Origin of the sequence: Porphyromonas sp. COT-290 OH3588 (assembly GCF_000769075.1) — a bacterium.
In the GTDB taxonomy this organism is placed as follows: Bacteria; Bacteroidota; Bacteroidia; order Bacteroidales; family Porphyromonadaceae; genus Porphyromonas.
Genome location: NZ_JRFC01000033.1, coordinates 1 through 104505, shown reverse-complemented (window position 1 = coordinate 104505; position 104505 = coordinate 1). Strand labels below are relative to the sequence as shown.

Annotated in this window: 78 protein-coding genes, 8 tRNA genes, 1 rRNA gene and 1 other RNA gene; 48 read left to right on the top strand and 40 right to left on the bottom strand. The window is 50.1% G+C overall.

Annotated features, from left to right (window positions below):
- Window positions 1–158: 158 nt before the first annotated feature.
- From HQ48_RS07465 to metK, 11 genes are all read left to right on the top strand, one after another.
- Window positions 159–1649, top strand: a complete 1491-nt coding sequence (locus tag HQ48_RS07465; protein ID WP_044232871.1) for a transglycosylase domain-containing protein — start codon at window positions 159–161, stop codon at window positions 1647–1649.
- Complete coding sequence (locus HQ48_RS07460; RefSeq protein WP_152568347.1) at window positions 1640–2194, top strand: hypothetical protein; 555 nt, start codon at window positions 1640–1642, stop codon at window positions 2192–2194. The genes HQ48_RS07465 and HQ48_RS07460 overlap by 10 nt, the downstream gene beginning before the upstream one ends.
- Before the next feature lie 1067 nt (window positions 2195–3261).
- On the top strand, window positions 3262–3681 hold the full coding sequence (locus HQ48_RS07455; RefSeq protein ID WP_044188919.1) for a VOC family protein: 420 nt from the start codon (window positions 3262–3264) through the stop codon (window positions 3679–3681).
- A 62-nt stretch (window positions 3682–3743) separates the two neighbouring features.
- Window positions 3744–4088 carry a DUF4180 domain-containing protein gene (locus tag HQ48_RS07450; RefSeq protein WP_044232868.1) on the top strand — a complete coding sequence of 115 codons (345 nt, stop codon included), beginning with the start codon at window positions 3744–3746 and terminating at the stop codon, window positions 4086–4088.
- 300 nt (window positions 4089–4388) lie between these two features.
- A complete protein-coding gene (locus tag HQ48_RS07445; RefSeq protein ID WP_369794305.1) occupies window positions 4389–6230 on the top strand; it encodes a long-chain fatty acid--CoA ligase in 1842 nt (613 codons plus the stop codon).
- 5 nt (window positions 6231–6235) lie between these two features.
- Window positions 6236–7352, top strand: a protein-coding gene (gene prfB / locus HQ48_RS07440) for a peptide chain release factor 2 (protein WP_152568346.1) whose coding sequence is annotated in 2 segments (ribosomal slippage) — window positions 6236–6298 and window positions 6300–7352 — 1116 coding nt in all. Because the reading frame shifts where the segments join, the coding sequence is not laid out codon by codon here.
- A gap of 239 nt (window positions 7353–7591) precedes the next feature.
- Window positions 7592–9037 carry a Fe-S cluster assembly protein SufB gene (sufB, locus tag HQ48_RS07435; RefSeq protein ID WP_044232864.1) on the top strand — a complete coding sequence of 482 codons (1446 nt, stop codon included), beginning with the start codon at window positions 7592–7594 and terminating at the stop codon, window positions 9035–9037.
- Between the two features lie 29 nt (window positions 9038–9066).
- Window positions 9067–9852, top strand: coding sequence for an autotransporter outer membrane beta-barrel domain-containing protein (locus HQ48_RS07430; RefSeq protein ID WP_044232863.1), 786 nt, complete (start codon window positions 9067–9069; stop codon window positions 9850–9852).
- A gap of 19 nt (window positions 9853–9871) precedes the next feature.
- Window positions 9872–10624 (top strand): Fe-S cluster assembly ATPase SufC, encoded by a 753-nt coding sequence (gene sufC, locus HQ48_RS07425; RefSeq protein ID WP_044188899.1) that lies wholly within the window; start codon window positions 9872–9874, stop codon window positions 10622–10624.
- A 4-nt stretch (window positions 10625–10628) separates the two neighbouring features.
- On the top strand, window positions 10629–11798 hold the full coding sequence (gene sufD, locus HQ48_RS07420) for a Fe-S cluster assembly protein SufD (RefSeq protein ID WP_044232862.1): 1170 nt from the start codon (window positions 10629–10631) through the stop codon (window positions 11796–11798).
- Window positions 11799–12124: 326 nt separating this feature from the next.
- Entirely contained in the window at window positions 12125–13417 is a 1293-nt protein-coding gene (gene metK, locus HQ48_RS07415; RefSeq protein WP_044232861.1) for a methionine adenosyltransferase, read from the top strand.
- Window positions 13418–13508: 91 nt separating this feature from the next.
- On the opposite strand, the gene HQ48_RS07410 is transcribed toward metK, so the two are convergent.
- The 3 genes from HQ48_RS07410 to HQ48_RS07400 form a co-directional block, all read right to left on the bottom strand.
- Window positions 13509–13862 carry a MarR family winged helix-turn-helix transcriptional regulator gene (locus tag HQ48_RS07410; protein ID WP_081964766.1) on the bottom strand — a complete coding sequence of 118 codons (354 nt, stop codon included), beginning with the start codon at window positions 13860–13862 and terminating at the stop codon, window positions 13509–13511.
- An 18-nt stretch (window positions 13863–13880) separates the two neighbouring features.
- Complete coding sequence (locus HQ48_RS07405) at window positions 13881–16340, bottom strand: FAD-dependent oxidoreductase (RefSeq protein ID WP_044232859.1); 2460 nt, start codon at window positions 16338–16340, stop codon at window positions 13881–13883.
- A 318-nt stretch (window positions 16341–16658) separates the two neighbouring features.
- Window positions 16659–16732, bottom strand: a tRNA-Ala gene (locus HQ48_RS07400).
- Window positions 16733–16856: 124 nt separating this feature from the next.
- Here HQ48_RS07400 and HQ48_RS07395 point away from each other — a divergent pair.
- The 4 genes from HQ48_RS07395 to HQ48_RS07380 all read left to right on the top strand — a co-directional run bounded on the left by HQ48_RS07395 (window position 16857) and on the right by HQ48_RS07380 (window position 21129).
- Window positions 16857–17174 (top strand): DUF4286 family protein, encoded by a 318-nt coding sequence (locus HQ48_RS07395; protein ID WP_044188886.1) that lies wholly within the window; start codon window positions 16857–16859, stop codon window positions 17172–17174.
- Window positions 17175–17180: 6 nt separating this feature from the next.
- Window positions 17181–17765 (top strand): crossover junction endodeoxyribonuclease RuvC, encoded by a 585-nt coding sequence (ruvC, locus tag HQ48_RS07390; RefSeq protein WP_044232858.1) that lies wholly within the window; start codon window positions 17181–17183, stop codon window positions 17763–17765.
- A gap of 771 nt (window positions 17766–18536) precedes the next feature.
- Complete coding sequence (locus HQ48_RS07385; RefSeq protein WP_044232857.1) at window positions 18537–19850, top strand: DEAD/DEAH box helicase; 1314 nt, start codon at window positions 18537–18539, stop codon at window positions 19848–19850.
- 67 nt (window positions 19851–19917) lie between these two features.
- Window positions 19918–21129: an ROK family transcriptional regulator gene (locus HQ48_RS07380; RefSeq protein WP_044189279.1), complete on the top strand. Its 1212-nt coding sequence runs from the start codon at window positions 19918–19920 to the stop codon at window positions 21127–21129.
- A 208-nt stretch (window positions 21130–21337) separates the two neighbouring features.
- On the opposite strand, the gene HQ48_RS07375 is transcribed toward HQ48_RS07380, so the two are convergent.
- Window positions 21338–21907, bottom strand: a complete 570-nt coding sequence (locus HQ48_RS07375) for a hypothetical protein (protein WP_052409020.1) — start codon at window positions 21905–21907, stop codon at window positions 21338–21340.
- Window positions 21908–22121: 214 nt separating this feature from the next.
- On the opposite strand from HQ48_RS07375, the gene HQ48_RS07370 reads away from it, so the two are divergent.
- A complete protein-coding gene (locus HQ48_RS07370) occupies window positions 22122–25034 on the top strand; it encodes a hypothetical protein (RefSeq protein ID WP_044232856.1) in 2913 nt (970 codons plus the stop codon).
- A 391-nt stretch (window positions 25035–25425) separates the two neighbouring features.
- Here the strand turns inward: HQ48_RS07370 and HQ48_RS07365 are convergent.
- From HQ48_RS07365 to ssrA, 3 genes are all read right to left on the bottom strand, one after another.
- Window positions 25426–25498: transfer RNA gene (locus tag HQ48_RS07365), tRNA-Phe, on the bottom strand.
- A 15-nt stretch (window positions 25499–25513) separates the two neighbouring features.
- Window positions 25514–25600, bottom strand: a tRNA-Ser gene (locus HQ48_RS07360).
- Window positions 25601–25946: 346 nt separating this feature from the next.
- Window positions 25947–26352: a transfer-messenger RNA gene (gene ssrA / locus HQ48_RS09230) on the bottom strand.
- Between the two features lie 840 nt (window positions 26353–27192).
- On the opposite strand from ssrA, the gene HQ48_RS07355 reads away from it, so the two are divergent.
- The 11 genes from HQ48_RS07355 to HQ48_RS07310 all read left to right on the top strand — a co-directional run bounded on the left by HQ48_RS07355 (window position 27193) and on the right by HQ48_RS07310 (window position 42423).
- Window positions 27193–30366: a SusC/RagA family TonB-linked outer membrane protein gene (locus tag HQ48_RS07355; protein WP_081969760.1), complete on the top strand. Its 3174-nt coding sequence runs from the start codon at window positions 27193–27195 to the stop codon at window positions 30364–30366.
- Between the two features lie 26 nt (window positions 30367–30392).
- A complete protein-coding gene (locus HQ48_RS07350) occupies window positions 30393–32327 on the top strand; it encodes a SusD/RagB family nutrient-binding outer membrane lipoprotein (protein WP_044232854.1) in 1935 nt (644 codons plus the stop codon).
- Window positions 32328–32649: 322 nt separating this feature from the next.
- On the top strand, window positions 32650–33060 hold the full coding sequence (gene mce, locus HQ48_RS07345) for a methylmalonyl-CoA epimerase (RefSeq protein WP_044189288.1): 411 nt from the start codon (window positions 32650–32652) through the stop codon (window positions 33058–33060).
- Window positions 33061–33164: 104 nt separating this feature from the next.
- Window positions 33165–34718 carry an acyl-CoA carboxylase subunit beta gene (locus HQ48_RS07340; RefSeq protein WP_044232852.1) on the top strand — a complete coding sequence of 518 codons (1554 nt, stop codon included), beginning with the start codon at window positions 33165–33167 and terminating at the stop codon, window positions 34716–34718.
- Window positions 34719–34741: 23 nt separating this feature from the next.
- Entirely contained in the window at window positions 34742–35236 is a 495-nt protein-coding gene (locus HQ48_RS07335) for an OadG family protein (protein WP_044232850.1), read from the top strand.
- A gap of 16 nt (window positions 35237–35252) precedes the next feature.
- Window positions 35253–35429, top strand: coding sequence for a hypothetical protein (locus HQ48_RS09405; protein WP_160225950.1), 177 nt, complete (start codon window positions 35253–35255; stop codon window positions 35427–35429).
- Between the two features lie 36 nt (window positions 35430–35465).
- The gene (locus HQ48_RS07330) at window positions 35466–35933 is read left to right on the top strand and encodes a biotin/lipoyl-containing protein (RefSeq protein ID WP_044232849.1); all 468 of its coding nucleotides are present in this window, start codon (window positions 35466–35468) and stop codon (window positions 35931–35933) included.
- 4 nt (window positions 35934–35937) lie between these two features.
- The gene (locus tag HQ48_RS07325) at window positions 35938–37092 is read left to right on the top strand and encodes a sodium ion-translocating decarboxylase subunit beta (RefSeq protein ID WP_044232846.1); all 1155 of its coding nucleotides are present in this window, start codon (window positions 35938–35940) and stop codon (window positions 37090–37092) included.
- A gap of 164 nt (window positions 37093–37256) precedes the next feature.
- Window positions 37257–37856: a Holliday junction branch migration protein RuvA gene (ruvA, locus tag HQ48_RS07320; RefSeq protein ID WP_044232844.1), complete on the top strand. Its 600-nt coding sequence runs from the start codon at window positions 37257–37259 to the stop codon at window positions 37854–37856.
- Between the two features lie 186 nt (window positions 37857–38042).
- Window positions 38043–39254, top strand: a complete 1212-nt coding sequence (locus tag HQ48_RS07315; protein ID WP_044232841.1) for an aminopeptidase C — start codon at window positions 38043–38045, stop codon at window positions 39252–39254.
- Window positions 39255–39402: 148 nt separating this feature from the next.
- Window positions 39403–42423, top strand: a complete 3021-nt coding sequence (locus HQ48_RS07310) for a glycoside hydrolase family 3 N-terminal domain-containing protein (RefSeq protein WP_052409019.1) — start codon at window positions 39403–39405, stop codon at window positions 42421–42423.
- Between the two features lie 151 nt (window positions 42424–42574).
- On the opposite strand, the gene secG is transcribed toward HQ48_RS07310, so the two are convergent.
- The 4 genes from secG to HQ48_RS07290 are packed head-to-tail and all read right to left on the bottom strand — an operon-like array spanning window position 42575 to window position 45511.
- Window positions 42575–42970: a preprotein translocase subunit SecG gene (gene secG / locus HQ48_RS07305; protein ID WP_044232838.1), complete on the bottom strand. Its 396-nt coding sequence runs from the start codon at window positions 42968–42970 to the stop codon at window positions 42575–42577.
- A 14-nt stretch (window positions 42971–42984) separates the two neighbouring features.
- Window positions 42985–43680: a hypothetical protein gene (locus tag HQ48_RS07300; RefSeq protein WP_044232836.1), complete on the bottom strand. Its 696-nt coding sequence runs from the start codon at window positions 43678–43680 to the stop codon at window positions 42985–42987.
- Window positions 43681–43689: 9 nt separating this feature from the next.
- Window positions 43690–44223, bottom strand: a complete 534-nt coding sequence (gene lptE / locus HQ48_RS07295) for an LPS assembly lipoprotein LptE (protein WP_081969758.1) — start codon at window positions 44221–44223, stop codon at window positions 43690–43692.
- On the bottom strand, window positions 44207–45511 hold the full coding sequence (locus HQ48_RS07290) for a sigma-54-dependent Fis family transcriptional regulator (protein WP_044189314.1): 1305 nt from the start codon (window positions 45509–45511) through the stop codon (window positions 44207–44209). Before HQ48_RS07290 ends, lptE begins: the two co-directional genes overlap by 17 nt.
- Window positions 45512–46505: 994 nt before the next feature.
- On the opposite strand from HQ48_RS07290, the gene dnaA reads away from it, so the two are divergent.
- The 5 genes from dnaA to HQ48_RS07265 all read left to right on the top strand — a co-directional run bounded on the left by dnaA (window position 46506) and on the right by HQ48_RS07265 (window position 52567).
- The gene (gene dnaA, locus HQ48_RS07285) at window positions 46506–47888 is read left to right on the top strand and encodes a chromosomal replication initiator protein DnaA (protein WP_044232830.1); all 1383 of its coding nucleotides are present in this window, start codon (window positions 46506–46508) and stop codon (window positions 47886–47888) included.
- 252 nt (window positions 47889–48140) lie between these two features.
- Window positions 48141–49682 (top strand): GH3 auxin-responsive promoter family protein, encoded by a 1542-nt coding sequence (locus HQ48_RS07280; RefSeq protein ID WP_044232829.1) that lies wholly within the window; start codon window positions 48141–48143, stop codon window positions 49680–49682.
- A gap of 15 nt (window positions 49683–49697) precedes the next feature.
- Window positions 49698–51233, top strand: a complete 1536-nt coding sequence (locus tag HQ48_RS07275; RefSeq protein WP_052409018.1) for an arylsulfatase — start codon at window positions 49698–49700, stop codon at window positions 51231–51233.
- An 18-nt stretch (window positions 51234–51251) separates the two neighbouring features.
- Window positions 51252–52238: a type I phosphomannose isomerase catalytic subunit gene (locus tag HQ48_RS07270; protein WP_044232827.1), complete on the top strand. Its 987-nt coding sequence runs from the start codon at window positions 51252–51254 to the stop codon at window positions 52236–52238.
- A gap of 8 nt (window positions 52239–52246) precedes the next feature.
- Complete coding sequence (locus HQ48_RS07265; RefSeq protein ID WP_044232825.1) at window positions 52247–52567, top strand: MerR family transcriptional regulator; 321 nt, start codon at window positions 52247–52249, stop codon at window positions 52565–52567.
- A 121-nt stretch (window positions 52568–52688) separates the two neighbouring features.
- On the opposite strand, the gene HQ48_RS07260 is transcribed toward HQ48_RS07265, so the two are convergent.
- From HQ48_RS07260 to HQ48_RS07250, 3 genes are all read right to left on the bottom strand, one after another.
- Window positions 52689–54245, bottom strand: coding sequence for an L-lactate permease (locus HQ48_RS07260; protein ID WP_044232822.1), 1557 nt, complete (start codon window positions 54243–54245; stop codon window positions 52689–52691).
- Window positions 54246–54519: 274 nt separating this feature from the next.
- Window positions 54520–55857 (bottom strand): NADP-specific glutamate dehydrogenase, encoded by a 1338-nt coding sequence (gene gdhA / locus HQ48_RS07255; protein ID WP_044232819.1) that lies wholly within the window; start codon window positions 55855–55857, stop codon window positions 54520–54522.
- 124 nt (window positions 55858–55981) lie between these two features.
- The gene (locus HQ48_RS07250) at window positions 55982–57184 is read right to left on the bottom strand and encodes an FtsX-like permease family protein (RefSeq protein ID WP_044232877.1); all 1203 of its coding nucleotides are present in this window, start codon (window positions 57182–57184) and stop codon (window positions 55982–55984) included.
- 1100 nt (window positions 57185–58284) lie between these two features.
- Between HQ48_RS07250 and HQ48_RS07245 the strand changes: the two genes are divergently transcribed.
- From HQ48_RS07245 to der, 6 genes are all read left to right on the top strand, one after another.
- The gene (locus HQ48_RS07245; RefSeq protein ID WP_044232816.1) at window positions 58285–59268 is read left to right on the top strand and encodes a dihydroorotate dehydrogenase-like protein; all 984 of its coding nucleotides are present in this window, start codon (window positions 58285–58287) and stop codon (window positions 59266–59268) included.
- 44 nt (window positions 59269–59312) lie between these two features.
- Window positions 59313–59984, top strand: coding sequence for an OmpA family protein (locus tag HQ48_RS07240; RefSeq protein ID WP_044232813.1), 672 nt, complete (start codon window positions 59313–59315; stop codon window positions 59982–59984).
- A gap of 118 nt (window positions 59985–60102) precedes the next feature.
- Entirely contained in the window at window positions 60103–61065 is a 963-nt protein-coding gene (locus tag HQ48_RS07235) for a DUF5106 domain-containing protein (RefSeq protein ID WP_160225948.1), read from the top strand.
- A 14-nt stretch (window positions 61066–61079) separates the two neighbouring features.
- Complete coding sequence (gene nagA / locus HQ48_RS07230; protein ID WP_052409016.1) at window positions 61080–62213, top strand: N-acetylglucosamine-6-phosphate deacetylase; 1134 nt, start codon at window positions 61080–61082, stop codon at window positions 62211–62213.
- 149 nt (window positions 62214–62362) lie between these two features.
- Window positions 62363–63262, top strand: coding sequence for a GTPase Era (gene era, locus HQ48_RS07225; protein ID WP_044232807.1), 900 nt, complete (start codon window positions 62363–62365; stop codon window positions 63260–63262).
- A 35-nt stretch (window positions 63263–63297) separates the two neighbouring features.
- Entirely contained in the window at window positions 63298–64608 is a 1311-nt protein-coding gene (gene der, locus HQ48_RS07220) for a ribosome biogenesis GTPase Der (RefSeq protein ID WP_044232806.1), read from the top strand.
- 203 nt (window positions 64609–64811) lie between these two features.
- Here the strand turns inward: der and HQ48_RS07215 are convergent, their stop codons facing one another.
- The gene (locus HQ48_RS07215) at window positions 64812–67349 is read right to left on the bottom strand and encodes a hypothetical protein (protein ID WP_044232804.1); all 2538 of its coding nucleotides are present in this window, start codon (window positions 67347–67349) and stop codon (window positions 64812–64814) included.
- Between the two features lie 828 nt (window positions 67350–68177).
- Between HQ48_RS07215 and pdxH the strand changes: the two genes are divergently transcribed.
- From pdxH to HQ48_RS07200, 3 genes are read left to right on the top strand one after another with little or no spacing between them, the layout of a single operon-like run.
- The gene (gene pdxH, locus HQ48_RS07210) at window positions 68178–68825 is read left to right on the top strand and encodes a pyridoxamine 5'-phosphate oxidase (protein WP_044232800.1); all 648 of its coding nucleotides are present in this window, start codon (window positions 68178–68180) and stop codon (window positions 68823–68825) included.
- Between the two features lie 39 nt (window positions 68826–68864).
- Entirely contained in the window at window positions 68865–69305 is a 441-nt protein-coding gene (locus HQ48_RS07205) for a DUF695 domain-containing protein (protein WP_044189808.1), read from the top strand.
- Between the two features lie 24 nt (window positions 69306–69329).
- Window positions 69330–70979, top strand: a complete 1650-nt coding sequence (locus HQ48_RS07200) for a beta-N-acetylhexosaminidase (protein ID WP_052409015.1) — start codon at window positions 69330–69332, stop codon at window positions 70977–70979.
- Between the two features lie 6 nt (window positions 70980–70985).
- Here the strand turns inward: HQ48_RS07200 and HQ48_RS07195 are convergent, their stop codons facing one another.
- The 5 genes from HQ48_RS07195 to HQ48_RS07175 form a co-directional block, all read right to left on the bottom strand.
- Window positions 70986–71276 carry a DciA family protein gene (locus HQ48_RS07195; protein ID WP_044189811.1) on the bottom strand — a complete coding sequence of 97 codons (291 nt, stop codon included), beginning with the start codon at window positions 71274–71276 and terminating at the stop codon, window positions 70986–70988.
- Window positions 71273–72400, bottom strand: coding sequence for a DNA replication/repair protein RecF (locus HQ48_RS07190; RefSeq protein ID WP_044232798.1), 1128 nt, complete (start codon window positions 72398–72400; stop codon window positions 71273–71275). The genes HQ48_RS07195 and HQ48_RS07190 overlap by 4 nt, the downstream gene beginning before the upstream one ends.
- A 201-nt stretch (window positions 72401–72601) precedes the next feature.
- Window positions 72602–72674, bottom strand: a tRNA-Thr gene (locus HQ48_RS07185).
- Between the two features lie 51 nt (window positions 72675–72725).
- Window positions 72726–73178 carry a hypothetical protein gene (locus HQ48_RS07180; protein WP_044189817.1) on the bottom strand — a complete coding sequence of 151 codons (453 nt, stop codon included), beginning with the start codon at window positions 73176–73178 and terminating at the stop codon, window positions 72726–72728.
- Window positions 73179–73216: 38 nt separating this feature from the next.
- Window positions 73217–75838 (bottom strand): valine--tRNA ligase, encoded by a 2622-nt coding sequence (locus HQ48_RS07175; protein ID WP_044232796.1) that lies wholly within the window; start codon window positions 75836–75838, stop codon window positions 73217–73219.
- A gap of 533 nt (window positions 75839–76371) precedes the next feature.
- Here HQ48_RS07175 and HQ48_RS09400 point away from each other — a divergent pair.
- From HQ48_RS09400 to HQ48_RS07165, 3 genes are all read left to right on the top strand, one after another.
- Window positions 76372–76512, top strand: a complete 141-nt coding sequence (locus HQ48_RS09400) for a hypothetical protein (RefSeq protein WP_160225946.1) — start codon at window positions 76372–76374, stop codon at window positions 76510–76512.
- A gap of 206 nt (window positions 76513–76718) precedes the next feature.
- A complete protein-coding gene (gene leuS, locus HQ48_RS07170) occupies window positions 76719–79499 on the top strand; it encodes a leucine--tRNA ligase (protein WP_044232794.1) in 2781 nt (926 codons plus the stop codon).
- 79 nt (window positions 79500–79578) lie between these two features.
- Complete coding sequence (locus HQ48_RS07165) at window positions 79579–80574, top strand: YitT family protein (RefSeq protein WP_052409014.1); 996 nt, start codon at window positions 79579–79581, stop codon at window positions 80572–80574.
- Window positions 80575–80650: 76 nt separating this feature from the next.
- Here HQ48_RS07165 and HQ48_RS07160 read toward each other — a convergent pair whose 3' ends face one another.
- The 5 genes from HQ48_RS07160 to rpmB form a co-directional block, all read right to left on the bottom strand.
- Window positions 80651–81901 carry a peptidase U32 family protein gene (locus HQ48_RS07160; protein ID WP_044232792.1) on the bottom strand — a complete coding sequence of 417 codons (1251 nt, stop codon included), beginning with the start codon at window positions 81899–81901 and terminating at the stop codon, window positions 80651–80653.
- Between the two features lie 162 nt (window positions 81902–82063).
- Window positions 82064–83431, bottom strand: a complete 1368-nt coding sequence (locus HQ48_RS07155) for an MATE family efflux transporter (RefSeq protein WP_044232789.1) — start codon at window positions 83429–83431, stop codon at window positions 82064–82066.
- Between the two features lie 225 nt (window positions 83432–83656).
- Entirely contained in the window at window positions 83657–83806 is a 150-nt protein-coding gene (locus HQ48_RS09225; RefSeq protein WP_081748368.1) for a DUF4295 domain-containing protein, read from the bottom strand.
- A 15-nt stretch (window positions 83807–83821) separates the two neighbouring features.
- A complete protein-coding gene (rpmG, locus tag HQ48_RS07150) occupies window positions 83822–84010 on the bottom strand; it encodes a 50S ribosomal protein L33 (protein ID WP_044189828.1) in 189 nt (62 codons plus the stop codon).
- A 16-nt stretch (window positions 84011–84026) separates the two neighbouring features.
- Window positions 84027–84266, bottom strand: a complete 240-nt coding sequence (rpmB, locus tag HQ48_RS07145; protein ID WP_044189830.1) for a 50S ribosomal protein L28 — start codon at window positions 84264–84266, stop codon at window positions 84027–84029.
- A gap of 1091 nt (window positions 84267–85357) precedes the next feature.
- On the opposite strand from rpmB, the gene HQ48_RS07140 reads away from it, so the two are divergent.
- On the top strand, window positions 85358–85831 hold the full coding sequence (locus HQ48_RS07140; RefSeq protein WP_044232786.1) for a phosphohydrolase: 474 nt from the start codon (window positions 85358–85360) through the stop codon (window positions 85829–85831).
- A 39-nt stretch (window positions 85832–85870) separates the two neighbouring features.
- Window positions 85871–86410, top strand: a complete 540-nt coding sequence (locus HQ48_RS07135) for an HXXEE domain-containing protein (protein ID WP_044232785.1) — start codon at window positions 85871–85873, stop codon at window positions 86408–86410.
- 84 nt (window positions 86411–86494) lie between these two features.
- On the opposite strand, the gene rpoC is transcribed toward HQ48_RS07135, so the two are convergent.
- The 11 genes from rpoC to HQ48_RS07080 form a co-directional block, all read right to left on the bottom strand.
- The gene (gene rpoC, locus HQ48_RS07130; RefSeq protein WP_044232782.1) at window positions 86495–90790 is read right to left on the bottom strand and encodes a DNA-directed RNA polymerase subunit beta'; all 4296 of its coding nucleotides are present in this window, start codon (window positions 90788–90790) and stop codon (window positions 86495–86497) included.
- Window positions 90791–90875: 85 nt separating this feature from the next.
- The gene (gene rpoB / locus HQ48_RS07125) at window positions 90876–94685 is read right to left on the bottom strand and encodes a DNA-directed RNA polymerase subunit beta (protein ID WP_044189841.1); all 3810 of its coding nucleotides are present in this window, start codon (window positions 94683–94685) and stop codon (window positions 90876–90878) included.
- A gap of 110 nt (window positions 94686–94795) precedes the next feature.
- Window positions 94796–95167: a 50S ribosomal protein L7/L12 gene (gene rplL, locus HQ48_RS07120; RefSeq protein ID WP_044189844.1), complete on the bottom strand. Its 372-nt coding sequence runs from the start codon at window positions 95165–95167 to the stop codon at window positions 94796–94798.
- Between the two features lie 54 nt (window positions 95168–95221).
- The gene (gene rplJ / locus HQ48_RS07115; RefSeq protein WP_044189847.1) at window positions 95222–95731 is read right to left on the bottom strand and encodes a 50S ribosomal protein L10; all 510 of its coding nucleotides are present in this window, start codon (window positions 95729–95731) and stop codon (window positions 95222–95224) included.
- 15 nt (window positions 95732–95746) lie between these two features.
- Window positions 95747–96442 carry a 50S ribosomal protein L1 gene (gene rplA, locus HQ48_RS07110; RefSeq protein WP_044189849.1) on the bottom strand — a complete coding sequence of 232 codons (696 nt, stop codon included), beginning with the start codon at window positions 96440–96442 and terminating at the stop codon, window positions 95747–95749.
- Between the two features lie 19 nt (window positions 96443–96461).
- A complete protein-coding gene (gene rplK / locus HQ48_RS07105; RefSeq protein ID WP_044189852.1) occupies window positions 96462–96899 on the bottom strand; it encodes a 50S ribosomal protein L11 in 438 nt (145 codons plus the stop codon).
- 58 nt (window positions 96900–96957) lie between these two features.
- Window positions 96958–97509 (bottom strand): transcription termination/antitermination protein NusG, encoded by a 552-nt coding sequence (nusG, locus tag HQ48_RS07100; RefSeq protein ID WP_044189854.1) that lies wholly within the window; start codon window positions 97507–97509, stop codon window positions 96958–96960.
- A complete protein-coding gene (gene secE / locus HQ48_RS07095) occupies window positions 97509–97712 on the bottom strand; it encodes a preprotein translocase subunit SecE (protein WP_044189880.1) in 204 nt (67 codons plus the stop codon). Before secE ends, nusG begins: the two co-directional genes overlap by 1 nt.
- A gap of 18 nt (window positions 97713–97730) precedes the next feature.
- Window positions 97731–97803: transfer RNA gene (locus tag HQ48_RS07090), tRNA-Trp, on the bottom strand.
- A 72-nt stretch (window positions 97804–97875) separates the two neighbouring features.
- Window positions 97876–99063: an elongation factor Tu gene (gene tuf, locus HQ48_RS07085; RefSeq protein WP_044189856.1), complete on the bottom strand. Its 1188-nt coding sequence runs from the start codon at window positions 99061–99063 to the stop codon at window positions 97876–97878.
- A 51-nt stretch (window positions 99064–99114) separates the two neighbouring features.
- A tRNA-Thr gene (locus HQ48_RS07080) sits at window positions 99115–99186 on the bottom strand.
- Between the two features lie 920 nt (window positions 99187–100106).
- Between HQ48_RS07080 and tyrS the strand changes: the two genes are divergently transcribed.
- Together tyrS and HQ48_RS07070 are read left to right on the top strand one after the other, a co-directional pair.
- Window positions 100107–101402: a tyrosine--tRNA ligase gene (gene tyrS, locus HQ48_RS07075; RefSeq protein ID WP_044232780.1), complete on the top strand. Its 1296-nt coding sequence runs from the start codon at window positions 100107–100109 to the stop codon at window positions 101400–101402.
- 64 nt (window positions 101403–101466) lie between these two features.
- Entirely contained in the window at window positions 101467–102525 is a 1059-nt protein-coding gene (locus tag HQ48_RS07070) for a glycosyltransferase family 2 protein (protein ID WP_044189861.1), read from the top strand.
- Window positions 102526–102614: 89 nt separating this feature from the next.
- Here HQ48_RS07070 and lpdA read toward each other — a convergent pair whose 3' ends face one another.
- The 4 genes from lpdA to HQ48_RS07050 all read right to left on the bottom strand — a co-directional run.
- Window positions 102615–103961, bottom strand: a complete 1347-nt coding sequence (lpdA, locus tag HQ48_RS07065) for a dihydrolipoyl dehydrogenase (protein WP_044232777.1) — start codon at window positions 103959–103961, stop codon at window positions 102615–102617.
- A 242-nt stretch (window positions 103962–104203) separates the two neighbouring features.
- Window positions 104204–104277, bottom strand: a tRNA-Ala gene (locus HQ48_RS07060).
- Window positions 104278–104289: 12 nt separating this feature from the next.
- Window positions 104290–104363: transfer RNA gene (locus HQ48_RS07055), tRNA-Ile, on the bottom strand.
- A 91-nt stretch (window positions 104364–104454) separates the two neighbouring features.
- A 16S ribosomal RNA gene (locus HQ48_RS07050) occupies window positions 104455–104505 on the bottom strand; the annotation flags it as partial.

Below are 104505 nucleotides of genomic sequence, written 5' to 3'. Positions count from 1 at the left end.
TGTAATTACTTTTTTTCTTTCACCGACAAGAAGAAAAACAAGAAAAGACGCTCACTTTCCCTCGCAAATCTGTACCTTTGCAAGTGATAATAGTGAGCTTGTCTTTAATAATAGACAAGTTTAAGTATCAAGCTTTTAGGATTATTTATAATTAGAAGATGGATGATTTTGATGGTTTTGTGATTTACTCAAAAAAAGATGAGAGCTTCGTTCCTTATGGAGTTACTTCTAGCAATAGTGAATGCCATGCTATATCAAATTATATTCCATCCTCAGTAAAAGAAGTTCTTGTAGAGATTGAAGATATTCGCTTTTTTAAACATAAGGGTATTGATATCAAAGCTATTTTAAGAGCTTTAATTGTCAATATAATTGTTGGACGTATTGTTCAAGGGGGTAGTACTATTACACAACAGCTTGCGAGAAATTTACTTAAAGATAACAGTAAAACCATCGTCAGAAAACTCAAAGAGTCTACTTTAGCTCTCAAATTAGAAAGAAAGTATTCGAAAGAAGAGATTTTAAATCTGTATTTTAATAATATTTACTTTGGAAAAAATCTTCGTGGTATAAGAACTGCTGGGCTTTATTACTTTCAAAAGGAAGTCAATCAACTATCACACGCTCAGCTTCTTTTCTTAATCACAATCTTAAGAGGACCAAATTTTTATTCTCAGAATCTCGAACAAGCAAAGAGGAGATATTTGTTTATAAGTAAAAAAATGATGTTCATGGATGTCATTTCAAACGGCAGTTATAATAAATTAATAAAAAGTTATCCACAAATACTCTATAATCAATTGGTTGTTGTTAGACCAGCATCACTTCCTTTTATTGTGGAAAGGGTAGACAATAAAACTAAAACGTTATTCTCCAGCATAAATACAGAAATTCAAGCTCTTGTTGCAAAAAATGTAAGGGAATCAAAATACCCGATGTCAATTATTGCTATTAGAAACAAAAAAGTAGTAGCATTCTCAAGTTCTTATGGAACTGATTATGTGTTTACAAACAAAACAAATGTAGGCTCCACATTAAAGCCATTTATATATTGTTTCTTGAGAGAGCAAGGTATTAATAAGTATGAAGTATTTCCATCTACATATAATAATCAGAATTGGAATGTTAGAGAAGCATCTTCCTTTAAAGACAATCTCTCTATAGATGATGCCTTATATTTCTCTAATAACAATGTATTTATTAACGCTTCAGAAAAAGTTGGTATAGAAAAGGTACTTGAATATCTATCAAAACTTTTGAATAAACCTCTTTCTTCATTTACATTGTCAAGTTTATTAGGAGCTACAGAAGATGGAATCTCATTATATGAACTCTGCTCTGTATACTCTACCTTTTTTTCTCAGGATATAAAAGACGGTATAAAATCTGATTGTTTCCAAATTCTTAATGATATCTTCAGAAACAAGCTGGATTTAGATATTAATAATGTTTTTTTAAAGACAGGAACAACCAATAATAATACTGAAAGATTCGCTGTCTTTGGTAATGCGGAACTTACATTTGCAGTTCTAAGGAATGAAAATCCTATTAATGATTACTCTAAAGAGGGAGGATTTATTTATGAAGTTAAGAAAATATTCTCCGATATATTTAATCGGCAGAAAAAATGCACAAGAGAATGGATGTAGTTACTAAAATACAAGAATTAAATCCAGAATTAACTACTCTGGTATTTTCTTCAATTATTGTATTTATTACATGGCTAATAAAGACACTTATAGAAAAACCTATAGAAAATTCTAGAAGCACATTCGTAAAATACTTTGAAAAAAGGATTCAGATTCTTTCTGAACTTAATGCAAATCTTCATTTCATTGCCTACTTCCCCAAAAACACAGAATTCAAAGAAAATCTGCAGAGGATATTACTTGATGGACTTAAATCTGCCTATATAAGCAAAGAAATATTTGACAATATAACAAGAATCGCAATTGATGAAACGACTGACGAGGGTCTAGTATTAAAAATAATTAAAAATATTGAAGAAGAGCTTGAGGCGTTAGTTTCTAAGATTAGGGAAGAAAATAAATTTTATTACAAATACACAGACATAAGACCTGTCAATAGAATACTTAAATTGCTTATGCTGTTTCTGATGTATCTGGTTGCTGCAACAATAATTTTTTCTTTATTTTTAATAGTGGGCTATCTGGTACGAAAAATAATACTGTAAACAATTAAGCTAATGAGCGTTAAAAATGCTTAGTTCGCAATAAAAATTACATGATTCTGAGAGTGAATAGAATTCAAAAGAAATCCTTCTCTTGCAAGATACAGTAAAAGAAAAATAGGAGTTAGATAAAACTCTTTTTCAATGGACTTATATCTACCTTTATCTCCATCTCATACATAAAAATGAATTTTCTGACAACAGAAATGCGGAGATGTATCGCACGGAAGTTACCTAATGAAATACAGCAAAGGTTATTTGAAACTATACAAAAGATAATTTATGGAAGATGTTTATGAAATTCGCATAACCAAGGATGAAAAACGACCATAAAGCATTCCTTTCATCATTAGATTTCTTTTCTACAAAACTTTTAAAAAGAAAGTTACACAAGAATACTCACTTTTCCACACAAAACATTACCTTTGGAAGTAAAATAGTGAGCGTTCTTTGGCTATTCAAAATATTGTATATTAGTGCACCTCGCTCATTTCTAAATCGTTACCTATACGATTTGCATTTTATCGCAGAACCTTGTAATGTAGGCACTTAACCCGAAAATCATATTTTTTGAAGGACTAATTTTTTCGGATCCATGGGTCAATCACTTGGGGCGTGTCCTACAATCCTGCGAGATTGATGGGAAGAAAATCTAAAATTTCCGCTTTACTTAGATAAAAACGCCTCAAACAAGATGCTATCTATGTGCATATTAATATCTTATAAATAAGTCGTTTTAGAGGAGTGTTTTCGATCGTCTAGGGTCAAGTGCCCAAACGAGGTCGAACGCAATCTAGAGCCTCCTAGGGGGCAAATACGAGGTCTGCTGTTTTTTGTCCTCCTTCAAAGCTTTTCTCTCATCAACATTCTGAAATTTGAGCTAAAATATAAATCTCGGCGACCTCTACGTGTCGCTATAAAAAGCTACCTACTCTCCAACATCAACCGACTACTGCAAGAAGAACTATCGGCAATCAAACATTCGCAAAAGATGTTTTCTTCCAATCTTACTTGCTTACTTACTATTTATAAGTAGCTTTGCAGTAAACCGCATAGTAACAGAATAAGTTATGAGGCAGAAATTCACTTTAATCACATTGGGAGTGAAAGACTTTCAAAAGGCATTGGCTTTCTACGAAGGCTTGGGTTGGAAGAAATCCGAACAGAGTCAGGAAGCCTATGCTCTGTTCCCTTTGGGTGGGATAGTTTTGGGATTGTACCCACTGCCGAAACTTGAAGAGGATACAACATTAACGCACCAACAGACAGCCTTTCCAGGCATGACAATCAGTTATAACGCCACTTCGGAGGAAGAAGTCGATGCTGTGATGCAGGAAGTCGAACGGCTAGGAGCGACCATTGTGAAACCTGCTCAGAAAGTGTTTTGGGGTGGTTATAGCGGCTATTTCAAGGATTTGGACGGCTATGTATTCGAGGTAGCCTACAATCCGTTTTGGCAGATTGACCATGAAGGAAATCTTGTTATGTAATTCGTCAGACACAATGACCAAAGAACAGACAGTATTAAGGGATTAACAATAACGAACGCTGCATGAAAATTAAAACTCACAATGTAGACAATACAAAAGTGGCTGAAATTATAACCGACAAATTAATCTTAAGATCTACTGAGGATGGATTAGATTTGTTGGGGAACCTGTACTATCAAGGCTTTAACAAACTCATTATCCATAAAGAGAATATCACACCTGATTTTTTTGACTTAAAAACTAAAATAGCAGGGGATATACTTCAAAAATTCGTGCAATACCAAATGCCTTTGATTATTGTTGGCGATTTTTCCGAATACAACAGCAAGAGCCTTAACGACTTTATTAGTGAATCTAACAAAGGCAAACAAATCAACTTTATCAAAGACTTAAGCAATATCTTGTAATCTTATCCTATTCCCTCTGGCAAGTTTTTCAGACGTTGGCTGGTCTTCTTGTGTATTGTTTCCCCTTACTCTTTACCCTCCCCAATCGTGTGAAGTAGTCCTTTCCCAGTGGCTACCCCTACATTGCTCGGTCTATAATAACACGGCAAAAGGCTCCCATTGTATCGCTTCTTTTTATTTGCCCCTCAAAGAGCAAAGTAGCGCAGTCACGAGGCTTTTTGTACCTTTGTTATATGTGGAGGGCTGTGTAGACAGGTGGCTCTCTCTATGATTTGATAACTAAATACGAAAGTTGATATGATGAATAAGCTATACCATCTGGCGGAGTATCCGCAGCGCCTACGCACACGCTTTGCGCACAAAACCATTATTCGCTACTACGACGCACTCAAATCGGTATGGCTAAGCCTCAATGGCGAAGAAGTTGCCGATAGATGCCTCGATGCTGCCAAGGCGCTAGCACGCGAAGGCATCAAACCCGGCGACAGAGTGGGGATATATTCGCCCAATGCGGTCCATGGCGTGATGGCAGAGTTTGGGCTCTATATGATGCGTGGAGTTTCCGTCCCCCTCTATGCCACCAGCACCCCAGAGCAGGTAGACTTCATCGTGTCGGACGCAGAGCTGAAGCTGATGTTTGTCGGCGAGCAGTTTCAGTACAACAATGCCTTCGAAGTACAGCAGCGCAGCAACACCCTCGAGCGCATCATCATCTTCGACGACAATGTCGTACTACACCCCGAGGACAAGACCTCTATGTACTACGACGAATTCATTCGCCGTGGCGACTCCAAGGCCAACGAAAACAAAGCCAACGTAACCGCCTCGCAGGCCTTATCCAACGATATGGCCCTGATTATATACACCTCAGGAACCTCGGGGAGAAGCAAAGGCGTAGTACTGCGCCATAGCAACTTCATGAAACAGATTGAGGTGCACGAGAAACTCTTCCGCTTCGTCACTCCCAAGGACGTGAGCATGAGTTTCCTGCCCCATAGCCATATCTTCGAGAAGACATGGATGTATTTCTGCCTCTACATGGGTTGCACCACAGCCATTCTCAAAGACCCTAAGCGAATCCTACAAGCACTGCCAGAGATTAAGCCAACGATGATGTGCAACGTGCCTCGCTTCTGGGAGAAGGTGTACGCTGGCGTACAAGACAAAATCAGCCAAGCCTCCCCTCTGCAACAGAAGATCCTGCGGCACGCGATCAGTATCGGCGAGCGATATCAGCTCCATTACTATAACGAAGGTAAGCGGGCTCCTCTACACGTCAGCCTCCTCTACAAGCTCTACAAGAATACACTATTTACCAAGCTCAAACGTGTGCTAGGTTTGCAGCGAGGCCGCTTCTTTCCTGTAGCGGGCGCATCGCTATCGGTAGAGGTCAATCGTTTCTTGCAGTCGGTGAGTATCCCGATCTGCTTCGGCTACGGTCTATCCGAGTCTACGGCTACGGTTAGCTTCTGTCCGCTCCAAGGCTTCAAGATCGACTCCGTGGGCGAGATCCTCGAGCATGTACAGGTACGCATTGATCCTGCAACCAACGAAATTCAGCTCAAGGGGCCAACGATCATCACCGAGTACTACAACAACCCCGAGGCTAACGCCACGAGCTTTACCGCCGACGGCTTCTTCCGCACTGGCGATGCAGGCCGCCTAGAGGGACGTGTGCTTTACTTCACCGAGCGCATCAAAGACCTCTTCAAGACTGCCAATGGCAAGTACATCGCCCCACAGATGCTCGAGGGGCTACTGGCCACAGATCCCATCTTCGAGCAGGTAGCTATCATCGGTGATGGATACAAATTCGTCAGCGCACTGATCTACCCCAACTGGGAGATCCTGCGCAAAGAAGCGAAGGACAGAGGGGTAGACACGGAGCGCAGCGAAGAGGAGCTAGCTAAGGACTATGAAGTGTATCGTCTGATGATGGCGCACATCGAGCATGCCCTAGGCTCTGTAGCTCAGTATGAGAAGATCAAGCACTTTACTCTCCTCTCCACTCCTTTCACTATCGAGAGTGGCGAGCTGACCTCCACTCTCAAAATCAAACGCTCGGTGGTGGCCAAGAAATACGCCGAGCAGATCGCCAAGATGTATGAGGAAGCCAACATACGAACAGTAGAACCACAATAATAAATATGATAACGACAGACCAACTGAATGCCCTGTTGGAGCGCAAGCTTGCGCTGAGGAGGTATCTTTGACGTCGATAACAGACGCATACAACTAGAGGAAGAAGAGCTACGAACTGCCGACCCCAACTTCTGGGAAGACCGCACCCGAGCGGAGGCGCAAATGCGTCTAGTGGGGGAGCTACGGCGCTGGATCGAGGGCTACGACACGGCCGAGCGACTGACCGAGGAGGTTAGGCTCGCCCTAGAGTTCTGCAAAGAAGGCATATCAAGTGAGGAGGAGGTAGACGAAACCTACCGCCAAGCCATTGAGCACTTCGAGGCAATCGAGCTACGCAATATGCTCCGTGCCGAGGAGGACAAACTCGGAGCAGTGCTCAAGATCAACGCTGGCGCAGGTGGTACCGAGAGCCAAGACTGGGCGGAGATGCTGGCACGCATGTACCGCCGCTGGGCAGACAAACAAGGCTACCAAGCCACCATCACCAACTGGCAGGACGGTGACGAGGCAGGCATCAAAACTATGACGATGCAGATAGAGGGTGACCAAGCCTATGGCTTCCTCAAAAGCGAGAACGGCGTACACCGCCTCGTGCGTGTATCACCCTACAATGCTCAAGGCAAGCGTATGACGAGCTTCGCCTCAGTCTTCGTCGTACCACTAGTGGACGACTCTATCGAGATCGAGGTCAATCCCGCCAATCTAAGCTGGGACACTTTCCGCTCGAGCGGAGCTGGTGGGCAGAACGTCAATAAGGTAGAGACTGGCGTGCGCCTACACTACCTCTATCGTGACCCCGACACTGGTCAGGAAGAAGAGATCATCATCGAGAATACCGAGAGCCGCTCGCAGACAGACAACCGAGAGAACGCTCTGCGCCTCCTACGCTCCCAGCTCTACGACAAAGAACTGGAGAAGCGACGCCGAGCACAGGCCGAGGTCGAGGCAGGGAAAAAGAAGATTGAGTGGGGGGCGCAGATCCGCAGCTATGTCTTCGACGACAGGCGTGTCAAAGATCACCGCACGAACCACCAGACCAGCAACGTCAATGCGGTCATGGACGGTGATATCGATGACTTCATCAAGGCCTACCTAATGATGTTTGCCGAGAAGCCCGAGTAAAGCTCAACCAACGTAGAGCCTAGCAACGATAAGCCAAGGGGCAGCGTCTAGCCTACCAGCTGGACGCTGCCCCTTGGCTGTGTCATCTATGCGACACACTCAATATCTTGAAATTAGCTACCTTTGCAACCTCAAACAAAAGCCCTCCCTACTCCGACTTTTGGCGAGGGTCAAAACACTTTATCCGCAGTGGGTGTTGTAATTGGGAGTGAATATAACTTAACGGTAAATAAAAGTTCATGCAAGAGAACGATAATATTATAGACGAGGTAACCTCAGGCGAATACAAGTACGGGTTCACCACCGATATAGACACCGAGACCATAGGCAAAGGACTCACAGAGGATACCATTCGCCTCATCTCGGCCAAGAAGGAAGAGCCCGAATGGCTACTACAATATAGACTAGATGCATTCAAGGTTTGGCAGGCGATGCCTATGCCCGATTGGGCGCAGCTCAATATCCCTGCTATCGACTATCAGGATATCATCTATTACGCCGCTCCTAAGAAAAAGGACGGCCCCAAGAGCCTCGACGAAGTAGACCCAGAGCTACTCAAAACATTCGAGAAGCTCGGCATTCCGCTACACGAACAGAAGATCCTAAGTGGTATCGCTGTAGATGCCGTGATGGACTCTGTTTCGGTTAAGACGACATTTAAGGAAAAGCTCGCCGAGAAGGGGATTATTTTCTGCTCCTTCAGCGAGGCAGTTAAGGAACACCCCGAGCTCGTACGTCAGTACCTAGGTACGGTAGTGCCCGTGAAGGACAATTTCTTCGCTGCGCTCAACTCCGCAGTCTTCAGCGACGGGTCTTTCGTCTATATCCCCAAGGGTGTTCGCTGCCCTATGGAGCTATCCACATACTTCCGTATCAACGCGATCAATACGGGTCAGTTCGAGCGCACGCTCATCGTAGCCGACGAGGGTGCTTACGTGAGCTATCTGGAGGGCTGTACCGCCCCACAGCGCGACGAGAACCAGCTACACGCAGCTATCGTAGAGATCATCGCCGAGACAGATGCCGAGGTCAAATACTCTACTGTGCAGAACTGGTACCCCGGCGACAAGGAAGGCAAGGGTGGTATCTACAACTTCGTAACCAAGCGTGGTATCTGCCGTGGCGACCGCTCCAAGATCAGCTGGACTCAAGTAGAGACCGGTTCGGCTATCACATGGAAGTACCCCAGCTGTGTGCTCAAGGGAGACGACTCGGTGGGCGAGTTCTACTCAGTGGCTGTCACCAACAACCATCAGCAGGCCGACACAGGCACCAAGATGATACACCTAGGTAAGAATACCCGTAGCCGCATCGTATCCAAAGGTATTAGCGCAGGACATAGCCAAAATAGCTACCGTGGTCTGGTGCAAGTGGGTAAGAACGCTACTGGCGCACGCAACCACTCGCAGTGCGATAGCCTACTACTCGGTAGTCTCTGCGGAGCTCATACCTTCCCATACGTACAAGTGGACAACGACACAGCCATCATCGAGCACGAGGCCACGACCAGCAAGATCAGCGAAGACCAGATCTTCTACTGCCAGCAGCGTGGTATCGGTGTGGAGGAAGCCGTAGGACTCATCGTCAATGGCTACGCAAAGGAAGTAATGAATAAGCTACCGATGGAGTTTGCCGTAGAAGCTCAGAAGCTACTGAGCATCTCGCTAGAGGGTTCTGTCGGCTAATCGAATAAATCAAAGTAACAGACTGCGATATGTTTGCGCTACAAAGATTGATCTCTAGGCGAATAAGCTATCTGCTCGTGTGCCTGCTTGGCTGCGTAAGCCTGCTCGCTCAGAGTCCACAGGCACCAGACCCAGTCCTACAGATGCCTATCCTCAAGCCTAGCAAACCTAGACGAGTGTGGTCACTCTCTGCATCAATTGGGGCGAGCAACCTTACCGCTGTCAAGAGAAACACCGAGGTACGTAGGCACGGCTGGGAAGAGGTTGGGAACATCGGAGCGGAAGTATTCCTCCCACGTACCAACATATCTATCTTTGGTAATCTAATGGGCGAGTCGCTTGACGTCTGGGATCTCGACTACAAGGTCGGGGGGCTAGAGCTGGGTGCTAGGTACTATATGCGCCCAGCACGTATCATCTCTCCCTATGTGGGCCTATCGGGGATATGGACCTTCGAACACTCCGGTAGGGTCGGAGATATGTCTAATAGCAGCAATGGCATAAGCTGGATCCAAACTAGCGATCTATCGAGAATCAGCCTCTCGCCTTCGATAGGCTTAGACCTTAAAGTGTTTTCATTCCTCTCCCTAACAGCGGAATACAATCCACGCTTGCCTATCGGCTCATCGTTACGCTTCCTCGGCACAGAGCCAAGCTCACTAAGTAGCATATCCCTTAGAACAAATGGTTTGAGGCACAGTATTATGCTAGGTGTCAAAGTCAATTTCCTAGACAGTAAGGAGATCAACGAAGGAGTAATTACTCTTTTCGATTGGCTGTACTACATCTTCGGCGAAAGAACAACGAGATATTAAATAAACATCAACATATAAAATGCTTAGAATAGAAAATCTGCAAGCCAACATCGGCGATAAAGAAATACTCAAGGGCATCAACCTAGAGGTTAAGCCCGGCGAGATCCACGCCATCATGGGTCCCAATGGCTCTGGTAAGAGCACGCTATCCTCTGTACTTGTGGGTCACCCTGCCTATGAAGTGACGGGTGGCTCCGTGAGCTTCGAGGGCGAAGATATCCTAGAGCTCGAGCCAGAGGAGCGTGCTCATCGTGGACTCTTCCTCAGCTTCCAGTACCCAGTAGAGATCCCCGGGGTAAGTATGGTAAACTTTATGCGTGCGGCCGTAAACGAGCATCGCAAGGCCACTGGTCAGGAGCCTATCTCTGCTAGCGACTTCCTCAAGCTGATGAAGGAGAAGCGTGCACTCGTGGAGCTAGACAATAAGCTCGCCAGCCGCTCGGTGAACGAAGGATTCTCTGGCGGTGAGAAGAAGCGCAACGAGATCTTCCAGATGGCTATGCTAGAGCCTAAGCTCGCTATCCTGGACGAAACGGATAGCGGTCTAGACATCGACGCTCTACGTGTCGTAGCCAATGGGGTAAACGCTCTACGCAGCCCAGAGCGTAGCACGATTGTCATCACGCACTACCAAAGACTACTCGACTACATCAAGCCTGACTTCGTACACGTGCTCTACAACGGACGCATCGTGCGTAGCGGGGGACCCGAGCTAGCTCTGCTACTCGAGGAAAAGGGTTATGACTGGATCAAGGACGAAGTGGGAGAATAAGCCGATGGGACAGTTAGAAACACAGCTCGCAGCGCTCGCCCAGACTGCAGACTTATGCCCCTGCAGGCAGGTAGCACTACAGAGATTTAGGCGGATCGGCTTGCCCGCATACCACTCCGAGGCTTATCAGCGCACAGACCTCTCGGCGATGCTCGAGGGAAAATGGACGATTACAGAGGGGAGCTACCAACACAATATCGAGGAGCTACAACTCCCCGAGGGTGCTTACATAGGGCCGCTAAGTGGCTTCAAGGGCAATCTGCCTAAGATCTACTCCACCGACGAAGACCCACTACAAGCACTTATTGAGGGCTTAGACGATCACGCTTTCTTGGTCTATCTACCCAAGAGAGCTAAGCTCGCCCAACCGCTCAACTACACTTATCTACTAGAGCAAGCCCCCGCTGGGGCGATGTTGCTCAGTCGCTTCATCATCATCGTAGAGGACGAGGCGGAGGTAGAGATCGTGGGTTATGACCGCAATCGCTCGGCCAATAGGAGTGTGAGTCTACAGAGTACAGAGATCTATGTGGGTCGTGCTGCCAAGCTCAGCCTTACAGACATCGAAGACAGTTCTGCTGCAGCCCAGCGCATCAGCACACTTCATCTGCATCAAGAAGGAGAGAGTGTAGCAAATCTCAACTTCATCTCCCTGCACTCTGGCAAAACACGCAACAACTACTACTGCGACCTTGCAGGCGAATATGCCTCACTATCGCTCGGTGGTATCGTGATCGCTTCGGACGATGAACACGTAGATAACAGTTCTTATATCGCTCACTCAGTACCTCACTGCACGAGCAATGAGCTATTCAAGTACGTACTATCCGACCGTAGCTATGGGATCTTCACTGGCCGTATTCTCGTGGCGCAAGATGCCCAAAAGACGCAGGCCTATCAGAACAATCGAAACCTACTCCTCAGCAGCGAGGCACGCATGCAGGCTAAGCCCCAGCTAGAGATCTATGCCGATGACGTGAAGTGCAGCCACGGTATGACTACTGGTCAGCTCAGCGAGAGCGCACTCTTCTATATGCGTCAGCGTGGTATCTCCAAGGACGAAGCCAAGCGACTACTAAGTATCGCCTTCGCCGAAGACGTACTCCAGCTGATCGAGCGTGAAGAGCTGCGTGACAGCCTCCGAGAGCAGGTCGCCAGCCGCTTCACATTCTAGGCAAAGAAGAGCCGCAGATAAGCCGTTAATATCTATCCAGCCCACCAGTCCCGACAAATCTTTGGGACGAGTGGGCTGGATATTTGCATTTAATTCGTAGCTTTGTAGCGACAAATAACCCAAACGTGGAGAGATTTGAGCTGCTTGCAACCACGAGAAAAAATGCTAAATCGTAGTAACTACTTCTATTGAACTAACCCATCGGTAGTCCTTGCCCTAGAGATTTGTAGTTATTTCCCCTTTAGCTTTCCACTCTACTTGCACCGCTTCACTCAGTGATCCCGTATGGGCATATCAGATATATCAACAATAAAAACTGAGATAATATGAAGTATCTATTTACCTCCGAGAGCGTATCGGAGGGACACCCCGACAAACTGGCGGATCAGATTTCTGATGCCGTCCTAGACCAATTCATGGCTCTAGACCCAGAGAGCAAAGTAGCCTGCGAAACACTCGTAACCACTGGGCAGGTTGTGCTGGCTGGCGAAATTAAGAGCGAGGCTTACGTAGATGTACAGACTACGGCACGTGATGTTATTCGCCGAGTTGGCTATACCAAGAGTGAGTACTGCTTCGACGCCAATAGCTGTGGCATTCTCTCTGCCCTACACGAGCAGAGTGCAGATATCAACCGTGGAGTAGATCGTGCCGATAGAGAAAATCAGGGCGCTGGCGACCAAGGTCTGATGTTTGGCTATGCCTGTCGCGAAACACCGAACTATATGCCTCTACCCATTGACCTAAGCCATGCCCTGCTACTTGAGCTGGCAAAGATCCGCAAGGAGGAGCTTCACCTAATGCCTTACCTACGCCCAGATGCCAAGAGCCAAGTAACGGTAGAGTACGACGAGGCACACCAGCCCGTGCGCATCGACACCATTGTCATCAGCACCCAACACGACGACTTCATCAAGCCCGCCAATGATAGCCTCGAGGCTATTGCCGAGGCAGACCTAGCGATGCAAGCACGCATCAAAGCCGATGTAGAGCAAATTCTTCTGCCTCGTGTTAAGGTTAATTATGGCATAGAGGTAAGTAAGCTATTCGACTCAAACCTCAAACTACATGTCAATCCCACTGGCAAGTTCGTCATCGGTGGCCCTCACGGCGACACAGGTCTGACCGGGCGCAAGATCATCGTAGACACGTATGGCGGCAGAGCCTCTCATGGCGGTGGTGCATTCTCGGGCAAGGACCCTAGCAAGGTAGATCGCTCGGCAGCATACGCTGCTCGTCATATCGCTAAAAATATGGTAGCAGCCGGTGTAGCAGACGAGATGCTCGTACAGCTCTCGTACGCCATCGGGGTAGCCCAACCTATTAATATCTATGTAGATACCAAGGGTAGTGGAAAGATCGGGCTGAGCGATGCCGAGATTGCCGATCGCATCGCTGCTCTCTTTGACCTACGCCCCTACGCCATCGAGCAGCGCCTCAAGCTCCGCCAACCGATGTACGAAGAAACCGCGGCATACGGCCACTTCGGTCGTGAGCCACGTGTCGTAACCAAGCACTTCCCAACCTATCATCGTGGCACACTGGAGTGCGAGGTAGAGCTCTTCACATGGGAAAGGCTCGACTACGTGGAGCAGATCAAAGCTGCCTTTGGCCTATAAGAGCCACGGGCTAAGCTAATAAAAGGGAAACCGGTTGTAGATCAAATACAAATCTACAACCGGTTATTTCCTTCTTACTCCCTAGAAGCTCCTACAGCAACTTCTGCAGTGTAGGAGGATAGTCTAGCTCTAGTCCTCTAAGAGTCTCTAGGCTACTAAGTCCAGCTTCCGTCAGTTGGCACACCACCTGACGACGGTCTACGCTCCCAGCCGTGCGTTTGATAAGATTACGACGCTCTAGGCTGGCAAGTAACTTGGATGTGTGCGCAGGCAAGAAGCCCGTCAGACGAGAAACTTCTGTAGAAAGTCTACTATCTGAACCTAAAGCACAGAGAAGAATAGCCTCATTGAGATCTACTCCTACTTGCTCGATTAGTTGGTCTTCTAGCTGCCTCAACCCAAGAAATAGGTCGCGCATTAAACAGATTGTCTGAATCTTTTCCATAATTTTACCGAAACAAAATTATATAAAAAGATTTATATTGGCTTGATTAGCACGTTGCATATATGTAGCCACACCTCCTATCGTCACCTTTGGTAGGAGCTCCTCACGACTAATACCCATCACATCCATCGACATCTGACAGGCGATAAACTCGACACCTGCTGCTATGGCTTGATCACGTAGAGCCTCCAGTGAATCAACGCCTTTCGCCCTCATCACACGGCGCATCATCCACGAGCCAATCCCCCCCATATTCATCTTGCTTAATGCCAATCCTGTGCTGTCTTTGGGTAGCATAAAGCCAAACATCTTGCCCCAAATATCTTTTTTAGGTGGTACAATACCGCCCCGTTTTACGGCATTAAGGCCCCAAAATGTAAAGAATATGGTTACTTTTTCTCCCGTAGCAGCCGCTCCGTTGGCTAAAACGAAAGTAGCTAGAGCCTTGTCCAAGTCATCGCTAAAGAGAATGAAGGTCTTACCCTGTGGCTGAGCAGATGAAGAACATGAGGCTTCGGACGCAGCTGTACGATCGGCCTTCTCGATAGTCACATAGTAGTCACCTCTATCTCCCCCACCCTCTACGAAGCGGTTACCCGTAGTCTGGCACCATGCCTCGGCATCACGCACAAATCCGGGGTCGGTAGCAACGAGGCGTAGGCGGTCGCCCACCTCCAACTCCTGCACGGCCTTGGCAAGGGTAACGATTGGTCCCGGGCAACATAGACCACGAGCATCAATCTCTACACAAGGCTTATCGCTCTGAGTAGTGTGGCAGGAGGCAGCAGCAGAGGCTAACTCTCTTGGTCGTGCAGGTGCATTGTAGTCGGCAGTGGCTGCACTCCATAGTTTGAAGCCTCCCACCAAATTACGCACATCGGCGAAACCTCTCTGGCGTAAGATATTCGACGCCAAATACCCCCTAAGACCTACTGCACAATATACGTATATGGGACGCATAGGGTCTAGTCTATCGAGTAAGCCACGTAGCTCGTCCACGGGTAGATTGATCGCCCCCGGGATATGCCCCAGCTGATACTCGGCAGGGGTACGCACATCGACGAGCGTTGCCTGACCTAGATCCTCGGGATTTAGATCACGCCAGTAGAGGGGCTTGACCTTGCCCGAGATAATGTTGGAGGCAACATAGCCGACCAAAGCTACGGGATCCTTGGCTGAAGCAAAGGGCGGAGCGTAGGCCTGCTCCGTCTTGACCAAGTCGGCGACAGTACCTGAGTTTTTGATTAGTTGAGCAATTGAGTCAATACGCTTATCTACCCCCTCTATCCCTACGGCCTGAGCGCCATAGATACGACCAGTCTTGGGGTCGAAAGTAAGCTTAAGTGTGAGCTGATGAGCTCCAGGGTAATAGGTCGCATGGCTAGAGGGATGAATAGTGGCCGACTGATAGGGTAGACCAGCTTGCTTGAGCGCCTTAGCTGGTAGGCCCGTGGCAGCCACCGTGATGTCAAAAACTTTGGCAATAGATGTGCCGATAGATCCCTCGTATGGCTCCGAGCTACCCGTCACCATAGCATCGGCTACTAGACGAGCTTGTCGATTGGCTGGCCCTGCTAGGTAGTTGAGCCAAGGCTGACCAGTAATAGGGTGCGGATACTCAATAGCATCGCCAACGGCATAGACATCTGCCGCCGAAGTCTGGAAGTGCGCATCGACCTTGATCCCACCTCGCTCACCAAGTGCTATACCAGCCTTAGTGGCCAGCTCCGTTCGGGGACGAACGCCAATAGAGAGCAGCAGAATATCTGCCTCTAGTAGCTCGCCAGTAGACAGGCGAAGCGAGAGTGCACCAGAGGCCGTAGAGGCAATCTGCTCCAACCCCTGCCCTAGGTACAGCCCTACCCCATGCTCACGCAGATGGGCATGTACGAAGCTGGCCATAGAGAAGTCTATTGGAGCCATAACCTGAGGAGCAAGCTCCACGACGCTTACCTGCATCCCCTGCTCATGCAAGTTCTCTGCCATCTCTAGGCCGATAAATCCACCACCCACGATCACAGCCCTACGGGGCTTATGCTCATTGACAAAAGTTTTGATGCGGTCGGTGTCCTCTACCGTACGCATCGTGAATACCCCGGGCAGATCAGCCCCCTCTATCTTGGGGACAATAGGCATCGCCCCGGGAGATAGCAATAGCTTGTCATAGCTCTCACGATAGATAGAGCCATCGGCACGTCGTATCTCTACGGTATGCTCATCGGGATACACCGCCGTGACGGTCTGCTGTGTGCGGACATCGAGAGCAAAGCGTACACCGAAGCTCTCTGGGGTCTGCACAAATAGTTTACTACGATCCTTGATGGTGCCACCTATATAATATGGTAGACCACAGTTGGCGTAGGAGATATAGGCACTACTCTCTATGAGCACAATCTCCGCATGCTCGTCAAGACGCCTCATACGGGCGGCCGCAGTAGCACCACCAGCTACACCACCTACGATCAGATACTTAGACATAGTTTCTTTTTATTGAGTATGATAAATTTTGATTTGTTGTCGCTATTGCAAACGAGCTCTATATCCCAATAACTATCCTTCTCTCTATTTTGTTTTCATAGGATATGATAATATTTCCATTGGATGCGTATGACAGATAGATAGCCATACTTGACTAGAAATGGTCGGACAATCGGTACGGGTGTTCCTCTACAAATGGTAGATTGGAGCAGAGCCCTGATGAAGCTCTGTGTGTAGATGCCTAAAAACTGACCTACGCCAAAGACAAAGGACTAGAAGTGGATCTGTACCACCTCTAGTCCTATACTTGGGGATCTGTGGAGTATAGCGGACTCGAACCGCTCACCTCGACACTGCCAGTGTCGCGCTCTAGCCAGATGAGCTAATACCCCTTGGTCTGATTTGCACTGCAAAGGTACATAATATTTTCAATTGATCGTATCTTTGTGTAGATTTTTTTGAGGAGTTGCGACCAAATACTGCGCCATAGTAGAGGCGCACCTATATAGAACAGTCATGATACAAATCGTTTACAACACGACATTCGTCATAGAGGAGAGGATCAAAGATGATTTTCTCCGCTTCGTCAAAGAGGTTTACATTCCCGGCACTCTAGCCCATGGTATCCTCGCCGATGCACGCCTGATGCGTGTTGTCACCGCCCCAAGCGACGAGCCTACTCTAAGCTATGCCTTACAGTTCGTCGCCTCTAGCCAGAGCGAGCTATCGACCTATCTGGCAGACCAAGGACGCATCTACCCAGAGCAGCTCCTTCGCCAGTTCGGCCAGTCAGTCGTAGGCTTTACCACTCTGATGGAGCTTGAGCAGCTCTAGAGGCGGATGAGAGGCGAGCGCATCATTCTCGGTATAGACCCCGGTACCATCATCATGGGTTACGGGCTGATCCGTGTCCTCGGCAACAAGGCCGAGCTACTAGCCATGGGGGTAATCCATCTAGACAAAATGGAGAACCACTATATGCGCCTCAAGCGCATCTTCGATCGTATCTCTGGGCTAATCGAGGAGTTCAATCCCGACGAGCTAGCGATCGAGGCTCCATTCTTCGGCAAGAATGTGCAGAGTATGCTCAAGCTCGGTCGTGCACAAGGCGTAGCTATGGCGGCGGCTCTCAAGTATGACATCCCCATTACCGAGTATGTCCCTATGCGCATCAAGCAAGCCATTACGGGCAATGGCAATGCCTCCAAAGAGCAGGTAGCAGGCATGCTACAGCGCTACCTCAAAATCCCCCCAAGCTCCATGCCCAAGGAACTGGACGCCACCGACGGACTAGCAGCTGCCCTCTGCCACCACTTCTTAACCTCCTCGCCTATGGCGAGCGCCTCTAGCTCTGCCACTAAAAACTGGTCGGACTTTGTCCGCCAAAACCCCGAACGCATACAAGGCCTTAGACCTAAAAAGTAATCCTCCTAGCTCCAACAGGGCGATAGCGGTGTATCATACAAGCCCGAGGGATATGCGTCCAATTGAGTCTAGCATCTCCACACCCTCCGTGTAGAGTACCAAAAGAGCCTCGCTAGTTATAGGCACAATCTTCATCTTTTTTGTCAAGATCTGTAAATGAGTTAGCCTAAGATTTTGAAGAATAATAGACACATTCCTAAAGAGCAATCAAACTTTTTAAGAAATCGAAGGACTGATCCTCTTGGGTTGATGGATCAATCCGTGGAGATATGTCCACTGATCGGGGAGAATTGATGGGAAGGAAAGTCAAGAGCAAGGCGAAAAAGCTCTACAAACGCCCAGAATACCAACACAAGCATCTAGACATCAAGGATTTATAAAATACTCGTTTTAGACGACAATTTTCATTGGCCTAGGGTAAAGTGCCTAAGCGAAGCTGAACGCAACCTAGAGGCTTGTAGAGGGCAAATACGAGGTCTGGTATATTTACGCCCAAGGGCTCAAAAATCGGCCAATCAACACACCTAAAAGTAAATGAATGTATAAATCTTATTGCCGCCACAAGGAGCACATCACAGCCATTTCTAGAGTATTTGCCAATAGCTTATAAATAAAGGAAGTGCTGCTGAAATATTCTGTTTTCTTAATTATATGGCGGGATTATGGCTGTTCGATTCGCCTTCGATGGGAGAATTTATCTAAAAACGTGGTTTCGTTAGGTGTGTATTTCTAAAATTATCGCTAATTTTGCATAAGTTGATAAGTGTTTGTATGAGATTTGATGATTTTGACCTAGAGTACGAGGTGCTCGATGGGCTAGAAGCGATGAACTTCTCCGAGGCTACCCCGATACAGGAGGCCACAATCCCCTTGCTTCTTGAGGGGCATGATATGATTGCGTGTGCCCAAACTGGCACAGGCAAGACGGCAGCCTATCTGCTCCCTATCATCAATAAACTGAGCCGAGGGGAGTGTGTCGCAGACAAGGTTAATGCAGTCATTATGGCTCCGACCAGAGAGCTGGCCATACAGATCGAGCAACAGATAGAGGGCTTCGCCTACTTCCTACCTATTTCGTCCGTGGCAATCTATGGAGGGACAGACGGCATTACCTTCGAGCAGCAGCGCAGAGGGCTGAGCCTTGGTGCCGACATCGTTATCGCCACTCCCGGGCGATTGATCTCACTCATCAACCTGCAACACGCAGATCTCTCCAGCGTTTCGTACTTTGTCCTCGACGAGGCAGACCGCATGCTGGATATGGGCTTTATGGACGACATCAAACAGATCCACCAGTGCCTACCTGCGACCTGCCAGACAGTGATGTTCTCTGCGACGATGCCTCCCAAAATCAAGCAGCTAGCCAAAACAATACTGCGTAACCCACGCGAGGTAGAGCTGGCCATCAGCCGCCCACCGGAGAGCATACTCCAGTCGGCTTATATCTGCTACGATGCTCAGAAAATTGAGATTTTGGCCTCCCTCTTCGCCACCACCAAGCCCAAGCGTAGCATCATCTTCTCATCGAGCAAACAGCGTGTCAAGGAGCTGACCCAGCGTATCCGCTCTATGGGCATCAATGTAGCGGAGATGCACTCGGACCTAGAGCAAGCCAAACGAGAGCAGGTCATGCGTGAGTTTAAGAACGGAGCTATAGACCTACTGATCGCTACCGACATCGTCGCCCGTGGGATTGACATTGATAATATACGTATGGTCATCAACTTCGATATTCCCCACGACCCAGAGGACTATGTACACCGCATCGGGCGTACAGCACGAGGGGGCAATGACGAGGGCTTGGCCATTACCTTCGTTGGAGAGCGAGAGCAGCCCGAGTTCGCCAAAATAGAACACTTCTTGGGTAAACCCATCTACAAGCTAAGCATTCCAGAGCATCTAGGCTCAGGGCCTGAGTATCGCCCCGAACACAAGAGTAGAGGACGAGGGCACAACCGCTCGGACAAGCGGACCTCTGGCAAACGCCGAGAGCAGTCCAAGGGACGAGGCGCCAAGCCTCAGGGCTCTACTAGCCCTACGAGCGAGGGCAAACGACACCAGCGCCCGGGGCGTCGCCACAAATAAGATTCAATCAAAATATTAAAGAACCAGATACAACATAATGTTTCATTAGGTAAAACGCCTTATCGTTATGGATCAAGAACTTCTCAAAGAATTAGCTCAGGGCGGCAAAGCGGCCCAGATCAAACGGCAGATCATCTCTCACTTCATCGAGAACGGTCCGGCCACTATTACAGAACTGGCTAAGGTGCTTAGCCTAAGCGTACCTACGGTAACCAAGTTTATCGGGGATTTGATCAGCAGCCGCTGCATCAAAGACTACGGCAAGCTCGAGACACACGGAGGGCGCTATCCACTACTCTACGGCCTCGACCCCGAGGCTGGCTACTTCGTGGGGGTCGATGTCAAACATAGCTACATCAACATCGGCATCATCGACTTCGTCGGCGAGATGAAGAAGACCTACTACGATATCCCCTATCAGCTCAATAGCACGCCCGAGAGCTTGGACGAGCTATGCCAAACCATTCTCGACTTCATTGGGCAGTCTGGGCTCAACAAGCGTGATATCCTCAACGTCAATATCAACCTGCCGGGACGCATCAACCCCGAGACAGGCTTCAGCTACACGTTCTTCAACTTCACAATGGACTATCCGCTCGCAGACCAAATCTCCAAGCGGATCGGCCTGAGCGTATCTATCGACAATGATACACGAGGTATGGCCTATGGTGAGTACACGCAGGGCTGCGCCAGCGGCAAGGACTGCCAGAATGTCCTCTATATCAACGTTAGCTGGGGGATTGGGCTAGGCATTATCCTAGGAGGTAAGGTCTATCTCGGCAAGTCTGGCTTCAGCGGAGAGTTTGGCCACATCAGCAACTACGAGAATCAGATCCTCTGCCACTGTGGCAAGAAGGGGTGTCTAGAAACGGAAGTCAGCGGACAGGCCATGCACCGAATGCTACTCGAGCGCATCAGAGAGGGACAGAGCTCTATCCTCTCACAGAGAGTGCTCAGCCGTGAACCTATCACAATGAATGACATCATACAAGCGGCAATACAAGAAGATATCCTCTGCTTGGAGATCTTGAGCGATATAGGCACCAAGCTCGGCAAACAAATTGCCAGTCTAATCAACATCTTCAACCCAGAACTAGTGATCATCGGCGGATCGCTCAGCCTAACGGGAGAATACCTCACTCAGGCTGTGCAAACGGTCGTGCGTATGTATTCGCTCAATCTAGTTAATAAGGATACTGAGATTGTAACGGCAATTCTTGGAGAGAAGGCAGGTGTAGTGGGGGCTTGTATGCTCGCCCGCAGCCGTCGCTTCTCATAGATCTCTAGCATAACCTCTGGGTACACTAGTTGCCCGAGGGTATATAAGTTAAGGGGCTGTGGCAAAATATAAATTTTGCCACAGCCCCTTTTTAAGGTGTTTCAGAATGCGCAAAATGCAAGGCGCTAAGACTGAGGCTAAAGGGAACCCGAATGTCGCAAGCAACACTGCAGTTTGTGCATTATGCCACACCGACATTGCACATTACTTATAGTCGATAGTTGATGCCGATTGATAGGCTGATGAGGTCTGGGTAACCCGGGATTAGGCTAACGACTGCATCAAGGCGTTGGTTGATTTGGTAGCGGTAGTCAAACTCACCTCCATACCAGAGGAATAAATACTGGAAGCAATCACCCTTCGCCCCCTTGAAGAGCTTCTGATCCTTGTAGCCTTCTAGCTCTAGCCAGTTTCGACGGAAGATCAATGTAGGGCCTAGTCCTCCATAGAGGCTATGCTGCCCTACTTTGAACACCCGTCCTCTAAGGCCTATATGAATAAATCCACCTAGACGAGCCGCACAGTCTGAGTAGAGAGCTAAGGCCAGCTTGGAGGTAAAAATATCCCGATAGATAGCCTTTTCGTAGGAGAGGATCGCACCTAGATTCTGCACTAGATAGGCTTGAGGATCTAGTCTAAGAGGCATAATCGCTGCATTCTCTGCCTCGGAGTGTGGGTGAATACTTAGGCCAAACAAACGGAGCCCAACATTGTCTTGACCTCGAGCGATCGTCAGGGAAAAGAGAAAACAGATAGCGATCAAGCTAGAGCGTAGCATAGGATAGAACAGATAAACTAGTCAAAGGTAGAGACAATCAGATAGAATAACACGCACGTAAAACATAAATTTCACTTAGTTTATCAATATGGTTATTCACTTAATCTATCAATATAATTAGTTAGTTTTATCGTTTCATTATATCAATTTGACTTTCTTTGTCGAAGCATTGTATTATTCAAAGTATTCACCATAAACAAATCAAGTGAAGGTTATGAAGAGATTTCACACCTACTTGTGGCTGATAGCGATATTAATCCTATCACCACTGGCCCTAGATGCTCAGCAAGGGCAAGACCCGGGGGAGAACACCAACCCCGAGCTACTCAAGGACGAATTCCTATATGAGTTTAATGGCGATAAGCCAACGAAATGGACCGTTGTAGGTCAAAGCTCCCAGCTATCGGGGCGCGATACATACAACTCCAATACGGGACATGCCGTACGGATCCAGACAACAGATGCTCTAGGGCTACTCGAGCAGATCATTGACCTAACCAGCGACTACAAGACAGGCGATGAGTTCGAGGGCCTACTACACTACTCTGTTGAGCTTGGGTCCAAAGAAGAGGGCGCACTTCGCTTGGCAATGAAGTGGCTAGACGCTTCGGGCAAGGAGATTACAACCGAGAGCGAAAAGAAGTTCATCAACAACGATAAGCTCTGGTTCTCACATATGCGCAGCTGGGGTACTCTGCGCTTCCGTGCAAGACTCCCAGAGGGTGCTAAGCGCTTCCGCTTTGCTATCGAAGTTAATAAGCAGAGCAACATTCGCCTAGACGACTTTAGCTTCCGTAAGCAGGACAACCCTACTCCATTCGTGAGCGTACTGCCTCAGGTCACTCGCTTCATTGAGGTAGAGGTTGGCAAGAGTCTGACGCAAAACTATGTTGTGCAGAGCTACAATCAGCAGACAGCACGCAAGATTGAGCTGACGGAGGGGATCCCTTTCTCAACAAACCTTGAGCAAATTGGCAGTGGTAGTCATGTGGTAGATCTTGCCATTACCTGCAAGCCAACGACAGCAGGCAAAGTACCTCGTGGCAGTCAACACTCACAAGCGAGCATCGACAATGGTGCTGGTCAGAAAATCAACATCCCTCTACAAGTCTACTCAATCGACCCCAAGAATCCACCCAGCGTTACGGTCAAGCCACAGCCTATTGCAGACTTTGTCTACAACCTAGGCGCTCCGGGCAACGTATCCCAAGAGATCGAATTAGACTTCGAGAATATGATTGACGAGGTCAAGATAGCTATCGAACCATCGGGGCAAGGCTTCACGATCAACCGGACCAACGTTCCTTACTTTGAAAAGGAATTTCCTAATCTCAACCTACATATTGGCGTCAATGACACCAAAGTTAATATCGGGTTCAGAAGCTCCAAGGTAGGTACTACGGAGGCGCATCTCGTGATTTCATCTCCTATGTTCCAAACTAAGCGCATTCCTCTCAAGGGTATCGTGAAGCAAGGCGAGGCTGGCTGGCGCGAGAAATTCTCCAAGCGAAAGTTCCCCAATGCAAGCAACACACGCTACTCCGATATGGAGGCACTGGGCTACTACTGGTTCGACAAAGGCATCTGGACGATGCGCAACAACTCGATCTACGACGGCGAGACTCAAGAAATCTTCTTCTACGGCGATGCAGCAGAGCTACGCTACGAAGGCGGCTTCTCCGATGGGTTAATCTACAGCGAGGACTTCCCCAATGGTATCGCTTCTATCAAGGTTAAGGCTGGCGCATACGCAGCAGACAATGCTATGCTAGCACTTGAAGTAAGCTACGACCATGGAGGATCTTGGCAACGTGTCGGCGAACCTAAAGCCGTCAAAGCAGACAAGGAGCAGACCTACACTGTCAATTCGCACCAACCTACAACCTTCCGCCTCGTACGTACGAACTCAGGTTCTGCCGAGGGCGTATTCTCCATCACCGAAGTTGGCATCGAGCCATCACCCGCAAGCGGACGCCTCACGCACAGCTCCCTTGTTGATCTAGTAGACTTCTCCAAAGACAAAGCACAAGCACGCCTCGTGGAGAGCTTCGACAACGAGTTACACCATGGTGCTCTCTCTATCGACGGCTGGCGTAACCTCGCTTTCGCAGGCAATCGCCCTTGGGTATCGTATCAGCAGCGCATGCAAGACTCTGGCACACTCAACGACGAAGATGTAGCCAAGGTAACACTCTACAAGGCTACTCCTCAAGGAGAGCAAGAGCTAACGGCATTCCTCGTATCCCCTCTGCTGAGCTACGAAGAGGCGAAGACGAAGGAACTAACATTCCGCCTATTCAAGCAAACGGCTCTCGAGCAAGATAAATTCTTCGTCTACATAGCACCAGTGCAGGGTGGTAAAATTGGTCAGGTACTACTCCTGCCTATCGAACAGATTACCCCCGGAGGCAAACTCAACGAACGTGTCTGGTACGACTACTTGCTCAAGCTCAACGAATACGAAGGCTTGGACAACCTAAAGGAGTTTGTCGTCATCTTCGCACTCCAATCTCCACTGGGAGCGAACGAAACGAGCACCGTATATCTGCTCGATGACTTCAGTTGGGGCCGGGAGGACAACGCCGTAATCAGCGTGGACAAGAAGCTCCTAGCTTTCTTTGAGCTGCAATCTAGCCCTCTCGATCTAGAGGTAACGACAAAGAACGCACGTGAGAGCGTACGCACGATGATGATATCGGCCAATAATAGCCCACAGGTCTTCAAGCTAGATAAGCCCACTCTACCTGCCACAGGTGGTACGTTATCGGTATCTATTGACCGTCAAAAGCTAGCAAGTAAGCCTCGTGACTACGGTACACGCCTATTCCTCTCTACACGTGGAGGACAGAACCTAGAAGTGCGACTCTTCGCTACGCCCAAAACGGAGCAGCAAATCCTACCGACGGAAGAGGTCAAGCCCAACGCCTACACCTATCGCCGAGGCAATGAAGTGGTAGTATCGGCTCCTAGCTTACTTCTAGCCGAGGCATATAGCCTTTCTGGCCAACTGATATCTGCAGCTCATGGCCCAGCAGATGAGCTCGTACTGAATGTATCCGCACAGACGCAGCGCATCGTCCTACGCCTAACCTACACAGATGGCTCTAAGCAGACCATAAAACTGTAATACTAACGTAGAGCAATCCGCCCAACAATAGCCTAGGGGCTATGGAGGAACGTGTATTCCTCCATAGCCCCTAAACTATTTTCGTCACTAGCCATCATCTATTCTAGCCTCAAATCCACTGACATCTGACAAACCACATACAGGCCTTCCGCCAACATATGTACCTTAGATCAAGAGTAGACCGCCCCAATACGCCTCAAACTATGCCATTACCTAAGCTACAATCAGGATCGGGTCAAAGACACGTAAGATAAATAGGGGACAAAAGGGTAACATAAATTCCCCATAAATCATCATTCTAGACCCGTTCACTTTAGCATCAGAAGTATGGCAACCGCTTGATTGACACCTAAAAACACAAAAAAAGCGTTACTGTATAGTAACGCTTTCGTGGTACCACCAGGAATCGAACCGGGGACACACGGATTTTCAGTCCGTTGCTCTACCAACTGAGCTATGGTACCTTAGTTTTTGAAAAGCGGAAGCGACGAGATTCGAACTCGTGGTACGGTTGCCCGTACGGCAGTTTAGCAAACTGCTGGTTTCAGCCACTCACCCACACTTCCGATCAAGGGCTTGCCTTAACTTTTCGATTGCAAAGGTACAACATTTTCTCAAACCTCCAAATCTTTCTTGATATTTCTGATGCACTTCTCGGGCTATCACACACACTCCTCTGCTCTCCCCTGCCTAATAACACCACATTCTATCCTAGTTACCAGCAGGTTAGTCGCGACACTCCTAATTTACCCCCATCATCGGCAAAAATAACTTTTACGCCTCGTGCATACCCACAACTAAACTCAAGTCACGCACGACAACTTGGCTAGCGAATAGCCAAGCGCAGAGATACCCAAAAAAGGCAAAAGGCCGCAGTGAGCATACGAGCTCGCTGCAACCTCTTGCCAGTCTGTGTGGAGATGCGGGGGGTTGAACCCCGGTCCAAACACGGAACTAATTTGCTTTCTACATGTTTAGTTTCTCTTGAGATTTTCGAGAGTCAGGTGCGGCAGAAACGACCAGCCAAACTCCTTATCCCCTAAATCTGACTCACGACAGAGGGCATCTCGTGAGCGATTCCCGAATTTCCGGCACCACTATAACCAGCTCGCCTCGGGACGGGGGCTCTCTGAGTGATGTCTTGTCGCCGCATCCATGCAGCGATTAAGCGGTTAGTCTACTATACTTCGACTACGCAGCAAGAGCGTAATTGTTTTCGCCAACTAAATTGTTCGATGTCCGAGATTATAGTGCTGGGCACCCACGCACTACATGCTTACAAACCACTTCGTCGCGCTGTCAAAGCCAATTCATCCCCATAGTTTGCAGGCGCAAAGTTACTCATTTCTGCACATCTTAGCAAATGCGACGTCCCTTACTTCCCTAATAAGCAGCATCTAGCATCTGTGACACTAGGGGAAGCGGAGCCAAACTACCCCACTCGTTTGTCTACTTTTTAGTTAAGGAGTGTTAAGGACATAGTAAGGAGTTTGATGGAATCATGCAATACTTCGTAAAGGCGAATGGTCTGACTGGACGAAATTGATGGGCTGATTGATTCGAATCGTAGGACTACCCTCCTCCGATGTATCCACTAATCCGAAAGGATTGATGGGAAGAAATGCTCCCCAAAGCGCTAGTACCACACTAGAACTCCCCAAAAATCAAGATAAAAACCTGAAAAACAACCTAATACATAATCAGCTTTTTAGGCAACTATTCTCACTCGCCTAGAGCGGAGTGCGGAAAGAACAAAGCACGCAATCTGGAGCCCTCTAGAGGGCAAATACGAGGTCTACTCATTTACCCCTCGAATACACAGAAGCAACGCAATCATGATACAGAAAAGTAAACGAATGTATAAATCCGACGGGCTACAATCTAGAGCTCGAGAAGGATCCAGCTTATCGACTCTATACCAAGTTGCTTATCGGTAGCCGTAAGATTATGTTTTCTCCAGACAAACACTTACCTTTGTGAATATCAAGACTTAAAGACGTCTTCACTCCCGAGATCACTACACGCTAGGCACACCCTAGCCATTGTCTAACCCTTATAAATACCCACTTACTATCATTTTTAAAAATCTATCGAAACAATCAATTGAAAGCGCAATGAGCTAAACACAATCACTACTAATCTTTTAACAAATCTACCTATGTCTAATAATCTCCAAAAAACTAGCGCCCTGCTTCTATTGGCCGCTTTGACCTGTGCGCAGGGACAGGCGGCAGACACAGCTGGGAGCACGCAGGCCATAGCCCTACAAGCCCAACAGAGCAAAGGCACACTTAGCGGCTATGTGTACGATGCCAATGGCGCTATCGTCGGAGCAACGCTCCAAATCAAAGGGACGCAGAGTGGCGCCGTCACAGATGCCAATGGGCAGTTCACCCTACATGGACTCAAGGTCGGGGATCTGATTGAGGTTGCCTATATGGGCTATATCACACAGACTATTCGTTTCTCTGGACAGAGGCAGCTCACCATCACCCTCAAAGAAGACACCCAAGCCCTCAAAGAGGTTGTCGTGACGGCTCTAGGCATCAAGCGAGAGAAGAAAGCCCTAGGCTACGCCGTTCAGGAACTCAAGGGCAATGAAATCTTGAGCAGCCGAGAGAACAACCTTGCCAACGCCCTATCCGGCAAGATCTCTGGGCTACAAGTCATACGATCGGGCAATGGGCCGGGCAGCTCGTCCAAGATACAACTGCGAGGCAACACATCTGTTACAGGGCTCAATCAGCCACTCATCGTCGTCGATGGTATCCCGATGGACAACTTCACGGGAGCCCTCAACAACGACATATGGAATCCCTCGGCAGACCTCGGTAATGGACTATCGGACATCAACCCCGAGGATATAGCTTCTATGTCTGTCCTCAAAGGCGCCTCCGCTGCGGCTCTCTACGGGGCACGAGCTGGCAATGGCGTGATCCTCATCACCACCAAGAGCGGGCGTAAACAAGAAGGACTAGGCATCACACTCTCCTCGACCGTTTCAGCCGAAACGATATTCATGTCCCCCAAGATGCAGAATACTTTCGGGCAAGGAGCCCAAGGCGCCTACAATGCCGACAGTGGCAATAGTTGGGGGGCTAAAATCGAGGGGCAGGAATATACCGACTGGAGTGGCAAGAAACGCAACATGACCCACTACGACAATGTAGGCAACTACTTCGACACTGGGATTAACCTCACCGAGAGCTTCTCTCTGGCTCAGCAATACAAGTCTATGGCCATCTACGCCTCTATGACACGCATGGACGACCGTAGCAAGATCCCCGGAGCAACCCTCAAGAGAACTAACTTCACCTCTCGCATCACATCTATGTTTGGCATGGACAATCGCTGGAGCGTAGACGCCAAGGCTCAATACATACAGGCGGAGGCTGCCAACCGGCCGATAGGCGGACGCAACAACGCCAATACATTCACTGCCATGTACCTATTGCCTCGCTCGCTCGACATCAGAGATTTCTCGGCTGCGACCAAGGAGGACGGCAAGATGCTCTGGTATGGCAGTAGCCAGCAGATCAATCCCTATTGGATGCGCCAGTACAAGCTCAACCAAGACACGCGCGACCGCTTCCTCCTCTCTGGGTCTATCAAGTACAGATTTGCCCCATGGCTATCGGCAGAGATCAAGGGTGGCTCGGATATGTACTTCACTCAGTACGACGACAAGACCTACTCAGGGAGCTCACTCAAGAATGCTTATCGCACAGCACAGGAGCGGTTCTTCGAGCACAACTTGAGCTTCTTAGTCAGCGCTCAGCAAGATAACATCCTCGACAAGTGGGGGGCCAGTGCCACCTTTGGGGGCAACTTGATGCACCGCCAAAATCGCTTCGTGGAGATCAGACTTGAGGAGCTCAAGGTGCCCAACCTATTCACTGTAAACAATGGGGTAAAGCCTGCCGCACCCAACGAGCGAATTAGCCACAAGAAGATCAACTCACTCTATGGGACTGCCCAGTTGAGCTACGATGGATTCCTCTTCGTCGACGCTACATTTCGCAACGACTGGTCGTCTACGATGACCAAGGAGAACCGCTCATTCTTCTACCCCTCCCTCTCGGCCTCGTGGATCATCAGCGAGATGCTCAACCGAATGAACGTTGGCACACCAAAGTGGTTCACATACGGCAAGCTCAGAGCCTCGTATGCCGAGGTCGGCAATGACCTAGAGCCCTATCAGCTCTACAATACTTACAAAATCGGTCAGTCCCCCGACACACAGCCCACTGCCTCACAAAACGATATCCTCTTCGACAGCAACGTTCGCTCCGAGCTAATCAAGTCGTGGGAAATAGGGGCAGAGCTACGCCTGCTAGACAACCGCATCGGCATAGATCTATCGTGGTACAAATCCAATGCGACACGCCAACTGCTCAACCTACCAGTGGATAACCTCTCGGGATATAAGTTCCGCAAGATCAACGCCGGTAATATCCAGAATATGGGGTGGGAAGTAATGCTCACGGCACGTCCCATAGAGCTAGCCAATGGTTTCAGCTGGGATATGACGGTGAACTTCTCCAGCAACCAAAATAAGATCATAGAGCTATACAAATCTGCTGGTGAGGAGGTAACAATCTACCCTCTAGGAGGCTACGACAACCTACAAATCAATGCTGTCGCAGGAGGCAACTACGGCGAGATATGGGGAACAACCTACAAGCGTGTAGCCGACAAGGCTTCTCCCTACTACGGCAAGATCATCGTAGAGGAGGGACTGCCAGCCGTCAATTCGGAGAAGGAGAAACTCGGCGACCAGCAAGCCGATGCCCTACTCGGGCTAGGCTCTACGCTAAGCTACAAGGGCTGGGCACTCAACCTGCTCGTAGATGCTCGCTTCGGCGGACATATCTTCTCGGGGACTCATCTGCTGATGCAGAGTGTAGGAACAGCCGAGGCTACAGTAGTCAATGGGGCACGCGACAAGATGATCGTCGATGGTGTAGTGCTCAACAAGGAGGGAAAATACGAACCCAACCGAACGGAAGTCACCCCCGAGCAGTACTGGACAGCCATCACGAGCAAGGGCGGCAACCTAGGTATCGGAGAGTTTAATATCTACGATGCAACCAACATTCGCCTACGCACACTCGGTCTATCCTACTCCTTCGATCGTAGCCTGCTCAAGCGTACCCCCTTCACACAGGTCAAGCTCGGCCTATCGTGCAACAACGTTTGGATGCTCAAGAGCTACCTCAACGGGATAGATCCAGAGGCTGTCTATGCCACTAGCACCAATGCTACGGGCTTTGAGTATGCCAGTGCACCAACCTCTCGTAGCTTCCTATTCAACGTAACCCTAGGATTTTAATCATTCGCATTCAAAACATCAAAGACATGAAAGCCAATAAATATAGTCTGCTGCCCCTCGCCCTAGGAGTGATGACGGCTTGCTCGGACTTCGGTAGCATCAATACAGATCCTACGGCAGCTAATGAAGAGCAGATAAGAGTAGAGTATGCCATCAATCAATCTATCACCGAGGCCCAGCAAAACCCTGAAGTAGCCGAGCGTTGCTTCGTACTCAACTGGATGGATGCCGCCCGCTACCTTGACCCGAATACTGGAGGAGGCCTAACCGTAGGGCGACACAAAGACGACTGGCTCGCCAACTACTATGGCCACTATAGCCAATGGATGAGTGCGATCACACTAGCCATCAATACAGCAGATAGCAAGATGAAGGGGGAGCTCACGCCACACGAACGCCTGTCAATCCCCAACATGAAGCAGGTAGCACGCATCTGGCGGGTCTACTTGATCAGTGAGTTTACCGACAGCTTCGGGGTCTTCCCGATTGCTTCGTTTCAGGGACAGAACCCCATGTTCGATTCAACCAAAGACGTCTACTACTATATGCTCAAGGAGCTCAAAGAGGCTTCCGAGGCTATAGACCCCAAGGTAGAGGCCAAGGCCGAGGAGAAACGATGCGACCGAGCCTATCAATTTGACTACGGCAACTGGATACGCTACGCCAACTCCATGCGCATGCGTCTGGCTATGCGCCTCTCGGAGGTAGACCCCACCAAGGCTAAGAGCGAGTTTGAGGCTGCCGTACAGGGTATGAATATCATCACGGAAGCGAAGTATAACCTCAGCATCAAAGAAGACAAGGGCTGGACTGCTCTAACTGGAGTACTGACCAGAGAGTGGAACGCAATGGCGCTATCAGCCTCTGTCAATAACCTTATGCTAGGCCTTGGAGGAATACCCTCTGCCGAGCTGCTAAAGAATGCGTCTGAACAGATCAGAAAGAAGATTAAACCCGAGGACTATATGGGTGTGTACTTGGAGCAGCACTACACGCTACAGACAGACGAGCCACGCCGAGGGTTTTGGTTCGATGGTATCCCCTATAGCATAGATCCACGAGCCTATCAACTCTATATGATACCGGGAGATACCACCAATGCCCGATACTGCAGATACCCATCTTGGAATAAGAAATACTCTGAACTTAGACGCAAATTACTCAAGGACAAGAACGACACCGAGGGTATGGAGCTCGACGCTACCTATACATGGTCTACAGCTGCGCCCGGCTCTTGGGGAGAGAAAGGAGGGCTCAACAACCACTACGACTGGGCATGGTCTATCCCTCGTCTAGCGCTCGACTATCGAGATAGTAGCAACTCACGCATATTCTTCGCCTCATGGGAGAGCTACTTCCTCATCGCAGAGGCTGCTCTAAGGGGCTGGACGACACCTCTGACGGGCAAGGAGGCCTACGAGCTAGGCATTCGGCACAGCTTCGCCTACCACCATCTGGAGAGCTATGTGGAGCAATACCTCGCCTCCGAAACCTACAATAATGTAGGGACATCGGTCAAGTGGGAGCATACCGAGGAGCCTCCTGCGACCAAGAGCATGAGTATGGTGGACGGCTACACAAAGGAAAAGAAGGCCTACACCTATCACTACCCCGTAGCCTCACAGACACTCTATGGCAAGAGTCTCAACGACCAGCTTACCAAGATCATCACTCAGAAATATCTGGCCAATATGCCTTGGCTGCCTCTGGAGGCTTGGAATGATCGGCGTAGACTAGGGCTTCCATTCTTCGAGGTGCCAGCATCAGAGGAACCTATCGTGACGATGCCTGCACTCAAGGTCGGCCAGTTCTCGCCTCAACAGCTGACGTTCTATCCACAGCGAATGAAATTCCCCTCCACCCTAGAGAGCAACAACCCTCGAGGTTACAAGCACGCCGTAGATAGCTACCTTGCAGGCAAAGACGAAGTGCTAACTCCCCTATGGTGGGCCAAGAAGTAAAGCTCTAACCATATGCGCAGATTACGGGTAGGTTCTAGATATACAATATTATATAGAGTACTAGTTCTACGCCGCTTGGAGCATACCTCAGCAGGCTATACAATCCTCCACGACTTAGTCAGCCTCAAGGATAGCATTTTGGGGCTCTAGCTGACGTCAGCTAGAGCCCCTCGCAGAGGTCTCCTCGGAGCAATGGCAACTTTTTTCCGTAATTTGGTGTGGCTATCTCAATATTTCCTATTTTTGTGGCTAGAAACAGTGAGATTGGAGTGGAGTTCCAGTCTTGGCGTACTATTAATTATCATAATAAAAAGGACTAGCTATGAACCTATCGCACATTGAGCATTTAGGGATTGCGGTTAAGAGTATCGAAGCCTCTCTGCCTTACTACGAAGGCATACTTGGCTTGAAGTGCTACAACATCGAAGTAGTAGAAGACCAGAAGGTTAAGACTGCTTTCTTCCAAGTAGGGCAAACTAAAATCGAGTTGCTCGAAGCTACTAGCGAAGACAGCACGATTGCCAAGTTTATCGAGAAGCGCGGTGAAGGAATCCACCATATTGCTTTCGCTGTACCTGATACCAACGAAGCACTCCGCGAAGTAGAAGCGAAGGGCGTGGCACTTATCGACAAGCAGGCTCGCAAGGGCGCCGAGGGACTAAACATCGGCTTCCTCCACCCCAAGAGCACTATGGGTGTACTCACCGAGCTTTGCGACTGCAAGGATAAGTAACCCTCAACTAGATTTAGAGACCTACGAGGCCAGAGGCTTCGGTAGGTCTCTACTACTTTTGAGGACATTAAACAGCATAAATCATAACTTACTAATACAGCATTATGAGCGTTCAATTAGAAAAAATCAAGGATTTGATCCAACGTCGCGCCGAAGCCCACATGGGCGGCGGACAGAAGCGCATCGACAGCCAGCACGCCAAGGGCAAATACACGGCTCGTGAGCGTATCTCATTCCTCCTAGACGAAGGAAGCTTCGAGGAAATCGACACATTCGTACTACACCGCTCAACCAACTTCGGCATCGACAAGACTAAGTTTATGGGCGATGGTGTCGTGACTGGGTATGGTACGATCGACGGACGTCTAGTTTATGTATTCGCTCAGGACTTCACAGTATTTGGTGGTGCTCTATCCGAGATGATGGCCTCTAAGATCTGCAAGATCATGCAGCTGGCCATGAAGATGGGAGCTCCCGTAATCGGCCTCAACGACTCTGGCGGTGCTCGTATCCAAGAGGGTATCAACGCACTACAAGGCTACGGCGATATTTTCCAGAACAACATTATGGCCTCTGGAGTAGTACCTCAGATCTCAGCTATCTTCGGCCCTTGTGCTGGTGGCGCTGTTTACTCGCCTGCTCTGACCGACTTCAACATCATGGTCAAGGGCTCTAGCTACATGTTCCTCACTGGCCCTAAGGTGGTGAAGACCGTAACTGGCGAAGATGTAACCCAAGAGCAGCTCGGTGGTGCTAGCGTACACGCCTCCAAGAGTGGTGTGGCTCACTTCGCCGTTGAGAACGAAGACGAGGGTATCCGCCTAATCCGCCACCTGATGAGCTTCATTCCTCAAAACAACATGGAGGACGCTCCCGTAGTAGAATGCACCGACCCAATCGATCGTGTGGAGGATATGCTCAATGAGATTATTCCCGACCAGCCCAACCGTGGCTACAACATGTATGATGTGATTGGCGCCATCATTGACAATGGTGAATTCCTAGAGATCCACAAGGACTACGCCAAGAACATCATCATCGGCTTCGCTCGCTTCAACGGTCAGAGCGTGGGTATCGTAGCCAACCAGCCACTAGTAATGGCAGGTGCACTTGATAGCAACGCCTCACGCAAGGCTGCACGCTTCGTTCGCTTCTGCGATGCCTTCAACATCCCTCTCGTGACGCTCGTAGACGTACCGGGCTTCCTACCGGGTACAGGTCAGGAGTACAACGGTGTGATCGTGCATGGTGCTAAACTCCTCTACGCATACGGAGAGGCTACAGTGCCCAAGATCACGGTAACGCTGCGTAAGTCTTATGGTGGTGCCTACATCGTGATGAGCTCTAAGCACCTACGCTCCGACATGAACTATGCTTGGCCAAGTGCCGAGATCGCTGTGATGGGCCCAAGTGGCGCCGTAGAGGTGATCTTCGCCAAGGAAGTGGCTGCTGCCGAGAACCCAGCAGAGGCTGCCATGCAGAAGGAAGAAGAGTACCGTCAGGCCTTCGCCAACCCCTACAATGCCGCCTCATACGGCTTCATGGACGACGTGATTGAGCCACGCAACACACGCTTCCGCATCATTCGTGCTCTTGAGCAGCTACGCACCAAGAAGCAAACGCTCCCAGCTAAGAAGCACGACAACCTACCTCTGTAAACTAACTCAGTTAGTCCAGACTTATGAATACCTTACGTCTTAGCAGAGTCCTGAGCATTGCCCTCCTACTGGGGGCAACTGCTCTGCCTGCTTGGGCCGAGAGTGCACGATCTAGAGCGCTTGGGGAGCAAGACCCGCAGGGTTTTATCCTTACACTCACAGCGGTGATGGTCGTGTTCTCAGCCTTGTTAATGCTCGTCATCGTATTCCGCTTCATCGGCAAGATGATGCAGCGTATGAGTAAGAGTCGTCAAGACAAGGCGCAGAGCCCTACCGAATGTAAGACCAATACCTCCGCTGGTGGTGCCAAACCCACTGGCGAAGCTGTAGTAGCCATTACCCTTGCTCTACAAACCGAGCTTGGAGCTCGCTCTGGCGAAGTTGCCGCTGCTATAGCTATGGCGCTGCGTGCCGAACTCGATCAAAGACACGATATGGAGAGCTATGTATTGACGATCAATAGACGCAATACACAGTGGCACTCGCGTAGCCAAGGTATGCGCAAGTACAATTACTAATAATTCGTTGCTTACAATGAAATCAGAGACAATAAACAAGGAGGTGTTTGCGGCTATCGCCTACGCTCTACACGAAGAGCTCGGCAAGCATACGCACGATCAGGAGTCGTTCGTCCTAACGATAAAGCGCAATCCAGCTTCGGCTTGGGCGCTGAAGACACAGACCGTACGTACACTTCCTCAGCGTAACTAGAAGTATTCATCAAAGACATTAAAAACATCATCCAATATGAAAGAGTATAAGTATAGCATCAATGGCAACGAGTACACCGTAGCTATTATCGATCTAGATGGCAATACAGCTGCCGTAGAAGTGAACGGGACGTCGTACAAGGTGGAGATCCCAGAAGGTATGGCTACTCCAGTGGCACGCCCCAAGGCTGCTCCTGCGCCAGCCCCAGTAGCCGCCGCTCCGGCTCCCGCTCCTGCTGCCCCAGCAGCCGCTCCCGCACCAGCGCCTGCACCTGCTGCAGCTAGCGGTGCTGGAAAACCAGTACTCTCTCCACTGCCCGGCGTTATCCTAGACATCAAGGTACAAGTAGGCGATCAGGTTAAGGCTGGCCAGACCGTTGCTATCCTTGAGGCTATGAAGATGGAGAACAACATCAATGCCGAGTTTGATGGCGTAGTGACAGCCGTTAAGGTTGCTAAGGGTGACTCAATCCTCGAGGGTTCAGATATTATCCTAATCGGATAAGACTATGCTAGGCTTTGGTGGCTTTTTGGTAGAGAACTTACAGACATTCTGGTCGTACACGGGCTTTGCTAGCGCAGAACCGGGGCATTTCGTAATGCTCTTGATCGGAATGCTCTTCATCTTCTTAGCCATTAAGTATGACTTCGAGCCTCTGCTTCTGATACCGATCGGCTTCGGTATGCTATTGGGCAACATCCCCTTTCAGGAAGGTCTTAAAATCGGGATCTACGAGGAGGGTTCTGTACTCAATATCCTCTACCAAGGCGTACAAAAGGGCTGGTATCCACCGCTTATATTTTTGGGCATTGGAGCGATGACCGACTTCTCGGCTCTGATCTCCAATCCCAAACTTATGCTCATTGGTGCCTCTGCCCAGATCGGCATCTTTGCCGCCTATATGGCGTCACTTGCTCTTGGCTTCGAACCCAGTCAGGCTGGAGCTATCGGGATCATTGGCGGTGCCGATGGTCCTACGGCTATCTTCCTATCATCGCAGATGGCACCGCAACTCATGGGTGCTATTGCGGTATCGGCTTACTCATACATGGCTTTGGTACCTATTATCCAGCCCCCATTTATGCGTATGCTCACGACCAAGGAGGAACGTCTGATACGCATGAAACGTCCACGACAAGTCTCTCAAGTAGAGAAAATCATCTTCCCTATCGCTGGTCTTCTGCTTACCACTATGCTCGTACCTACGGCAATACCTCTACTCGGTATGCTCTTCTTCGGCAATCTACTGAAGGAGAGTGGTGTGACCAAGCGTCTAGCCGATACGGCTCGTGGACCACTGATCGACACCATCACCATTCTACTAGGGGTAACGGTGGGGGCTTCTACTCAGGCTACAGAGTTCCTCACGGGGGACTCTGTCAAGATCTTTGGCCTCGGAGCTTTCTCCTTCGTGGTAGCAACGATCTGCGGTATCCTATTTGTGAAGTTCTTCAACCTCTTCCTCTCCAAGGAAAATAAGATTAACCCACTCATTGGTAATGCTGGTGTGTCTGCCGTTCCCGACTCTGCACGCATCTCTCAGATCGTAGGTCTGGAGTATGACCCAAGCAACTACCTGCTGATGCACGCTATGGGACCCAATGTGGCAGGTGTTATCGGCTCGGCTATCGCTGCTGGCATCTTGCTTAGCTTCCTTGGTTAGATAGGTAAATACACTCTTGTAGCACCAAAGAAGGGCTGTGCCAACTTTAGTTTCGGCACAGCCCTCTCTGCTTATTACAAGGTCAAGAAAAAGGCTTAAATTCGCCTGAGCTATCAAGCTATTGGTTTTGATGTATCATTTCTTTCAGACGAAGACATCATAATATGATTACATATCTATCGGGAGCAATCAGCGATCTCACGCCCACAAGTATGGTCGTGGAGTGTGCAGGAGTTGGCTATCTAGTCAATATCTCACTGACGACCTATACTGCCTACCAAGGGCGCAAGGAGGGGAAAGTCCTCATCTCCGAGATTATCAGAGAAGATGCTCACCTACTCTACGGATTTGCCACCTCTGGCGAACGGGACCTCTTTACTTTACTGACGAGTGTATCGGGCATTGGCCCAAACACGGCACGAGTAATCCTCAGCTCGTATGCGCCTAATGAACTGAATACGATTATCGCCCTAGGACAGGTGGAGGCACTCAAGGCTGTCAAAGGCATTGGCCTGAAGACAGCGCAGCGTATTATTCTAGAGCTAAAAGGCAAGATTGTGCTAGACGAGGAGGCATCTGTCTCTGGCCTAGCTCCAGCAGTACAGACCTCTAGCCATTCGATTGTCAAGGAAGAGGCCGTCAGCGCCCTCAAGATGCTGGGCTATCCCGAACCTGCTGCCTTCAAGGTCGTAGGTAAGCTCCTTACAGATGCTCCATTGCTAACCGTCGAGCAGGTGATCAGGCAGAGCCTCAAACTCCTCTAGATTGCCGTAGGCCAGGCTGATGAATTCCAGATATAGGGATCGTCTTAGTCCAGTGAGGCAACGAAATAGACAAGTAGTACTTCACAACTTAGCGATAATTGTGTATCTTTGGTAGTCCCTTGTCTAAATAGACTCTATTGGGGCGGATATACAACGTTGCTAATCATAAATTCAAGCAAGCATATTATGAAGAAAATCATGATTCTAGGAGCAATGCTCCTAATGTCAGTGCCCAATCTGAGTGCGCAGAAGAAGTCTAAAAAGAATGACCCGAACGCCAAGAACGTCTTCACAACCATTAAGGAAGTAGGACGCACGTCCATCAAGGATCAAGCTAACTCGGGAACCTGCTGGAGCTACTCTGGGCAGAGCTTCATTGAGGAGGAGCTAATCCGTATGGGCAAACCGGAGTATGATCTCTCCGAGATGTTCGTAGTGAGCCATTCGTATCGCGACAAGGCTCGTAAGTACGTTCGCATGCATGGCTTCCTCAACTACGAGCAGGGCGGCTCATTCTACGACGTACTCTATGTACTCAAGCACTACGGAGCTGTTCCTCAGTCTATCATGCCCGGTCTTAACTACGGCACGAAGAAAAATCAGCATAGCGAAATTGCAGCCACTTCCAAGGCTTTCCTAGATGCCGTAATCAAGAACCCAAATGGAACCCTCTCTACCGCTTGGTGGCCCGCATACAATAAAATCATAGATACCTACCTAGGGGAGCTACCCAAGGAGTTTGAGTGGAATGGCAAGAAGTACACGCCCAAGAGCTATGCGGCCGAGATGGGAGTTAATCCCGACGACTACGTATCTCTCACGTCCTACACTCACCACCCATTCTACAGCAAGTTTATCCTAGAAATTCAAGACAACTGGCGCTGGAGCGAAAGCTACAACCTACCTATCGAGGAGCTGATGCAGACGATGGAGCATGCAATCAACACCGGTTATAGCTTCGCTTGGGGCTCGGACGTGAGTGAGATTGGTTTTACTCGCGATGGTATCGGTGTCCTAGCTGATGTGGAGGAAATCGAGACTAAGGGTAGCGACCAAGATCGCTGGGTAGGTCTAAGCCGTGCGGACAAGCAGGCCGAGATCAAGAAGCTCATTTATCGTGCCGATGTACCAGAGCTAACGCCAACTCAAGAGAGTCGCCAGAAGGGCTATGACAACTATCAGCTCACCGACGACCATGGCATGACAATCTTCGGATTGGCCAAGAATCAGCTTGGCCGCAAGTTTTTCATGGTTAAGAACTCTTGGGGAGAAACAGGCGACTACAAGGGTATCTGGTATGTATCCTACAACTTCGTTGCGGGCAAGACGATGAATATCGTACTGCACAAGGATGCTATACCTACCGACATCGCCAAGAAGTTGGGTCTAAAAAAATAGCCCGCCTCTAAGGCACCAATCAAACATAGGCGAGTGGGCAGCAGGCTGCTAGCTCGCCTATGTTCGTTCATAAGTATACTCGACTTCGCCTATGAGCGAAGATCTATCGCTGACAACAGCACCCCATCTCAAGTTATATTTAGACAATATGAATCGAAAAAACTGGGCGAGCCTAATCGCACTAACCTTATTGATTCCTAGACTATGGGCTTCATCTCCCGACAAGCTACCCAAGCACCTATTCGGCTCTGTAGACAAAGAGGCGATGGTGGCTTGGGCTGATAGTTTATACCAAACCCTCACCACTGAGGAGCGCATCGCCCAGCTCATCATGCCTATTGTATATCCGTCGGCAGATGCAGGGCGTATCGCCCACGAAGCTCGACGAACCAGCAAAATGGGCTGGGGAGGCATCCTATATCAAAAGGGTCTACTAGCTGAACAAATCAAGATGAACGATGAGCTCCAACGAGTGAGCCGTGTACCAATGCTCATTGCCCTAGATGGCGAATGGGGGCTATATATGAGGCTCAAGGACGCTCCTCGCTACCCTCGCAATATGGGGCTAGGGCTCAATGCCGACAATCAGCTGCTCTACAACTATGGCCGAGAGATTGCACGCCAATGTCGCCTAATGGGTATCCATATCAACTTTGCCCCTGATGTGGACGTCAATATCAATCCTCACAACCCCGTCATCGGGACACGTAGCTTCGGCGAGAGCCCAGAGGATGTAGCCAGTAGATCTCTAGCCTACGCTGCTGGCCTAGAAGACGGCGGTGTACTCTCTGTCGCCAAACATTTCCCCGGACACGGCGACACGAGCGAGGATTCGCACCATACCTTACCGACCGTTTGGGCTGACATGAAACGTATGCAACGTGTAGAGCTCTATCCCTTCGCCGAGTACATCAAAGCGGGACACGGGGGGATCATGACGGCGCATCTACGTGTACCAGCCTACGAGGAAGTGAAACTACCTAGCTCGCTTAGCCCAACTATTACGACTGCTCTACTCAAAGACGAAATGAAGTTCGGTGGCCTTGTCTTCACCGATGGGCTGGAGATGAAAGGTGTGCACGCCAGTGGCATCAAAGAGGTGGGGCTACAAGCTCTACTGGCAGGCAATGATATCCTACTAGGGCCTATCAACCCCGAGGCCATGCACCAAGAGCTACTACGAGCTGTCCAAGACGGCAGGCTGAGCGAGGCGCTCCTGCGCAGCAAGGTGATCAAAGTACTATACTACAAGTGGCGCCTCATCAAGCAAGAAGCAAGGAGTACAGCCACGGCAGCCACCATACATAAGGCTATCTGGACGCCTAGTGCCGAGGCACAGATGCGAGAGGCTTGGCAAGCCTCGCTCTATTACCTGCACAAGGAGAGGGCTACACTGCGTGACCTGAGAAGTATGAAGCACAAACGCATCGCCGTAGTACAGATTGGCAAAAACCCTGTTAGCAATGTCACTCGCCCCACAAGTACTGGTGGTGCAGGTAGCAAGATCGACTACTTTACTTGGGACGCCATCTCCAAGTCGCCCGATCGGCTCAACAGCTATGGGCTGGTACTCGTCCAGATCTTCCAGACGACCAACCTACCGACACAAGCCTTGACTCAAATTGGCGTTAAGAAACCGCTCGTGGTAGCCTACATGACCTCGCCCTATCGGGTCAATCGGACGGCGCAGTGGCACAAGATGGCCGACGTAGTCCTAATTGCCTTTGAGGCGGCGAAGGAGGCTCAAGAGGCTGTGCTAGCCCTACTAGCCCCCTCGATGCAGCTACAGTCCCCCAGCAATGAGCTCGAGCCATCGGAGGATCCCGAGGATCCTACGGCACTCACGAGGGCACTTTGCCAAACTCAGCCCGCCCGCCCTACTCCCTCGCAAGGCTTCGCCAAATCTTCCAACCTAGGTCGGCTCAATCTAGGCAAACTGACAGCACTAGACCAGCTGGCCCTAGAGGGAATCCACAAGGGTGCTTTCCCCGGCTGCCAAATCTACGTTGCGCACCGTGGGCAAGTCGTCTACAACAAGGCGTTCGGCACACTAACGGGTGGTGTAGGCGCCAAACCCACCACGGTCAATCATCTCTACGATGTAGCCTCGATCACCAAAGCTCTTGTGACGACCCCAGTGATGATGCTACTCGTGGCCCAAAACAAGGTTAAGCTCGACGGCCGAGTTGGCCACTATCTACCAGAGCTGAAGTCTGCACCAGTGGCTAATGTGCGCATCAGAGATCTGCTGCTTCATCAGTCTGGGCTACCAGCAGGGATCAACTTCTTTAGGGATCTGATAGACCCCAACAGCTATGAGGGCAATCTAATTCGCTACAATCCATTCCCCGGCGGTATTCCCTTGGTCGGCAAGGCTTGGGGGAACCCTCACTTCGGGTGGCTCAAGGAGTATATCTCGACCAAGCCCTCTGCCCAGCACACATTACCCTTCGCACGAGATCTGTATATCTCCCCCAGCTTCAAGACCTGTATAATGGAGAGTCTGGCCGAAACCAACCTCAGAGGTGTGGGTAAGTACCGATACAGCGATCTAAACTTTGTCCTGCTACAACAGATAGCCGAACGGGTAACGGGCAATCCACTCGACGAATACTTCGACCGCTACATCGCTCGTCCTATTGGGGCGAAGGTCTACTATCGCCCCCTCGATCATGGTATCTCAATAGAGCAGATTGCCCCTGCTCAGCGTGATGACTTCCTGCGCAAGCAGATCATACGAGGAACCGTGGACGATGAAACGGCAGCATGCCTTGGTGGTGTAGCGGGTAATGCTGGCCTTTTTGGTGCGGCAAGCGAACTGGGGCGCCTGTGCCAGCTCATTATGGACAAAGGAGTATGGCAAGAGCAGAGCATTATCCCCGCCGCTACGGTGGAGCAATTCATCAAAACCACTGGAGTGGGAGGTCTGCGTGCGCTAGGATTCGACAAGCCACGCAAGCGAGGCGTCAACCCTGCTGCCGATAGTGCTTCGGAGCAAACGGTTGGGCATTTTGGCTTCACTGGGACAGCCTTTTGGATTGACCCGGCCGAGGGGCTAATCTTCATCTTCCTCTCCAACCGCACCTACCCCTCTAGGCAAAACACTACGCTCATTACGGAGCTACTGCGCCCTCGTATGCACCAGACCATATACGATGCTCTTGAGTGAAGGCCTGCTCTCGGCCTAGCAGATGCGTGGCTCGACCGACAAGTGTGCCATAGCTGATAAACATATCGCCCCGCCGTGCTGTAGCACGGCGGGGCGATATGTTTATTGTGATGTGTAGCTCTAGGAGAGCTAAGCTAGACGTATCTCTAGACTATCCAGCGATAGAGTCTGTAGCCACAGGAGCAACCTCCTGCGTAGGGGCCTCAACGGCTGGGGCAGTAGCGGCTTCACCCCCAAAGGCTGGTGCGCTAGGCAGTGCAGTTGGCTCGGCAGCTTTCTGCTCTACGGCCTGCTGTACCTTGTTGCCCTCGCTGTCGTCTGCCGAAGCAATAAAGGCGGTAGAGCCGATGCTCAGGACAGCGACAAAGCCAAAGAGCCACCAAGTAGCCTTCTCGAGGAAATCGGTCGTCTTACGTACGCCCATGATGTTGTTGCTAGAGGCAAAGCCCGAGGCTAGACCACCGCCCTTAGACTTCTGGATAAGTACGATGAATACTAGGGCAAGAGCACCGAGTACAATCAATACTGTGAGAAACGTGTAAAACATCTGTGTCTATTATCTTATTGTTTGTTATTTATCAATCGTTCCAAGAACCTAATTTGGTCTGCAAAGTAAAGGTTTTTTTTCGGATAATTCAAACTGATAGAGCGAATAATGCGCAATGCTCTGTCGTACTTACCCTGCTGAATGTAGATTTTGGCTAGGGTTTCGGTGAAGAGCGCTTCCTCTAATTCATCGGTCTGTACCTCCTCGCCTGCTCGCTGCGATGGCATAGCCAAGGCCTCCTCGCTGGAGCTCTGCATAGCTCCTCTCTTGGCGAGAAACTCGAGCACCTCCTGCTCCTCGGCTGTGATATGGGGCTCGCTGGCGAAATAATCCTCTCGCTCGGTCGAGGTCGTATAGCTGAGCTCACTAGGCAAGTCCTCGCCTGCGGCACGCATCTCGCCTAGATAGCTGTCGATGATGGAGAATGAATCTCTCGGCTGTGTAGCGATCGATGGGCTCTGCGCTACCACGGCAGGCTCTCCGTTCTCTACCATATTATATAGTCTACCTCGATCGGGCAAATATAGCGCCAGCCGTCTAAGCTCGGAGCGATAGCGCAAATCCTCGCTTCTGGCCAAGGCATAGAGGTAGAGAAAGGTGTAGCTCGCACAGTAGGGGTATGCCTCCACAAGCTCACGGAGAGCGGGTAGAGCATCTGGGGCGATGCTACTAGGATCTCGCATATAGGCGTATAGTTCTTCTCGCTTCATAGCTTTGGGTTACCAATTCTCTACCGTGGCGTTGTAGATCTGCTTAATCAGATCCTCTATGATCTCCTCTAGTAGCTGGTCTTGGACGGATACGAATGTCTGGTTGCGATCAAAATCCCGATGGGCCTTGAAGCTACGATCAAAGCTTTCTTTCTCGTCCACATTGTTGTTGTACTTAACCTGCATCGTCACAGTGAAAACCGTACGAGAGGCATAGTTGTCGTCGCTGACGGCCATAGGGGTTAGGTCGTAGCCCGTGATCGTACACTCTAGCTCCAGATCTCCTGCTCGAGCCACCTGCTCGAGCCTAGTGCGGCTTGTATAGAAGTCCTTGAGCTGCTCGGTGAAGTTGGCAGCCAAGGGAGGGTAGATAATTGGGGCTCTATTGTACACCTCGCTGATAGATATCGACTTGATGCGAGTGTAGTCGAGTGAGCCGCCGTTGAACTTATAGCTAATACTACACGCACACACGAGAGCCATCAACAGGCCGAGTGTGGCGATTTTTAGGGAGCGCAGGGCACCTCTAGACATCAAGGCCATATTCTTTGATTTTGCGATATAGAGTACGTTCGGATATTTTGAGCTCCTCTGCCGTAGGGCGTCTTTTGCCCGAGTGGCGTGCCAGAGCTGCGATGATCATATTACGCTCTACCTCCTCGAGCGATCGGCCCTCTTCCACTGGGCTGGCGTCTACCACTTGCACCTCAATATCCTCGGCACCTCGGTAGACTTGTCGGTAGGCATTGGCCCCTCCTCCTGCCTGCAGGTATGGCGGGAGCTCCTCTACCGCATGAGTAGGGTGAGAGACAATAGGCTGCCCAATAGGAGTAATCGGCTCGACCGAAGCCACAGTAGCCTCGGCATAGCTGGGGATCTTGACCTTACCCTGCATGATATTGCCGACGAGCTTGCGCAGGTCACTCATCTCCTGCTTCATCTCTCTCAATAGGTTGAGCACGGCCTCTCTGTCCCCCAGCCCCGTGGTGGAGCCACTGGGCTCACTTACCATCGGACGCAGAGCGGGGTGATAGTCGCTATTCGTTGAGGCAGGCAGATATTTCTCTATCGTAGCGGCACTGACCTGACGCTCCTCCTCCAGCACACTGATCCGATCTGTCAGGTTGCGCAGCTCACGGATATTACCCGGCCAGTAGTATTGCTGGAGCAAGCGCACGGCATCGTCATCGAGGCGTAGCGGAGGCATATTGTACTTGTCGGCCACTTGCGAGGCGAAGTAGCGAAAGAGCAAGCTAATGTCCTCCACACGCCTACGCAGAGGTGGCACCTCAATCGGCACGGTATTTAGACGAAAGAGTAGATCCTCTCGGAAGCGGCCTCGATCTACGGCCTCACGCAGATTGACGTTGGTGGCTGCGACGATGCGCACGTTGGTACGCAAGGGCTGGCTAGCCCCTACTGGGATAAACTCACCCACCTCCAAGACACGCAAGAGGCGTGCTTGGGTAGAGAGGGGTAGCTCCCCGACCTCATCGAGGAAGATAGTCCCCCCGTCCGCCTCTTGGAAGTAGCCTTTGCGGTCCCCCATAGCTCCAGTAAAGGAGCCCTTGAGATGCCCAAAAAGCTCCGAGTCTATCGTGCCTTCTGGGATAGCACCACAGTTCACCGCTATGTAGGGGCCGTGCTTGCGCGTGCTGTACTGGTGGATAATGCGTGGGAAGCTCTCTTTACCGACACCACTCTCCCCCATGATCAGGACGGACATATCGGTCGGGGCTACCTGCACAGCCACTTGTATCGCTCGGAGCAAGAGCGGAGCGGAGCCTATAATGCCAAATCTTTGTTTAATCTGCTGTATATCGACATTCATATCTTACTGCCATTTTGTCACAAAGATAATCATTTACTCACTCTACTCGCTATTGCGTCTGGGGTATAGCGATATCCATTTTACTCACAGCCCTGAGTGTATCGGGTGCTCGTTCGTCTACTTTTTCGTTAAGGATCGTAAAGGGATTACCTAGAAATTTTGAGAACCAGAAGGCTATTCATAAAGCATGGCAGAGCATTATGGACAAATTGAAGGGAGGATCTCTCCAGATTGGTGGGCTAATTGTTTGAGATAGGTCCACTGATCCGAGGAGATTGATGGGGAGAAATACTGAGGAATGAGCCACGAGCACAATAAACGGCACATAAAATCCATCTAAACACATGGTTATCAATACATTAAAAACAAGTCTTTCTAGGCCACTATTTCCACCTCACTAGAGTTCAGATGCGCCAATAGACTCGGACGCCATACAGAGCCTGCTAGGGGGCAAATATGCGATTTTCCATTTTGCCCCCTAGCGGGCTATGAGCCCTAACCAAGCAATACGAACTTAATATAGAGTTGTAAATTTATGTCAAACCAAATTACGCCCATAGACTTCTGCTCAAGATAGCAGGGCAAGAGCCTTATAGGGAGCAATACACAGTACTCTCAAGGCGACACTATGCACACCCTCGAGGCGTCCTCTGGGTGGTGTGGAAAGATTTTCTAGACGAATAGCGTAAGATGTTCATAAGTGGTCAATTAATCACGACCGTGCAATGTGCATAAATCTGTTGATAACCTGTGCGTACTCAACCTAATATTTGAATAACAACAACTTACAAAAAACCTGTGCAGTGTGTATTAGTTGATATATATAAAGCGCTGAAAACAAAAATGATATAATTAGATCGAAAAAAACAAGGCAAAAAAGGTTTTTTTCTTCCCGATTTATTGGACAACTTTGTAAGACGAAAAGAGTACAAAATGTGTGCTTCTTAGTCGCCTTTTTCATAGTCAAATAAATACTGCGCTACACGAAATATTTATGCTCGCACCAATCAAGTTTACCGAGGACGAGGTGGCATCGGCCCTAAGTCTTTGGAGCAAATGCCACGCCTTTCTGGTTTCGCTGCTGGACGAAACAGCAGTCAAAAACTGGATAGACCCCATTGAGCCTTGCGGCATCAAGGGAGAGGAGCTGACGCTCCGAGTGCCTACGGAGCACTTCGCTATATATCTCGAGGAGAACTTCGCCCGAGAGTTTAACCTCATGTTGCAGTCCTATGTAGGTGCCAACGCCATCTTGATTTTTGAGTATCGGAGCCAAACAGCCTCTCTACCTGAAACACCAGCGAGCAAGCAGGAAGAGATGCCAGCACGCAAGACTGAGAACTATGTGAGCTTCCTCAACGACGCCCTACGCTTCGAGACTTTCTACGAGAGCGAGTGCAATCGTGTGGCCCGTATGATCGCTCAAGGTGTAGCTGAGCGCCCCGGACAGGCTCCTCTAAATCTCCTATTTATATACGGCCCTAGCGGTGTGGGCAAGACTCACCTCTCGCAGGCTATCGGGCAGAAGGTACAGGAGCTACACCCAAGTATGCGTGTTTGCTATGTCTCTAGCGCCAAGTTTGAGGCTCAGTATGTCCACGATGCACGCTTCCGAGAGCGAGGCTCGTTCATCGAGTTCTACCAGCAGATGGACGTACTGATTATAGACGACATACAGGGGCTCGTGGGTAAGGAGAAAACCCAGCAGGCTTTTTTCGAGATTTTCAACCACCTATATCTGCTCAACAAGCAGATCGTCCTGACGGCGGATATCCCTCCCGTGGAGTTTAGAGGCATCGAGAATCGCATCTTCACCCGCATACAGAGTTCGGTGATGATCCCACTAGAGCGCCCCGACATTGAGCTCAGACGCAAGATATTGCGTAGCAAAGTGGCGGAGAGTGGCGTGCAGCTAGGCGACGAGATCGTCGAGTTCATCGCAGAGAATATGCAAAACAATGTGCGTGAGCTAGACGGTGCGATCAAGACGCTTGTGATCCGTGCGCAGATGAGCCAGAGAGAGATCAACATGAGCGATGCTCGTCAGGTAGTCTGTACCTCAATCAATATGGAGAAGCCCGAGATCACGATGGACCGTATCCAGCAGATTGTGGCTCAGGAGTACAACATCGAGGTCGCTCAGCTACGTAGCAGCACACGACGAGCAGACATCGCTCTACCACGACAGATCGTGATGTATATGACCAAGAAGCACACCGATCACTCCTACAACGCCATTGCCGAGCGTCTGGGGCGCAAAAACCATACGACCGTCATGCACGGGGTCAAGGCCGTAGGCGATAGAATGAGCGTGGACGAGGGCTTTAGGCAAACGATGACCCAGCTAGAGAGCTTGCTTACACAGCCAGCACTCTAGCACGGATACTAGCCTACAATATACGAGCCCTGCAATAGCCTCCGAGGAGCTATCGCAGGGCTTCTGTATTGGGGCGATTATCTTGCCAGTGGCGAGCCCTTTGCTGGTACTGGTATTAAGTCGTAACTTTATGCCTCATACTAAGAGGTTAAGTAGATTTTACTGCCTACTCACTGAGCTTATCTAGCCTACCCAGCTCTATCAGCCGAGGCGCATAAGCAGAGAGATAGGGCACAGATACAAACGATATTTATGGATCTGAAAACTAAGCTGGTCTATCAGTGGGCCAAGATGCGCATACGAGCCATCGAGAGTTATCGGGATAATGCTAGAGAGATACAACTCAAGCAGCTGAAACGTCTATTGGGTAGACTAGAGCGCACAGAGTTTGGTCGTCGCCATGCGCTCACACGCAACTGTAGCTACCACGACTTCGCTAGCCGTACCCCTGTGCAGAGTTACGAGGAGGTCAAGGCCGATGTGGAGCGTATGATCCGCGGCGAACGTGACATCCTAATCCCCGGCTCATGTCGCTGGTACGCCAAAAGCAGTGGTACCACCAACGACAAGAGCAAATACATTCCCGCACCTTACACGCACCTACACGACTGCCACTATCGAGGCGGAGGCGATGCCCTCTGGCTCTATCTACGCAATTACCCCGACAGCCGATTTTTCTCCACCAAAGGCCTTGTCCTCGGTGGTAGCCACGCTCCTATAGACCTCGGGAGCAATAGCTCAGCGGGGGATCTTAGTGCTATCCTCGTACAGCATATGCCTGCTCTTGGGGCGCTGATGCGTGTACCCAGCACCAAAACGTTACTTATGGACGAGTGGGGGGCTAAGATGAAAGCTATCGTGCGAGAGGTCGCCTCGGCCAAGGTTGGGAGCCTATCGGGTGTACCCTCATGGATGATGGTCATGCTCAAGGAGGTGCTAGACTATACAGGGGCGGACAACATCAGCGAGGTATGGCCTTCGCTCGAGGTTTTCTTCCACGGTGGAATCAGCTTCGAGCCCTACCGTGAGGCCTACCAAGAGCTCATTCCCTCGACGACAATGCGCTACGAAGAGACCTACAACGCCAGCGAAGGTTTCATAGCCATACAAGACGATCCAAGCCAGCGAGGTATGCTCTTGATGCTCGACTACGGCACCTTCTACGAGTTTGTCCCCGTTGAGGCGATCGACGAGAGCACAGACCCAATCTGCGACCCCACAGCCCCTATACCACTGTGGGAGGTTGAGCCGGGCAAGAACTACGCTATCCTCATGAGTACTCTAGGAGGTCTCTATCGCTATCTCATTGGCGACACCGTGCAGTTCACAAGCATCAACCCCTACCGCATCATCATCACTGGGAGGACGAAGCACTTTATCAATGCCTTCGGTGAGGAACTCATGGTGGCTAATGCGGATCGGGCCATAGCTAGAGCCTCATACGAGACCAAATCTAAGGTGGCCGAATACACAGCGGCACCACATTTCTTCCATGACGAGGGGAAGGGGCGCCACGACTGGTTGATTGAGTTCTCCACTCCTCCTGCGGATATCGACACTTTCGCACGTGTCCTCGACGAGGAACTCCAGAAACTTAACTCCGACTACGAAGCCAAGCGCTATATGGATATGACCCTCAAGCCCCTAGCTCTACAAGTCGCCCCTAGCGGCCTCTTCCATCGCTGGCTAGACGAGAAGGGCAAGCTCGGCGGGCAACACAAGATCCCACGCCTTGCCAATAGCCGCAAACATCTAGACGAGCTTCTCGGTATGATATCCCAAACAAACGCCTAGAAATTTTCGCAATCTATGCAGGACGGACTCAAATATAGCCTGCTCGCCCTAGCCGCCCCGCTAGCCCTAGGAGCACAGAGCGCAGGCGACAGACCCAACGTGATCCTCATCTATGCCGACGACCTCGGCTATGGTGACTTGTCGTGCTATGGCGCCCAAGCCGTCAGTACGCCCAACGTAGACCGTCTAGCCAATAGTGGTATCCGCTTCGACAATGCGTATGCCGCTGCAGCTACAAGCACCCCGTCTAGATATGCTATGCTCACGGGTGAGTATGCATGGCGCAGAGCCGGGACGGACGTCGCAGCAGGAGATGCAGCCATGATCATCAAACCAGAGCAATACACCTTAGCCGATCTATTCTCCGAGGCTGGATACAAGACCGCAGTAGTAGGGAAGTGGCATCTAGGACTTAGCGAGGAGAGTGGCAGACAGGACTGGAATGCTCCTCTCAAACGTCACACCAAGGACATCGGCTTCGACTATAGCTACATCATGGCAGCCACTGCCGACCGCGTCCCTTGCGTTTTCATCGAGCAAGGGCAAGTGGCAAACTACGACCCCACGGCTCCAATCTCGGTGAGCTACGCCAAGCCTTTCGAGAACGAACCACTAGGACGAGATCGCCCAGACCTGCTCTACAACCTCAAACACAGCCACGGGCATGATATGGCCATAGTCAATGGCATCGGTCGCATCGGCTATATGAAAGGTGGAGGCAAAGCCCTCTGGCGTGACGAAGACATCGCCGACTCGATCGTGACAAAAGCCGTCGAGTTCATCGAACGCAACCAGAGCGAGCCTTTCTTCCTCTACTTGGCGACCAACGATGTGCATGTACCTCGCTTCCCTCATCCTCGCTTCCGAGGCAAGAGCCCGATGGGGCTACGTGGCGAGGCAATCATGCAGTTCGATTACACAGTAGGGCAGGTGCTCCAGACTCTAGACAGACTTGGACTGACGGAGAATACACTCATTATCCTCTCGAGCGACAATGGAGCTGTGATTGACGATGGCTATGCCGATAGTGCCGAAGAGCTCCTCGGCGAGCACAAGCCCTCAGGACACTCTCGCAGCTACAAGTACAGTGCATTCGAGGGAGGAGCACGCATTCCTGCTCTAGTACATTGGCCTAAGCAAATCCAGCAGCCCAGCGTAAGCCATGAGGTAGTAAGCCAAATCGACTGGATCGCCTCACTCGCCAAACTCGTAGGGAGCACCCTCCCCGAGGGAGCAGCCCCCGATAGCCGAGATGCTCTACAAGCATGGCTTGCAGGAGATGCAACCGAGCCTCTGCACATCATCACTCAGGCGGCCAACAAAACCCTAGCTATCCGCCTAGGCGACTGGAAGTATATCCAGCCCAAAGGTGGCCCCAAGATGATCCCATGGGGACCTGAGATAGAAACGGGCAATAGCGATGTAGACCAACTCTACAACTTGGCCGAGGATCTCGGCGAAGCCAACAATGTAGCCGAGCAGCACCCCGAAATCGTGGCTAAGCTCAAGGCTATACTAAAAAGCGAACAAGCTAAAACGAAGACAGAATAAAAACTAATAAACGACACAATGAATTTAACTAGATTGTATCCTCTGACCTTTGAGCCACTGCTCAAGGAAGTGATTTGGGGCGGCCAAGACATTCGCCCCTTCAAAGGCCTTGAGCCTAATAACGACAAGGTAGGCGAGAGCTGGGAAATCTCCCATGTAGACGACAACTACTCGGTGGTGGACGCAGGAGTACTCAAGGGCAAAAATCTCGATGAGCTCATCAAGATCTACGGCGCTCGTCTAGTGGGCCACCGTGTGCAGAAGCGCTTCGGAGAGCGCTTCCCTCTGCTTATCAAGTTCATCGATGCTCAGGATAACCTATCCATTCAAGTTCACCCCGATGATAAGCTCGGTATGGCACGCCACAATTCGTTTGGCAAGACAGAGATGTGGTACGTGGTCAAGGCTTCGCCTACGGCTAAGCTATTCAGTGGCTTTAGCCAGCAGTCCTCTCCCGAGGACTATGTGGAGCGCATCAAAAATAGCTCTATCATGGAGGTTATGAAGGAGTATAAGGTCGCCGAGGGAGATGTCTTCTTCTTGCCTGCTGGGCGTGTGCATGCTATTGGGGCAGGTTGCTTCGTAGCGGAAATTCAGCAAACGAGCAACATTACCTACCGCATCTACGACTACGACCGCACAGATGCCGCAGGCAACAAGCGTGAGCTACACACCGAGCTAGCCAAAGATGCGATCGACTATACCCTACACGAGGACTATCGCACCTCCTACCAGCCCAAGCCCAATGAAGCGAACCCCATCGTCAGCTGTGAGTACTTCAAAACCAACCTACTCGAGCTAGATCAGCCCCTACAACGTGACTGGTCGGCTCTCGATAGCTTCGTCATCTACATTGTGATGTCTGGTAAGCTAACTCTAACGGACGATGCAGGCCACACGCTAGAGCTACACCAAGGACAAAGCGTACTTGTACCAGCCGAGGCTACGGGCATCAAGCTAGAGCCTCATGGTACTTGCAAGCTCATGGAAACCTATATCCCCTAACCCATCAGATGGCTAAGGTCTTCTATCATGTGCGAGAGGTTGCTCAGATCTTGGGCGAACCAGCCTCGACGCTCAAGCACTGGGAGCGAGAGTTTCCCCATGTCAAGCCCAAGTATTCGACTGGTGGGACAAGGCGCTACGTACAGAAGGATATAGATGACCTCAAACTCATCAAACATCTTATTCGGGATAAGGGACTTACCATACCCGGTGCAAGGGAGGCGCTAAGCAATCGTCGTGACGAACTAGAACGGCGAGCCGACATCCTCGCTCGACTCAAGGACTGTGCTATTCGTCTGCGTGAGCTACACGCCAAGCTGGTGGACTAAACTATTCTCCTCATAGCAATACATAACCAAGGGGGCTGGACAGAAACGTTATCTCTGTCCAGCCCCCTTGGTGTAATCACCGTCTTAACGAAAGTGCAAACCGCGTGACTCCAAAGAGGAACTACAAGGCTAGATGCGAGAAGCAGTAGACGGTAAGCCCAGCGATCAAGACATAAACCAAGGCATATGGGAGTGCCGAGCGCAAGATAGCTCCCTCCTGACCCTGCTGATTGCACGAGGCCGTTGCGATGGCGATACTCTGAGGAGAAATAATCTTACCGCCCGTCGCTCCAGCCGTATTGGCTGCTGCGAGCCAAGCCTTATCCATACCAATCTGCCCTGCTACATCGGCCTGCAACTTACCAAAGAGAATGTTGGACGAGGTGTCACTACCAGTGGCAAACGTGCCAATAGCACCGACAAGAGGTGCGAAGAGTGGGTAGAGTGCGCCAGTAGCTTCGGCTAAAGCATTGGCAATACAGAGAATCATACCACTATGACTCATCACAGAGCTCATGGCCACAAGGCTAATGATCGTCACTGCAGAGGCTTGTAGCTTAACAACCGTCTGACCTAGGATAGCGAATAGACGCCCTGCGCTAACGCCCTGAATAAGTCCTCCAATAAAAGCACCAAGGAAAAGCATCAACCCTGCGTTGGAGAGCCAACCGAAGTTGAAAGTCTTGCCCTCTGCGTAGATAGGCAAATGGATCTTGGACACCAATGTCGTCTTGAGGAACTCACTAATAGGGCCAGAGAGTGGACTAGCCAATACAATGAATAGGAGGATAAAGCCGTAGACAGCCCACGCCTTAGCTAGTTCTTGGGTCGTGTATTTGGGAGCATCGGCCTTCTTCCCTTCTTTAACCTTGGCATAGATTACCAAGAAGATGATACAGGCGATGCTACCTATGATAGCTGGTGTTTCTGCACCAATCCAATACGCTGCTGCAAACTGAGTAGCCAGAGAGATAGCTCCCACGGCTAGGGTCAGCAAAATATTGGGAATAATATACTTGCGACTTGTATCCGTCAAGAAAAGAATCACAAATGGGATCATAAACATCAGCACGGAGAGCTGTAGGACGACGTCGCCAGCGACAATTCGGATTACATCGGCTGGCACATCGGACCCCATAGCCTCCTTGGCCAGTGTGATGACAGGTACCCCAACTGCTCCGAAGCCCGTGGCCACACTATTGGCAATGAGTGATACAAGGGCCGAAAACCCCGGTTTGAAACCTAGGCCAATAAGGATAGCCGCTGGGATAGCGACCGCCGTCCCGAAGCCGGCCATACCCTCGAGTAGCCCCCCGAAGCCCCATACGATCAGGAGCACTTGAATGCGCTTATCGCTAGAGATACTTGTAAACTGCTGCTTGATCACCTCGATTTGCTTGCTCTCGAGCAAGACATTGTAGCTGTAAATCGCCATCATAATGATGATCAGGATAGGGAAAATTGCCTTAAGTGCCCCCTCGACGAAAGCCCACCAGACGTAGATCGCTCCGAAACCCTCGGGTAGCGCACCGAAGCCGTCCATGGAGGGCACTGCAAAAATGGCGATAACCACCGCCGCCAATAGTGCACACAGAGCACTGCGGTCACCTCGCATCTTGAAGCCTATCATCAATACAATGAGCAGAGCAATAGGCAATAGAGAAAGAATGATACTCATAACTTAATGTGAATTAATTATGATGAAACTATAAAACTAGCACCGTACAGCAACGTATTTATAAATCCAAGCGACAGAAATCAATCGAATAAAACAAGATAAAGCTCATTAACCGAGGGCTAAGTTAATAATTTATTTCTCTCTTAGTGTATTTTCATAGTGTAATTAATCTGATTTTGAGGGACAAAGCGATAACGAAAACAAAAAGCGGTGCGGCTCCCTCGGGGATACCGCACCGCAAGTTATAATCTTAGTTAGAAAAATATGGCCTGTCCTATACGACGCCCTGCTGTACCATTGCATTGGCTACCTTGAGGAAGCCAGCGATGTTGGCACCCTTAACGTAGTTGATGTAGCCTTCTTCACGACCATACTTCACACACTGCTCGTGAATGTCGTTCATGATCTGGTGTAGCTTGGCATCTACTTCTTCGTTTGTCCAGCCTAAGTGCATCGCATTCTGTGTCATTTCTAGACCAGAGGTTGCTACACCACCTGCGTTCACAGCCTTACCGGGACCGAAGATGATCTTATGCTCTACATAGTACTCGGCTGCCTCGGCTGTACAACCCATGTTGGACGTTTCAGCCACGAGGATCACTCCGTTCTTGTGGAGCATACGGGCATCGTCTTCGTTCATCTCGTTTTGAGTAGCACATGGCATAGCGATGTCTACCTTCTGCTCCCAAGGCTTCTTGCCGGGGAAGAACTGAGCATGTGGGAAGCGCTTCACGTAGTCTGCTACCACATCATTGCCGCTAGAGCGCAGGTCGAGTAGGCACTGGAACTTCTCTTCCGTGTTTATCCCCTCTGGGTCGTACACATATCCGTCTGGGCCAGATACAGTCACCACCTTAGCTCCAAGCTCGGTAGCCTTCTTAGCCACACCCCAAGCTACGTTACCGAAGCCTGAGATAGCCACGGTCTTGCCCTTGAGCTCTAAACCATTGGCACGACACATGTGATCTACGAAATAAACGGCACCATAACCGGTGGACTCTGGGCGCAGACGAGAACCGCCAAACTCCATACCCTTACCAGTGAAAGTACCAGTGTGCTCATTGGCTAGCTTCTTGTACATACCATACATATAGGCTACCTCACGGCCTCCTACACCGATGTCGCCTGCTGGCACGTCGGTATCTGGGCCTACATGGCGCCATAGCTCAGCCATGAAGCTCTGGCAGAAGCGCATGATTTCTCTGTCGTTGCGACCACGAGGAGAGAAGTCCGAACCTCCCTTGCCACCACCCATAGGTAGTGTAGTAAGAGCGTTCTTGAAAGTCTGCTCGAAGCCGAGGAACTTCAAGATTGATAGATTAACTGTGTGGTGGAAGCGGATACCGCCCTTGTATGGGCCGATAGCGTTGTTGAACTGCACACGGTAGCCGATGTTTACATGCACCTTACCTGCATCATCGATCCATGGTACTCTGAAGGTGATCACTCGGTCTGGCTCCACAAGGCGCTCGATGATGGCCTCGCGCTCAAACTCTGGATGCTGGTTGTACACTTCCTCTACTGAGAGGAGAACTTCCTTGACAGCCTGGAGAAATTCCTTTTCACCGGGATGCTTAGCCTCTAGGGCTGCTAAAATTTCCGTTGATTTCATAGAAACACTGATAGTCTTAATGTGATCTAATCCGTGAATTTGCTTGAATGTTTCTGAGGCAAATATAGATAGTTATTTCTATATATAAGTCTAAAACAGAGAAATTTTTTAAGCCTCTAGGATATCAAGAACGCTTTTTCTTAAAGAAGAAACTAGGCACCATAGATATAACACAAGAGATAAGCGTAGTACACAAGAGGATAAGTAAAATATCGGAAGCCTGAATGTCGATAGGGAATGGCATCGTAAGTAAACCCTGCCCTGCCTCGATGAGCTCAAATCGCTCCTGTAGCCAGCTCAAGATTAGCCCAAGTGTGACACCCACAAACGATCCAAGCAGCGAAATCAGGACGCCAGCGAGCGCAAAAATACGCCCCTCCATACGGGACGTCATACCGAGAGCACGCAGCGTCTGTAGATCGGCACGCTTCTCTAGGATAAGCATCGCCAAACCACTAGCTAAGTTAAAGGCCGCCAAAAGAAGAATGAACGTCATGATCAAAAAAACCATCAGCTTCTCCATACGAATCAGAAAAGTAAGCTCAGGGTGCTGCTCAGCCCTATCAAGCAAATGGTACTTACCTACTAGACGTTCCGCTAGGCGCTGCTTCCCCTCGGTTGGTGGGACGCCACGAGCCAGCCGAAGCGCCACAGCCGTAGCTATGTGCTCCTGATAGGCCAGCAGGTCGTGCATGACCGAGATATCGACGTAGCCCTGACGATCGAACTCTTCGTCCACAGGGCGCATAATACCCGTGACCACGAGCTCTGTCGAGCGGAAGGCTGTGCCGGGAGCAAGCGGATTGATGAGCCCCTGCCTACGGGGAAAGTAGAGCCGAGCGTCCTGCTGAGCCATAGGGCTAATCCCCTCGGAGGCTAAGGCCATACCTACAAGTATTTCGGGGGTTGAGGAGCCTTGCTTGGGAAGTCGCCCCTCGAGTAGCAGGCTATCCCCACCAACTACCTGCCAGTACTCTGGAGCTACCCCTACCACATCGACCATTTGCTCCGTAGCTAAGTGTCGTATAACGCCTTTTGCCCGCAACATAGGGCTATAGCTAGCCACTAGGTCACTCTCTAGAGCCGTGAGGAGGGTTGGCTCTCGCATATCGAGAGTAGCGCCTTGCTGTGGTGTGATGAGCAACTCGGGGGCAGCAGCCCCAGTGGTTTGGAGTATGAGCTTGACATAACCATTATATACGGAGAGTGCTACAACGAGAGCCATAGACACTACCGCAATGGCTACGGCAGAGATCCCCGAAACCCAATTGACCGCCCCCATACGAGAGGGGCTAAAGAGATAGCGCAGTGCAAAAAAACTTGTCAAACCCATCTTACAATCTAAATCACTTAATTGGCCTCTACCTGCACAGAACGAGGCACACGAATTTAAGACAAAAAAACCGAAAGCCCGATCGGCCAATGCTCTGTATACACCCGAGCAGAGTAGCCGAGTAACATATTTCCCAAAAACACCCCTCACATCACTAGATATAGAGCCTACTCTAGAGGCAATTATGCGCTACACGGCATCTAGACAATAGGCATACCAACACGGGACGGGGCGACACTCCTAGAGTTATACATTCATTAACGTTTATGTATACCGATCAAATGATTTGCAGGCCTTGGAACGAGAGAAGGGAGGACGGCGTATTTGCCCCCTAGAAGGCTCTAGATAAGGTTTGCCCTCGTTTGGGTACTTACCCCTAGCCGAATAAAAACAATCGCCTAAAACGCCCCAAACAGAAAATACTGATTTCAAAATATATACATCAGTAAATCGGCAAAGATTCTCCGAAAACGAAGCATTTTTGAGGTTTTCTTCCCATCAACCTCGCAAGATTGGTGGACACATCTGAGAGGATTAGCCCACCAATCCCAACAAGTTTTCCCATCAATCCTCTAAGCTCGACGCAACAACCTTTAGGAAATACCCACTCATTAGCCCAAATTCCTCAGCAACACCTTAACACTCTTTAACTAAAAAGTAGAAGAATGAACGCTCACAGCCTTGGACCGATGAGGAGCTACATACAGCGCTACCCCAATAGAAATAACGAAAAAGATGAGAAGATGATAGGCAAGCTATGACAGAAGAGGTATCGCCTGCCCACATAGCGCTATGGTTGAGAGCACAGACAACACACAAATACAACGAGAGGCTCCCCCATCTAGAACAAGGTGCTACGAGCCTCATACGGAGAGATAGAATCTACCACCCAACGAGGCACTGTAGCCTTCGCTACCAAAAGAGAGCTCCCCCGTGTAACTCCTAATAAAAAAGCCATGGATATACAAATTTTAATACTAACTTTGTTCCGATAAACCGACAAGTAAGCAAGTTATGGCCTCGTAGGCGAGCGTATAGCCCTTGAGGCATACGAACGCATCGAACCAGAAACTTAATAACATATATACACTGTCATGGCAGACATCAGTACATCATTTGTAGGGCTACATCTACAGAGCCCTATCATCATTGGGAGCTCGGGGCTGACTCGCAACCTCGACAAAGTGAAAGCATTCGCCAACGCAGGTGCTGGCGCTGTGATTCTTAAATCTCTATTCGAGGAGCAGATCGAGGCCGAAGCCCAATCAATGGAGCAGCACAATGACTACACCGAAGCCTCCGAATACATCGCTCACTATGTGCGCGCCGAGGAGGTAGGTCGATACCTAGAGCAGATTAGCCACTACAAACGTGAACTCAATATCCCCGTCATAGCCAGCATCAACTGCCTTAGAGCCGATAGCTGGGTAGACTTCGCCACACGTATTCAAGAGGCTGGAGCAGATGCTCTCGAGGTAAACATCATGCGTCTAGAAACAGACCTATACTTCGACCCTCTAGCCTCGGAGCAGAACTACTGCGACATCGTCAAGAGTCTACGCTCCAAGCTGAGGATCCCGATCATCGTTAAGCTATCTCGCTACCACACAGCCCTACCAGCACTAGTGGACAAGTTGCGTGCCTCGGGAGCCAATGCCGTAACGCTATTCAACCGCAGCTATCAGTCCGACATAGACCTCAACACCGAGGAGCTCCGTAGTGGCGACGTCTTTACCCATGTAGGCGACTTCACCGACACTCTACGCTTCACGGCTCTAGTGAGCTCGCTCGTCCCACAAGTGGAGATCAGCTCATCCACTGGGATATACACATGGCAGGAGGTCACCAAAAGTCTGCTGGCTGGGGCTAGCTCAGTACAAATGTGTACCGCCCTCTACAAAGAGGGGCCATCGGCTATCTCCAACGCCCTCGTCGCTCTAGGTATGTGGATGGACAAGCGTGGCTATAGAAGTGTAGACGAATTTAGGGCTAGACTAAACGGTTCGACCCCCGAAGATGTTAATGTCTTTGAGCGTATCCAGTTTATGAAGTACTTCGGCGGACGAGGCGACTCATAGACGATAAGATAACATATAAACTCAACTTAATAAGAAGAAAGAAGATGACTAAAAAAACAATCGCAGTGGCTCTGCTATCAGGGTCTTTCCTATTCACATCCTGCGGACTGAGCAACGCCATCAAGGGTGGTGGTATCGGCACAGCCGCTGGTGCTGCCCTAGGTGCTGGTATCGGTAACGTAGCTGGCAATACGGGTCTAGGCGCTGCTATCGGTGCAGTAGTGGGTGGTGCAGCAGGTGCCCTCATTGGCAACAAGATGGATCAGCAGAAGAAAGAACTAGAGAAGGCCGTAGAGGGAGCCAAGATCGAGAGTGTCAATGACGGTCAGGCTATCCGAGTTACTTTCGATAGCGGTATCCTATTCGCCAGCAGCTCTGCCAATCTATCTCAGAAGTCTATCACATCACTCAAGGCCTTTGCAGAGAACGCCAAGGCTAATGGCTTGACCAATATCCAGATCATCGGCCACACCGACAATACTGGTAGCGACCGCATCAACGACCCACTATCGGTCAATCGTGCTAAGAGCGTGTACAACTACCTAGTAGGTCAGGGGGTAGATGCCAAGCGTATGAGCTTCGTAGGCAAGGGTAGCCACGATCCTATCGCAGACAACAGCACTGCCGAGGGACGTAAGGAGAACCGCCGTGTAGAGGTGTATATCCTACCTAGCCAAGAGATGATCGAGGCTGCACAGAACGGCACGCTCAAGTAGCATTCGTCCTGCCCAGCTGTACGGCCGGATAGCTCCAGTCGTACCCAACGATACAATTAAGAGGGTGTGCCGATAGACAACTTCGACACACCCTCTTGCTTTATTGATGCCCACCAAGATGATTAGATCTCCCCTAGCCTACCTCTACGCCATATTGGTGGCGCTGGCTTACCTATCCTGCGCCACTCGCTCGGCGGAGCAGAGCACAGCCTCCACGACCGACACGCTCGCTCCCCTCGTGCGTCACCCCGAGGAACCAGAGCCTCTAGAGCGCCCCACGCCGCCGCTCCACTTACAGAGGCCAGAGCAAAAAGCTCGGTATATGCTCGACCACTTTTGGGACAAGATGGACTTCGCCGATACGACCCTCATACGGCACCCGGCTATGGAGTTTGCCTTCGCCGACTACTGCGGTTTGCTCACGAGCTTCTCCGCCGATGAAGTTGAGGGCGCTCTACTTCGCCCTCTCGAGAAGAGTGAGGGCGGCATGCTCCTCTTTGTCCTCTCGATGTACCGCACCCTACTCTACGAGGCAGCCTCCCCGATTATGTCGGAGGCACACTACCGCACGATACTCAAATGGGCTATTCGATCGCCCAAGGTAGCAGCGGCGTATCAGGAGCAGGCTAGGCTTATTCTGGAGCTCCTTGACAAGAATAGTGTCGGCTCTCAGGCCTCAGACTTCATCTATACGACCACAGAGGGGACGCAGCGGCACCTCAAGCATCAAAAAGCAGCTCGGACGCTCCTCGTTTTCGCCACACCCGACTGCCCAACGTGTAGCCACTGGCTAGAGCAGCTAGAGCAGGCACCTATCATCGCCGAGAGCATCGGGGCAGGTCGCTTGGGCGTACTGGTCATCTATCTACAGAGCTCCGAGGAGCTTTTTATGCAAGCAGCCTCCAGCCTACCTAGCCACTACGAAGCGGGCTACGATGCCGAGGACAAGATAATGTCTGCCCAGCTATACGACATCAAAGCTAGCCCGACGATTTATTTACTCGAGCGTGGCGGCAAGGTTCTACTCAAAGATGCAACAAGGGAGCGCATCATACAGTATTTACTAGATTACCCGAACTAAAAACTTAAGACATAGTGGCCAATCGCATACTCATCAAGAATGCTCGGCTCATCAGCGATGGGCAGGAGCTCTCTGCTAGCAGTCTAGTCGTCGCCAATGGACACATCTGCTCGGTAGGAGCCGACAAGACCGCCGAGTACGAACAAGTGATAGACCTAGAGGGGCATATCCTCATACCGGGACTCATCGACATACAGATCAACGGTGGCTACACCAGATACTTCTCTCTCACTCCCGATGCCGAGACAATAGCCGAGGTTACAGAGGCCTGTCTAGAGCACGCAACGCCTTACTTCTACATCACGCTGATCTCCTCACCCGTGCAGACAATCTTCACAGCGATCGATGCTGTACGAGCAGCAATGCAGACCAACCCTCATATATTGGGTATGCATCTAGAGGGGCCTTTCCTCAATCCAATTCGTAAGGGAGCCCACAATGCACAAGTCATCTGCTCTCCCACACTAGATACGCTAAGGGAGCTAATCGAGTATGGGCGTGGCGTTATCCGCATGATTACGCTCGCCCCCGAGATGTGGTCGCCCGAGGCTATCGACCTAATCCTAGAATCTGGCATACAAATCTCCCTTGGGCACTCGGAGGCGACCTACGAGGAGGCCATGGCTCTATTTGATAGAGGCGTGCATATCGTCACGCATCTCTACAATGCTATGTCGGCCTTCACGCACCGTTCGCCCGGTCTAGTGGGCGCTTCGCTCGAGCACCCAGAGGTCTACACACCCGTCATTCTAGACGGCAGACATTGTCACCCTGCTGCAGCTCGTTTGGCTTACAAGCTCAAGGGCGAGCAGTTCATCTTGCTCACCGATGCCGCTGTGCTGGGTAGACGAATGAAAGAAATGGCTTGGGAAGGGCTACATGCGATGCTCACGCCCGAGGGCTATTACGTCAATCCCAACGGCAACCTAGCAGGCTCGGCTATCTCTATGCCCGAGGCTGTGAACAATGCAATGAGCTACCTAGGCGTAACATTTGCCGAAGCTGTTGATATGGGGACTAGACGTGTAGCACGAGCCATCGGTATGCAGGACAAGCTCGGCCGCTTGGCCGAGGGCTACCAAGCGGCATTCTCGGTATTCGCCCCCGATCTATCCTCTAGCCATTCCCTAAGCCTCCTCTCTCAGTAGACTTCTCTTGTGGAGGGGGCCCACTGTGTGCTATACGGCCCGAGGGGCAATGCTACTGGATTTGCGTATCTTTGTAGCAGAAATGTATCTCTACGAGTGCTATCCGAGTTGATAGCTCGGGGGCTCGTACTTCACCGCAATTAGTTTTTATGACAGAAATAGCAGCCACGCACCGCTCGGGCTTCGTCAATATAGTAGGCAACCCCAATGTTGGCAAATCGACACTGATGAACCTACTCGTAGGCGAGCGCGTGTCCATCATCACCAGCAAGGCTCAGACTACACGCCACCGCATTTTGGGCATCGTCAATACGCCCGAGATGCAGATCGTCTATAGCGACACACCGGGTGTCCTAAGGCCCAACTACAAGCTACAGCAGAGTATGCTTGAGTTTAGCGAGTCTGCCCTTGGCGATGCAGATGTACTTCTCTATGTGACCGACACGGTAGAGTCGGCAGAGAAGAACGAGGAGTTCCTCGCCCGAGTACGCAGCGTGAGCTGTCCGCTTATCGTGGTGATTAACAAACTCGATTTGAGCAATCAGACAGAGCTAGAGAAGCTCGTAGAGATCTGGCACGAGCGTCTGCCACAGGCAGAGATTGTGCCTATATCGGCGCTCAACCGCTTCAATGTAGAGCCTCTGCGCAAGCGCATTGAGAGCCTAATCCCTCTCTCGCCTCCTTACTTCGACAAAGATGCTCTCACCGACCGCCCCGCACGCTTCTTCGTCACGGAAATGATCCGGGAGAAGATCCTGCTGTACTATCAGAAGGAGATCCCGTACGCCGTGGAGGTCGTCGTAGAGCAATTCAAAGAAGAAGCCGAGCGGATACATATCCAGTGCCTCATCATCACCGAGAGAGAAAGCCAGAAGGGCATCATTATCGGCCCCAAGGGCATAGCACTCAAGCGAGTCGGCACGATGGCACGTAAGGATATGGAGCGGTTCTTCAACAAAAAAGTCTTCCTCGAGATCTTCGTCAAGGTCGAGAAAGACTGGCGCAACCGAGATAATCTACTGCGCCGCTATGGTTATCAACTAGATTAGTCCGAGAGGATATAACATTTTTATAAGCAACGAATATGAGTAATTTAGTCGCAATAGTCGGACGCCCCAACGTGGGCAAGTCTACCCTTTTCAATCGTCTAACGCAGTCCCGCCAAGCCATCGTAAACGAGGAGGCTGGCACGACAAGAGATCGGCAGTATGGTCGTGTACTGTGGCTCGACAAGGAGTTCTCTATCGTCGATACTGGCGGCTGGGTCGTTGGTAGTGAGGACGTCTTCGAGGAGGAAATCAATAAGCAAGTGGAGGTAGCCATGCAGGAGGCAGACGTGATTCTCTTCGTCGTGGACGTGGAGAATGGCACGACTGACCTCGACGATGAGGTCGCCTCTAAACTCCGCCGCACCAAGAAGCCAGTGCTGCTTGTAGCGAATAAGGCCGACAACTTCGACCAACACTACGCTGCAGCCGAGTTCTATAGCTTCGGTCTAGGCGACCCAATTTGCATCTCTGCCATCAACGGTAGTGGCACGGGCGACCTGCTCGACGAGATCGTCAAGGCACTGCCCGAGGATACAGAGGCAGAAGAAGAGTTCGATTGCCCACGTATTGCCATCGTCGGCAGACCCAATGCAGGCAAAAGCTCGCTCGTGAACGCCTTTATCGGAGAGGAACGCAACATCGTTACCGACCGAGCTGGCACGACACGTGACTCGATCTATACGCACTACGACAAGTTCGGCATGAACTTCTACCTCGTCGATACCGCAGGTATCCGCAAACGTGGTAAGGTAAACGAAGATCTCGAGTACTACTCGGTCATTCGCTCGATACGAGCCATTGAGAATAGCGACGTATGTATCTTGATGCTCGATGCCACTCGAGGCATAGAGAGCCAAGACCTCAATATCTTCTCCCTCATACAGAAGAATAGCAAGGGCTTGGTAGTTTGCGTCAATAAATGGGATCTGGTCGAGGACAAGAGCCAGAAAGTCATCAAGACCTTCGAGGACGCTATTCGCTCTCGCTTGGCTCCCTTCACAGACTTCCCAATTATTTTCATCTCGGCTCTGACCAAGCAGCGCATCTTCAAGGTACTCGAGACAGTACAGGAGGTTTATCAGCGTCGAAGTACACGTATCCCTACGAGCAAGCTCAACGAGGTAATGCTCCCCATCATCGAGGCGACACCTCCTCCCGCCACCAAGGGCAAATACATCAAGATTAAGTATGTGATGCAGCTCCCTACGGCAGTGCCTAGCTTTGCTTTCTTCTGCAACTTGCCTCAATGGGTCAAGGAGCCTTATCGCCGCTTCCTTGAGAACCGCATTCGTGAGAACTGGAACTTCAGCGGCACACCTATCAACATCTTCATTCGAGAGAAGTAACGGCCTCGTCTCACGACAGAACGAACCAATCCCCTCCTCCACCTCTCAATTTCACGAGGCAGAGGAGGGGATTTTCGTATATCTGGCCCCACAGCATGACTGGATACCTGCGCCAGCTGCACACTGCCGCTGTGCCAAAATCATAGGGGTACGACCAAAATAAACTGGCCACACCCCTATGGTTTATCAATGATTAAGCTAGACTACTTGCTCCAGCTCTTCTTATAGTTATTGGCATCATACTTCTGGGTGTACTGACGTTGCTCCGCTACCCCCAACGTGGCATGATTAATGTAGTGCGAACGATTGAGGTACTGAGGATTGGTCAGGTACGACTGGTTGAAGACCAAAGGAGGACTTAGCTTAAGCACATGCTTACGCTCGTGTTTAACTCCCTTTACATTCTGACGAATAGACTGATCCATGCCATATCGCTTATGGATCTTGTAGGCCTGCCACGCAGACCAAGGGCCATCCACAATCACATTCATATTATTGACAACTGGATTCCTAGGCAAGCGCACCAAGATAGGAACGTCCAAATCATGATAGTCATTCGTCGCACCATCAGGGTCGTAAGTATATCTAGCCGATGGCTCCTTGACCTTCGCATTATTTAGGGCAATAACGTACTTGCAGTATCCTTGGCTCGCAGCCGTCTGAACTCTAGAGAAAACATAGGGAGCTCCATGCTTCCATGTATCTTGACTTAGCTCTGTCCGATTCATGGGCAGCCTGCTATCTGTATATCCACTAGAGAGGATAATAGCGGTCTGATCGGGGCCGAGCATATTGGGGCCACCGTCCGATACTCGTCTACTATTTGGGACACAGCTGGCCAAGCCTCTGCGCAAGGTAGAGTATCCTTCCTGTACGTAGTCCCTACCTACCGTATTAACGTCTAGCTTCTTTACCGAAAGTGCTTTCCTAGGATCTGCAACATTGGGGTCTCGATGAATGTAGGTTAGTAGCATCATTTTTGAGGGACGCCATTTAGGAGAAAAACCATCGGTACCCTTAATGCTACCATCATTGGGATCTCTAATGATACCCCAGCCATCAAGAGGCTGAACTAGAGCATAACCGAGGCGACCACCTCTCGTGGCAATAGTATTTTGATGCCACTTGACAGGTGCAATGCTTTGGTTGTGGATACCAAAGGCAGAGAAGCTCTCACCCGAGCCAGACTTAGCACTGAAGAGCTCGTCTACGGGGTCGTGATTACTAGGCTCCTGCCAAACCTTGAGCCCCCCCTGCTGAATTTTGGGGAACACACGAGCGCTAATCATTTCGTAAGCCCCATCGGTAGTGCTACCCTTAGGGTGCGCCAAACGAATAAGACCATAATTGGAGAGGTCAATGTCACTACGGGTAGGGTTATAGATCTCAACAACGCTAAAGCCTTTCTCTCCTCCCTGCCCATAGAGCAGACTAGGATCATCTGCTGGGTGCGTATAGTACTCCGATATCATGAGGTCGGAGGTTACTGTCGCAGGTATCACGTAGGTCTTACCCATATCATACTTATGGGCAATGGGGAGAAGCTGCTTACGGTACCCGTAGAGCGGGTCATTGTTATTGCGATAGTTCTTATTCGTTTCGTTAGGCAGCTCTGTCTGATCTGCGGGAATCTCCGAATAAGTATCATAGCTATCGACTGCTTGAGTCTTCATCTTGCCAGTACTCTCATCTATACTTATGAGGCGCTGACCAATACCCGGCATAATCTCAATCGGCACATAGACACGAGTTGCTTTACCTGCCTGATTGTGATCCTTGCGAGGATAAGTCCACTTATAGACACTACGACGAGCACCTCCGGGGAGCATAGCCAGCTTACCTCCGTTGATAGGTGCACAAACGATGGAGTCACTAATAGGAGTTTCCGTAATTCTAGGCTTAGCACCGTCTATAAGATCTTCGAGCGTGAGCGTCCCATCGGGCTTCTCGTATCTGGGAGGCGTGGACAAACCCATAAACTGTGTTCCCTCTAGACGGACTTCCTTGATAGGTACATTCTCGATAAGATCGCTGAGAATATCAACACGAAGTAGCACACCGTCTGGGGTAAAGGACAGATTCTTCTGTCGGCCAAACAGCGGATCATGGCCTGCTATTCGAGTTTCTAACTTCGTCCAAGGAGCCACAAGGGGAAGGTTGAAATCAATCTCCTTAGGTTGATTCTCATCGACCACATAGGTTGTGCTAGAGTCATTCCAGTTTGGATAGCTTGTATCGCCATAAACAGCACTGACGTACCAGTCACTGCTCTTAAAAGATTGCTTATGCCCCACAAGCTTAACCTTACCAGAGTAGTAAATCTTGTAGGGACATTTGGGATCCTTCGTTTCCTTAATCGTGGGCTTTACGTCCAGCATTGTCAAGCAAACGAACTTCTGCTGCACACCTTGTACTATGAATATGCGCAGATTCTTAGGGTTGTTGATCTCGGCTTGTGAGAACTTGAAGTTGATAGGCTTCTTAGTGGACTTGGTGATAGTAGACAGATAGCGAGCCTCCTCCTTATCTGATGTTTTGGGAGCGGTAAGCTCCACATCAAGGTTGGCATCTCCCTCAAGAGCAATCTCAATCTCCTGCTCCCACTGCCCCTCCAGTTTCTGCTCACTCTGCGTAGAGTTTACATCCTCCTTCGGTATAATATCATCTTTTTTGCAGCCAGCGAGCGACAGTGTAGATGCGACTACCAGACAAACGAATATCGAGTTAAATTTCTGTTTCATCTTTGATTTTTCCGTTAAAGGCGTATCAGCGACATAGCTTTATGGCGATACACACTAGAGCAAAATGTGAATAGTAGTTTTGGTAACTTAATAGTCATCGGTTACCATGATATCCTCTCCGTCTTCCCATCCCTTGACGCACCCCTCTATCGAAAGGCTCTCCAATAGATTTATTCCACATTTGGACAATGCAATCTCATCTACGACTGGGCTTCTGTAGAACTCCTTTTCCCCAGAAAAAGACATGCTTAGGCGACACATACTTTTTTCCTTAAATTTATATCTATGTTACTAATAATAAGTGTTGCACCGATCTTCATCACACTCCCTAGGAGCAGCCAATAGCCATCCTCCCTATCAACTCCCTAGCACAATGAAAAAGCTGGTCGCTTACATTCGCTTTTTGGCTTTCACTCTACAGATATGATAGTTTCCACCTCCATAGCCTTCACAAAACCAATATCTATGCTCCAGCTCTCCCTACGGATCTGCACTGAGTTAGTAGTAAGGTTACTTAAATAAGTGCAAAAATCTGGAACGAAAGTACAACACAAGATAATCTACAACGTGTAACAAATGTTACAACCCTTAGGCTACACTTAGCAAACCCATCATTTTATGAAATACTGTACAACGAACATAATATTCAGATATATAGCACATTGAAACACAAAATCAACAGATAAAAATAAATAATATTGTACATCATTTATAAGGGATTTTCTTCTAATTTTTACAAATTAACAACAGAAAATACATGAGGATACCAACCGACAGCTACTTTTCTTACCTTTGTTTCGCAACAAATCATCACAAATAAGCACATTCATGGGAGATCTCCATTTAGAAAATATCCGGCGCGAATACAGCAGTCGCCAGCTTGGGCGGAAAGATCTGCCCACCTCGCCAATTGACTTACTCAATCAGTGGCTACAAGAAGCCATTGAGCTCAAGGTAAATGAGCCAACAGCTATGATTATTGGTACGGCAACCATGGAGGCACGCCCGAGCATACGTACGGTATTGGTCAAGGAAGTTTTGGATGGGAAGCTTATCTTTTACAGCAATTATAAAAGCCGAAAAGGCCGGCAAATAGAGCAAAACCCACAGGTGGCTGCCACATTTCTCTGGCACGAACTAGAGCGGCAAATCCACGTAGAGGGACGAGTAGAGCGACTATCCGAGGCCGAGAGTGACGCCTACTTCGATATGCGCCCCTACAAAAGCCGAATAGGCGCACGCATCTCACCACAGAGCCAACCTATTCCCTCTAGAGAGTATATCATGGCCCTATTCGCCGCCGAGAGTCTGCGCTATGTGGGCCGCCATATCCCTCGCCCCGACCATTGGGGCGGCTGGGCAATCACGCCCGAACGTATCGAGTTTTGGCAGGGGCGAGATAGCCGTCTGCACGATCGCTTTGTCTACACTCGGCAAGCTGATGACTCGTGGAGTATAGAGCGTGTAGCGCCGTAGCCTCCTCCCTAAATTAATCAACCTCAATAGACAAATAGAATGAAATTAACCGACAACTGGTTTACCGCTCTAAGTGAGTCGGAGCAGGGGCAACTTGTCTTCGTCACTGGGCGCAAAGACCTCCAGCAATTTAGAGCCACTGGCTCGCTCAAGATAAGGGCAGAGATCGCTTGGCCCTACCAAGCCGATGCAGAGGGAATGCCCAACGAGCACGACGCCGCACTGATCGCTGAAATCGAGCCCAAGCTACGCCGCATCATGGAGCGGGACAAGCTAGCTATTCTCACAGGCAACTACACTGGCGGAGGTGTGAAGTACTGGGTATTCTATACGAGACATCTCCCCACATTTGGCCAGAGGCTCAACGAATGTCTTGCCGAATACGAAAAACTGCCCCTAGAGATACACTGCGAGGAAGATTCAGATTGGGAGGAATACACCGATATGCTCTCCATGGAACATACAGAAAGCGAAGACTAACACCCCTAAAACCTAAACACCCAAATGGCCAAGGCACTAAATCTAAAAGGATACGTAGTCATAGCCCTTACATTTTGGCTACTCTGGTCAGGGCAACTGAGCGCCAAGCCGGCACTCATTCCCTATCCCAATAGTCTAAGAACTACGCAGGGATACCTCACTCTACCCAAGCGTGTAGGGGTAGAAGCCCAAGGGACAAAACTCCAGTTCGCCAAAAATACACTACAAACAATGCTCTCTGATCTCTGTCGCCTAGAGCTATCTGAGGGAGGTCGTACGGATATTAGGCTAAAACTTACAACCAGCTGGCAAACATCGACAGAGGCGTATAAGCTGACGATCAACCAAAGTGGAATCCTCATTGAGGGCGGGGCTCCACAAGGTGTCTATTATGGTCTGATGACCCTACGCCAGATCCTCCTCTCTGCCCAGCAGCACAGCCATGGCATCAAACTACCTTATATACAAATAGAGGACGCACCTAGGTATCGGGTGCGTGCGCTGATGCTGGATCCAGCAAGGCACTTCCTCCCCGTGGACGCGGTAAAGCAGTATATAGAGCGAATGTCGTACTACAAATTCAACACACTACAGCTGCATCTAACCGATGACCAAGGCTGGCGACTGGCAGTAGATAAGTATCCCCGACTAACCGAGGTAGGAGCCAAGCGCTCGAATAGCAAACGAGTTGAGGAGAATGGCTACTACAGCGCCGAAGATCTGCGAGAGCTGATCACATACGCCGAACAACGTGGCATAGAGATTATCCCAGAGATCGACGTACCCGGCCATACAGCAGCCCTACTGACGGCATACCCAGAGCTACGAGGGGATATGCACCCAGACTCTACATTCGTACTTGGACGCACGGACAACGTCATGCTATCGGCCACAACTCCCCGTGTGTATGAGGTACTAGATGATGTATTCTCCAGCCTTGCTCGTATCTTCCGCAAAGGTAGCAGGCTACACCTAGGTGGCGACGAGTCGGCAATCAAACGCAACTGGGCCACTAGTGCAGAGCATCGACAGCTGATGCAGCAACTTGGCTATCGGTCCGCCGAGCAGCTAATGGGGTACTTCTTTGAGCGTGTGCTAGCCTCAGCCCGCAAGCACGGCTTCCGCCCGATGCTGTGGTGCGAGCTAGACGAGATACGCATGCCAGCCAGTCGCTTCCTATTCGACTATCCCTCCGATGTCGCCCTCGTTTCTTGGCGCATGGACCTAACGCCCAAATGTATCGAGCTGACGCAGCAGAGCGGACACGAGCTTATTCTAGCCCCGGGTGAGTCTGCCTACTTCGACTATCCTCAGTACGCAGGCGACCTACCCGAGCACAACAACTGGGGCATGCCCATTACGACACTCAAGCAGGCCTATACTTGGGACTTGACCTCTGGGGTGACTGCCGAGGCCAACGCACATATCTCTGGGGTTATGGGGACGCTTTGGGGCGAAGCCATCAAGGATATTGACCGTGCCTACTACATGACTTACCCGAGAGCATTAGCTCTAGCCGAGGTTGGGTGGACAGAGCTGCCTCGTAGGCAGTGGACTCGCTTCGCCAAGGCTCTACCCACAGTGCTAGACGACTTGCTTCGCTCAGGGATCCCATATCGTGCACCATTTGAGCTCTACCGCACAGAAGGGCGACACCTAGACAAGGCGATGTAGCTAAGTCTAGTACAGCCGAACCTCTCTGATCAGCTCGGCCTCAACGGCATCGTTGATGCGGCGAATGAAGGCATTGCGCTCCATCATGAGCGCCTGCTTGACGGCAGCAGAGTTAATCTGCATATAGAGTACACCATCTCTGATGTCTACTCGACCTACCATACTCATCAATCCTCCCAGTATCTCTGGGAGGATTTCTTTTGCTCTTATCTCTAGTAACTTCTCATGCATATCTGGCTCCTCGCCTAGCATTCGGCGCATGAGCTCACCTAGAGTCTGTGTCTGATCTCTATTCATCGTATTGCTGTCGTTTGGTTGGCGGAGAGATTGGTAATCTCGCCATGCTCTACCCCAAAGATGCGGTAGTCCTCGCCCCAGTTATGAATAATCTCGTCGAGGTACTTGCGATTGGTGTCTGTGATGAATATCTGTCCGAAATCCTCTCCACCCACGAGGCTAATAATCCGCCCCACTCGCTCGGCATCTAGTTTGTCGAAGATATCGTCCAAGAGGAGCATCGGACGCTCGGCGTTGCGCTGGCTAAGTAGGCGGTACTGAGCGAGCTTGAGGCTAATCAAAAAGGTTTTGTTCTGCCCCTCACTCCCTACACGCTTGATGAGTTCGTCGGCAAGCATCATGAGCAGATCATCTCGATGCACCCCCTGCGTAGTGTGCCCAAGCAACCGATCTCGCTCACGGCTCTGGCGTAGCAGGTCATAGAGTCTGCCACTCGTTTCGTCTAGAGCGCTCCGGTACTCCAGCCCAACCTCGTCCCGCTCCTCGGCAATGGCTCGATAGATCTCTCTAAAGTGTGGGATAAACTCGGCTACGAAAGCTCGCCGACGCTCCCAGATGAGCTCTGCGAAGCGATCTAGCTGTAGATCGAGCACATCGAGCAGAGCATCGTGTGCACCAGAGGCTTTGAGCAGGCTATTGCGCTGTTGCAGAGCTTTGGTATATTGGCTAAGGGCAGACATATATACAGCGTCCTGCTGAGAGAGTTGCAAATCTAGAAATCGGCGGCGCTCCTCACTCCCTCCTAAGATAATTTGGTAGTCCTGTGGGGACACAATGACGAGGGGGAACTGCCCGATGTGCTCGCTCAGACGGTCGTACTCCTTCTTATTACGCTTGAGGATTTTTCTCTGCCCGGGGCGTATCTGTAGGATCAGCTGCCTATCATCTCCCTGTACACTCCGATAAGATGCATCGAGCACTGCTGCTTCCTGCCCACGACGCACAGCAAGGGTGTCCGTAATCCCAAGGTGGCTCTTGGTAAAAGCCAAGTAATGCAGAGCATCGAGGATATTGGTCTTCCCCATACCATTTAGCCCGATGAAGCAATTCACCTTGGGCGAGAAGCTCATACTTGCCGTGGCAATACTTTTGAAGTTGATGATATGTAGCTGTTTGAGTATCATGGCGCAAAGATATTGATACTTTCGCTAACGGAGTGCGCTCAAGAGCACCGAGTGGCCAGCCGTATCAACCTCTAGAGGGGGAATAAGTATGTAACCAAACGAATGGAGTGTAGGGAGTGGACAAAAAACTAAGCCGCATATCCTTCTGGGAAGAAGGATACACGGCATAGCCAACACACATTAACAACAATCTGATCTCAGAGCCGAAAACCGGACTCGAACCGGTGACCTATTCATTACGAATGAATTGCTCTACCAACTGAGCTATTTCGGCCAATCGAGTTTGGGGGTATCCTAACTCGAAAACGGATGCAAAATTAGTTGTTTATTTCAAATCAGCCAAGAGATTGCCCAAAAAATTGTCTAAATCCTCATTCAGACCCTCCAAAAGAGGCGTCGAAACCTTGACTAAATCGTCATCGAGGAAGAGTAACTCCTCGATAGTCTGGAAGTCCTCGCCCACAAGCTCTATGGAGAATGGGCGCTCAAACAGATCATGCTCCCAAAAACCCTTAGCTTCTAGACGTGCGATAGCATCACGTAGCTGAGCGATCATATCCTCGCCGATCGACTTATCCTCTGGACGTATCCAAGAGAAGATCACACTCGTATTGATCAGTTCGTCGTCATCTCCATAGAGTGCGACCTCGCCACGCTCGGCATCGATACGCACGAAGATGTCACTAAGCCCCGTCTGTAGGCGCCTAGGATTACTCTCATCTAGGAGGTCTTGGAAGAGCCTACCCAGCAACTGAATTTCTTTCTCTGTCGATCCCATAATTCTATCTCTTGCTTAGGTTACAGTATAATAGACATCTAAAGCATTGCCTTGAGGCTTGCCAAGCTCTGCTCAATGGTCGCTATACGGCTCTCGGCATCGCTCTTTTTCTTGCGCTCTAGGCTAATCACTTGCTCAGGAGCGCGTTGTACGAAGCTCTCGTTGCTGAGCTTCTTCTCCACAGAAGCCAAGAATTTGCGCTGATACTCTAGGTCGGCCTCCAGCTTGGCGATCTCCTCGGCTGCGTCGATGAGGCCTGCCATAGGCACAGCAAACTCATCCGTCCCCAGCACGAAGCTAACAGCTCCCTCGCTCTTCTGCTCCACACGCTTGATCTCACTGAGATTGCAGAGCTTGACCAATACGGCATCTAGCTCGCTACCAAAAGCGGGCGAAGCCTCTAGGCTAAGCTCCTCACGTGGAGAGAGGTTCTTGCTCGTACGCACGTTGCGCACGGCGCTGATGATCTCCTGAGCTTGGGCGAAGCGAGCCAAGAAATGCTCATCGACAGAGCCGATCTCGGGCAGTAGGCTCACCATGAGGCTCTCACCCTCGGTGCGCTCACGCAGCGCCTGCCATAGCTCCTCGGTAATGAATGGCATGAACGGATGAAGATGCGCCAGTAGCGCCTCGAAGAAGCTCTCTGTCTCGGCGAGTGTCTGCGCATCAACTGGATCTCCATAGGCAGGTTTAGCCAGCTCGAGGTACCAAGAGGAGAAGTCATCTCGTATGAGCTTGTAGATAGCCGTAAGCGCCTCGCTGATGCGATACTTACTCATCAAATCATCAATCTCCAGAGCCACTTGGCTCAAACGCTGTGCAAACCACTGCCCCGCCAGCCTTGCAGCCTCGGGCTGAGGCCTAGTGGCATCACACTCCCAACCCTTGACGAGGCGGAAGGCATTCCATATCTTATTGCAGAAGTTGCGTCCCTGCTCGCAGAGAGTTTCGTCGAAAAGAATATCGTTGCCCGCAGGCGCAGACATCATCATACCCATACGCACACCGTCTGCTCCGAACTTATCGATCAGCTCCAGTGGGTCGGGCGAGTTACCCAAGCTCTTGGACATCTTGCGTCCGAGCTTATCACGGACAATACCTGTGAGGTAAACGTTCTCAAAAGGCTTCTTGCCCTTGAACTCATACCCTGCGATGATCATACGTGCCACCCAGAAGAAAAGAATATCTGGGCCTGTAACTAGATCCGCCGTAGGGTAGTAGTATCTGAAGTCCTCACTCTCCTCTCCTAGAGCAGGCGTGAAGACGCTGATTGGCCAAAGCCACGAAGAGAACCACGTGTCTAGGCAATCCTCGTCCTGACGAAGGTCCTCTAGCTTGAGGTTAGGGTCCTGCTTGTGAGCCAGCTCCAGAGCCTCCTCGGCCGTCGCAGCAACCACGTAGCCACCGCTGGGCAAGTAGTAGGCAGGGATCCGATGCCCCCACCAGAGCTGGCGGCTCACACACCAGTCCTTGACGTTCTCCATCCAGTGGCGGTAGGTATTCTTAAACTTAGCTGGGTGTAGCTTCACCTCATCCGTCATTACAGCCTCTAGGGCGGGCTTAGAGAGCTCGGTCATCTTGAGGAACCACTGCATCGAGAGCTTAGGCTCGATCACGGCATCGGTGCGCTCACTATGGCCAACCTTATTGGTATACGGCTCTACACGCTCCATCAGACCTGCCTCGGTGAGATCTAGCTCGATTTGCTTACGCACCTCGAAGCGGTCCATGCCTGCGTAGCGCCCACCATGTTCGTTGAGCGTGGCGTCGTCGTTAAATATATCGATGGTCTCAAGCTGGTGCTTCTCGCCCAGTACATAGTCGTTGATGTCGTGGGCTGGCGTTACCTTGAGGCAACCTGTACCGAACTCAAGATCTACATACTCGTCCTCGATCACTGGCACGCTACGCCCGACAATAGGGATAATGAGGCTCTTGCCTCTGAGGTCATGGTAGCGCTCGTCCTTGGGATTGATGCACACAGCGGTGTCGCCCATGATCGTTTCGGGACGAGTAGTAGCGACCACGACATAGCGATCCTCTCCCTCTACATAGTAGCGCAGATAGTAGAGCTTTCCCTGCTGTTCCTTGTAGACAACCTCTTCATCGCTCAGGGCTGTACGTGCTGCTGGGTCCCAGTTTACCACACGCACACCACGATAGATAAGCCCCTTGCGGTATAGATCTACGAATACATCAAGCACGCTCTGGCTACGCACCTCGTCCATAGTGAAAGCTGTACGCTCCCAGTCGCAGCTAGCTCCTAGGCGCTTGAGCTGCTCTAGGATAATGCCTCCATGCTCACGAGTCCAGTCCCAAGCATGCTCGAGGAAGGCCTCCCTGCTTAGGTCTGTCTTTTTGATGCCTTGGCTGGCTAGCCTAGCCACAACCTTGGCTTCGGTAGCGATAGAGGCATGGTCTGTACCGGGCACCCAGCAGGCGTTCAACCCCTTCATACGGGCACGACGCACCAGAATATCCTGAATCGTATTGTTGAGCATGTGCCCCATGTGTAGGACGCCCGTAACGTTGGGTGGTGGTATCACGATTGTATAGGCCTGACGCTGATCGGGGGTAGAGTGGAAGAAGCCTTGCTTCATCCAGTAATCATACCATTTGCCTTCTACTGAGGCGGGGTTATATTTAGCTGCTAATTCCATTGATTAATGTTATCGTTCTAAGCATACAAAGATAAGGATAATGGCTTATTTTACATCAGGGCAGAGGCTAACTAAAATCTACACCCCAGATTTTCGACTCCTCTAGATGCTGCACTTTATACATTCGTTTACGCTTTTGTATGTCCATTGAGCACTTATCAAGCGCATGCGCAACCAAACAGCAAACCTCGTATTTGGCCCCTAGGAGGCCCGATATTGCATCCGAGGCTATTTTGGGATCGAATACTAGGCAAGTGAAAATCTCCCTAAAAACGAGAGAATCACAAATCACTCACAAACAATCAAATAAAGAAGCCTATTCGCATATTGCGTATGCTCGTACCATATTTTGGGCCATTTCTCCCCATCAATCTTATGGGATTGGTGGACTAATCCCCCGAGATGCGCCCATCAATCGGCCAAAATCTTTCCTTCAATTTCCTCCAAACTTCCACCAACCTTTAGAAACCGTCTAGCCATTCCACCAAATTCATGCATAATTCATTTGCAAAACTTAACAAAAAAGCAGACAAATGAGTGCATTAGGCTGGCATAAGCAATCCGAACTCGACATAGGCTGCATTGGCACCTCTACGGCGGAGCTAGGCAGAGAGATCCGATACACAACCCTTGGTTTGCTGCTCGTAGGGTACTCGCCAAGCCAGAAACAGTAAGAGCCTAGCCAAGGCAGAAGCCCTCGCCCTATGGCAGACGAGGGAGGTTAAGGCACGACCACTGTGGACAAATATCCAAGATGCGTCGCCAAGGGAGGCAAAATCTACCGAGGGAGTAAAGGATAATTCGTAATTTTGTGCGTCAATTTCAGAGAGATTGACCCAGAGATCAGAAGCAATAGACATTATAACATTAAGGTAAACTGATGGAATACAACTTTAGGGATATAGAGGCGCGCAGCCAAGCCTATTGGCAGGAGCTTGCGGTCTACCGCACCAGCGAAGACCCCTCTCGCCCTCCGTACTACGTACTCGATATGTTCCCCTATCCCTCTGGGGCTGGGCTTCATGTAGGGCACCCGCTAGGCTACATCGCCTCGGATATATTCTCTCGCTACAAGCGACTACAGGGCTTCAACGTACTACACCCTATGGGCTACGATGCCTTCGGTTTGCCTGCCGAGCAATACGCAATACAGACGGGGCAGCACCCTGCCAAGACCACTGAGGTCAATACGGCACGCTACCGTGAGCAGCTAGACAAAATCGGCTTTAGCTACGACTGGGAGCGAGAGTTCAAGACCTCCGACCCATCGTACTACAAGTGGACGCAATGGACGTTCCTCAAGCTATTCGGCTCGTACTACGACACGGCCCGTTGCCAAGCTCGTCCTATCGAAGAGCTCAAGCAACATCTAGCCCATCATGGCACAGCTGGCCTCAATGCCCACGCAGGCGAGGAGCTAGAGCTCACAGCCGAGCAGTGGCAGCAGATGAGCCACAAGGAGCAAGAGCAAACCCTGATGAACTATCGGATTGCCTATCTAGGCGATACGATGGTGAACTGGTGTGCTGGCCTAGGCACCGTACTGGCCAATGACGAGGTGAGCGAGGGACTTAGCGTGCGTGGTGGCTACCCCGTAGAGCAACGACTGATGCGCCAGTGGTGCCTGCGTGTATCGGCATACGCGGAGCGTCTGCTCTCTAGTCTAGACAGCCTAGAGTGGACGGACGCCCTCAAAGAAACCCAACGCAACTGGATTGGTCGCAGCGAAGGGGCAGAGATGACCTTCCGCCTAGAGAGCGACAAGGAGCTGATCGTCTTCACCACCCGCCCCGACACGATTTATGGCGTTACCTTCATGGTACTCGCCCCCGAGAGCGAGTATGTACAGCTCGTGACTACAGCCGAGCAGCGCACCGAGGTGGACGAGTATATCCAAGCCACCAAGCGCAAGACCGAGCGTGAGCGTATGATGGACAAGCGCACCAGTGGCGTCTTCTCTGGTTCGTATGCGATCAACCCCATTACCGGCGAGCGTATCCCCATTTGGATCAGCGACTATGTGCTCGCAGGCTATGGCACGGGAGCTATCATGGCGGTACCTGCACATGACAGCAGGGACTTCGCTTTCGCCCGCCACTTCGACCTTCCCATTCGCCAAGTGGTTGTCCCCGAGGGCGAGCAGGAGAGCGATCCGGCCGAGTGGAGCGAGAGCAAGGATAGCAAGCTCGGTACGCTCATCAACTCTCCCCTGATTGACGGGCTCAGCGTGCATGAGGCACAGGCTAAGATCAAGCAAGAGATTGAGCAGAGAGGCATCGGACGAGTGAAAGTTAATTACCGTCTGCGTGATGCGATCTTTAGCCGTCAGCGCTATTGGGGCGAGCCTTTCCCTATCTACTATCAAGACGGTGTAGCGATGCCACTCGAGGAGGGGCAACTTCCACTATGTCTGCCCGAGGTAGACAAATTCCTCCCCACAGAGACGGGCGAGCCACCGCTAGGGCGTGCCGAGGGCTGGCACACAGCCGAGGGCTATCCCTACGAGCTAAGCACGATGCCGGGCTTCGCTGGTAGCTCTGCTTACTACCTGCGCTATATGGATCCGCACAACGATGAGGCGCTCGTAAGCAAGAAGGCTAATGAGTACTGGCGACAAGTAGATTTATATGTCGGGGGGACGGAGCACGCTACGGGACACTTGATTTATAGCCGCTTCTGGAACAAATTCCTCTACGACCTAGGCGTGATCTGCGAGGACGAACCATTCCGTAAGCTCATCAACCAAGGTATGATTCAGGGACGAAGCAACTTCGTCTATCGCATCAAGGGGACCAATACTTTTGTATCACATGGGCTCAAGGATCAGCACGATGTGATGCCGATACACGTAGACGTCAATATCGTTCACAACGACAAGCTGGACCTCGAGGCCTTCAAGGCTTGGCAGCCAGAGTATTCTACTGCCGAGTTTATCCTAGAGGACGGACAATATGTGTGTGGCTGGGCGATCGAGAAGATGAGCAAATCCATGCACAACGTGGTGAACCCCGATATGATCATCGAGCGTTATGGTGCAGACACGCTTCGCTTGTACGAAATGTTCCTCGGCCCTCTGGAGCAAAGCAAACCTTGGGATACCAACGGTATTGACGGTGTACACCGCTTTTTGAAGAAAGTTTGGGGGCTATTCTGGGACGGTGAGCAGCTCCGGGTGGAGGATAAGCCTGCGAGCAAGCAGGAGCTCAAAGCTCTACATAAGCTCATTCGCAAGGCCACGCACGACATCGAGCAGTTCTCGTTCAATACGTCTATCTCGGCCTTCATGATTTGTGTCAATGAGCTACAAAGCCTCGGCACTACTTCACTCGAGGTGCTTCGTCCGCTGCTCATTCTGCTCAGCCCGTATGCCCCTCACATCTCCGAGGAGCTGTGGCGTCTGACGGGCGATAAGTCGGCTGGCTCTATCGTTTTGGCGCAGTGGCCACAGTGCGACGAGCGTTACCTCGTGGAGGATAGTTTCACCTATCCTGTGAGCTTCAACGGCAAGACGCGCTTCACCATCGAGCTACCAGCTACGATGTCCCCTCAAGAGGTAGAGCAGGCAGCCCTAGCCGCACCAGAGGCAGCTAGATGGCTCGAGGGCAAGACACCCAAGAAGGTCATTGTAGTGCCCAAGCGCATCGTCAATATAGTCCTCTAGATCCCTACGAAAATAGATAAAGAGCTGTTTGGTCTATCCTACAATAGATGGCCAAACAGCTCGTATTAATAGAACCTTTATGAATCAAAAAAACAACTTCTCTGCCTACATCAAGCAGCACTTCATCGACCTGCAGCACGAGCTGCGCACACAGCTCGTGTCTAAGTACTTTAGACGTGATATGGTCACAGTAGGGCTTGGTATCATTGTTTACATGATTGGCTTTAGCTTCTTGATCTTCCCTCAGCGCATCACTACGGGCGGACTCTCTGGGCTGTGTAACCTCATTATGCTCTCTACGGGGATCGACATTGCGATACCGTACAACATCATCAACGTCGGTCTATTGGTGTTGGCGTTCTTCCTATTGGATAAAAACTTCTTCATCAAGACACTCATCAGCATCACCATTCTAGCCTTTGCGATCTCGGAAATGACGAGCATTGCCGTACCAGATCAGAGCCTAGAGAGCAACTTCCGCTTGATGATCCTAGCCGATCAGCCCGTCGTGGCGCTCATACTCGGCTCTCTGCTCATTGGGCTGGGGCTGGGGCTTGTGTTCTCTGCTAACGGCAGCACTGGAGGAACGGACGTGATCGTGGCCATCATCAGCAAATACAAACGTATGACCTTCGGGCGCATCTTTATGATTGTCGACGGCACGATTGTGGTAGCGTCCTATTTTGTGAACGTATATTTGGCGGTCAATCCGATGGATCCGATGATGGCACTTGAGAAGGTTGTTTACTCGATCATTCAAGTGATCCTTGTATCCATCACGCTGGACTGGTACATCCGAAGCAACCGCCGTTCGGTACAGATGATGATCTTCAGCAGCAAGTACGAGGAGATCAATGAGGTGATCACCAAGAAGCTCAACAGAGGCTCCACCATTATTGAGGCTACTGGGGGCTATACTGGTCAACCCTCCAAGGTCATTGTAGTCGTGGCTCGCAGACGTCAGTCTGTGATGATTACACGCCTAATTGAGGGCATCGATCCACAGGCTTTCGTGACTATTGGAGAAGTACAGGGCGTCTACGGACGAGGATTTGATAGCATCAGCCAGAAGTAAGCGAAGTCCTATATCAATAAAAAAGGGAGCCGTGGCAATTAGCCACGGCTCCCTTTTTTATTAGTCGTTAGTCTTGCTACTGCTTATTCAGTCGATCCACGAATAGATACATTCTATCGCCCGGACGCACTTTGTCGGGTACAGGGATCGAGCATAGTACTCCCTTCTCGGCTACTTGCACTGGCTCCAGCTCTACTCGGATCTCGGGCACATGGAAGCGAACGAGGCCTGTCGTCGGCCCAGAGATGAGCACCTCGTCGCCCACCTTTACACTACCGCTCTCGATGAGTAGCTCCGCTACGTTAATCTTACCGAAGTGCTTAGTTACCTTGGCGACATAGACCTTTTGTTTCGTTGCAGACGAACCGTAGTTTGGTGTCCATTCGCCGACACGCTGACCGAGATAATAGCCATTCCAGAAGCCACGATTGAAGACTTCACCTAGGCGCTCGTCCCAGCGTGCTATGGCTTCTTCGTTGTATTGCCCTGCGCAATAGGCGTCCACAGCCTCACGATAGGCACGCACCACGGCATCTACATACTCGGGGCCTCTGGCACGCCCCTCGATTTTGAGCACACGCACACCTGCATCAAGCATCTTATTGAGGAAGTGAATAGTCTTCAAGTCCTTGGGGCTCATGATATATTGGTTATCAACCTCAAGCTCTACACCGCTCTCCTTGTCTTTGACTTGGAACGAACGGCGACAAACCTGCGAGCAAGAACCTCGATTGGCGCTCTTGCCTTGCTCATGAAGGCTGATGTAGCACTTACCCGAAACGGCCATGCAGAGGGCACCATGTACGAACATCTCAATGCGAATCGGTTCGCCTGCAGGCCCCGTGATAGGCTCCTCTAGGATTGCTTGGTGTATCTTGGCCACCTGATCCATATTGAGCTCACGAGCAAGTACCACGACATCGGCAAACTGCGCATAGAAACGAAGGGCCTCTACGTTAGTGATGTTGAGCTGGGTGGACAAATGCACCTCTACACCGACGCTACGAGCGTAGAGCATCGGAGCGACATCAGCAGCGATGATGGCAGACACTTGCGCATCTTTGGCCGCATCGATGATCTGGCGCATCAGCGTGAGGTCTTCGTCATATATAATGGTATTGACCGTGAGGTAGCTCTTGACGCCATGCTCTCGGCAGATGGAGGCAATGCGATAGAGATCTTCGGTCGTGAAGTTGTTGGCACTCTTGGAGCGCATATTTAGCCCCTCGATGCCAAAGTACACAGAGTCTGCCCCTGCGTTAATGGCTGCCATAAGGGACTCGTACGACCCCACGGGCGCCATAATTTCGTAGTCTGATTTTCTCATTTTAGTTAATGACCTTATTTTGCTCTCTTCTCCGTGGCCTCTAGTTAAGAAACAGGAAAAATCGCACAAAGATACGGCAAAACGCAGATATTCACGGCACAAGACCTAGCTCCACATCGGGATCTCAACAATGGAAACAGCTGGCTAGAGTGCACCTAAGCCCTAGAACCCCTCAACTCTAAACTGCCTCATCTGCCAAATAATCAACCCTATCCCCAGTAGACCGGAGAGAATATCGGCTAGCACCCCAGAGTACCAAACGCCATCAACACCATACTGATAGGGTAGAATAAGCAATAGGGGAATAAAGAATAGGCTCTGACGTGAGATGCTCAGCAGGAATGCTCGACGGGCGATACCAAGGCTCTGCAAAAACTGGGTCGCCGTAATCTGGAAGCCGACAAAGGCAAAACCAACCAAGGCGATCGAGAGCGAGCGGCTCGTTTCGGCGATGAGTAGTGGGCTCTGAGTGAATATCGAGCTGATGAAGTCTGGCATCCACACCGAGAAGACCGTCACCAATAGACCAATGGCTATATTCACCCAAGCGCAACGCCAAAAAGCCTGTTGCACACGGCCGTATAGCCTCGCTCCATAGTTGTAGCCGACGATTGGCTGCATACCCTGTGCGATCCCGAGCATAAGCATTACCCCGAGCATCGCAATACTCACAATAATGCCATACGATCCAATCGCAATATCGGCCGCCTCAGGCGTAGGCGAAACGGCGATAAAGCTTTTATTAAAAAGCATACTCACCAAACTACCAAGTAGCTGCACCGCAAAAGGCGACAGCCCAATAGAAGCAATAGCCCACATAGGGCCCCAAGACACACGCAGGTGCTCACGGCGAAAACGAATAATACTATCAGCCGAGAAGAAGTGACTAAGCACATAGATCGCCGAGATCAACATCGCCACCACTGTAGCCCATGCGGCACCAGCTATCCCCCACCCGAAGCCATAGATAAAGAGTGCGTCGAGTAGGGTATTGAGCACCGCCCCTAAGATCATCGTGTACATAGCCTTGCGTGGATAGCCCGAGGCTCGCATCACGGCATTGTAGCTGAAGCATAGGGTCGCAAAGATATTGCCCGGTATCGTGATCGAGAGGTAGTCCATGGCGTAGGGAATAGTACGCTCACTACCGCCGAAGGCTTCAAGCAGAGGCCGCATCCAAATAAGCGATGGTATGATCGTCATGGCCTGAGTAATCAGAGTCAGGACTATAGCCGTACCTAGCACACGCTCTGCCCCTACAATATCTTTCTGCCCCAAGAGTATTGACACCCGTGCGGCTGTACCAGCTCCCACAAGCATACCGAAGGCCTGAAGAAATATCAAGATCGGGAAGGTCAGTGTCAGCCCTGCGATGGCATACTCTCCTACTCCTTGACCAATAAAGATACGGTCTACTATATTGTACAGCGCCGTAACCATAGTCCCCACCACAGCTGGTACGCCATAGTGGAGCAGCAGAGCGCCTATCGACTCGTGCTCTAGTTTATATATACGCTCATCTCTATCCATACTCGCCTTGGCTCTATGGGGCTAAACATCAAAATAAAATATACGACCTTCGTCAGTAATGCACGCCAAAGGCGTATAATATCGACGCTCCAAAAGACGCCCGACCCCATACCAATAAGGCACATCATCGGGATAAAACAAGGGTATCGGACGCTCTCTCGAGGTCGACACCCTTATCTTGTTGATCTGGGATACTACCGATGTATCCCAAATATCTTGCTACTATTAGGAGAAATATTCCTTAACAGCTTCGTTGGGAACCATTTCTTCTTGGAAGGTATAGGCCCCAGTCTTAGGGGACTTAACCATCTTGATCACCTTGCTATAGGTACGACCATCCGCTTTCTTAAACGATGCAACCGCTTTCTTTGCCATTGTACTAGTCTCCTATTATTTAATTTCTTTGTGAACAGTCATACGCTTGAGGATTGGGTTGTATTTCTTCAACTCCAGACGCTCAGTCGTGTTCTTACGATTCTTCGTCGTGATATAACGAGAAGTCCCGGGCATACCGCTTTCCTTGTGCTCTGTACACTCCAGAATCACTTGCACTCTATTGCCTTTTGCTTTCTTTGCCATTGTCGTTACTCTTGTTTTATGCGTTTAGATAACCCTTCTCGGCTGAGCGCTTGATGGCGGCATCAACACCGATCTTGTTGATAAGACGCAGACCTGCTGCAGATACTTTGAGGATTACCCAGCAGTCATTCTCTGGCCAGTAGAACTTCTTCGTAAACAGGTTTACGTCGAACGTACGCTTCGTGCGTCTTTTAGAGTGCGAAACGTTGTTGCCGACCATTGCCTTCTTACCTGTAATCTGACAAATCTTAGACATTTCTATTCTATTGTTAATTATTAATCAATATGATATGAGTTGATCGGCCACTCGTAGCATCATTGAGTCTCGCACAATCAGCATGCAAAGTAACTACTTTTCCGCAAAATATGCAAGCCTTATTTCATTTTCAACACCTTAACACTCGACGATCGTGAGCCACTTGAGCCTCCTCGGCACTACACATTGCTCTACTCCACATGCTAGGAAGAACATACCCCAGAGGCAAACCAAACAAACCTAGCACACTTTACGCCCAAGCCGGATAGCCCATAGAGCCCGCCAATCATCACACTACCGACAAGCACTCCAAGCCAAGAGCCAGCTATCATATACCATTGCTATGTCTAAGCAAGAACCCTCGACACAAAGTACTTCTGCGCAAAACTGATTTGATTTTGGCGATCATTTGTATTCTTTTTAGTCAAGGAGTGTTAAAGACTTACTAAAGAATTTCGAGGAAATGCATAAGGTTTCTAAAGAAGAGTAGAGAGTCTGAGAAAAGTTAATGGGAAGACTTGTTCCGATTGATGGACACTTCTCTTGGGATTGGTGGACTAATCCCAAGAGATTGATGGGAAGAACTCTCGATAAATGTGACCCACACACATAAACCCACAGCAAAACAAAACATACAACACTCAAAAACAAATAATTAGAAACACTGTGTTTAAGCGCATATTTTCCTTTAACTAAGGGTAACTGGCCCAAACGAGGTCGGACGCCGTGTAGAGCCTGCTAGGGGGTAAATATGCGATCTTACACTTTTCGCCCGACCAAAGGTTATCTCCCCTACGCCAATCCAGAAACGACTCAAAAGTATAAACGCCACCCGCTCATCTGTTAAAATTTGCCAACACCCTTTCCCCTCTCACAACCATCGCATCAGTCCTCTCGCAAGCGCTTTTCCCCTCTACAACCTCTCCAATTCCTTGAGGATTGGAAAGAATTGGAGAGGTTATAGAGTTAACTTCACAAAAATCTCAATAGATTTAATAACATCGTATTAACCTGTTAATCAGACAATCCACATCTATTTTTTTGTAGATTTGTGTGGCATTACTATATTACAAATTAATTAGATCACACAAATGAACAACTCTTGGATTGCTTCGGCAAGAGCATTGGCTCGCCAACTACATAAGGGGCAAATTGACAAAGCCGGGGTAGATTATTTCGAAGGACATCTTAGTACAGTTGCCTCTATGGGGCATAGCTGGCAGGAGCAAGTATGTGGCTATCTACATGATGCGAGCGAAGATACTCCACATACCGTCGAAGAGATACTTGAGTTACTCGAAAAAGAAGCCAAGAGCAAGCTATCGCACGAAGATAGACATCTGCTAGATACAGCCCTTAATCTCCTAAATCATCGCAAAGCCCCCGATAGGACAACCTATATCAAAAATATAGGAGCCAACCCTCTAGCACGAGCCGTCAAGCTCAATGACCTTCGCCACAATATGGACCTATCTCGCCTACCACTCCCTACCCCACAAGATCTTGCACGCATAGAGCGTTACCAACGAGAGTACGACTATCTACTCAACAGTGCAGCACACTAACCATAACTACAAGAGAGTGGTTAATCTCAACAAGTTTTTATGAAAGATTTGGAGTTACTCATGATGCTTCTGCCAGTCGCCTTCATGATTCATGAATACGAAGAGATTATCATGTTTAAGGGTTGGCTAACGAAAAATAGAATTCAGCTAAAACGGCGATTCCCGAAGATCGCCACATTCATGGAGCAGCATCATATATTCGACCTCTCTACATCCTCGTTTGCTGTAGGCACCGCACATAATTTCGTACTAATCAGCACTGCTACTTTTGCTGGTATCTGGCTAGAAGCCTATCAATGGTGGTGGATAGCTTTGGTCGGTCACACTGCTCATCTTGTGGTACACCTTGCACAGTGGGCTATCTATCGTAGATACCTCCCCGTGATTGCTACAACTATCCTAACTATACCCTACTGCATTTATGCTGGTTTTAGGTTTACGGAGCACTCTGCGCTAAGCCCAGAGAGCCTACTACTATGGTCTATTTTGGGAATTATAGTGATGCAACTCTCCGTTCTCTCGTCTTGGCTCTTGATGTCCAAGTTTAATAAATGGGAAAAACTGTCCAAGAACTATTGAAGGCAATTGGTCATAAAACAAAAACAAGGGGTTGCACCACAGTGGTGCAACCCCTTACTATATTAAATTTAATCTAAGCGATGTTTATTTCGCTGGAGCGGACATATCTTCGATAGCTTCGAGCTCGGCTGTAGCCAAGTCATGCTCGGCCTTGGTCATCACGACGAGCTTCTTGTACTCGCGCATACCAGTACCAGCGGGAATAAGGTGACCGCAAATCACGTTTTCCTTTAGACCCTCTAGCGTATCTACCTTACCGTTGATCGCTGCATCGTTGAGCACCTTAGTCGTTTCTTGGAACGAAGCCGCACTCATGAAACTCTTCGTCTGCAGTGCCGCACGGGTAATACCCTGCAGGATCTGCTTAGCCGTTGCAGGCTTAGCATCACGCACCTGCACGAGGCGTAGGTCACGACGCTTGAGTTGGCTATTCTCATCACGCAGGCGACGAAGCGTTACGATCTGTCCGGGCTTGAGCGATTCGCTGTCGCCAGCATCTACTACCACCTTCTTGCCCCAGATGCGGTCGTTCTCTTCCATAACCTCGAGCTTGTCTACGACCTGCTGCTCTAAGAAGAGTGTTTCTCCCGGATCAACAATCTCTACCTTACGCATCATCTGGCGAACGATTACCTCGAAGTGCTTGTCATTGATCTTCACACCCTGCAGGCGATATACGTCTTGTACTTCATTGACAATATACTCCTGAACGGCTGTAGGGCCCTTAATCTCGAGGATATCGGTAGGCGTAATAGCACCATCGGAGAGAGGCGTACCCGAGCGAACGAAGTCGCCCTCCTGCACAAGGAGCTGCTTACTCATTGGTACAAGATACTTCTTTACCTCGCCAATCTTTGGCTTTATGGAGATCTCACGATTACCACGCTTGAGTTTACCGAAGATCACCTCACCATCGACCTCAGCTACCACCGCAGGGTTAGATGGGTTACGAGCCTCGAAGAGCTCCGTTACACGTGGTAGACCACCCGTGATGTCACCAGCCTTGCTTACCGAGCGTGGGATCTTAACAAGTACCTCACCAATGTTCACAGCTTCGCCTTCTTCCTTCACCACGTGGGCTCCGAGAGGGAGGTTATAGCTCTTGATTGGGTTACCAGCCTTGTCTTGGATTTGAATACCGGGAGCTAGGCTACGGTCTTTGGACTCGATGATAATTTTCTCACGTAGGGCCGTCGTTTCGTCAGCTTCCACACGGTAGGTTACACCCTCGATCACGTTCTCAAAAGCTACCTTACCAGCTACTTCGGATACGATCACAGCGTTGAAGGGGTCGAACTGGAAGAGCACGTCGCCCTTATTCACCTTATCTCCGTCATTGAAGAATAGCTTAGCACCATAAGGTACGCTACCAGTGAAAAGAGCAATCTTGGTATTTGGGTCGATAATACGAAGCTCCGCCATACGGCTGATAACCACCTTGTGCGCCTTGTCCGTATCTGTTGCCTCAACCTCTACGGCACGCAGCTCTTCGAAGCTGAGAATACCATCGAACTTAGCCATTAGGCTGTTCTCCGTAGCCACGTTGGAGGCGATCCCCCCTACGTGGAAGGTACGGAGCGTCAGCTGTGTACCGGGCTCTCCAATAGATTGAGCTGCGATTACGCCGACCACTTCGCCACGCTGTACCATATTGTTGGTAGCAAGGTTGCGGCCATAGCACTTGGCGCAGACTCCCTTCTTGGATTCGCAGGTAAGTACCGAGCGGATCTCTACCTGTTCGATTGGCGAAGCCTCAATCTGCTCGGCTGCTTCTTCACGGATCTCCTCGCCAGCACGCACGATGATCTCGCCCGTAGTTGGGTGAATAATGTCGTGAACAGACACACGTCCAAGGATACGTTCGTATAGAGAGGCAATTACCTCTTCGTTCTTCTTGAGCTCTGTAGCTACCAGACCACGAAGCGTACCACAATCCTCTTCGTTGATGATCACGTCCTGAGAAACGTCTACCAGACGGCGTGTGAGGTAACCAGCGTCCGCGGTCTTGAGGGCGGTGTCGGCAAGCCCCTTACGAGCACCGTGGGTAGAGATGAAGTACTCAAGCACCGATAGACCCTCCTTGAAGTTGGAGAGGATCGGGTTCTCAATGATCTGTCCACCCTCGGCTCCGCTCTTCTGTGGCTTAGCCATCAGACCACGGATACCAGAGAGCTGACGGATCTGCTCCTTACTACCACGAGCACCAGAGTCCATCATCATGAAGACAGAGTTGAAGCCCTGATTGTCTTCGCTGAGCTGCTTGATCAGAATATCCGACAAACGGCTATTGATGTGCGTCCAAGTGTCAATGATCTGGTTGTAGCGTTCGTTGTTGGTGATAACCCCCATGCTATAGTTGGCCATTACGCTCTCAACCTCTTCGTAACCTTCCTGAATGAGCTTATTCTTCTCCTCTGGGATAATCACGTCGCCAAGGTTAAACGACAGACCTCCCTTGAACGCCATGTAGTAACCAAGATTCTTAATATCATCTAGGAACTGAGCAGTCTTGGCCACACCGCAGACTTTAATCACCTTACCGATGATGTCGCGCAGAGCCTTCTTACCCAGTGTTTCGTTTACATAACCAACTTCCTTGGGCACGAACTCATTAACCATCAGACGACCTACAGAAGTCGTCACGAGCGTACGCTTGATCTCGCCATCTACTACGTCATCGACATACACCTTGACGGGGGCATGGATATCTAGTTTGCCTTCATTATAGGCAATTGTAGCCTCCTCAGGGCCGTAGAACGTGAAGCCCTCGCCCTTAGCTCCGGGACGGAGCTTCGTGATGTAGTACAAACCGAGTACCATGTCCTGCGAAGGAACTGTAATAGGCGCACCGTTGGCAGGGTTAAGAATGTTGTGCGAAGCAAGCATCAGCATCTGAGCTTCGAGGATTGCCTCGTTGCCAAGAGGCAAGTGTACCGCCATCTGGTCACCATCGAAGTCGGCGTTGAAAGCCGTACAAGATAGTGGGTGTAGCTGAATAGCCTTACCTTCGATCATCTTGGGCTGGAAGGCTTGGATCCCCAAGCGGTGTAGCGTCGGAGCACGGTTGAGCAGTACAGGGTGCCCCTTCATCACATACTCTAGGATATCCCATACCACGGGCTCCTTGCGGTCTACAATTTTCTTAGCACTCTTGACCGTCTTCACCACACCACGCTCAAGGAGCTTACGAATGATGAATGGCTTGTAGAGCTCGGCTGCCATATACTTAGGAATACCGCACTCGTGCATCTTGAGCTCTGGACCCACGACGATAACCGAACGAGCCGAGTAGTCTACACGCTTACCGAGCAGGTTCTGACGGAAACGTCCCTGCTTACCCTTGAGGCTATCGGAGAGCGATTTGAGAGGGCGGTTATTATCCGAGCGAACGGCGCTGGACTTACGAGAGTTGTCGAAGAGCGAGTCTACAGCTTCCTGTAACATACGCTTTTCGTTGCGCAAGATTACCTCAGGGGCCTTGATCTCAATCATGCGCTTAAGGCGATTGTTACGAATGATCACACGACGATAAAGGTCATTGAGGTCAGACGTAGCGAAACGACCGCCGTCCAGAGGCACTAGAGGACGCAGATCGGGTGGGATTACGGGAAGAACCTTCATGATCATCCACTCGGGGCGGTTCACATTCTTGCTCTGGCGGAAGCTCTCTACGACCTGTAGGCGCTTGAGTGCTTCGTTCTTACGCTGCTGCGAAGTGTCTGTATTAGCCTTGTGACGAAGCTCGTACGAAAGTGCGTCTAGGTCTAGACGACAGAGCAAATCGTGGATTGCCTCTGCACCAGTCTTACAGATAAACTTGGTAGGATCACTATCCTCTAAGTCATAGTTGCCGGGGTGCTCTGCATCAACACGATCCTGTAGCTCGAGGTATTCCTCCTCGGTCAGTACCGCAAGATGCTCCACCGCCTCCTCGGGCAACACGCCATGCTGTATCACGACATAACGTTCATAATAGATGATTGCCTCAAGTTTCTTGGCAGAGATGCCGAGGAGGTAACCCATCTTATTGGGGAGCGAACGGAAGTACCAAACGTGTGCTACGGGTACCTCTAACTTGATGTGCCCCATACGCTCACGGCGTACCTTCTTCTCCGTCACCTCTACACCACAACGGTCACACACGATACCACGATAGCGAATGCGCTTGTACTTGCCGCAGTGACACTCGAAGTCCTTGACGGGACCGAAAGTGCGTTCACAGAAAAGGCCGTCACGCTCAGGCTTGTAGGTACGGTAGTTGATCGTCTCGGGCTTGAGAACTTCCCCACTAGAGTTCTCTAGAATTTCCTCGGGCGAAGCTAAGGAAATGGTGATCTTCGAGAAGTTATTCTTTATTTTATTGTCTTTCTTGAAAGCCATATTCTATCAAAAGATATATTCTTGTTAATCCGAGTAATCCCTCTCCTACCCGACTAGGCCAAGCGGGAGAGGGCTGTGGAGATGATTAGTCTAGCGTAAAGCTCAGACCTAGCCCCTTAAGCTCGTGGAGCAATACGTTGAGCGACTCTGGGATACCGGGCGTTGGCATAGGATCGCCCTTAACGATTGCTTCGTATGCCTTGCTACGACCCTGCACGTCGTCGGACTTGATCGTTAGGATTTCTTGCAGAATGTGAGAAGCACCGAAAGCCTCTAGTGCCCACACTTCCATCTCCCCGAAACGCTGTCCCCCAAACTGAGCCTTACCTCCGAGAGGTTGCTGCGTGATGAGCGAATATGGACCGATCGAGCGGGCGTGCATCTTGTCATCGACCATATGCCCGAGCTTGAGGAAGTAAGTTACCCCTACTGTCGCAGGCTGGTCGAAACGCTCACCCGTACCACCGTCGTATAGATAGGTCTTACCATTACGAGCAAGACCTGCCTTGTCCGTCCAGTCGTTCATATCATCAAGAGAAGCCCCATCGAAGATAGGCGTAGCGAACTTGCAGTCCAGCTTACGGCCAGCCCAAGCCAATACAGCTTCGAAGATCTGGCCGAGGTTCATACGGCTAGGCACACCGAGTGGGTTAAGACAGATATCAACAGGCGTACCGTCCTCGAGGAATGGCATATCTTCCTGACGAACCACCTTGGACACAATACCCTTGTTACCGTGGCGACCAGCCATCTTGTCCCCTACTTGGATCTTGCGCTTCTTAGCGATATATACCTTAGCCATCTGAACAATACCAGCTGGTAGCTCGTCCCCAATTGTTTCGTCGAGTTTCTTGCGACGTAGGTCTGCCTCGTACTCCTTTGACTTCTTGAGGTAATTGACTGCCACCTTCTGAATCATTTCATTCGTTTCCTTGTCTTCTGTCCAGTCGGTGAAGAGAATTTCATTGTATGGAAGTGCCTCAAGATCAGCCTTGGTAAACTTGGAGCCGGGTTTAATCTTATCCGTACCAAGGAAGTCATTAACCTTATTACACTTCTTGCCAGCTGTCAGTACAAGTAGCTTCTCGATGAAGAGAGCCTTGAGGTCGTTTTGCAGTACGTCGTACTTCTCCTCGAGCTTAGTCACGATCTCCTTAGTTTCGGTACGACCCTTTTTCTTCACTGCCTTGGAGAAGAGCTTCGTATCTACAACCACACCACGTAGCGATGGGGTAGCCTTGAGCGAAGCATCCTTAACGTCGCCAGCCTTGTCGCCAAAAATCGCACGCAGAAGCTTTTCTTCTGGCGTAGGATCGCTCTCCCCCTTTGGCGTGATCTTACCGATAAGAATATCACCGGGCTCTACACGAGCACCAATACGAATGATACCATTCTCGTCAAGGTTGCGTGTCGCATCATCGCTCACATTAGGAATATCGGAGGTAAGCTCCTCTAGTCCACGTTTAGTTTCACGCACCTCTAGGAGATACTCGTCCACGTGAACGGAAGTGAAGAAATCTTCACGTACGAGGCGTTCGTTAAGTACGATAGCATCCTCGTAGTTGTAACCCTTCCATGGCATATAAGCCACCTGGACGTTGCGACCTAGAGCCAGCTCACCAGCCTGAGTTGAGTACCCCTCGGTGAGGATATCGCCAGCAGCCACACGCTGCCCCTTCTGGCAGATTGGGCGTAGGTCAATGGTCGTGCTCTGGTTAGTCTTACGGAATTTAGGTAGTGTGTAAGTCGTGATAGGATCCTCGAAGCTCACAAACTCCTCCTGCTCCGTGCGGTCGTACTTGATCTTGATGCAGTTGGCATCTACGAAGACAACCTCACCGGCACGCTCGGCCACAACCTGCGTACGAGAGTCATGCACCAACTGAGCCTCAATGCCAGTACCTACGATAGGCGACTCTGGGCGGAGCAGTGGCACCGCTTGACGCATCATGTTCGATCCCATGAGTGCACGGTTGGCGTCATCGTGCTCTAGGAATGGGATAAGAGAGGCGGCAATAGAGGCGATCTGAGTAGGAGCTACGTCCATGAGGTCTACTTCCTCAGGAGTTACCACAGGGAAGTCCGACTCGAAGCGTGCCTTAACTCGATCATTCTTGAAGCGCCCGTTGTCGTCTACTGGGGCATTACCCTGAGCAACGGTTTTGTCTTCTTCCTCCTCGGCTGTGTAGTACTTGAGCCCCTTATCTGTGAAGTCTACTACACCCTTGTTTACCGCACGGTATGGCGTAGAGATGAAGCCTAACTCATTAATCTTAGCATACACGCAGAGCGAAGAAATAAGACCGATATTTGGCCCTTCTGGCGTTTCGATAGGACACAGACGGCCATAGTGTGTATAGTGTACGTCACGCACCTCGAAGCCTGCACGATCACGGCTAATACCACCGGGGCCAAGGGCAGAGATACGACGCTTGTGGGTGATCTCCGCTAGCGGGTTCGTCTGGTCCATGAACTGTGATAGGGCGTTCGTTCCGAAGAACGAATTGACCACAGAAGACAGCGTCTTGGCATTAACGAGGTCTATGGGAGCGAAGACTTCGTTGTCACGTACGTTCATACGGTCACGTACCGTACGTGCCATACGAGCTAACCCGACGCCGAACTGATTGTACAGCTGCTCACCCACCGTGCGCACACGACGGTTGGATAGGTGGTCGATGTCGTCCACCTGAGCCTTGGAATTGACTAGCTCAATTAGATATTTGATGATCTCTACGATATCCTCGTTGGTCAGCACACGTACCTCTGGATCGATAGAGAGATTGAGCTTCTTATTGATGCGATAGCGACCTACATCTCCTAAGTCATAACGCTTGTCGGAGAAAAATAGGTTCGTGATTACCTCACGCGCATTGGACTCATCGGCAGGCTCGGCGTTACGGAGCTGACGATAGATATAGTAGAGCGCATCGTGCTCACTATTACAGGGGTCTTTCTGTAGGGTGTTGAAGATAAGCGAGTAGTCGGAGGTAACCTTATCCTCACGGTGTAGAAGGATTGTCTTAGTACCAGCCTCTAGGATCTGCTCAATATGCTCCTCGGTAAGCTCCGTTTCACGATCGATGAGTACCGTAGTACGCTCGATAGAAACCACCTCACCAGTATCTTCATCACTGAGGTCGTCGATATAAGTCTTATTGACACGACCAGCCAAGCGGCGACCGATGTACTTCTTCAGACCTGCTTTGGTTACCTTAACCTCCTCGGCTAAACCGAATAGGTCTAGGATCTCCTTGTCGCTCTCGTAGCCAATGGCACGCAACAGGGTAGTTACTGGAAGTTTCTTTTTACGGTCGATGTAGGCATACATCGCATTATTGATGTCCGTAGCAAACTCTATCCACGACCCCTTGAAAGGAATAATACGTGCCGAGTAGAGCTGCGTACGGTTGGTGTGCATGCTCGTGCCAAAGAACACACCCGGAGAGCGGTGTAGCTGTGACACCACGACACGCTCTGCCCCATTGATAACGAAGGTACCAGACTCCGTCATGTAGGGGATAGGGCCCAAGAACACATCCTGAATAACCGTCGCAAAATCCTCGTGATCGGGGTCCGTACAGTAGAGCTTGAGCTTAGCCTTGAGAGGTACGCTATAGGTAAGACCTCGGCTCAGACACTCCTCGATCGTATATTTGGGAGGATCGACATAGTAGTCGAGGAACTCAAGGACAAAGTTGTTGCGCGTGTCTGCGATAGGGAAATTCTCTGCAAACACCTTGTACAGCCCCTCCTTTTTTCTGCGTTCGGGAGGAGTGTCCAGCTGGAAGAAGTCTTTGAAAGACTTCAGCTGTACTTCGAGGAAATCCGGGAATCTAAGCGGATTCTTGATCGATGCGAAGTTTATTCTCGATTGATTGTGGTTTGAGGCCATTTCGTAGGATGAATGATACTTGGTGGAATGATAAGACACGAAATGGTTAAGACTCCTCTCGACGAGGAATCTCAACCATAATTACCTGATTCTCACAGGTTAGAGTTTCGTTACTTAAGCTCTACTTCTGCGCCAGCCTCTTCAAGGGCCTTCTTCACAGCTTCAGCAGTAGCCTTGTCTACACCTTCCTTAACAGGAGCGGGAGCAGCATCTACGATGTCCTTAGCTTCCTTAAGACCAAGACCGCAGTGTTCCTTAACGGCCTTCACTACTTGGAGCTTAGCAGCGCCAGCGCTCTTGAGGATTACGTCGAAAGAAGTCTTTTCTTCTTCCTGAGCTGCTTCGCCACCGCCAGCGGCAACAACTACAGCAGCAGCTGCTGGTTCAATACCATATTCTTCCTTGAGAATAGTTGCGAGTTCGCTTACTTCCTTAACCGTTAGGTTTACCAGCTGTTCAGCAATAGCTTTGATATCTGCCATGTTATTTAATTATTTCTTTGTTTTTGTTCTTTGTTAATTGTCTAGTTGAGGCAATTATTCAGCAGCAGCCTCTTCGCTTGCTTTGTCCTTGTTCTCAAGAGCAGACACCACGTTGCGGATTGGTGACTGTAGAAGGGCGATAACATCTGCCACAAGTTCTTCCTTGCTCTTGATTGCCACAAGGGTTTCCAGCTGGTCTTCGCCGTAGAATCCTGTCTCGGCATAAGCACCCTTTAGACGGAGCTTATTGTCAGCCTTCTTATCCTTAGTGAACTCCTTGATAAGCTTTGCAGGAGCGTTTGCCACGTTGGCAAACATGATGGCTGTATTGCCCTTGAGCGCACTATACAGTGGAGCAAGGTCGGTATCAGCCGCCGACATAGCCTTACGAAGGAGGGTATTCTTTACTACAACTAGCTTGATCTCTGCCTTGTTGCACTGGCGACGAAGAGTCGCAGTCTTGGCAGCATCCATCCCTTCGATGTTAGCCAAATAGAAGTGAGGATACTCATTGAGATAGCCTGTGAGCTGTTCGATTACAACGCCTTTATTTTCCTTTCTCATGATTTCTACCTTTTATTATTCTTCTACAGACTTAGGATCAATCTTGATACTTGGGCTCATCGTGCTAGAGAGGTAAATGCTCTTCACATAAGTACCCTTAGCAGCCGTTGGCTTGAGCTTGATCAGCGTAGAGATGAACTCAGCAGCGTTCTCCTTGATCTGATCGGCAGAGAATGAAACCTTACCAATAGAGGTGTGTACGATACCAGTCTTATCTACCTTGAAATCGATCTTACCAGACTTAACATCCTTAACGGCAGCACCAACTTCGTTGGTTACAGTACCGCTCTTGGGGTTAGGCATTAGACCACGAGGACCAAGCACACGACCTAGAGCCCCGATCTTACCCATGATAGCTGGCATAGTGATGATCACATCAATGTCAGTCCATCCACCCTTAATTTTCTCGATATATTCGTCCAGACCTACATAGTCGGCACCAGCTGCTTGAGCTTCGGCTTCCTTGTCTGGAGTACAGAGAGCTAGCACACGTACCTGCTTACCAGTACCATGTGGTAGAGTTACCACACCACGTACCATTTGGTTAGCCTTACGAGGATCTACGCCCAGACGCACATCGACATCTACAGACGCATCGAACTTAGTCGTAGTAATCTCCTTGACTAGAGCAGATGCCTCCGCTAGTGTGTATGCCTTCCCGGGTTCAATCTTGCTGAAAGCTAGCTTCTGATTCTTTGTCAGTTTACCCATTTTCTTCGATTAATTTATATTACCCGGGAAACTCTCCCTTTACTGCGATACCCATACTGCGAGCTGTACCAGCTACCATCTTCATAGCAGCCTCTACGGTGAAGCAGTTTAGGTCCACGATCTTATCTGAAGCAATTGCGCGAACTTGTTCCCAAGTAACCTCAGCCACCTTGTTACGGTTAGGCTGAGCAGAACCACTCTTAACCTTAGTAAGTTCCTTGAGCTGTACTGCTACGGGAGGAGTCTTGACGATGAAGTCGAAAGACTTGTCTGCGTAGTAAGTAATAACAACTGGAAGGATCTTACCAGCTTGGTCCTGAGTTCTGGCGTTGAATTGCTTGCAAAACTCCATAATATTGATACCCTTGGCACCCAGAGCAGGTCCCACGGGAGGTGAAGGATTTGCAGCCCCACCCTTGATTTGCAATTTTAGTTGTCCAGCAACTTCTTTAGCCATTTTCTTTGATTTAATAAGTGTGATACACTATAATGCTAAGTGCGGTTCCGTAACAAACCTATTCCTTAGCTACTTGAGCATAGCTTAACTCCAGAGGGATCTTACGGCCAAACATCTTGACCATAACACTCAGCTTACGCTTCTCTGGCGTTACTTCCTCGACGATAGCCTCACAACCTGCGAAAGCCCCCTCGGATACCTTGACGGTATCTCCGACGAAGATCTCCAGATCGTATTCGCCCTCGGAGTCGGCAACTTGGTCTGCACGACGCAAGAGGCGCTCGACCTCACTGCGCTTCATGGGCTCGGGTGAGCCACCTTTGTTGCCACCAAGGAAACCAATCACATTGGGAATTGTGCGGAGCCTATGCTCCACTTCTCCCACTAGGATAGCCTCGACGAGTACATAACCCGGCAAATAGGGACGCTCCTTGACAATCTTCTTTCCATTGCGCTGCGAAACGACCTTCTCGGTGGGAATGATCACTTGAGAAACGTACTGACCAAGATCAGTTAGCTTGATCTCGGCCTCAAGTTGCTCACGCACCTTGTTCTCCTTACCACTAACGGCACGGAGAACGTAGAATTTCTTTTCTGCTAGTTCAGCCATTACTTCAACAGCCTATAGACGGACAATAGAATGTTTTCAAAAGCAGTATCTACCAAAAGCACAAAAATCGCTATGATAAGGGAAGCGATCATCACAACAATTGCACTACTGGTTAGCTCCTGACGGGTAGGCCATGTAACCTTCTGTGTAAGCTCGGCGTATGAATCCCGAAAGGAAGCTCCTATTCTATTTACTAAACTCATCTTTTTAATTATTTCTAGCACGGGTTGAGAGACTCGAACTCCCGACACCTGGTTTTGGAGACCAGTGCTCTACCAACTGAGCTAAACCCGTATATTAGGCTCGGCGCTACCTACCGGCGAGTGCGCCGAGCCTGATTTTTATCTTTTATTCTCGAGGAGAATATTAGTCTAAGATTTCAGTGATCTGACCAGAACCTACCGTACGACCACCTTCGCGGATAGCGAAACGTAGACCTACGTTGCAAGCTACTGGATAGATAAGATCAACTATGATCTCTACGTTGTCACCAGGCATAACCATTTCTGTACCCTCTGGAAGAGAGATTTCACCAGTTACGTCAAGCGTACGAATATAGAACTGAGGACGATACTTGTTGTGGAATGGAGTGTGACGACCACCTTCTTCCTTCTTCAGCACGTAGATACTTGCCTTGAAGCGAGAGTGAGGCTTAACCTGACCGGGCTTAGCGATCACCATACCACGCTTGATGTCAGTCTTGTCGATACCACGGAGTAGTAGACCTACGTTGTCACCAGCCTGACCTTCGTCAAGAATCTTGCGGAACATTTCCACACCAGTTACAACAGACTTAAGACCTTCTGCACCTAGACCAATGATCTGAACTTCATCACCAGTGTGGATAACACCAGTTTCGATACGACCAGTAGCTACAGTACCACGACCTGTGATAGAGAACACGTCTTCAACAGGCATTAGGAATGGCTTGTCGATAGCACGTGGAGGCAGTGGAATCCAGCTATCTACAGCAGCCATCAGCTCCATAACCTTCTCTTCCCACTGAGGCTCACCATTAAGTGCACCAAGAGCAGAACCACGAATTACTGGAGTATTGTCACCATCGAACTCATAGTTAGACAGCAGCTCACGCATATCCATCTCTACTAGCTCTAGCATCTCCTCGTCATCAACCATATCACACTTGTTCATGAAGATAACAAGAGCAGGCACGTTCACCTGACGAGCTAGAAGCACGTGTTCACGAGTCTGAGGCATAGGACCATCAGTAGCAGCTACCACGATGATAGCACCGTCCATCTGAGCAGCACCAGTTACCATGTTCTTAACATAGTCGGCGTGACCGGGACAGTCTACGTGAGCATAGTGACGATTTTCTGTTTCGTACTCTACGTGAGAAGTGTTGATCGTGATACCACGCTCCTTTTCTTCTGGGGCATTGTCGATAGAATCGAACGAACGGAGCTCAGAAAAACCTTTCTTAGCGAGCACAGTAGTGATAGCAGCAGTAAGAGTAGTCTTACCGTGGTCAACGTGACCAATCGTACCAACGTTTACGTGTGGCTTCGATCTGTTAAACGTTTCTTTTGCCATTTTAGTTTGCTATTTTGAATTATTACCTTTTCGTTAAGCTATCCCCAGTAGAGCCGATGACGGGATTTGAACCCGTGACCTCTTCCTTACCAAGGAAGTGCTCTACCCCTGAGCTACATTGGCTTACATCTGTGAGCGTTAACTCGTGACCACCCAAAGAATTGCGATATGCTACTCGGGATAATCGACTGCAAATATAGACACTTTTTCCAAACTGACAAAACCCCACCAAAGAAAAAAGCAAAGATGGCAACACACCTACCCGAGCACTTCCTCTGCAAACACCCCGTATCTCATAATATATGTATAAAGAAGCCGAACAGCAGAGCCTAGTACCTTAAAGATGCGATGAGCGTCATTTCTGTTAAGATTTGCAAACAAGCCCAAACTCTCTATCGACAAGAAAACAACCAGATCTAGTACAAGGCTCAAAAATTGAAGGACTAATCTGCGCCAATTAGTGGACTAATGCCTAGAGGCATGTCCACCAGTCCCGCAAGGTTAATGGGAAGAAATGCCAAAACCTCCACTTAAAATTAAGCGAAACCGCCCCTCAAGCCAGCCTATATAACTAAATATAAACACATTAAAAAAGATCTGATTTTAAGCGATTATTTTCACACGTCTGGAGTAAAGTGCCCAAATAGAGGTCCAACGCAATGTAGGGCCCGCTAGAGGGCAAATACGCGATTTGGGCCTTTGGTCCTCAAAAACCAATCATTGAGCCAAACATACTTCTATTCTATTAAAAGGTGTAAACAAATGAAGCCCCTAGTGGCTGAAGCAATAAATCCCACATCAAGCACGTTAGTCCAGCGAAAGCAGCTAGGTAGCCGAGCCGCCCAAGCCGAGAGTGAAGCCATAGACAGTAGCTGTTACCCTCTCCTGTCCACGGTTCCCCTTCACGGTGAGGGCAAAATAGATACCTTAAGTATATAGTTTGAGAATTAGACTAAATCAAGGGGCAAAATAAAATGATTACCTTTGCGCCAATTATCGCATAAGTTTTTTTTGGAGAACGGTACATACTAATCGTACAACTGATGAAGAATTTTATCGAAGAGCTACGCTGGCGTGGGATGATACACGATATGATCCCCGGGACAGAAGAGTTACTAACCAAGGAACGGATCTCAGCCTACCTAGGCATTGACCCTACGGCAGACTCACTACACATCGGGCACCTAGTAGGTGTGATGATGTTGCGCCACCTACAACTCTCTGGCCACCGCCCTATCGCCTTGATCGGCGGCGCCACTGGTATGATCGGTGACCCATCTATGAAAAGCGCCGAGCGCAAACTCCTCGACGAGGAAACCCTCCGCCACAACCAAGCGTGCATCAAGGCTCAGCTATCTAAGTTCCTCGACTTCGACAGCGATGCGCCCAATGCCGCCCTGCTGGTGAACAACTACGACTGGATGAAGGGATTTAGCTTCCTTGAGTTCATTCGCGATATTGGCAAGCATATCACGGTAAACTATATGATGGCCAAGGACTCCGTCAAGAAGCGTCTGAGTGGCGAGGGTGAGGGCATGTCCTTCACCGAGTTTAGCTATCAGCTTCTTCAGGGCTACGACTATCTACATCTATATAGAGAGCATGGCTGCCGCCTACAGATGGGAGGCTCGGACCAATGGGGCAATATCACGACCGGGACAGAGCTTATTCGCCGAAAAGACGGCGGTGAGGCCTTCGCCCTAACCTGCCCGCTCATCACCAAGGCAGATGGTGGCAAGTTTGGCAAAACCGAGAGTGGCAACGTATGGCTAGACCCCAAGCGTACCTCCCCATACGCATTCTATCAATTCTGGATCAACGTGAGCGATGCCGACGCTGCTCGCTACATCAAGATATTCACGACCCTCTCAGAGCAGGAAATCACCGCCCTTGAGGCAGAGCAGGCCGCGGCGCCACATCTACGCCCCTTGCAGCATCGCCTCGCTGAGGAAATCACCGTGATGGTGCACAGCCGAGAGGACTACGAAGCAGCAGTTGAGGCATCCTCCATTCTCTTCGGTCAAGGTACTAAGGAGCAGCTACAGCGGATCTCGGAGGATATGTTCCTCAGCGTCTTCGAGGGTGTACCTCAATACTCTATCGCTCGTACCACTCTAGCCGAGAGCATCAAGGTCATCGACCTGATGACCGAGCAGGCTAATATCTTCGCATCCAAGGGGGAGCTCCGCAAGCTCATTCAGTCTGGCGGCGTGAGCCTCAATAAAGAGAAGATCGAGCATCAAGACCAAATAGTCAGTCTGTCCGACCTTATCGCTGAGCGCTATCTGCTGATACAGCGTGGCAAAAAGAACTATTACCTAATCGTCATCACAGATTGAATCCTATAAAAGCTAGTGGACGAGCTACCCATTGGGGCGACTTAGTCCACTAGCCTGTTTTTCTATGCATCAACTCTCCATCATCATTGTCAACTACCGAGTGCCACTGCTGCTAGGGCAGTGCCTAGGTTCAGTAGCCGCCGCCATCAAAAATCTAGATGCAGAAGTATGGGTCGTGGACAACGCCTCGGGAGATGGCTCAATCACCTACTTGAGAGAGCGCTACCCGTGGGTTAATTATATTGAGAATAGCGAAAACCTCGGCTTCTCTCGTGCCAATAATATGGCGATTGAGCGATCCGACAGCGAATTTGTTCTACTGCTCAACCCCGATACGCTCATAGCCGAGGACACGCTAACCCGATGCCTTGAGCATCTGCAGCAACAGCCCCGATGCGGAGCAATCGGCGTCAAGATGCACAACATACAAGGGCGCTATCTACGTGAGAGCAAGCGTGGTTTCCCCTCTACGTGGGTATCGTTTTGCAAACTATCGGGACTAACACGCCTCTTCCCCAAGTCCAAGCTCTTCGCCTCCTACTACATGGGACATCTCCCCAACGATCAGACTCATTCGGTAGAGGTCCTCTCGGGTGCATTTACGATGCTACGTAGCAAGACGCTCAAGGAAATCGGATTGCTGGACGAGCGTTTCTTCATGTACGGAGAAGACATAGACCTCTCCTATCGTGTCGTGATGGGGGGATGGACGTGCGATTATCTCCCTACACCCATCATTCACTACAAGGGTGAGAGCTCAATACTCGATAGCTCCAAGTACATTCGTTCATTCTATGGTGCTATGGCTCTCTTCTACGACAAGTACTACCACGGCAAGGCCAGTAAACTAGGCAAGCGCATCATAGCCCTATCGATCAGCTGCCTAAGTATGGTAGCCAAAGTGCTAGCGTACTTCCGCCGTTGCAAACCGATCGAGCAGCCCAAGCCCATTCCCGTTGAGCTACCATTGGTAAGCCTGCCAGAGCAGGGAGCACACCTATTGGTAGACCTGCCCAAGTACACGCACAAAATGATCATCAATGAGATCGCCAAACACTCCAAGCAGGAATACACCTACCACTTCCTCAATCAAGAAGGTAAGATGATCTCGCCACGCAGATAGGACCACCTTACCTATACAAATAAGACGAGGGGCAAATCGGATACCGATTTGCCCCTCGTCTTATTTGTATGGACAGCACCGTCGCCCTACTAATGAAGGGCTGCAGCACGCAGGATCTCGCAAATGGTAGGATGAGGGAAAACGATACGGCTAAGCTCCCTGAGCGTCATGCCACGATCTATGGCCATAATTGCAGGCACGAGAATCTCACTGCTTGCATTACCTAGCAGATGCGCACCTAGTAGTACGCCCTGCTCGTCTGTGATGAGCTTGCAGAGGCCATTGACCATTTCGTTCTCGATCACGAAGCGCCCCGAGAGTGACATAGGCACCTGATGTACCTGATAGGCCACTCCAGCGGCTTTGAGCTCAGCCTCAGTCTTACCTACCGAGGCAATCTCTGGGTCGGTGTAGACAATCCCCGGGATAGCCTTGTAGCTCATCGCTTCGGGCTCCCCCAGAATGTGCTGTACGGCTATAACACCCTCTCGTGTAGCCGTGTGTGCCAACATAGACGTACCGTTGATATCGCCCACTGCATATAGCCCAGCGACGTTCGTGCGCATATATTCATCTACGACTACAGCCCCACGCTCGGTGGCTACGCCTACGGTTTCTAGACCTAGTCCGTTGATAATCGCACGGCGACCCACACTCACTAGGATACGCTCTGCCTCGATCTCCACAGCTCCGTCTGGGCCTTCGGCATAAATAACGCCATTACTAATGCTCTGCACCTTAGTATTGAGGTAGAACTTGACTCCTCGCTTGGCGAAAGCGGTCTGTAGCTCCGTCGAGAGCTCCTCGTCCATCTGGCCAAGGATCTTGGGCAACATCTCCACAACTGTTACCTCCACACCCAGAGTATTGAAGAAAGACACAAACTCCATACCGATAACGCCTCCACCAATGACCGCCAAACTCTTGGGCAGCTCGCCCACTTGTAGCGCCTCACGAGCAGTCCAATAGCCGCTCTCCTCCAAGCCCGGGATAGGTGGCACGAAAGCCTCCGAGCCAGTAGCAATGATAATGTGTTTGGCTTGATAAGTCGCTTCACCAGCCTCTATATTGAATACACCGTCAGCCTGCCCGGCCAAACGAGCTTCAGCCTCCACCAAGGTGACTTCGTGCTTCTGCAAACCGAGCTTGATACCAGCACCGAGTTTTTTGAGGATTTTGTTCTTACGAGCCATCAGCTTGGAGAGATCCAGCTCGACCTCGCTGGTCGAAACGGCATACTTACGGCCTTCTTTGGCCTTGGCATAGATGTGAGCAGAGTGTAGTAGGGCTTTGGTAGGGACACAGCCTTCGTTGAGGCAGACGCCTCCTACTTTGTTTTTCTCGAAGATAACGACAGACAGCCCTCTAGCGGCTGCATATTCGGCTGCATCAGCTCCACCCGGGCCGGCTCCGATAATAGACAAATCATAGATCATAGCGCAGTGATATTATTATAAATTCAGATTAAACAGCATGTGTATTGCTAAGCAAATTGTACGAAAGGTAGTACTTTCCGTATGATTAGCCAAACATGGAGAAATAAGAGCAAAGGGACGCACAGCACACTATGACAAGGACTGTACGGCAAAAGGAGATTAAAGGTATAAACATAAAAAAGGTTAGACCTAGATTCACATCTAAACTCTAACCTATCCCTTAATCATTATGAAAACTGTCGTGGAGAATATCGGACTCGAACCGATGACCCCCTGCGTGCAAGGCAGGTGCTCTAGCCAACTGAGCTAATCCCCCGAGATACTATTGTAGTCCCAGGCAGATTTGAACTGCCGACCTCTACATTATCAGTGTAGCGCTCTAACCAACTGAGCTATAGGACTAGATAAGATATTGACAAGAAGTGTAGTGGTCTAGAACCAACCCAACCATCTACAAAGAATCCCTTAACCAGTCTAACCTAAAGGTCTCCAGAAAGGAGGTGTTCCAGCCGCACCTTCCGGTACGGCTACCTTGTTACGACTT

Bases quoted from the DNA above. Each gene is read 5' to 3' on its own strand.
- leuS (WP_044232794.1), top strand. From the start codon at position 76,719: ATGGAATACAACTTTAGGGATATAGAGGCGCGCAGCCAAGCCTATTGG.
- rpmG (WP_044189828.1), bottom strand. From the start codon at position 84,010: ATGGCAAAGAAAGCAAAAGGCAATAGAGTGCAAGTGATTCTGGAGTGT.
- der (WP_044232806.1), top strand. From the start codon at position 63,298: ATGAGTAATTTAGTCGCAATAGTCGGACGCCCCAACGTGGGCAAGTCT.
- secE (WP_044189880.1), bottom strand. From the start codon at position 97,712: ATGAGTTTAGTAAATAGAATAGGAGCTTCCTTTCGGGATTCATACGCC.
- HQ48_RS07190 (WP_044232798.1), bottom strand. From the start codon at position 72,400: ATGATACTCAAACAGCTACATATCATCAACTTCAAAAGTATTGCCACG.
- HQ48_RS07395 (WP_044188886.1), top strand. From the start codon at position 16,857: ATGATACAAATCGTTTACAACACGACATTCGTCATAGAGGAGAGGATC.
- HQ48_RS07245 (WP_044232816.1), top strand. From the start codon at position 58,285: ATGGCAGACATCAGTACATCATTTGTAGGGCTACATCTACAGAGCCCT.
- HQ48_RS07070 (WP_044189861.1), top strand. From the start codon at position 101,467: ATGCATCAACTCTCCATCATCATTGTCAACTACCGAGTGCCACTGCTG.
- HQ48_RS07335 (WP_044232850.1), top strand. From the start codon at position 34,742: ATGAATACCTTACGTCTTAGCAGAGTCCTGAGCATTGCCCTCCTACTG.
- metK (WP_044232861.1), top strand. From the start codon at position 12,125: ATGAAGTATCTATTTACCTCCGAGAGCGTATCGGAGGGACACCCCGAC.
- rpmB (WP_044189830.1), bottom strand. From the start codon at position 84,266: ATGTCTAAGATTTGTCAGATTACAGGTAAGAAGGCAATGGTCGGCAAC.
- HQ48_RS07410 (WP_081964766.1), bottom strand. From the start codon at position 13,862: ATGGAAAAGATTCAGACAATCTGTTTAATGCGCGACCTATTTCTTGGG.
- gdhA (WP_044232819.1), bottom strand. From the start codon at position 55,857: ATGAAATCAACGGAAATTTTAGCAGCCCTAGAGGCTAAGCATCCCGGT.
- lptE (WP_081969758.1), bottom strand. From the start codon at position 44,223: ATGGCCTTGATGTCTAGAGGTGCCCTGCGCTCCCTAAAAATCGCCACA.
- HQ48_RS07455 (WP_044188919.1), top strand. From the start codon at position 3,262: ATGAGGCAGAAATTCACTTTAATCACATTGGGAGTGAAAGACTTTCAA.
- HQ48_RS07240 (WP_044232813.1), top strand. From the start codon at position 59,313: ATGACTAAAAAAACAATCGCAGTGGCTCTGCTATCAGGGTCTTTCCTA.
- HQ48_RS07330 (WP_044232849.1), top strand. From the start codon at position 35,466: ATGAAAGAGTATAAGTATAGCATCAATGGCAACGAGTACACCGTAGCT.
- HQ48_RS07260 (WP_044232822.1), bottom strand. From the start codon at position 54,245: ATGAGTATCATTCTTTCTCTATTGCCTATTGCTCTGCTCATTGTATTG.
- tyrS (WP_044232780.1), top strand. From the start codon at position 100,107: ATGAAGAATTTTATCGAAGAGCTACGCTGGCGTGGGATGATACACGAT.
- HQ48_RS07405 (WP_044232859.1), bottom strand. From the start codon at position 16,340: ATGTCTAAGTATCTGATCGTAGGTGGTGTAGCTGGTGGTGCTACTGCG.
- rpoB (WP_044189841.1), bottom strand. From the start codon at position 94,685: ATGGCCTCAAACCACAATCAATCGAGAATAAACTTCGCATCGATCAAG.
- HQ48_RS07300 (WP_044232836.1), bottom strand. From the start codon at position 43,680: ATGAAGCGAGAAGAACTATACGCCTATATGCGAGATCCTAGTAGCATC.
- HQ48_RS07310 (WP_052409019.1), top strand. From the start codon at position 39,403: ATGAATCGAAAAAACTGGGCGAGCCTAATCGCACTAACCTTATTGATT.
- HQ48_RS07175 (WP_044232796.1), bottom strand. From the start codon at position 75,838: ATGGAATTAGCAGCTAAATATAACCCCGCCTCAGTAGAAGGCAAATGG.
- HQ48_RS07445 (WP_369794305.1), top strand. From the start codon at position 4,389: ATGAATAAGCTATACCATCTGGCGGAGTATCCGCAGCGCCTACGCACA.
- rplA (WP_044189849.1), bottom strand. From the start codon at position 96,442: ATGGGTAAACTGACAAAGAATCAGAAGCTAGCTTTCAGCAAGATTGAA.
- sufC (WP_044188899.1), top strand. From the start codon at position 9,872: ATGCTTAGAATAGAAAATCTGCAAGCCAACATCGGCGATAAAGAAATA.
- HQ48_RS09405 (WP_160225950.1), top strand. From the start codon at position 35,253: ATGAAATCAGAGACAATAAACAAGGAGGTGTTTGCGGCTATCGCCTAC.
- HQ48_RS07135 (WP_044232785.1), top strand. From the start codon at position 85,871: ATGAAAGATTTGGAGTTACTCATGATGCTTCTGCCAGTCGCCTTCATG.
- HQ48_RS07355 (WP_081969760.1), top strand. From the start codon at position 27,193: ATGTCTAATAATCTCCAAAAAACTAGCGCCCTGCTTCTATTGGCCGCT.
- ruvA (WP_044232844.1), top strand. From the start codon at position 37,257: ATGATTACATATCTATCGGGAGCAATCAGCGATCTCACGCCCACAAGT.
- HQ48_RS07430 (WP_044232863.1), top strand. From the start codon at position 9,067: ATGTTTGCGCTACAAAGATTGATCTCTAGGCGAATAAGCTATCTGCTC.
- era (WP_044232807.1), top strand. From the start codon at position 62,363: ATGACAGAAATAGCAGCCACGCACCGCTCGGGCTTCGTCAATATAGTA.
- HQ48_RS07200 (WP_052409015.1), top strand. From the start codon at position 69,330: ATGGCCAAGGCACTAAATCTAAAAGGATACGTAGTCATAGCCCTTACA.
- HQ48_RS07265 (WP_044232825.1), top strand. From the start codon at position 52,247: ATGGCTAAGGTCTTCTATCATGTGCGAGAGGTTGCTCAGATCTTGGGC.
- HQ48_RS09400 (WP_160225946.1), top strand. From the start codon at position 76,372: ATGAGTGCATTAGGCTGGCATAAGCAATCCGAACTCGACATAGGCTGC.
- HQ48_RS07160 (WP_044232792.1), bottom strand. From the start codon at position 81,901: ATGAGAAAATCAGACTACGAAATTATGGCGCCCGTGGGGTCGTACGAG.
- HQ48_RS07460 (WP_152568347.1), top strand. From the start codon at position 1,640: ATGGATGTAGTTACTAAAATACAAGAATTAAATCCAGAATTAACTACT.
- ruvC (WP_044232858.1), top strand. From the start codon at position 17,181: ATGAGAGGCGAGCGCATCATTCTCGGTATAGACCCCGGTACCATCATC.
- HQ48_RS07385 (WP_044232857.1), top strand. From the start codon at position 18,537: ATGAGATTTGATGATTTTGACCTAGAGTACGAGGTGCTCGATGGGCTA.
- rpoC (WP_044232782.1), bottom strand. From the start codon at position 90,790: ATGGCTTTCAAGAAAGACAATAAAATAAAGAATAACTTCTCGAAGATC.
- HQ48_RS07340 (WP_044232852.1), top strand. From the start codon at position 33,165: ATGAGCGTTCAATTAGAAAAAATCAAGGATTTGATCCAACGTCGCGCC.
- HQ48_RS07465 (WP_044232871.1), top strand. From the start codon at position 159: ATGGATGATTTTGATGGTTTTGTGATTTACTCAAAAAAAGATGAGAGC.
- HQ48_RS07155 (WP_044232789.1), bottom strand. From the start codon at position 83,431: ATGGATAGAGATGAGCGTATATATAAACTAGAGCACGAGTCGATAGGC.
- sufD (WP_044232862.1), top strand. From the start codon at position 10,629: ATGGGACAGTTAGAAACACAGCTCGCAGCGCTCGCCCAGACTGCAGAC.
- rplJ (WP_044189847.1), bottom strand. From the start codon at position 95,731: ATGAGAAAGGAAAATAAAGGCGTTGTAATCGAACAGCTCACAGGCTAT.
- pdxH (WP_044232800.1), top strand. From the start codon at position 68,178: ATGGGAGATCTCCATTTAGAAAATATCCGGCGCGAATACAGCAGTCGC.
- HQ48_RS07275 (WP_052409018.1), top strand. From the start codon at position 49,698: ATGCAGGACGGACTCAAATATAGCCTGCTCGCCCTAGCCGCCCCGCTA.
- HQ48_RS07235 (WP_160225948.1), top strand. From the start codon at position 60,103: ATGATTAGATCTCCCCTAGCCTACCTCTACGCCATATTGGTGGCGCTG.
- HQ48_RS07205 (WP_044189808.1), top strand. From the start codon at position 68,865: ATGAAATTAACCGACAACTGGTTTACCGCTCTAAGTGAGTCGGAGCAG.
- dnaA (WP_044232830.1), top strand. From the start codon at position 46,506: ATGCTCGCACCAATCAAGTTTACCGAGGACGAGGTGGCATCGGCCCTA.
- HQ48_RS07195 (WP_044189811.1), bottom strand. From the start codon at position 71,276: ATGAATAGAGATCAGACACAGACTCTAGGTGAGCTCATGCGCCGAATG.
- HQ48_RS07370 (WP_044232856.1), top strand. From the start codon at position 22,122: ATGAAGAGATTTCACACCTACTTGTGGCTGATAGCGATATTAATCCTA.
- secG (WP_044232838.1), bottom strand. From the start codon at position 42,970: ATGTTTTACACGTTTCTCACAGTATTGATTGTACTCGGTGCTCTTGCC.
- HQ48_RS07180 (WP_044189817.1), bottom strand. From the start codon at position 73,178: ATGGGATCGACAGAGAAAGAAATTCAGTTGCTGGGTAGGCTCTTCCAA.
- HQ48_RS07270 (WP_044232827.1), top strand. From the start codon at position 51,252: ATGAATTTAACTAGATTGTATCCTCTGACCTTTGAGCCACTGCTCAAG.
- sufB (WP_044232864.1), top strand. From the start codon at position 7,592: ATGCAAGAGAACGATAATATTATAGACGAGGTAACCTCAGGCGAATAC.
- HQ48_RS09225 (WP_081748368.1), bottom strand. From the start codon at position 83,806: ATGGCAAAGAAAGCGGTTGCATCGTTTAAGAAAGCGGATGGTCGTACC.
- HQ48_RS07280 (WP_044232829.1), top strand. From the start codon at position 48,141: ATGGATCTGAAAACTAAGCTGGTCTATCAGTGGGCCAAGATGCGCATA.
- rplL (WP_044189844.1), bottom strand. From the start codon at position 95,167: ATGGCAGATATCAAAGCTATTGCTGAACAGCTGGTAAACCTAACGGTT.
- nusG (WP_044189854.1), bottom strand. From the start codon at position 97,509: ATGGCTGAACTAGCAGAAAAGAAATTCTACGTTCTCCGTGCCGTTAGT.
- HQ48_RS07165 (WP_052409014.1), top strand. From the start codon at position 79,579: ATGAATCAAAAAAACAACTTCTCTGCCTACATCAAGCAGCACTTCATC.
- HQ48_RS07315 (WP_044232841.1), top strand. From the start codon at position 38,043: ATGAAGAAAATCATGATTCTAGGAGCAATGCTCCTAATGTCAGTGCCC.
- tuf (WP_044189856.1), bottom strand. From the start codon at position 99,063: ATGGCAAAAGAAACGTTTAACAGATCGAAGCCACACGTAAACGTTGGT.
- HQ48_RS07290 (WP_044189314.1), bottom strand. From the start codon at position 45,511: ATGAATGTCGATATACAGCAGATTAAACAAAGATTTGGCATTATAGGC.
- HQ48_RS07380 (WP_044189279.1), top strand. From the start codon at position 19,918: ATGGATCAAGAACTTCTCAAAGAATTAGCTCAGGGCGGCAAAGCGGCC.
- HQ48_RS07450 (WP_044232868.1), top strand. From the start codon at position 3,744: ATGAAAATTAAAACTCACAATGTAGACAATACAAAAGTGGCTGAAATT.
- HQ48_RS07350 (WP_044232854.1), top strand. From the start codon at position 30,393: ATGAAAGCCAATAAATATAGTCTGCTGCCCCTCGCCCTAGGAGTGATG.
- HQ48_RS07325 (WP_044232846.1), top strand. From the start codon at position 35,938: ATGCTAGGCTTTGGTGGCTTTTTGGTAGAGAACTTACAGACATTCTGG.
- HQ48_RS07140 (WP_044232786.1), top strand. From the start codon at position 85,358: ATGAACAACTCTTGGATTGCTTCGGCAAGAGCATTGGCTCGCCAACTA.
- HQ48_RS07215 (WP_044232804.1), bottom strand. From the start codon at position 67,349: ATGAAACAGAAATTTAACTCGATATTCGTTTGTCTGGTAGTCGCATCT.
- rplK (WP_044189852.1), bottom strand. From the start codon at position 96,899: ATGGCTAAAGAAGTTGCTGGACAACTAAAATTGCAAATCAAGGGTGGG.
- mce (WP_044189288.1), top strand. From the start codon at position 32,650: ATGAACCTATCGCACATTGAGCATTTAGGGATTGCGGTTAAGAGTATC.
- HQ48_RS07375 (WP_052409020.1), bottom strand. From the start codon at position 21,907: ATGCTACGCTCTAGCTTGATCGCTATCTGTTTTCTCTTTTCCCTGACG.
- lpdA (WP_044232777.1), bottom strand. From the start codon at position 103,961: ATGATCTATGATTTGTCTATTATCGGAGCCGGCCCGGGTGGAGCTGAT.